This window comes from Methylobacter sp. S3L5C, assembly GCF_022788635.1.
In the GTDB taxonomy this organism is placed as follows: domain Bacteria; phylum Pseudomonadota; class Gammaproteobacteria; order Methylococcales; family Methylomonadaceae; genus Methylobacter_C.
Genome location: NZ_CP076024.1, coordinates 4,495,062 through 4,610,404 on the forward strand (window position 1 = coordinate 4,495,062; position 115,343 = coordinate 4,610,404).

General features: G+C 43.0%; 109 protein-coding genes, 2 tRNA genes, 1 pseudogene and 1 riboswitch (2 of these 113 cut by a window edge). Of the genes and pseudogenes, 69 read left to right on the forward strand and 43 right to left on the reverse strand.

Annotated elements, in window-relative coordinates:
• The 8 genes from KKZ03_RS20260 to KKZ03_RS20295 all read left to right on the forward strand — a co-directional run.
• Positions 1-153, forward strand: partial view of a hypothetical protein gene (locus tag KKZ03_RS20260; RefSeq protein ID WP_243218554.1) — the end only. 228 nt of this gene lie to the left of the window's left edge; 153 of the gene's 381 nt are visible here — the last part of the coding sequence; its start codon lies off the left edge, out of view; its stop codon occupies positions 151-153.
• Between the two features lie 8 nt (positions 154-161).
• Positions 162-749, forward strand: a complete 588-nt coding sequence (locus KKZ03_RS20265; protein WP_243218555.1) for a collagen-like protein — start codon at positions 162-164, stop codon at positions 747-749.
• The gene (locus KKZ03_RS20270) at positions 749-1,609 is read left to right on the forward strand and encodes a hypothetical protein (protein ID WP_243218556.1); all 861 of its coding nucleotides are present in this window, start codon (positions 749-751) and stop codon (positions 1,607-1,609) included. The genes KKZ03_RS20265 and KKZ03_RS20270 overlap by 1 nt, the downstream gene beginning before the upstream one ends.
• Positions 1,609-2,040, forward strand: a complete 432-nt coding sequence (locus KKZ03_RS20275) for a hypothetical protein (protein ID WP_243218557.1) — start codon at positions 1,609-1,611, stop codon at positions 2,038-2,040. Before KKZ03_RS20270 ends, KKZ03_RS20275 begins: the two co-directional genes overlap by 1 nt.
• A gap of 764 nt (positions 2,041-2,804) precedes the next feature.
• A complete protein-coding gene (locus tag KKZ03_RS20280; RefSeq protein WP_243218558.1) occupies positions 2,805-3,353 on the forward strand; it encodes a hypothetical protein in 549 nt (182 codons plus the stop codon).
• Positions 3,354-3,596: 243 nt separating this feature from the next.
• Positions 3,597-3,746: a hypothetical protein gene (locus tag KKZ03_RS20285; protein WP_243218559.1), complete on the forward strand. Its 150-nt coding sequence runs from the start codon at positions 3,597-3,599 to the stop codon at positions 3,744-3,746.
• Positions 3,747-3,869: 123 nt separating this feature from the next.
• The gene (locus KKZ03_RS20290) at positions 3,870-5,006 is read left to right on the forward strand and encodes a hypothetical protein (protein WP_243218560.1); all 1,137 of its coding nucleotides are present in this window, start codon (positions 3,870-3,872) and stop codon (positions 5,004-5,006) included.
• The gene (locus KKZ03_RS20295) at positions 5,003-5,371 is read left to right on the forward strand and encodes a hypothetical protein (protein ID WP_243218561.1); all 369 of its coding nucleotides are present in this window, start codon (positions 5,003-5,005) and stop codon (positions 5,369-5,371) included. The genes KKZ03_RS20290 and KKZ03_RS20295 overlap by 4 nt, the downstream gene beginning before the upstream one ends.
• Positions 5,372-5,594: 223 nt before the next feature.
• Here the strand turns inward: KKZ03_RS20295 and KKZ03_RS20300 are convergent, their stop codons facing one another.
• From KKZ03_RS20300 to KKZ03_RS20315, 4 genes are all read right to left on the reverse strand, one after another.
• Positions 5,595-6,905 carry an IS4 family transposase gene (locus KKZ03_RS20300; protein ID WP_243218562.1) on the reverse strand — a complete coding sequence of 437 codons (1,311 nt, stop codon included), beginning with the start codon at positions 6,903-6,905 and terminating at the stop codon, positions 5,595-5,597.
• A 182-nt stretch (positions 6,906-7,087) separates the two neighbouring features.
• A complete protein-coding gene (locus KKZ03_RS20305; RefSeq protein ID WP_243218563.1) occupies positions 7,088-7,840 on the reverse strand; it encodes a hypothetical protein in 753 nt (250 codons plus the stop codon).
• 30 nt (positions 7,841-7,870) lie between these two features.
• Positions 7,871-7,950: riboswitch (cyclic di-GMP riboswitch) on the reverse strand.
• 272 nt (positions 7,951-8,222) lie between these two features.
• Complete coding sequence (locus KKZ03_RS20310; protein WP_243218564.1) at positions 8,223-9,137, reverse strand: hypothetical protein; 915 nt, start codon at positions 9,135-9,137, stop codon at positions 8,223-8,225.
• 885 nt (positions 9,138-10,022) lie between these two features.
• The gene (locus KKZ03_RS20315) at positions 10,023-10,643 is read right to left on the reverse strand and encodes a VPLPA-CTERM sorting domain-containing protein (RefSeq protein WP_243218565.1); all 621 of its coding nucleotides are present in this window, start codon (positions 10,641-10,643) and stop codon (positions 10,023-10,025) included.
• A gap of 821 nt (positions 10,644-11,464) precedes the next feature.
• On the opposite strand from KKZ03_RS20315, the gene KKZ03_RS20320 reads away from it, so the two are divergent.
• From KKZ03_RS20320 to KKZ03_RS20365, 10 genes are all read left to right on the forward strand, one after another.
• Positions 11,465-11,713, forward strand: a complete 249-nt coding sequence (locus KKZ03_RS20320) for a KTSC domain-containing protein (protein ID WP_243218566.1) — start codon at positions 11,465-11,467, stop codon at positions 11,711-11,713.
• Between the two features lie 1,086 nt (positions 11,714-12,799).
• Positions 12,800-13,078: a type II toxin-antitoxin system RelE/ParE family toxin gene (locus KKZ03_RS20325; protein ID WP_243218567.1), complete on the forward strand. Its 279-nt coding sequence runs from the start codon at positions 12,800-12,802 to the stop codon at positions 13,076-13,078.
• Positions 13,079-13,090: 12 nt separating this feature from the next.
• On the forward strand, positions 13,091-13,387 hold the full coding sequence (locus KKZ03_RS20330; protein WP_243218568.1) for a HigA family addiction module antitoxin: 297 nt from the start codon (positions 13,091-13,093) through the stop codon (positions 13,385-13,387).
• A gap of 995 nt (positions 13,388-14,382) precedes the next feature.
• A complete protein-coding gene (locus KKZ03_RS20335; RefSeq protein WP_243218569.1) occupies positions 14,383-15,651 on the forward strand; it encodes an ATP/GTP-binding protein in 1,269 nt (422 codons plus the stop codon).
• Positions 15,652-15,664: 13 nt separating this feature from the next.
• Entirely contained in the window at positions 15,665-16,339 is a 675-nt protein-coding gene (locus KKZ03_RS20340) for an RloB family protein (RefSeq protein ID WP_243218570.1), read from the forward strand.
• A gap of 17 nt (positions 16,340-16,356) precedes the next feature.
• Positions 16,357-18,744: an EcoAI/FtnUII family type I restriction enzme subunit R gene (hsdR, locus tag KKZ03_RS20345; RefSeq protein WP_243218571.1), complete on the forward strand. Its 2,388-nt coding sequence runs from the start codon at positions 16,357-16,359 to the stop codon at positions 18,742-18,744.
• A gap of 175 nt (positions 18,745-18,919) precedes the next feature.
• Positions 18,920-20,389: a class I SAM-dependent DNA methyltransferase gene (locus tag KKZ03_RS20350; RefSeq protein WP_243218572.1), complete on the forward strand. Its 1,470-nt coding sequence runs from the start codon at positions 18,920-18,922 to the stop codon at positions 20,387-20,389.
• Positions 20,386-21,432 (forward strand): YhcG family protein, encoded by a 1,047-nt coding sequence (locus KKZ03_RS20355; RefSeq protein WP_243218573.1) that lies wholly within the window; start codon positions 20,386-20,388, stop codon positions 21,430-21,432. The genes KKZ03_RS20350 and KKZ03_RS20355 overlap by 4 nt, the downstream gene beginning before the upstream one ends.
• A gap of 40 nt (positions 21,433-21,472) precedes the next feature.
• The gene (locus KKZ03_RS20360; protein ID WP_243218574.1) at positions 21,473-23,224 is read left to right on the forward strand and encodes a restriction endonuclease subunit S; all 1,752 of its coding nucleotides are present in this window, start codon (positions 21,473-21,475) and stop codon (positions 23,222-23,224) included.
• An 8-nt stretch (positions 23,225-23,232) separates the two neighbouring features.
• Entirely contained in the window at positions 23,233-27,051 is a 3,819-nt protein-coding gene (locus KKZ03_RS20365) for an RNA-directed DNA polymerase (protein ID WP_243218575.1), read from the forward strand.
• Between the two features lie 739 nt (positions 27,052-27,790).
• On the opposite strand, the gene KKZ03_RS20370 is transcribed toward KKZ03_RS20365, so the two are convergent.
• The 3 genes from KKZ03_RS20370 to KKZ03_RS21865 all read right to left on the reverse strand — a co-directional run bounded on the left by KKZ03_RS20370 (position 27,791) and on the right by KKZ03_RS21865 (position 29,024).
• Complete coding sequence (locus tag KKZ03_RS20370) at positions 27,791-28,051, reverse strand: DUF2442 domain-containing protein (RefSeq protein WP_243218576.1); 261 nt, start codon at positions 28,049-28,051, stop codon at positions 27,791-27,793.
• An 11-nt stretch (positions 28,052-28,062) separates the two neighbouring features.
• Positions 28,063-28,332, reverse strand: a complete 270-nt coding sequence (locus tag KKZ03_RS20375) for a DUF4160 domain-containing protein (RefSeq protein ID WP_243218577.1) — start codon at positions 28,330-28,332, stop codon at positions 28,063-28,065.
• A 563-nt stretch (positions 28,333-28,895) separates the two neighbouring features.
• A complete protein-coding gene (locus tag KKZ03_RS21865; protein WP_256451984.1) occupies positions 28,896-29,024 on the reverse strand; it encodes a hypothetical protein in 129 nt (42 codons plus the stop codon).
• A gap of 113 nt (positions 29,025-29,137) precedes the next feature.
• On the opposite strand from KKZ03_RS21865, the gene KKZ03_RS20380 reads away from it, so the two are divergent.
• The 5 genes from KKZ03_RS20380 (at position 29,138) to KKZ03_RS20400 (ending at position 31,598) form a co-directional block, all read left to right on the forward strand.
• Positions 29,138-29,740, forward strand: coding sequence for an antirestriction protein ArdA (locus tag KKZ03_RS20380; RefSeq protein WP_243218578.1), 603 nt, complete (start codon positions 29,138-29,140; stop codon positions 29,738-29,740).
• Positions 29,741-29,808: 68 nt separating this feature from the next.
• Entirely contained in the window at positions 29,809-29,991 is a 183-nt protein-coding gene (locus KKZ03_RS20385; protein WP_243218579.1) for a hypothetical protein, read from the forward strand.
• A 9-nt stretch (positions 29,992-30,000) separates the two neighbouring features.
• Positions 30,001-30,339 (forward strand): hypothetical protein, encoded by a 339-nt coding sequence (locus tag KKZ03_RS20390; protein WP_243218580.1) that lies wholly within the window; start codon positions 30,001-30,003, stop codon positions 30,337-30,339.
• Between the two features lie 3 nt (positions 30,340-30,342).
• Positions 30,343-30,657, forward strand: a complete 315-nt coding sequence (locus tag KKZ03_RS20395) for a helix-turn-helix domain-containing protein (RefSeq protein ID WP_243218581.1) — start codon at positions 30,343-30,345, stop codon at positions 30,655-30,657.
• On the forward strand, positions 30,567-31,598 hold the full coding sequence (locus tag KKZ03_RS20400) for a site-specific integrase (protein WP_243218582.1): 1,032 nt from the start codon (positions 30,567-30,569) through the stop codon (positions 31,596-31,598). Before KKZ03_RS20395 ends, KKZ03_RS20400 begins: the two co-directional genes overlap by 91 nt.
• Positions 31,599-31,667: 69 nt before the next feature.
• Here the strand turns inward: KKZ03_RS20400 and KKZ03_RS20405 are convergent.
• The 6 genes from KKZ03_RS20405 to KKZ03_RS21870 form a co-directional block, all read right to left on the reverse strand.
• Positions 31,668-31,743 (reverse strand) — tRNA-Lys (locus KKZ03_RS20405).
• 7 nt (positions 31,744-31,750) lie between these two features.
• Positions 31,751-31,838 (reverse strand) — tRNA-Ser (locus tag KKZ03_RS20410).
• Positions 31,839-31,908: 70 nt separating this feature from the next.
• On the reverse strand, positions 31,909-33,819 hold the full coding sequence (locus KKZ03_RS20415; RefSeq protein WP_243218583.1) for an ATP-binding cassette domain-containing protein: 1,911 nt from the start codon (positions 33,817-33,819) through the stop codon (positions 31,909-31,911).
• Between the two features lie 251 nt (positions 33,820-34,070).
• Positions 34,071-35,206 (reverse strand): IS630 family transposase gene (locus KKZ03_RS20420; RefSeq protein WP_243217008.1). Its coding sequence is split into 2 segments (ribosomal slippage): positions 34,071-34,777 and positions 34,777-35,206, totalling 1,137 coding nucleotides; the frame shifts between segments, so codons are not numbered across the junction.
• Positions 35,207-35,470: 264 nt separating this feature from the next.
• The gene (locus KKZ03_RS20425; protein ID WP_256452036.1) at positions 35,471-36,454 is read right to left on the reverse strand and encodes a transposase; all 984 of its coding nucleotides are present in this window, start codon (positions 36,452-36,454) and stop codon (positions 35,471-35,473) included.
• A 115-nt stretch (positions 36,455-36,569) separates the two neighbouring features.
• Complete coding sequence (locus KKZ03_RS21870) at positions 36,570-36,767, reverse strand: transposase (protein WP_256451985.1); 198 nt, start codon at positions 36,765-36,767, stop codon at positions 36,570-36,572.
• 365 nt (positions 36,768-37,132) lie between these two features.
• On the opposite strand from KKZ03_RS21870, the gene rapA reads away from it, so the two are divergent.
• The 3 genes from rapA to KKZ03_RS20440 are packed head-to-tail and all read left to right on the forward strand — an operon-like array spanning position 37,133 to position 41,279.
• Positions 37,133-39,991 (forward strand): RNA polymerase-associated protein RapA, encoded by a 2,859-nt coding sequence (gene rapA, locus KKZ03_RS20430; protein WP_243221695.1) that lies wholly within the window; start codon positions 37,133-37,135, stop codon positions 39,989-39,991.
• A gap of 8 nt (positions 39,992-39,999) precedes the next feature.
• Positions 40,000-40,827, forward strand: coding sequence for a S1 RNA-binding domain-containing protein (locus KKZ03_RS20435; RefSeq protein WP_243218584.1), 828 nt, complete (start codon positions 40,000-40,002; stop codon positions 40,825-40,827).
• On the forward strand, positions 40,827-41,279 hold the full coding sequence (locus KKZ03_RS20440) for a nucleoside deaminase (RefSeq protein WP_371744913.1): 453 nt from the start codon (positions 40,827-40,829) through the stop codon (positions 41,277-41,279). Before KKZ03_RS20435 ends, KKZ03_RS20440 begins: the two co-directional genes overlap by 1 nt.
• A 216-nt stretch (positions 41,280-41,495) precedes the next feature.
• On the opposite strand, the gene dksA is transcribed toward KKZ03_RS20440, so the two are convergent.
• Positions 41,496-41,930: an RNA polymerase-binding protein DksA gene (gene dksA / locus KKZ03_RS20445; RefSeq protein ID WP_243218586.1), complete on the reverse strand. Its 435-nt coding sequence runs from the start codon at positions 41,928-41,930 to the stop codon at positions 41,496-41,498.
• A gap of 111 nt (positions 41,931-42,041) precedes the next feature.
• On the opposite strand from dksA, the gene KKZ03_RS20450 reads away from it, so the two are divergent.
• The 3 genes from KKZ03_RS20450 to KKZ03_RS20460 all read left to right on the forward strand — a co-directional run bounded on the left by KKZ03_RS20450 (position 42,042) and on the right by KKZ03_RS20460 (position 43,860).
• The gene (locus KKZ03_RS20450; protein WP_243221697.1) at positions 42,042-43,208 is read left to right on the forward strand and encodes an aminotransferase class I/II-fold pyridoxal phosphate-dependent enzyme; all 1,167 of its coding nucleotides are present in this window, start codon (positions 42,042-42,044) and stop codon (positions 43,206-43,208) included.
• A 2-nt stretch (positions 43,209-43,210) separates the two neighbouring features.
• Positions 43,211-43,534 (forward strand): rhodanese-like domain-containing protein, encoded by a 324-nt coding sequence (locus KKZ03_RS20455; RefSeq protein ID WP_243218587.1) that lies wholly within the window; start codon positions 43,211-43,213, stop codon positions 43,532-43,534.
• A gap of 89 nt (positions 43,535-43,623) precedes the next feature.
• Entirely contained in the window at positions 43,624-43,860 is a 237-nt protein-coding gene (locus KKZ03_RS20460) for a TIGR02647 family protein (protein WP_243218588.1), read from the forward strand.
• 68 nt (positions 43,861-43,928) lie between these two features.
• On the opposite strand, the gene rpoH is transcribed toward KKZ03_RS20460, so the two are convergent.
• From rpoH to KKZ03_RS20490, 6 genes are all read right to left on the reverse strand, one after another.
• Entirely contained in the window at positions 43,929-44,786 is an 858-nt protein-coding gene (gene rpoH / locus KKZ03_RS20465) for an RNA polymerase sigma factor RpoH (protein ID WP_243218589.1), read from the reverse strand.
• 79 nt (positions 44,787-44,865) lie between these two features.
• A complete protein-coding gene (gene ftsX, locus KKZ03_RS20470; protein ID WP_243218590.1) occupies positions 44,866-45,885 on the reverse strand; it encodes a permease-like cell division protein FtsX in 1,020 nt (339 codons plus the stop codon).
• 3 nt (positions 45,886-45,888) lie between these two features.
• Positions 45,889-46,545, reverse strand: coding sequence for a cell division ATP-binding protein FtsE (ftsE, locus tag KKZ03_RS20475; protein ID WP_243218591.1), 657 nt, complete (start codon positions 46,543-46,545; stop codon positions 45,889-45,891).
• A gap of 6 nt (positions 46,546-46,551) precedes the next feature.
• A complete protein-coding gene (gene ftsY, locus KKZ03_RS20480) occupies positions 46,552-48,498 on the reverse strand; it encodes a signal recognition particle-docking protein FtsY (RefSeq protein WP_243218592.1) in 1,947 nt (648 codons plus the stop codon).
• An 11-nt stretch (positions 48,499-48,509) separates the two neighbouring features.
• Positions 48,510-49,247, reverse strand: coding sequence for a hypothetical protein (locus KKZ03_RS20485; protein WP_243221698.1), 738 nt, complete (start codon positions 49,245-49,247; stop codon positions 48,510-48,512).
• Positions 49,240-49,980, reverse strand: coding sequence for an SURF1 family protein (locus tag KKZ03_RS20490; RefSeq protein ID WP_243218593.1), 741 nt, complete (start codon positions 49,978-49,980; stop codon positions 49,240-49,242). Before KKZ03_RS20490 ends, KKZ03_RS20485 begins: the two co-directional genes overlap by 8 nt.
• An 82-nt stretch (positions 49,981-50,062) precedes the next feature.
• Between KKZ03_RS20490 and KKZ03_RS20495 the strand changes: the two genes are divergently transcribed.
• Complete coding sequence (locus KKZ03_RS20495; RefSeq protein ID WP_243218594.1) at positions 50,063-50,320, forward strand: twin transmembrane helix small protein; 258 nt, start codon at positions 50,063-50,065, stop codon at positions 50,318-50,320.
• Between the two features lie 73 nt (positions 50,321-50,393).
• Here the strand turns inward: KKZ03_RS20495 and KKZ03_RS20500 are convergent, their stop codons facing one another.
• The 5 genes from KKZ03_RS20500 to KKZ03_RS20520 form a co-directional block, all read right to left on the reverse strand.
• Positions 50,394-51,275 (reverse strand): cytochrome c oxidase subunit 3, encoded by an 882-nt coding sequence (locus KKZ03_RS20500; RefSeq protein WP_243218595.1) that lies wholly within the window; start codon positions 51,273-51,275, stop codon positions 50,394-50,396.
• A gap of 12 nt (positions 51,276-51,287) precedes the next feature.
• The gene (locus KKZ03_RS20505) at positions 51,288-51,839 is read right to left on the reverse strand and encodes a cytochrome c oxidase assembly protein (RefSeq protein WP_243218596.1); all 552 of its coding nucleotides are present in this window, start codon (positions 51,837-51,839) and stop codon (positions 51,288-51,290) included.
• 147 nt (positions 51,840-51,986) lie between these two features.
• Positions 51,987-53,627, reverse strand: a complete 1,641-nt coding sequence (locus KKZ03_RS20510; RefSeq protein WP_243218597.1) for a cytochrome c oxidase subunit 1 — start codon at positions 53,625-53,627, stop codon at positions 51,987-51,989.
• A 55-nt stretch (positions 53,628-53,682) separates the two neighbouring features.
• On the reverse strand, positions 53,683-54,810 hold the full coding sequence (coxB, locus tag KKZ03_RS20515) for a cytochrome c oxidase subunit II (RefSeq protein WP_243218598.1): 1,128 nt from the start codon (positions 54,808-54,810) through the stop codon (positions 53,683-53,685).
• Between the two features lie 468 nt (positions 54,811-55,278).
• Complete coding sequence (locus tag KKZ03_RS20520; RefSeq protein ID WP_243218599.1) at positions 55,279-57,183, reverse strand: hypothetical protein; 1,905 nt, start codon at positions 57,181-57,183, stop codon at positions 55,279-55,281.
• 369 nt (positions 57,184-57,552) lie between these two features.
• Between KKZ03_RS20520 and hslV the strand changes: the two genes are divergently transcribed.
• The 16 genes from hslV to KKZ03_RS20600 all read left to right on the forward strand — a co-directional run bounded on the left by hslV (position 57,553) and on the right by KKZ03_RS20600 (position 71,365).
• Positions 57,553-58,104 (forward strand): ATP-dependent protease subunit HslV, encoded by a 552-nt coding sequence (gene hslV / locus KKZ03_RS20525; protein WP_305852389.1) that lies wholly within the window; start codon positions 57,553-57,555, stop codon positions 58,102-58,104.
• 4 nt (positions 58,105-58,108) lie between these two features.
• The gene (hslU, locus tag KKZ03_RS20530) at positions 58,109-59,434 is read left to right on the forward strand and encodes an ATP-dependent protease ATPase subunit HslU (RefSeq protein WP_243218601.1); all 1,326 of its coding nucleotides are present in this window, start codon (positions 58,109-58,111) and stop codon (positions 59,432-59,434) included.
• Positions 59,435-59,497: 63 nt separating this feature from the next.
• The gene (locus KKZ03_RS20535; RefSeq protein ID WP_243218602.1) at positions 59,498-59,932 is read left to right on the forward strand and encodes a GNAT family N-acetyltransferase; all 435 of its coding nucleotides are present in this window, start codon (positions 59,498-59,500) and stop codon (positions 59,930-59,932) included.
• A gap of 14 nt (positions 59,933-59,946) precedes the next feature.
• Positions 59,947-60,336 carry a gamma-butyrobetaine hydroxylase-like domain-containing protein gene (locus KKZ03_RS20540; RefSeq protein ID WP_243218603.1) on the forward strand — a complete coding sequence of 130 codons (390 nt, stop codon included), beginning with the start codon at positions 59,947-59,949 and terminating at the stop codon, positions 60,334-60,336.
• An 8-nt stretch (positions 60,337-60,344) separates the two neighbouring features.
• Complete coding sequence (gene ubiE, locus KKZ03_RS20545; protein WP_243218604.1) at positions 60,345-61,094, forward strand: bifunctional demethylmenaquinone methyltransferase/2-methoxy-6-polyprenyl-1,4-benzoquinol methylase UbiE; 750 nt, start codon at positions 60,345-60,347, stop codon at positions 61,092-61,094.
• A gap of 1 nt (position 61,095) precedes the next feature.
• Positions 61,096-61,728, forward strand: a complete 633-nt coding sequence (locus KKZ03_RS20550) for an SCP2 domain-containing protein (RefSeq protein ID WP_243218605.1) — start codon at positions 61,096-61,098, stop codon at positions 61,726-61,728.
• A gap of 71 nt (positions 61,729-61,799) precedes the next feature.
• Complete coding sequence (locus KKZ03_RS20555; RefSeq protein WP_243218606.1) at positions 61,800-62,051, forward strand: CCDC90 family protein; 252 nt, start codon at positions 61,800-61,802, stop codon at positions 62,049-62,051.
• Positions 62,052-62,063: 12 nt separating this feature from the next.
• On the forward strand, positions 62,064-63,614 hold the full coding sequence (gene ubiB, locus KKZ03_RS20560; RefSeq protein WP_243218607.1) for a ubiquinone biosynthesis regulatory protein kinase UbiB: 1,551 nt from the start codon (positions 62,064-62,066) through the stop codon (positions 63,612-63,614).
• Between the two features lie 451 nt (positions 63,615-64,065).
• Entirely contained in the window at positions 64,066-64,266 is a 201-nt protein-coding gene (locus KKZ03_RS20565; protein ID WP_243218608.1) for a cold-shock protein, read from the forward strand.
• A gap of 399 nt (positions 64,267-64,665) precedes the next feature.
• Complete coding sequence (locus KKZ03_RS20570; protein ID WP_243218609.1) at positions 64,666-65,142, forward strand: formate dehydrogenase subunit gamma; 477 nt, start codon at positions 64,666-64,668, stop codon at positions 65,140-65,142.
• On the forward strand, positions 65,139-66,692 hold the full coding sequence (locus tag KKZ03_RS20575) for an NADH-quinone oxidoreductase subunit NuoF (RefSeq protein WP_243218610.1): 1,554 nt from the start codon (positions 65,139-65,141) through the stop codon (positions 66,690-66,692). The genes KKZ03_RS20570 and KKZ03_RS20575 overlap by 4 nt, the downstream gene beginning before the upstream one ends.
• Positions 66,693-66,713: 21 nt before the next feature.
• Positions 66,714-69,566, forward strand: a complete 2,853-nt coding sequence (gene fdhF, locus KKZ03_RS20580; RefSeq protein WP_243218611.1) for a formate dehydrogenase subunit alpha — start codon at positions 66,714-66,716, stop codon at positions 69,564-69,566.
• Between the two features lie 78 nt (positions 69,567-69,644).
• A complete protein-coding gene (locus tag KKZ03_RS20585; protein WP_243218612.1) occupies positions 69,645-69,893 on the forward strand; it encodes a hypothetical protein in 249 nt (82 codons plus the stop codon).
• Between the two features lie 3 nt (positions 69,894-69,896).
• The gene (fdhD, locus tag KKZ03_RS20590) at positions 69,897-70,733 is read left to right on the forward strand and encodes a formate dehydrogenase accessory sulfurtransferase FdhD (protein ID WP_243218613.1); all 837 of its coding nucleotides are present in this window, start codon (positions 69,897-69,899) and stop codon (positions 70,731-70,733) included.
• A gap of 6 nt (positions 70,734-70,739) precedes the next feature.
• On the forward strand, positions 70,740-70,955 hold the full coding sequence (locus KKZ03_RS20595) for a formate dehydrogenase subunit delta (protein WP_243218614.1): 216 nt from the start codon (positions 70,740-70,742) through the stop codon (positions 70,953-70,955).
• A gap of 191 nt (positions 70,956-71,146) precedes the next feature.
• A complete protein-coding gene (locus KKZ03_RS20600) occupies positions 71,147-71,365 on the forward strand; it encodes a hypothetical protein (protein WP_243218615.1) in 219 nt (72 codons plus the stop codon).
• Positions 71,366-71,511: 146 nt separating this feature from the next.
• Here KKZ03_RS20600 and KKZ03_RS20605 read toward each other — a convergent pair whose 3' ends face one another.
• Both KKZ03_RS20605 and KKZ03_RS20610 read right to left on the reverse strand, forming a co-directional pair.
• Complete coding sequence (locus KKZ03_RS20605; RefSeq protein ID WP_243218616.1) at positions 71,512-71,910, reverse strand: rhodanese-like domain-containing protein; 399 nt, start codon at positions 71,908-71,910, stop codon at positions 71,512-71,514.
• A gap of 34 nt (positions 71,911-71,944) precedes the next feature.
• The gene (locus KKZ03_RS20610; protein WP_243218617.1) at positions 71,945-74,446 is read right to left on the reverse strand and encodes a mechanosensitive ion channel domain-containing protein; all 2,502 of its coding nucleotides are present in this window, start codon (positions 74,444-74,446) and stop codon (positions 71,945-71,947) included.
• Between the two features lie 366 nt (positions 74,447-74,812).
• Here KKZ03_RS20610 and KKZ03_RS20615 point away from each other — a divergent pair, with 366 nt between their 5' ends.
• From KKZ03_RS20615 to KKZ03_RS20640, 6 genes are all read left to right on the forward strand, one after another.
• Entirely contained in the window at positions 74,813-77,044 is a 2,232-nt protein-coding gene (locus KKZ03_RS20615) for a fused MFS/spermidine synthase (protein WP_243218618.1), read from the forward strand.
• 372 nt (positions 77,045-77,416) lie between these two features.
• On the forward strand, positions 77,417-77,623 hold the full coding sequence (locus KKZ03_RS20620; protein WP_243218619.1) for a cold-shock protein: 207 nt from the start codon (positions 77,417-77,419) through the stop codon (positions 77,621-77,623).
• Between the two features lie 108 nt (positions 77,624-77,731).
• Positions 77,732-77,998 (forward strand): RNA-binding protein, encoded by a 267-nt coding sequence (locus KKZ03_RS20625; protein ID WP_243218620.1) that lies wholly within the window; start codon positions 77,732-77,734, stop codon positions 77,996-77,998.
• Between the two features lie 744 nt (positions 77,999-78,742).
• Complete coding sequence (locus KKZ03_RS20630) at positions 78,743-80,158, forward strand: undecaprenyl-phosphate glucose phosphotransferase (RefSeq protein ID WP_243218621.1); 1,416 nt, start codon at positions 78,743-78,745, stop codon at positions 80,156-80,158.
• Between the two features lie 158 nt (positions 80,159-80,316).
• A complete protein-coding gene (locus tag KKZ03_RS20635) occupies positions 80,317-80,955 on the forward strand; it encodes a VanZ family protein (RefSeq protein WP_243218622.1) in 639 nt (212 codons plus the stop codon).
• The gene (locus tag KKZ03_RS20640) at positions 80,928-81,461 is read left to right on the forward strand and encodes a transposase (protein ID WP_243218623.1); all 534 of its coding nucleotides are present in this window, start codon (positions 80,928-80,930) and stop codon (positions 81,459-81,461) included. The genes KKZ03_RS20635 and KKZ03_RS20640 overlap by 28 nt, the downstream gene beginning before the upstream one ends.
• A gap of 438 nt (positions 81,462-81,899) precedes the next feature.
• On the opposite strand, the gene KKZ03_RS20645 is transcribed toward KKZ03_RS20640, so the two are convergent.
• Entirely contained in the window at positions 81,900-82,583 is a 684-nt protein-coding gene (locus tag KKZ03_RS20645) for a hypothetical protein (protein WP_243218624.1), read from the reverse strand.
• A gap of 1,574 nt (positions 82,584-84,157) precedes the next feature.
• On the opposite strand from KKZ03_RS20645, the gene KKZ03_RS20650 reads away from it, so the two are divergent.
• From KKZ03_RS20650 to KKZ03_RS20700, 11 genes are all read left to right on the forward strand, one after another.
• Complete coding sequence (locus KKZ03_RS20650; RefSeq protein WP_243218625.1) at positions 84,158-85,651, forward strand: lipopolysaccharide biosynthesis protein; 1,494 nt, start codon at positions 84,158-84,160, stop codon at positions 85,649-85,651.
• Between the two features lie 2 nt (positions 85,652-85,653).
• Positions 85,654-86,745 carry a glycosyltransferase gene (locus KKZ03_RS20655; protein WP_243218626.1) on the forward strand — a complete coding sequence of 364 codons (1,092 nt, stop codon included), beginning with the start codon at positions 85,654-85,656 and terminating at the stop codon, positions 86,743-86,745.
• A 1-nt stretch (position 86,746) separates the two neighbouring features.
• Complete coding sequence (locus KKZ03_RS20660) at positions 86,747-87,343, forward strand: DapH/DapD/GlmU-related protein (RefSeq protein ID WP_243218627.1); 597 nt, start codon at positions 86,747-86,749, stop codon at positions 87,341-87,343.
• On the forward strand, positions 87,336-88,589 hold the full coding sequence (locus tag KKZ03_RS20665; protein ID WP_243218628.1) for a glycosyltransferase: 1,254 nt from the start codon (positions 87,336-87,338) through the stop codon (positions 88,587-88,589). The genes KKZ03_RS20660 and KKZ03_RS20665 overlap by 8 nt, the downstream gene beginning before the upstream one ends.
• Positions 88,586-89,806, forward strand: coding sequence for an O-antigen ligase (locus KKZ03_RS20670; protein ID WP_243218629.1), 1,221 nt, complete (start codon positions 88,586-88,588; stop codon positions 89,804-89,806). The genes KKZ03_RS20665 and KKZ03_RS20670 overlap by 4 nt, the downstream gene beginning before the upstream one ends.
• Positions 89,807-89,836: 30 nt before the next feature.
• Positions 89,837-90,706, forward strand: coding sequence for a glycosyltransferase family 2 protein (locus KKZ03_RS20675; protein ID WP_243218630.1), 870 nt, complete (start codon positions 89,837-89,839; stop codon positions 90,704-90,706).
• A 14-nt stretch (positions 90,707-90,720) separates the two neighbouring features.
• Positions 90,721-91,800: an acyltransferase gene (locus KKZ03_RS20680; protein WP_243218631.1), complete on the forward strand. Its 1,080-nt coding sequence runs from the start codon at positions 90,721-90,723 to the stop codon at positions 91,798-91,800.
• 89 nt (positions 91,801-91,889) lie between these two features.
• On the forward strand, positions 91,890-92,999 hold the full coding sequence (locus tag KKZ03_RS20685) for a glycosyltransferase family 4 protein (protein WP_243218632.1): 1,110 nt from the start codon (positions 91,890-91,892) through the stop codon (positions 92,997-92,999).
• 7 nt (positions 93,000-93,006) lie between these two features.
• Positions 93,007-94,137 carry a glycosyltransferase family 4 protein gene (locus KKZ03_RS20690; RefSeq protein WP_243218633.1) on the forward strand — a complete coding sequence of 377 codons (1,131 nt, stop codon included), beginning with the start codon at positions 93,007-93,009 and terminating at the stop codon, positions 94,135-94,137.
• 227 nt (positions 94,138-94,364) lie between these two features.
• Positions 94,365-95,528, forward strand: a complete 1,164-nt coding sequence (locus KKZ03_RS20695) for a glycosyltransferase family 4 protein (protein WP_243218634.1) — start codon at positions 94,365-94,367, stop codon at positions 95,526-95,528.
• A 210-nt stretch (positions 95,529-95,738) separates the two neighbouring features.
• Positions 95,739-96,269 (forward strand): transposase, encoded by a 531-nt coding sequence (locus KKZ03_RS20700; RefSeq protein ID WP_243218635.1) that lies wholly within the window; start codon positions 95,739-95,741, stop codon positions 96,267-96,269.
• Positions 96,270-96,413: 144 nt separating this feature from the next.
• Here the strand turns inward: KKZ03_RS20700 and KKZ03_RS20705 are convergent, their stop codons facing one another.
• Positions 96,414-98,498: a right-handed parallel beta-helix repeat-containing protein gene (locus KKZ03_RS20705; RefSeq protein ID WP_243218636.1), complete on the reverse strand. Its 2,085-nt coding sequence runs from the start codon at positions 98,496-98,498 to the stop codon at positions 96,414-96,416.
• Between the two features lie 231 nt (positions 98,499-98,729).
• Here KKZ03_RS20705 and KKZ03_RS20710 point away from each other — a divergent pair, with 231 nt between their 5' ends.
• The 5 genes from KKZ03_RS20710 to KKZ03_RS20730 all read left to right on the forward strand — a co-directional run bounded on the left by KKZ03_RS20710 (position 98,730) and on the right by KKZ03_RS20730 (position 103,727).
• On the forward strand, positions 98,730-99,521 hold the full coding sequence (locus tag KKZ03_RS20710) for a WecB/TagA/CpsF family glycosyltransferase (RefSeq protein WP_243218637.1): 792 nt from the start codon (positions 98,730-98,732) through the stop codon (positions 99,519-99,521).
• A 218-nt stretch (positions 99,522-99,739) separates the two neighbouring features.
• Positions 99,740-100,906, forward strand: a complete 1,167-nt coding sequence (locus tag KKZ03_RS20715) for a nucleotide sugar dehydrogenase (RefSeq protein ID WP_243218638.1) — start codon at positions 99,740-99,742, stop codon at positions 100,904-100,906.
• Positions 100,907-101,669: 763 nt separating this feature from the next.
• The gene (locus KKZ03_RS20720) at positions 101,670-102,302 is read left to right on the forward strand and encodes a hypothetical protein (protein ID WP_243218639.1); all 633 of its coding nucleotides are present in this window, start codon (positions 101,670-101,672) and stop codon (positions 102,300-102,302) included.
• A 114-nt stretch (positions 102,303-102,416) separates the two neighbouring features.
• On the forward strand, positions 102,417-103,169 hold the full coding sequence (locus tag KKZ03_RS20725; RefSeq protein WP_243218640.1) for an HAD family hydrolase: 753 nt from the start codon (positions 102,417-102,419) through the stop codon (positions 103,167-103,169).
• A 51-nt stretch (positions 103,170-103,220) separates the two neighbouring features.
• Positions 103,221-103,727 (forward strand): DUF1993 family protein, encoded by a 507-nt coding sequence (locus tag KKZ03_RS20730; protein ID WP_243218641.1) that lies wholly within the window; start codon positions 103,221-103,223, stop codon positions 103,725-103,727.
• A 99-nt stretch (positions 103,728-103,826) separates the two neighbouring features.
• Here the strand turns inward: KKZ03_RS20730 and KKZ03_RS20735 are convergent, their stop codons facing one another.
• Positions 103,827-103,976, reverse strand: a complete 150-nt coding sequence (locus KKZ03_RS20735) for a small metal-binding protein SmbP (protein ID WP_243218642.1) — start codon at positions 103,974-103,976, stop codon at positions 103,827-103,829.
• Between the two features lie 121 nt (positions 103,977-104,097).
• Between KKZ03_RS20735 and KKZ03_RS20740 the strand changes: the two genes are divergently transcribed.
• Positions 104,098-105,039 (forward strand): hypothetical protein, encoded by a 942-nt coding sequence (locus KKZ03_RS20740; RefSeq protein WP_243218643.1) that lies wholly within the window; start codon positions 104,098-104,100, stop codon positions 105,037-105,039.
• Positions 105,040-108,094: 3,055 nt separating this feature from the next.
• Here the strand turns inward: KKZ03_RS20740 and KKZ03_RS20745 are convergent.
• From KKZ03_RS20745 to KKZ03_RS20805, 13 genes and pseudogenes are all read right to left on the reverse strand, one after another.
• On the reverse strand, positions 108,095-108,370 hold the full coding sequence (locus KKZ03_RS20745; RefSeq protein WP_243218644.1) for a hypothetical protein: 276 nt from the start codon (positions 108,368-108,370) through the stop codon (positions 108,095-108,097).
• A gap of 29 nt (positions 108,371-108,399) precedes the next feature.
• Positions 108,400-110,373, reverse strand: a complete 1,974-nt coding sequence (locus KKZ03_RS20750; protein WP_243218645.1) for a cell wall-binding protein — start codon at positions 110,371-110,373, stop codon at positions 108,400-108,402.
• On the reverse strand, positions 110,360-111,223 hold the full coding sequence (locus KKZ03_RS20755) for a toprim domain-containing protein (RefSeq protein ID WP_243218646.1): 864 nt from the start codon (positions 111,221-111,223) through the stop codon (positions 110,360-110,362). The genes KKZ03_RS20750 and KKZ03_RS20755 overlap by 14 nt, the downstream gene beginning before the upstream one ends.
• A 114-nt stretch (positions 111,224-111,337) precedes the next feature.
• Entirely contained in the window at positions 111,338-111,697 is a 360-nt protein-coding gene (locus tag KKZ03_RS20760) for a hypothetical protein (protein ID WP_243218647.1), read from the reverse strand.
• On the reverse strand, positions 111,694-112,038 hold the full coding sequence (locus KKZ03_RS20765) for a hypothetical protein (protein ID WP_243218648.1): 345 nt from the start codon (positions 112,036-112,038) through the stop codon (positions 111,694-111,696). The genes KKZ03_RS20760 and KKZ03_RS20765 overlap by 4 nt, the downstream gene beginning before the upstream one ends.
• Positions 112,035-112,355 carry a hypothetical protein gene (locus tag KKZ03_RS20770; protein ID WP_243218649.1) on the reverse strand — a complete coding sequence of 107 codons (321 nt, stop codon included), beginning with the start codon at positions 112,353-112,355 and terminating at the stop codon, positions 112,035-112,037. Before KKZ03_RS20770 ends, KKZ03_RS20765 begins: the two co-directional genes overlap by 4 nt.
• On the reverse strand, positions 112,352-112,729 hold the full coding sequence (locus KKZ03_RS20775; RefSeq protein WP_243218650.1) for a hypothetical protein: 378 nt from the start codon (positions 112,727-112,729) through the stop codon (positions 112,352-112,354). The genes KKZ03_RS20770 and KKZ03_RS20775 overlap by 4 nt, the downstream gene beginning before the upstream one ends.
• Positions 112,726-113,097 carry a hypothetical protein gene (locus KKZ03_RS20780; protein ID WP_243218651.1) on the reverse strand — a complete coding sequence of 124 codons (372 nt, stop codon included), beginning with the start codon at positions 113,095-113,097 and terminating at the stop codon, positions 112,726-112,728. The genes KKZ03_RS20775 and KKZ03_RS20780 overlap by 4 nt, the downstream gene beginning before the upstream one ends.
• Positions 113,094-113,780, reverse strand: a complete 687-nt coding sequence (locus KKZ03_RS20785) for a Rha family transcriptional regulator (RefSeq protein ID WP_243218652.1) — start codon at positions 113,778-113,780, stop codon at positions 113,094-113,096. Before KKZ03_RS20785 ends, KKZ03_RS20780 begins: the two co-directional genes overlap by 4 nt.
• On the reverse strand, positions 113,777-114,013 hold the full coding sequence (locus KKZ03_RS20790; protein ID WP_243218653.1) for an AlpA family transcriptional regulator: 237 nt from the start codon (positions 114,011-114,013) through the stop codon (positions 113,777-113,779). The genes KKZ03_RS20785 and KKZ03_RS20790 overlap by 4 nt, the downstream gene beginning before the upstream one ends.
• A gap of 87 nt (positions 114,014-114,100) precedes the next feature.
• Entirely contained in the window at positions 114,101-114,556 is a 456-nt protein-coding gene (locus tag KKZ03_RS20795; protein WP_243218654.1) for a hypothetical protein, read from the reverse strand.
• A 110-nt stretch (positions 114,557-114,666) separates the two neighbouring features.
• Entirely contained in the window at positions 114,667-114,855 is a 189-nt protein-coding gene (locus KKZ03_RS20800; RefSeq protein ID WP_371744914.1) for a type II toxin-antitoxin system RelE/ParE family toxin, read from the reverse strand.
• Between the two features lie 230 nt (positions 114,856-115,085).
• Positions 115,086-115,343, reverse strand: a pseudogene (locus KKZ03_RS20805) (IS3 family transposase) (it continues 1,268 nt past the right edge of the window).

The window sequence follows — 115,343 nt, forward strand, 5'->3', positions numbered from 1 at the left end:
CGGCAACAAGCCGCCGAAATCGGCGGCCTCAATGGCTGGAATTTATATGTCTCGTTGGGCTTGGCCAAATCCATTTATCCGCCGGATACCTTGCTGACTTTGGATAGCTTGCCGTTGGTGAACGAGTACAGCGAAAGGATAGAGGTTGATTAACCAAGGCCATGCCACACATCAACGAGTTAATTTTACTGGCCAGACCGGTTCAAGCCACCGACAGCTTAATCATAGAAGCGCCGGAAGGCACACGGCGCCTGGCAGCAACCGCGTTTAAAGGTGAAACCGGTGAGCGTGGTTTTACCGGCGCTAAAGGCGACCAAGGCGAACAGGGAGCCACCGGACAACAAGGTGACCAAGGCCCACCCGGCACCGCCTCAGGCATTCGGGAAACCGCCACAGTAACCACCGGCATCATTGCCAATCTTAATTGGGAAACCGGCAAATTTAGTATGGCAACCTCGTTCGAGCTACTACAGGTCGTATTATCCAGCGCCGCCAGAATCCGCTTGTACAACAGCGCAGCGAACAGAGATGCCGATGTCGGGCGTTCAGTATTTCAGGCACCCACGCAGGGCATGGGCTTAATCCTGGATATCAACGCCGTTAGCGTATTGTCCCAATCGCTGGACCCACACGCGCACGGCTCCAACATGGAAGCGGTGCCATCCGACACTATTTATTACACCATCACCAATAACGGCGCACCGGCAGTAATCACCGTGGCGTTTACTTTTTTAAGAAAGGAACACTAATGGCCACTTTATTCACCAACAGCCTGTATAACTCCAACAGCACCGATACCCTGTTCAGGGCCTGGGCGACTTTCATCCACAGTGTTTTTATGCTCGGCTTTGTCAATGTTACCGATGCCGCGCAACTTGATTTAACCACCGTATTAAAACCGGCGGCAACCCAGACCAGCATGGGCTTTAAGGTTTACCGTACCAATGACGGCTTAACCCCCGTTTTTATCAAAGTGGAATTTGGCAGCGGAGCGGCCGTCTTGCAACCGTCAATCTGGATCACCGTCGGCACCACTTACACCGTAGGCGGCACCATGACCGGCGTTATCTTGTTACCGCGTTTACAACTGACCAACACCACCAACGATATCATCAACCCGCATGTCTGTTTTGGCAGCGGTGCCAGTAACCGCGTGTGTTTTGCGCTGTTTACCAGTGTCACAACCGGCCCGTTCTGGTTTAGTCTGGAACGGCGCAAAGATGCCAATATTACTGATGTCGATACCGGTATTTTACTGGATGGCGGTTTAAGCACCTCCGCGCATTGGTCGTTATGTGCACCCTTTACCGGCGTTATTCCGGTTAAAGAAAACGGTTGTCAGTTTATCTTGTCGTCCAACAATCCGGCAGCGTATGGCAACGCCATCCCGGAAGGTTTGCGGATTCCCTGCCTGGGCCCCAGTGAACCACCGGGGATGAATGTGGCCTTTTGCAATGGCAATGATTACGGCCCTTATGCAGAACCCACCTTAACCATCAATGTCACCGACATTAAATTCAAACAGTGCGGCACCTTAATAACCACCTTGCGCTGTGGCGGAGCGTCCTGTGTTGATGCCGCTACGCGCTTGTTGTTGCGGTACGATTAATGACTACGGCAACCGGTTGTCAGTACGGCTTAGCCGCCACCTTTGCCTGTGCCACACAGCGGCAACTGATCGGCAATTATGCCGCCAATTATCAGGCAATCATTTACCGGCACTGGTTACAAGATCCGGCGTTATTGGCCCTTATGAATACCGGCAACGCCAGTGTAAAACGCTACCAACGGGTATCCGATAAAGCCTTACTGGCCCTCATGAATAACGCCAACGCCAGCGTTACCCGTAGCGGCTTAACCTGTGTTAATGCCTGGAATATTACCAACCATCGCCGCTTTTTTGCCCTACCCGGATCCGGCGGCAGCGAAATAAATAACTGGGTTATTCAACAAATCCGCTCAGGTATCGGCGGGCCATTGCCGGGCGGCAGCCAAACCACCCTAAAAACCACCGGCCAACTATGGCCAAGATACTATTAAATCAACCCATCCCGTAACGTCCCACCTCACTATCCCGTCATTCCGGCAGCTCATACCTGAAATTCACCACCACCAAGATACCATTAAAGCCAGTCATCCCGTTTACCGCGCCGAGTAGCGAAGCGGTTAACAGGACAAGCCCGTCAGGGGCGTGGCAAGGATGCCACGCCTTGCCAAAGGGACAGGAGTCCCTTTTGGCAAGCCCCTGTTAAAAGCGAGGTGCGAAGGATGAAGCGGCAACCGGGCGGCTTTTCTTTTGGAACCTTTTCTTTGGCCGAACAAAGAAAAGCATCTCGCCTTCGGGTGCGAAAACCCGATCAACAAAATCCGTCGCGATAGCGACACTAAAACCCACTATATAATTATCATAATCCCGTTTACCGCGCCGAGCAGCGAAGCGGTTAACAGGACAAGCCCGTCAGGGGCGTGGCAAGGATGCCACGCCTTGCCAAAGGGACAGGAGTCCCTTTTGGCAAGCCCCTGTTAAAAGCAAGCTGTGAAGGATGAAGCGGTAACCGGGCGGCTTTTTTTTTGGATACTTTTCTTTGGCCGAACAAAGAAAAGCATCTCGCCCTCGGGTGCGAAAACCCGATCAACAAAACCCGTCGCGATAGCGACACTAAAACTCACCACCCATGCCAAAAACCAAATAATCAACCCATCACCATCAAGTTACCAATAAATCAAGCACTTAACTTGACAGTGCTTCGTTTGAGGGGATTAAAATCAATACCGTTTAATAATCACACCAGAGAGGTGGCGAAATGGCAAAAGTATCAGGCCCGTTGATGTCAATGGACGCATCCGGTAAATTTGGCGGCACAATCGTGTTTTCAAAATGGAAAGGACGCAACGTAGTACGGCAGTTAGTGGTTCCGGCCAACCCAAACAGCGCCGGACAAGAAGCCGCGCGTAACCGCACCCGCGTTACCGGTGCCTTGCAAGGTTGGGTCAACAGCACGGCAATGCTCGCACCCACCCAAACCCTCACCGATAAACTGCGCATTAAGGCAGTCACTCCCGGTGGTTTTGCCTGGAACGGTTTTTTAACCCAAACCTTAATCGGTTCCGGCGGCTTAACCTACGATGCCGCAACAGCAGCTTATGCCGCCTTAAGTGCGCCGCAAAAAGCGGCTTGGGAAGCGGCAACCGATGACCTGGTGCCGGTAATCAATGACGTTTACCAAACTATCGAAGGTGGTGGCGCAGGTACCCCGATCACCGACGGCGAAGTGTTCTTTATCCTGCAATACGGTTTAAGCCTGTTGGGCTTGGCCGATATGCCGGGGGCGGTACCGCCGGTTTATAGCTAAAGTTTGTTGGTTTTTAGGGCTAAAGCCTCATGATTCAGGTCATGGGGCTTTTTTTTGGTGAATTTTTGATGTACTGACAAGAGGTGAATTATTGTTTTCTGATTGTCAGTAATCGATCCAAACCGGACGATGAAATGGTTAGATTTTTTAGGGTAGAGCTAACCGGATGCCACGGAAATCTGAAAAATAAAGCCGAGTTATAACTACGTCCCGGTTGAGCGTAATGTTAGACCAAATGTGTGATTGCAAGACTTGACCCCGTACTTTTTTCGGGTAAGGGGCGTTAATAACCGTATTGCCGGGGCGAAAGTATTGATTGCACTTGATCCGGCCCTGGGCGCGTCGATTATCGGCGATGCACCGGATTTACCGGGCTATGTGGTGGATATTTAATATTATTTTGGCAGTTTTTGACAAAGAAAAATTGAATAGGCTATACTGATCCCAACAAAATAACCGCTATTATGCGGTTTTTTTTTACGTTTTACGCCAACATTGCACAAGAGGAGAAAGCGTATGAGTCATGAATTTCTAAAACCTCGTCTTGTTGGTGAGCGATTTAACAAACATAGTGTTCCGCTCGAATTATTAAAAGATTTCGCGGCACTTGAGGAAATGATTGTTGAAGTTGCAAAGTGGAAGTTTAAAGAATCTCATCCAAAACAAAAAAGAATACCAAGCGGATTTGGCAAAGACTTGTCATTACATATTTCAAATATTGAGAATGGTAGTGCCATTCCGGTTATTATCTTAATGTATGCAATGAGTTGCCCTGTAGACACACAGACACAGGTCGAGATGTATGATTCTCCAGATGTGTATTATTTTAAACAGGCAAGGGATCTTGTAATTGAAACAATAGCTTGCGCTGTACAAAGCAAACCTTTGCCTTTACCAGCACAATTTCTCGGGTATTTTGATCGCTTTGGCCGTGGATTGCGAGGCGATGAATATATTGAGTTTAATGATAATGAACTGGCTAAACTCACGCTTGAAACTCGTGAAAAACTTATTCGTGCATCCAAGGTAGACGAGTGGACAGAGGATAGGGTATTAAAAGGTCGTATTTCTGAAGCTGATCAATCGCGTATGAGATTCGAGTTAGAATTAAAAAATGGCACAAAACTTAGAGCGCCGCTTACGAGTCAACATTTAGACACTATACTTGATGCTTTCAATAATTACGCCAATGATGCTAGGGTTGTGGTGCAAGGTGCTATCAAAATAGATAGACAGAATCAGCCTAAGTCCATCGAGTTCGTAGAGCACATTACTCTAATAGATCCATTAGACGTCGATGAGCGCCTAGATGAGCTGGCTAAACTAGAGGATGGCTGGTTGGATGGTAAAGGGGTCGCTCTTAATCCTGAAAATTTGCTTTGGCTGGGCAAAAGCTTTGAATCAAAATTCGATGCTGACTTGCCGTTGCCTTACCTATACCCTACCAGCGATGGAAATATTCAAGCGGAATGGCCTATCGGAAACTGGGAAGCCTCTATAGAAATAAACTTAGATAAAAAATGCGCAGAATGGCAGGCGCTAAACCTAAAATCGGATAAATGTATAGATTCAGATTTTGATTTATCTAATGACGATGGCTGGAGCAAACTTAACCAAGCATTAAAAGAATTGCATCCTGAAGAGAACGTATGAATCCAGAAACACTCTTAATGCGACAAATCAACCCAAGTTTCATTCAAAATGGGCGAGTCACTTCACAAGCATTTCGCCCAACACCAAAAGATGAAAACGAACTTTCCGTATATAACGGAGACTTGATCAGTCCAGAAAAGTCGTGGCTACATTTTACAGTTACACAATCTTTTAAATCAGCAGGGGTGATGGCTGTCAGCCATGAACAGTGCATCGAACAATCCGTCCCTGTCATTTATAACGGAATACCTTTTACTGAGCATGCCTATCTGAGCTTTTCCAATATGAGCAAGAAAGAAATAGAAAGAAAGGCAAAGGTATTAATGTCTAAAGCTCAAGAGCGGAATTGGCTTTATCAGGCATAACTTATGAAATAACTATCCCATAAACCCACTCCGAGCGGGTTTTTTATTACCAAAATTCAGGTAGCCATTGCAGCTGCATTGGGAATCAAGAATCGATGCGGTCAGTGTCGTTGATTGTGACCCCATCGATTTTCAAACCCACTATCTTAAGCTCGTGGTTGTTTAGTTTTCAAAATCAACGACACTGACCCCAATGCCAGTAAGTTAAGATATAACGCTCTAATTATAAAGAGCTTTTATAGGCTGTAAAATGAATGTCATTCTTAATATTTTTCAAAAGTCTCGGTGCCGAACGTCCCTCTCTAACGGCTTCTATTGTTATGGCGATGTAACTAATAAGTCGATTAATATCACACAAAAATCCGTCAGTTGAATGCCGGATAAAATTGATGACCTGATGCTTGGCTTTTGACAAGGCTTGGGCAAAATTCACTTGGTAATTCAAGCGTAAATGTTGCGTATTCTCGTCCACTTTTTGTTGTGCCGCCATTGCCATTAACGCGGTTAAATTTGCAGCGATAATTTTGGCATAAAAATCTTGTTGAACTGAGAGCGCTGATTTACCGGAAAAATTCTCAATTTCAAGCCATTGTTTTAAGCGTTTATAATTTTCTTCAACGCCCCAGCGGAGATGATATAACGACTTAAATAAACTAGCTTCATAAAGCTCAGTATCCATGAGATTAGTAATCAGTACTTCTACCTCATTAGGAAGATCAACACGGACTAATCTGAGCTTTATCGGGGCACTTGATAATCCTTTTTCGACACACGTTTTAATTGAAGGTTTATTGGGCTTAATTGTTACTATTGCCTGTCTTTTATTACTTTTAATAAAGTCTTTTACGACTAGGCTTTGCTTGGTTTTTGTCCGCATACAAAATGATTGTTTATGATGTAAATGAAAGGTATAGAGCCAGAATGCAGGGTAGCCACGATCATAAATAATCAAATCATTTTTACTCGCATGAGCCATGTGACTATCAATACAGGACTTTTCGGATTTAAGCCTGGGATGAATACAAGAATCGATGACTAAATGATTCAGAACATCATAGAAAACCGATGCCATGCCCATGGTGCAAGACCCTTGCCCTGGTCGTCCTTTTTGAGTGCCAAAGTACTGAGTAATATCCGGTGTATTGGGCAAGCGAATGGAGGTACCATCAATCGCGCATAAGCGAAAGCCTTTCCATAATTTCAAGTGCTCAGGGTGTTGGTAAGCCTGATTGATTACTAGCTGATTAAGCGCGATAAATGCGGTATGTGAAAGCTGTTTTCTGGACTGAAAAAAGGCCGACTTTGTGATCCACTGAGAGGCTTCTTTTTTATGATTAAGTACCTTAAAAAACTGGTCGAGTTCTACTTGATTGGAATGCTTTCTAAAGTTAAGCAGATACAGTATTAAAGTAGAAAAATTGAGTGATCTGTTCCGTATAAAAGCGGTATTTGAAAGACGATGTTTGTCTATAAATGAAAGGTCGTTAAGGGTATTGTTTATGAGTAGAAAAATGTTATTTAATGACTTTTCCAATGTTTTATGGTGGCCTTTATTTCATAGGTAATACGTGATTTTATTGCCTGTAATTTTAGCATAATCAGTTAGTTATGCCTTAACTTACTGGCATTGACACTGACCCCATTGATTCCGTTAGGCAGGTATAGCTGCTTGGTTCAGGCAGGGTAAAAACGTGAATAACGGGGTTGCAAACCTCGTCACGCCGGGGTCAAATTACCCAATGTGGCCTGTCGTCTAAAGCCCAGTAATCCCATCAAACCGCTACCGAATAACCAAACTGCGCCAGGAACGGGAACTGCGGCAACATCGCCGGGGCGAACAGCCCAGGCATAGAAAGAAGCGCCAAGTTCGTCGCCGTTCTTGTAGCCAGCCTGGTAGCCAGCCGATGTATCGAAGTACCAAGCGCCGCCAGAACCGGGCGAGTACTCAGTTCCCGACCAGTAAACCAAGGCTTGTAGGTTATTGACCAAGCCGATGTTGGCTTGTCCGTTATTAGAACCGTTGCCATGAATGCCAAATGTAGGTTGGTAATTTCCAGCTGTATCAACATAATCCTTTAAGCCCAGGTTAACGTTGTACATATAGGCTAACTCGGAGTTGGAGCTAGTAATGTTATAACCGAAATCGGTTGTGCCATTTTCGGAATATCCGGTGTTAAAACTGCTGCCGTTGACCGGTGTGTTGCTGGCCAAGCGCCAGTCGCTAAAACCGCCGTAGACTAAATTGGCGGCCCACGTGACTGCAGTATTCCATTCCATTTTTCCATTATTAACGGCACCTGCATAACCAGAGGTACCAGCATAGTTAGCATCTTGTAGCCAAGTGATATTAAGCACGTTGTCATACAACATACCGTTACCACGATCAACTAACGACGCATGGGCAGTTCCGGTAACAGCGACACTGGCAAGCAAAGCCAACGCTAATAAGGTTTTTTGATGTTTCATCATATTCTCTTTAGGTAATCTTTCATTAATCAAATGTGCAACTCGGCTGACCTTTTAAAAAAGGCTCCGTAGCTTTCCGTCCTTATCTCACAATAAGTTTAGCTTTATCGTCCTTGAATCATGCGCACTTACATAAGCTTGACACGAAGTTTAAAGTTGAAAAAACTGCTTTTGTGCAATAAATTTAAATATTATCACTAATAAATATTGCATATTTGACCATGCCTACCAGACAGATCAGGCACATTTTTTTGTGCCCGGCATATTTAAATAATGGTTTGTTTCGTTGACTGTTAGGCAACGAAAAAATGTTGCCTACCTACAGTCTAATCGTAAGAAATCGAACTAAACTGGACGTTAAGCCAACAAATACAAAAACTGCGACCTATAAGCATCGTTTTTGCGAGCATAACAATTCTTTGCGCTTATGTGTAAGGCTTGTCAAGCCCAGTAAGCCAGAACCGAGCAGCCATAGGGCTGCAGGTACTGGGACAGCTGCTGGTGTGATGGCATTACCAACGCCTAAGGGTAATGATAATGTCGCACCTGGATTTAAAGCTAGCCAAGTTGGGTCAATATAGAACTCAGGATCAATAAAAGCCCCCGCATAAAAAGTTAAAATTGAACCGAATGCATGAGATCGAGATAGAGCGTCCATATAAACCATTTGTGTTGCATGCCCGGACGCATCAGTCAGAATCTCTGTGACTCCACCAAAAGTGCCAGCAAAAGAATCATATGAAATCAACGTTTCGTTTAACCATATATCTGACCGTCCTGTGTGACGTGTATTGCTTGTACATAAATGGTTACCACAGTCATAGCTAAACCCTGTCTCTCCACCTACTGAGAAACCAACTTTTGAGGCTGTCTGAACTTCATCAATAGTCTGTGCTGCGAGATCCTGACCAAATAGCCAATATCGCCCTCCGAAGCCCACTGGAATCCAGGTAGAAGCTGGCCCCGATATATCAATACTATAAGACATAGTGCCATCGGCTTGGGCCATAGTCTCTCCGTATCTATTATATGCTTTCGCTGATACTAAAATATAAGGCGCTGGCGTACTGGAGAAAGTTACAGTCTCTAGCTCCAAGCTATTGGTATCTATTACTTTATTAGTATAAGTTATCGAATTATTGTGAGGGGTAGAGTTGCCCATAGTATTTGAAATACTACCTTCCGAATAAGAAGAGGTGACACTAGCCCACGATGTATTTGCACAAAGACTTAAAGTTAAACATGGTAATAACAAAGCTAACTTTATTGTTTCTTTACTAGAGTTTTTAGGAGATATCATGAAAAATTTACGTGATGAAGTCTGCCATTGAATTTAATAGTAATATCAGTTGGTTTGTTTCGTTTAAACATTCGTTTTTTTATGCCTTACGATCTACCAAGTAATAATAGTTAAGACTTTCAAAAAATGGTAGGTTAAACACAGTTTAAATTGAGGAGTGTTGAAAATGGCATAAAGCCACGTAAATTTTGGCATTTAATAAATTCTATGGGACTTTTCTGTCGTTTTTATAAACGCACCCTATGAGCAACAAACCCGTAAGACGGTTTAAATGTAGGGTGCATTAGTAATAACGTAATGCGCCGAATGATCAAAGACCAACATACTGCGCAATACGCTATTTCACCCTACAGATTTTAGCTTTCCACGTTGGTGCCGTTAATCAATAACGTTTACCAATTCATCGAAGGTGTTGGTGGCGCTGGTACCGCCAGTTTATAGTTAAGATTTGTTGGTTTTTTGGACTAAAGCCTTATGATTTAGGTCATGGGGCTTTTTTTGTGGAGGTGTTTTGGCAAAATAGATATGTAGGTTGGGAAATATCTTTTCCTTGCCCAATATTCAAAGGACAAAAGCATAATATCGATACATTACCCAATGTCATCATTCTATTTTAATGTGGAAATGTTGGACAAAAAAATGTGCCCACCTAATTTGTTGAATCAATTTTACAACCAACTCAAGGTGCAGAAACACCCAAAAAAGCCATTTATTAGGTATATTGGGCGTAGATTTTATTTTTCTGGGTAGCACTTTTCGGCAGAGCCATTGCAGCTTGCATCCATTACCGTCAATAAATATCTTTAATGTTTACACCGGTTTCATGAAGAACAGTACAACAAAAAAGCCGCCCAGTAGAGGCGGCTTTAGTGCCTGATCTTTACGTTAAGCGTTGGCGGTCATGGTGCTATACAGGTTTTGAGATTTAGCCTTTTTCTTATGAAAAGCTCCAAAACCTAATAAGCCTGATACAAACATCCAGATAGCGGCTGGAATTGGAACGGCGGCAACGGTGGGGGCCATGGCCATGATCTTCCAATTCATTGGGGTATGAGTCGTTAAAGGGGCGAACAATTGGCCGGTTGTACACAAAAATTGTGGCCCTGCTTCGCACGATCCCAAGCGCGAACCGTTAGGTGTGCCTGCCAGACCGTAATTGTTCCTGTAAATAACGTCCGTATTGGGGTCGCTGAATGCGAAAATATTTTCGTTTCCGTCAAAGGATATAACTGCACTTTTGCCGAATACAGCCAGTGTTTGGTCAATCGCCTTCACGGGTCCCTGATAGTTTGTGAGTGTATTACTGAATATGAAATTGGTAATATTTCCAATATCGTTCGAGTTATACGCGATTCCATCAAACGTCGCTAACACGTTGAAAAAACCGATATTTTCGAGCATCATATACGACGCGGCGTGGGCCTCAGACCCTATGGTGTTTATCGCACAGAGCGCCAAAGCGACTAGTGTTTTATTCATTTTATTTTTCATATTTACTAATGACATCGTATTCTCGCGGTTTTAACCGTATATTTGTAAATTGCGGTTGAATTAAAGTGATCTTAGAATACCTTTAACACCGATTCATAACAATTTGTTAATTGTAACGAAATGTAACAATTCAAACTAACCGATTTAAATAGTTGCTATATTTTAATTGTTTTATTTTTAAAATTAATAGTATTAGAAAATACACTCAATATAATTTAGTAAAATCCAGACACAGAAAAACCTGCAAGTCCTCAATGTTAATTAATTAACATAAAGCAACTTACTTAAAAAAAGTAAAGCCCCCTGACTAAAATCATGGGGCTTTACTTTGTTATATTTTTCATTTTAGAATTGGGCGTTTTCATAGTGTTGTCATAGTACAAAAGCGAAGGCGGCATAGGGTAAAATGGGGTTGAAATTAAGGTGATTTTTGTATTTTTGTCAATTTGAAACGATTCGCAACGCATTACGATTGTGATGGGTGCTTACAGCGCGAGAGGATAGCGAGAAAGCGAACGCGGCCCATTAATATGCGCGAGAGCATTAAGAGATATAAAAAAACAGTCTAAAAACACTCAAAAAACAAACTGAATGGGGCTATAAGGTTGTTTTTTTGTGTAGCCCTGCTCTTCTGCTGGTTTTAAGCGTTTTTGCGCTGTAATGCGATTTTAAACCCTAAAACAGACCAACAAAGTTTTAGGTAATGCCTGTGTTACTGTCGATCATCCACGACGGTTTCCATGGCTATACCTGGACTTCTGGCCAGATGGCTTCACTATCGACCGGCAATGTTGATTTTTTTAGGTGATTAAGTGAATTAATCCGGGAGATCCGGCATGGATTTCAATCGAGATAAGTGCTTTAAACGCGGTGGTTATGATCTGGCCAGTGGCAAGGTCATCGTGCAGTTTAGCGACCAGTCAATCTATGGCTATGACGGCTTAGGTCTTGATGAATGGCTGGAGTGGAAAGAGTCCTACCCGCGAGGCTCGTATTTTAATCTGAATTACCGCTATTCAAACACGCGCTTTACCCGTTTGGAGTCCTGGCCGGAAAATCTTTTTTTCACGTTTTTTGAAACCTGAGCGCGCGACCTTAGCGTTATCCTTGAGCTGCCGGGCTTGACCTCCCGGAACGTTCAGCCGTGAATAGTTGACGTTCTGTGGCGCCTGAACGCCACAGTGGCCTTGCTTACGCCGGCCACGGCCCTGCAAGGCGGCGGGCCTTGCGCAGTTACACTGCGCCCGCCTCCACCCCCGCCCACCCGTAAACCCTCCCTTGGTTGTTGCATGACTACCCTGCTTAACGGCAAGCTTGCCTTGCTTGCAGTGTTCACAGCAAAGGGTTTTCGGGCGTCGCGTGGGGGCGGCGATCAGGCGCTTACGCGCCAAAAAATAACCGCTAGTACAAATAAAAACTTATGCACAATTATTGTGTAAAAGCCTGTGTATATTTATCGTTATTAAACCGGAATCGCGCGTATTTACTGGGCTTTAGTTAAATTATGTAAATTCTGGCCAGCATTTAAAAGCCTGGTGTAGTCGGCATAAAACCAACCAGCACAAACAGCCATGCTGAATGGTTTTACACCTCCAAGGTGGCTAGCGCACTGATCGAGCAAAGCCGAAACACAAGCGCAGAACAACACTGCCCTTGTTTTCCGGCTTCACCTTGCCACAATAGAGCGGATCAAAACCAGACAGCTCCAACAGCACGACCGCCTGGTTTAAATCCTAAAGGCACTTAACCGCCTTATCTATGTCAGCGTAAAACCAAACAGCATAAACAGCCATGCTGAATGGTTTTACGCCTCCAAAGTGGCTATCGCACTGATCGAGCAAAGCCGGAACACATTAAAGCGGATTGAAACCAGACAGCTCCAACAGCGCGACCGCCTGGTTTCAATCCTAAGGGCATTTAACCGCCTGATCTATGTCAGCATAAACCCAACCAGCATAAACAGCTATGCTAAATGGTTTTACGCCTCCAAGGTGGCTATCGCACTGATAGAGCAAAGCCGGAACACAAGCGCAGAACAACACTGCCCTTGTGTTCCGGCTTCACCTCGTAACTCCTAACCTGTGGGCGAAACTAAAATAGCCATACCAATAAATTGACCGGATCTTAAATAAATTATTTGTAAAGTGTAAAGCATAGAGATACACTTAGGAATGATTAAAAGCTTTCGCCATAAAGGCCTTCAACAATTCTTTGAAACCGGTTCCAAAGCCGGTATAGCAGCAGAACATGAAGCGAAACTGGGCCGGCAATTGCAATTACTCAACGCCGCCAAAGCCCCACAAGAAATGAATATTATCGGCTGGAAACTGCGCCCTTTAAAAGGTGAACTCACCGACCATTGGGCAGTAAAAGTAAACGGCAATTGGTGCCTTACTTTCACCTTTGAGAGCGAAAATGCCATCTTGGTTGATTATCAAGATTATCACTAGCAGGTGCATAAAATGACAATGTTTAACCCGCCCCATCCGGGCAGTATTTTAAAAGAAGATATATTGCCGGAACTGGGTATCAGTATAACCGAAGCCGCAATACAACTGGGCGTATCGCGTGTTGCTTTGTCTCGTGTTATTAATGGTCGGGCAGCGATCAGCGCAGACATGGCTATTCGACTTGAGGCTTGGATGAATGGCCCAACCGCAGAAACATGGGTACGCATGCAAGCAGAATACGATCTCTGGCAAGCACGACAAAGACCGCGTCCAGCCATTATCCCTATTGAAATATCCCATGCAGCTTAATAGACCCCGATAAGCACTCGTTTCAATCCTAAGGAAATTTAACCGCCTTATCTATGTCGGCATAAAGCCAACCAGCACAAAAAGCCGTGCTGAATGAGTTTATGCCTCCAAGGTGGCTTTGCAGTTATTGAAGCAAAACCATAAAACAACGGCAGAACCGCATTGCCCTTGTTTTACAGCCTTGCGGGTTCAAAACAGGCCCAGGTTGAACCGGTATAAAACCAACCAGCATAAACAGCCATGCTGAATGGTTTTACACCTCTACTGTGGCTTTGCAGTTATTGAAGCAAAACCATAAAACAACGGCAGAAAAGCACTGCCCTTGTTTTACCGTTTCGCAGTTTTGTGGCGATGCAGCCGGTTTTAACTCGCTTCCGGCCTTGCCTCCAGCTCAAACCGTGGAGCGCGGCCCGGCATGACCATGCCAAGTTACATAATACCCACGCCTTATACGCAATATGCAGGGCAGAACAACACTGCCCCGCACACCGCGTATAAATCGTATTATGCAAAATGGCCTTAGTCATGCTTGGCCGCGTTGTTTTTTTACATGGGGCTTCCAGCCCCAAATCCCGGGTGGCATTCTTGCCTTCGGCTTCACTGTTTAAAAACCTTGCCTCCCTGCAAGCCAAACCTCCCTGTTTGGGTGGTACGCTGCTTTATTTAAACTCGCTTCCGGCTTCGCCTACAGATCAAACAGCGGCAAATTTTTTATCAACAAAGATACTTTAAAAACCCTAATAACCCGGATAAATTACACTGACAAGAATACTCATCTCAACCACCATTCCTGCAAAAATAATAATTCGTCAAATGGCCTCTCAGAATTACCAGCTACTTAAAATCAAAATCACCCGAGTGAATAATTCGGCCAGCTATTAATACCGCTATCGTAAATAATATTTCGATAAAATAATGCAACACAAAGTAAAAATTACTTTATTTTTTGAATAAAAAGCGCATAATTTAAATTAATTTTGCAATTGAGGCTTGTCATGCTGCTTGAATTTCGCATTCGTAACTACCGGTCAATTCGCGATGAAATAGTTATTAGTTTTGTTGCGTCAAAAGATAAAAAGCTCGCCGATACGCACTTGGCATCAACCGGTATCAAAAGTCTGCCCCATGTGGTTCGCAGTGCTGTAATCTATGGCCCCAACGCCAGTGGCAAATCCACGTTACTACAAGCGCTGGCCTTTATGCGTGCTTTGGTCGCTGAATCTGCCACACTCATGCAATTGGGACAAACTTTTAACATTCAGCCCTTCCGTCTGGATGCGGCTTGTGTTGCAAAACCCACCGAATTTGAAATCACCTTTATCTTTAATGGGGTACGCCATCAATACGGTTTTAGCCTGACGCCTGAAAGAATTATTAGTGAATGGCTCTTGGTCTATCGTACTGCAAAACCGCAACAATGGTTCAGTCGCCAGTTTGACGAAAAAACCCAAAGCTCCATTTACGAGTTCAGTACCCATCTCACCGGTCCACGTAAGCTTTGGCAGGACAGTACCCGCTCCAACGCACTGTTTTTATCAACGGCTGCGCAGCTAAACAGTGAACTATTGGGCCCGGTATTTAGCTGGTTGGTAGAACAACCGGTATATTTCAGCGCAGGCCTGACTCCGCCTCCAGATAACACCACTGAACTACTTCAAACTGAAAGTGGCAGACGCGCAGTACGTGATTTTCTTGCGTCTGCGGACATCAGCATCAGTGATGTCATGACTGTGCAACGCCAAGGGTTTCAGCAAAAAATCATGTTTGGCCCCGAAGGGGCAAAAGTTATGCACGACGAACAAGAAATGCTCATGCCACAATTTGTTCACAAGACAGAACGCGGCTCTGCCAGTTTTGAATTGTATGAAGAATCACAAGGCACCCAACGATTATATGCTCTAGCGGCTCCCGTACTCGATGTACTTAAGCATGGCCGTTTGCTGATTGTCGATGAACTGGACAGTAGTTTGCACCCGTTACTGGTTAGACGATTGGTGCGTATGTTCCACCAACCAGAACTTAATCCGCACGGTGCACAACTCTTCTTTACAACGCATGACTCTTCACTGCTCGATCGAACCTTGTTTCGACGCGACCAAATCTGGTTTACTGAAAAAGATAATGATCAAGCCACCCGATTATATCCACTCAGCGATTTTAGTCCGCGTGAAAACGAAGCCTGGGAACGTGGCTACTTAACCGGACGCTATGGTGCTGTGCCATTTTTTAATGACCCACCTTTACTCGCACAAGCGGCAGGCTGACCGGTAGCTGTATATGGGAAAAGACAATCAACCCAAAGCTCGGCAAACCAAACAACTGGCACGTAAATCAGGCCGACGTGAGGGCTATGATCGTATTCTCATTGTTAGTGAAGGTAGCAAAACCGAACCGCTCTACTTAAATGAAATTCGTACCAAGTATCGCTTAAGCACCACTAACGTACAGGTACAGCACAGCCAATATGGCACATCACCGTTGCAAGTAGTTGAATACGCAGAACACCTGTTTATTAACGGCGACGAGAATAAATACATTGAACCCCATGCCTTTGAACAGGTTTTTGCCGTTTTTGACCGTGATGATCACATCACCTATCATCAGGCGCTTGGCAAAGCAGCGGCACTGAACGGCAAATTGCGCAATGACCTAAAACAATCTGTCAGCGTCCAAGCCATCGCTTCGGTACCGTGTTTTGAATTATGGCTGTTATTACATTTCGAAGACGTACATGCTCCATTGCACCGCGATGTCGTTTATCAGCGACTACGTCAATACCTGCCTGATTATGACAAAGGCCGGGCCGGTTACTACCAACAAACCTGTAACTATTCCCGTGCGGCCACCCAACGTGCCGAACAACTGGCGCAACTTACCACTGCTCACAATGGCATAGAGCCTTATACCGACCTGCACCGCTTGGTGACTCTTCTCACTACCCTAAAAACCTAACGACTAAAGCAGAAATCATGAGCAAAAAGACCTTAAGTGAGTCCGATATTTGTGCCAAGTACATCACACCCGCCGTTGTTCATGCCGGATGGGATGAGGCTTTGCAAATACGTCGAGAGGTTTTTTTCACCAAAGGCCGTGTTATTGTTCGTGGCAAGTTGCACACCCGTGGTGAGCAAAAGCGTGCCGATTACATCCTGTATTACAAGGCCAATATTCCGCTTGCGGTCATTGAAGCCAAGGACAATAAACATAGTGTAGGTTCCGGTATGCAGCAAGCGCTTAACTATGCCGAAACACTGGGCATACCGTTTGTGTTTAGCTCGAATGGTGATGGCTTTTTACTGCATGACCGCACCGGACTGGCTGAAAAAACCGAGCAGGAACTAACCCTGGATGCCTTTCCTGCACCGGCGGAATTATGGCAACGCTATTGTCAGTGGAAGGGACTGGCAACAGCCGATGCTCGCCATACCGTAGAAATGCCTTATTACGATGATGGCAGCAGTCGCGCCCCGCGTTATTATCAGGCTACTGCGATCAACAACACCATCGAAGCCGTGGCAAAAGGCCAGCAACGCATTTTGTTGGTCATGGCGACCGGTACCGGCAAGACTTACACCGCGTTCCAGATCATCTGGCGCTTGTGGAAATCGGGCACTAAAAAACGCATCCTGTTTCTGGCTGACCGCAATATTTTGGTCGATCAAACCAAGAATAACGATTTTAAGCCCTTTGCCGCTGCCATGACCAAGATCAGCAAGCGTCAGATCGACAAGAGCTATGAAATTTATCTGTCGTTATATCAAGCCGTCACCGGTAACGAAGAAGAACAAAACATTTACAAGCAATTCTCGCCGGATTTTTTTGATCTCATTGTCATTGATGAATGTCATCGCGGCAGCGCCGCAGAAGATTCGGCCTGGCGCGTCATTCTGGCCTACTTTGCATCGGCCACGCATGTCGGCTTAACGGCGACGCCCAAAGAAACCAAAGACGTGTCCAGCATTTTTTACTTTGGTGAGGCTGTCTACACCTACTCACTCAAACAAGGTATCGAAGACGGCTTTCTTGCGCCTTACAAAGTCGTCCGTATCGATATTGACAAAGACTTGCAAGGCTGGCGGCCCAGTAAAGGCCAGCTGGATAAAAATGGTGAGTTAATAGAAGACCGTGTTTATAACCAGATTGATATGGATCGCACCTTGGTACTTGAAAAGCGTACCGAATTGGTCGCCAGAAAAATCACTGAATTTCTGGTCGCGACCGATCCTTACGCCAAGACCATTGTTTTCTGTGATGACATCAACCATGCCGAACGTATGCGTCAAGCCTTGGTCAACCTGAATCCCGAACGGGTGCAAGAAAATCGTAAATACATCATGCGCATTACCGGTGATGAACTTGAAGGCAAGGCGGAACTGGACAATTTTATCAATCCCGAAGAACGTTACCCGGTCATTGCCACCACTTCCAAACTCATGTCAACCGGTGTCGATGCTCAAACCTGCAAACTAATTGTCTTGGATCAACATATCAAATCAATGACCGAGTTTAAACAGGTCATCGGGCGCGGCACCCGTATCAATGAAGATTACGATAAATACTGGTTTACCATCATGGATTTTAAAAAAGTCACCGAGCTGTTTGCGGATAAAGACTTTGATGGCGAACCAGTGATGATTTATGAGCCAAAAGGCGATGAATCCCCTGTACCACCAGAAGATGAACCTGAAATTATCTTCGATGAAAACGGTAATCCGGTACCGCCATATTCAGCAGACGAACAACTTCCCCCCTTTGAAAAAGGGGGGATTGAGGGGGGATTTGATGACCCCGGCACCAAGCGGGTAAAATATGTGCTTGCCGATGTAACCGTCTATGTTATTTCAGAACGTGTGCAATATTACGGCCCTGAAGGCAAGTTGATTACCGAATCCCTTAAAGATTACACCCGTTCAACAGTGCGCAAGGATTATGCCTCACTTGATGACTTCCTGCGCCGCTGGAGCAAAACCGACCGTAAGGTTGCCATCCTGCAAGAACTGGAAACACACGGCCTGTTACTGGAAGCCTTGGCCGATGACGTAGGCAAAGACTTTGATGCTTTCGATTTGATTTGCCATGTAGCTTTTGATCAACCACCGCTGACCCGCCGCGAACGTGCCGACCAAGTAAAAAAGCGCAATTATTTTACTAAATACGGCGACCAAGCCCGCCAGGTATTGGAAACCTTGCTGGAAAAATACGCCGATACCGGTATTGAGAATATCGAAGACATTAAAATTCTTACCCTCGATCCCTTCACAAATATGGGCACCGCCAGCGAATTGGTGTCAGCCTTTGGCGGTAAGCCCGCTTATTTGGCAGCCCTCTATGAACTGGAAAAACAACTCTATGCTTAATTTCGTAACAAGTAAGATAAGCATAAAAGGCCAAGTATAAGTACACCTCCCCCTTTGACAAAGGGGGATTGAGGGGGATTTATCTAATAAAATCTCCCCTAACCCCTCTTTTTTAAAGAGGGGGACTTGAATGATTACAAATTATTTTAATTATTACCCATAAGCAAACAAATTCATGAGCATTTCCTCCACCATTAAATCCATCCAAGACATCATGCGTAAAGACGTGGGTGTGGATGGCGACGCCCAACGCTTAAGCCAACTCGTCTGGATGTTGTTTTTAAAAATCTTTGACGACCGTGAAAGTGAATGGGAGTTACTGCAAGACCATTACCAATCACCGTTACCGGAAGCCTATCGTTGGCGTAACTGGGCAGCCAATCCCGAAGGCATGACCGGCGATGCACTCAAGAATTTTTTGGATAACGAGATGTTCCCGGCCTTGCAACAACTGGAAGCCAAAGGCGGCGATCAACGTGCTTATGTGGTTCGTTCGGTGTTTGAAGATGCCTACAACTATATGAAGTCCGGCCAATTAATTCGGCAGGTAATCAATAAAATTCAGGAAGGCGTCGATTTCAACAAAGCTCAAGAACGCCATTTGTTCGGCGACATGTACGAACAATTGCTCCGCGATTTACAAGCCGCCGGTAATGCCGGTGAATTTTACACACCGAGAGCCGTCACCGAATTTATGGTGCGCATGGTCAACCCGCGCCTGTCTGAAAAAGTGCTGGATCCTGCTTGTGGTACCGGTGGTTTTTTATCTTGCTCAATTGAACATATCCGCAAACAAGATGTAAAAACCGTCGATGATGAAATGCACTTGCAGTCCAGTATTTTCGGCATAGAAAAAAAGCCCATGCCGCATTTGCTCTGCACCACCAATATGATTCTGCACGGCATTGATGTACCCAGTAATATCCGCCATGACAACACTCTGGCGCGTCCGCTGATCAGTTGGGGACCAAAAGAACGGGTCGATGTGGTTGTCACCAATCCGCCTTTTGGCGGCATGGAAGAAGACGGTATAGAAACCAATTTCCCCGCCACTTTTCGCACCCGCGAAACCGCGGATTTGTTTCTGGTGCTGATCATGCAACTGCTTAAATCCGGTGGCCGTGCCGCACTGGTATTGCCGGATGGTTTTCTGTTTGGCGAAGGCATCAAAACCCGCATCAAAGAAAAATTACTGCACGACTGTAACCTGCACACCATCGTGCGCCTGCCTAACGGCGTGTTTGCACCTTACACCGGTATTAAAACCAACCTGCTGTTTTTTAGTAAAGGCACACCGACACAACATATCTGGTTTTATGAACACCCTTATCCACCGGGTGTAAAAAGTTACAACAAAACCAAACCGATGAAGATCGAAGAGTTTCAAGCCGAAGCGGCCTGGTGGGGCAAAGAATCTGACAACTTCAGCACTCGCGAAGAAAACCAATACGCGTGGAAGATGAGTATTGACGACATCAAAGCCCGCAACTATAACCTCGATTGTAAAAATCCGCATATCGACGAGCAAGAAATCCACGACCCCGAAGTGTTGTTGGCACAATACCAAACCATGCAGAATGACATCGCCGCACTGCGCGGCAAACTCAAAACCATATTGGCAGAGGCACTGGAGTCAAGACAATGAGCACCCTAGTCTTATTCGATGGGCTCTATGCGCAAATACGGGATATTCTCCAGGCTGCACGACAGCGTAGTTACCGCGCCGTTAATGTCGCCATGATTGAAGCCTATTGGCAAATCGGTCGGCAAATTGTTGAACATGAACAGGCTGGCGAACATCGTGCTGCCTACGGTCAACAAGTACTCGTCGAATTGGCTAAGGAATTAAGCAAGGAGTTTGGCAAAGGATTTACTGCCGGCAACTTGCGAAATTTTCGCCAGTTCTACCAGATATTTAGCCAGGAAGAGATTTGCGACGCACTGCGTAGCAATTTGACATGGACGCACTATCGCCAGTTGATGCGCATTGAAAATTCCGTTGCACGTTCGTGGTATCTAAATGAAGCGGCCAGCCAAGGTTGGAGTGCGCGAGCCTTGGATCGCCAAGTCAGTACCTTGTTCTATGAGCGATTGCTTTCCAGTCAAGATCAGGCCGCAGTAAAAACAGAAGCCGCAACGCTCATTCAACAATACGCCCCCAGTGACCCACGCGACTTTATTCGCGATCCTTATATTCTTGAATTTATCGGTGCCCAACCCAGTGCCACGCTGTATGAAAAAGAACTGGAAACCAATTTAATTCAGCAATTGCAAACCTTCCTGCTGGAACTGGGCAAGGGCTTTGCTTTTGTGGCACGGCAAAAACAATTACGTGTTGAAGGCGATAATTTTTTTGTTGATCTGGTGTTTTACAACTACCTGCTCAAATGCTTTTTACTGGTCGATTTAAAAGTCGGCAAGCTTGCCCACCAGGATGTCGGCCAAATGGATATGTATGTACGCGTGTTTGAAGAGCAATACAGGGGCGAAGGCGACAACCCGACACTGGGTTTGATCTTGTGCTCTGAACGCAATGAAGCCGTCGCCAAATATTCCCTGTTAGCCGATAGCCAACAGCTGTTCGCCAGTCGCTACCGCGCCTTTTTACCTACCGAAGCGGAATTACAAGCCGAATTGCAACGCGACCGTGCTGTGCTGGAAAATGCCATTTCAGAAGGTGAAGCATGAAAATGACCGCCTCTTATAAGCGCCGTACCGAGATAGCACGATGAATGCGATTCAAACCTTAATCACCGAGCACATCGACATCTGGACAGCCGCCGATACCGCCAAGAAATCAGGCCGTGGCCGCAGTTCGGGTAATGCCGCCAGTGTTTATGGCATCAAAAAATTGCGAGAGCTGATACTGGAATTGGCTGTGCGCGGCAAGTTGGTGCCACAAGATGCGAATGATGAACCTGCCAGTGAGTTGCTTAAGAGGATAGAAGCTGAAAAAGCCAAATTGATTGCTGAGGGTAAGGTTAAGAAAACTAAGCTACTGCCACTGATTACTGAAGAAGAAAAACCGTTTGAGTTACCACAAAGCTGGGGGTGGGCTAGACTCGGTACAATAGGCATTTCTAGTACAGGAAGAACACCGAGTACTCAAAAATCTGCTTTGTATGATGGATCAATACCATTTATTGGTCCGGGGCAAATCACGTTGGCTTGCGAACTTTTGCCTGCAGAAAAGTGGCTATCTGAGGCTGGACGAAATGAAACAACTATCGCAAAGACTGGCGATATTTTAATGGTTTGTATTGGAGGATCTATTGGAAAATCTGCCATTGCAGATAAAGAAATGGGTTTCAATCAACAGATCAATTGCATTAGCCCTTTTTGTGTAGAAAATAAATTTGCTCATATATCCGTGATGGCCAATAGTTTTCAATCCAAGATTCTTGAATTTGCAACGGGGTCAGCAACTCCGATTATCAATAAATCAAAATGGGAAGAGCTATTAGTTCCCGTGTCCCCGCTCGCCGAACAACAACGCATTGTCGCCAAAGTCGATGAACTGATGGCGCTGTGCGACCAATTGGAAAACCAACACAGCAATGCCACCGAAGCCCATGAAAAACTCGTCAGCTACCTGCTCGACACACTCACACAATCGCAAAGCGCTGAAGACTTCAACACCAACTGGCAACGCATCGCCGCCCATTTCGACACCCTGTTCACCAGCGAAACCAGCATCGACGCCCTCAAGCAAACCCTCCTGCAACTAGCCGTTATGGGTAAACTCGTCCCGCAAGACCCGAACGACGAACCCGCCAGCGAATTACTAAAACGCATACAGATTGAAAAAACTAAGCTGATAGCGGAAGGTAAAATCAAAAAAGCCAAACCGCTTGCACCGATAACGGAAGAAGAAAAACCGTTTGATATTCCCCAAAACTGGGAGTGGGTTAAGCCAGAAGAATTCTCTATAAAAATTACAGACGGAGAGCATTTTAGGCCTCCGACAGAAGAAAATGGGGTATATTTTTTATCTGCTAAGGATGTACGTGAAGAAGGAGTTTCTCTTGATGATCCACTATTCATTTCTGAGGAAACAGCAAAAAAAGCTTTGCAACGGTGCAATCCAGAATATGGTGACTTACTTATTGTCAGTCGTGGCGCGACAGTTGGTCGAATGTGTAAGGTTAATATCGATGAAAAATTTTGTTTGTTAGGAAGCGTTATTCTAGTCAAACCAACAGCATTAGTTCTGAGTGACTACTTATCCATTTCTCTAAAATCACCAAGCTCATTTAGCTTGCTTATTAACGCTTCCGGCTCTACCGCACAACCAGCTATATATTTAAAAGATCTAAAAGAAATTACACTTTCCTTACCTCCCATAGAAGAACAACACCGCATCGTCGCCAAAGTCGATAAACTCATGGCAATCTGCGACCAACTCAAATCCCGCCTCACCGCAGCCAACCAGTTACAGCAAAAACTGGCCGATGTCTTGGTTGAGCAAGCAGTCAATTAAGGAAAACTATGGGATTGCTGGATGAAAAATATCGAAATTTGCTACTAACCAACGCTTATCTAACCGATAAAGTTGTTTTGGCTCAAGCGTGGAAGAAAGCTCACCAATATATCCGCTCTACCAATTGGTATGCTGATACTTTCGAACTTGATCGTTCTGCCATTGATCTGGATGCGCAGCTTGATAAGTGGATTAATGAATTGGAGGATGAAAAATTCACTTTTGATCCACTTCGCTTAGTTCCCGCACCTAAAACTGAGCGTTGGCATTTTAAAGAAAACAATGCAGATAAGGCTATATTGTCCCTAGATTCTCCACTGGAAGATATGGGTGCTCAGAGTTTCTCACACGCTTGGTGTCCCGAAAAGGAAGAATCAAAAACGCTTCGGCCTCTGGCTCATGTGACTATTCGCGATCAATCTTTGATGACTGCTTTAATGATGTGTCTAGCCAATAAAGTGGAAACTCTCCAGTGTGATACCTCAACTGAATTAAAGAAGATACACACAAAGAAATTGGTGAATTATGGCAATCGTCTGTATTGCACATTTAATGAGGGCGAAGCCAACTTTTCCTGGGGTAATAGTACTTCCTACAGTAAATATTTCTCGGATTATCAGCGATTTTTAGCAAGGCCTATGTATTTTGGCGGAGAAGCATTGCAGAAAAAAGTGAATGATGAGCAAATTTATGAAGTACACCTGGACTTGGAGAAATTTTACGACCGTATTGACCGTACAAAATTGGTTAAAAAAATTCTTGCGTTATGTAGCAAAGAAGAAATCATTGTTAAACGGTTGCTAACCTGCTTTGAAAATTGGGCCTGGGATGAAGAAAGTCCAACAATTTATGAGCGCGTTTGCGCTGAAAATAACATCACTATTCCATCAGGGATTCCTCAAGGATTAGTCGCAGGTGGTTTCTTGTCCAATATTTATTTATTAGATTTTGATCATTACATCGGTGAGCTAATTGGTAGTGATCTGAATAAAGGCATTCATCTAGTTGACTATTGTCGTTATGTTGACGATATGCGTTTAATCATTGTTGTTGATAAGAGCATAAAAGTTAAATCTATTGAAGATAGTATCCATGAAAAACTAGGCAAGAAATTACAGGATATTGGTCTGAAGTTTAATCAAGAAAAAACACGGGTTGAAACATTCAGATCAAAGAAAAGTGGCATTTCAACCAAGTTAAATGATATTCAGAGCAAAATTAGTGGGCCTCTTTCTATCAATGAAGTTGATGAGCAGTTAGGTAATCTGGAAGGGCTGATTGGCCTTGCTGACAGCTTGCGCTCGAACGAGAGCGACAAAGATAACACCAATCCGTTAGCTTTAATCGATGGGCTCAATAATGATGTGCGTGAAGATACTTTATTGCGTTTTACCGCTAACAAAATCCATACCTTGCTTAAACAAAAACGCAGCTTGGTTGCTCAGGAAATCGGAGAAAATGGAAAATTAAAAGCCGGTTCATGGGATTATTTACAAGAACGTATGGCCAGAAAGTTTATTGCTTGCTGGAGTAAAGATCCTTCATTGGTATTAATGCTCAAGAAAGGTTTGGAACTATTCCCCGATAAGCGTATTTTAAAACCTGTACTGGATCAGTTAAGCATTGTTATTAAACGCAATAAGTATCCGAAGCAACAAAAAATTGCTGGATATTGTTTAGGTGAGATTTTTCGACATGCAGCAGTATCCATCCATATTAAGGAACGCTGGGCATTTCCTGCTCATACTGATGTTGAAGGATTTTTTGAGTGCTTACAAACCCTCGCCGTTGACATTATCGAAAATGAAGATGACAACGATAAAAATATTTTAGAACAAGCGCGTTTTTTTTGCTTGGTAAGAAATGATTCTTGCTTAGGCAAGGATACAAAAAGCGAAAGTTTTAACACCATCACCAAGATGATGAAAGGCTTTCGTAGCATATCTTCAGAAATGAAAGTGGCAGATTTTGTTGCAAATGCTTTATTAGCATATCAGCTAGCTGAAAATAAAACTTTGGTTGTGAGAGCCGTGAATTGCATGCTGGAAAAAGCTGTAAAGAATTTTCCATTCAAGAAAAATTCAAATCTCAAAATGTCTCATGTGAAGATATTTTGCAAAAAAGTTGCTGCCGAATCACCGCTGTTTTTTGTAGAGCTAGTTAATATCGCCACGAACAATGATTTATCATGGCCAAAGTCACTTAAAAAACTCATTGATCAAACTGGGATCTTATATTTACCTATCTCCGGCGATTTGAAGCGCTTCAATGGATCAGTACCGATCTCACTATTAGGTGTTATTAAACGAACCGGTAACCCCTTTGCTCATGAAAATGCTGTACTTGCATTACTTATGGCCGTACTTAATGGCGGTAAATTTGGTGTTAAAAAAGATGCTATTAACAACGATATTGTTGACTTTAAAAAGATCATTGATATTGCTAATTGTAAGGTACGTTGTCAAGACTGGAGCAAGATCCAATCGCTAGATGTCAAATTAGAAATTGTGCAGTCAGACAATGTTGAGAAACCAATATTCCCGGTGCCTGAATGGGTATCTGAGAATCATAAGCCGTTATACCGGATAGGTATCTTTTTACGTAGTTGCTTAATGGGTAGTATTGACTGGTCAGTTATGAATGCACGGGTGTCTAATCAAGCAAAATATACTGGATTGAAAACCAGCTTTATGAAACGCCAGTTAGGTATGATGCATTCGCCTGAAGCGCTTAACGGTGAAACGGCACCAATGTCTGGCTGGGTATCGAGTTTGTTATTTCATTTACTGCAATGGCCTGGTACTAGCATTCATGATGACGGTTATGATTGGCCAATAGTTTGGGATGTGAAAGCGCTTAAAAAGTTAGTCGAAGATCGTCTTAAATATCAGAAATCGCTATTTTGTAACATGTCTGGCATTCCTGCCTATGTGGAACGAGTAAATTTAGATTGGCCAAAAGAAAAGCAGGAACTTCGTGTTGTGATGGTGCAATCATTACTGCCGCTGAAAGGTGATTTTTCTGACCATGGGCTGATGCTCGATACACCGGTATATAGAGCCAGGCATCGCCGCCATGTGGCAGCTGTTGCAGAGTTGATTTTGCATAAATCTTACAGTCAAAACAGTATAGATGATATCAACTACAAAAGAGCCAATATTGATCTCATTATTTGGCCTGAGTTAGCTGTTAATAACGCCGATATGGATATTCTCAAATGTTTAGCTGATAAAACCGGTGCAATCATTTTTACGGGTTTAACATTCACACATTTACCTGGTGTGGACGGCCCTAACAATATTGCAAAATGGATAATTCCAAAAAAACAGGCAAGCGGTCGTCAGTTTATAAACCGCCTACAAGGTAAATGGAATATGATGCAAGATGAGGTTGGCAAAGTTAAGCCTTGGCGACCGTACCAATTATTGATTGAACTTGTGCATCCAGCATTTCCAAAAGAAAAAGGATTTACGTTAACGGGTACTATCTGTTATGACGCCACCGACATCAAAATGACCGCTGATTTGAAAGATAAATCTGACGCTTATTTGGTTGTTGCTTTAAATAAAGATGTGAACACGTTTGATTCCATGGTTGATGCTTTGTATTACCACATGTACCAGCATGTAGTGTTGGTCAATACGGGGGAATTTGGTGGCTCAGTGGCCAAAGCTCCCTATAAGGAAAGCTACGACAAATTAATAACCCATGTACATGGTACTAATCAGGTTTCAATTTCGTCTTTTGAGATGAATATGTTTGATTTTAGGGATGTTGGGTCATTTTATAAGTCAGGTAAAAAACTTAAGACTAGGCCTGCGGGATAAATCCTTCATGGTCTGCAACATATTTCATTCAACCAGCTTTTTAATTTGATAGCTGCGGGGGCTAGTATCATTGCTTCGCCGCTTTTAACGGCAACGTAATTATTTTCTATAATGGTAATTTTATATATCTTTAATTTAAATTTATTATTTCAGTGTATTCAATAAATTAACTAACACCCAATATAAAATTATCTCTAAATAAAGCTATAAATATCCCTAAGCATCAGTTTTATATTAGCCTTTAACAACGTATCGATTTGGATTTTTAAGCATATTTTATAAGCTGCCATGATTTGATTTGTTATGGTCTTTGTGGTTTCCAATCAACTCTAAAACTAAGCAGTAAGATATCTTAAAGGCTCGATACGAAGTGGCTCTTGGTCGGTTTTATGGCCAATTTTTAGTCTACTATTATGATTCTTGATATAACTCAATCCAGACTTGTATCAAACGTGTTTATTTACGTGGCAAGCTACCTGAAATAACGTCACCATCCAAAATTGAAAACGCAGTTCTTGTTTTCTCGTTACACATCATAAGGAATCTTGCCAGTATTTAAGCGCTCACTTTTATTTTAACTATTCCTGCTATTACTTTTAAAACAATCAAAAGCACGTTCGCCACTGGGCAATCCTCCCGCCCCTTATCAGGGACAGCAGGCTTACCTAAAGCCTATTAAGGGGGTTCTGCTCAAGGGATCGCTATGCTTTCAGGTAAATAAACGATAAGCCTGTTTTTGTTATTGCACCTCTGTTTTTTTATCAAAATTAACAATGTGTCCACGTTCCAAAATTTGATCCAAGTGAAAATCAAACTGGTCACTCCAATAAATCCGTTTATTTTTAAACTTCACCTGTTTAAACAAGCTACTGTCATAAAGTGGCTTGTAACAAGGTATACGCTCCATTTCTGCCTTAACATCAAAATCAACGATTGAGTCATCATCCAAGAAAATGCGCAGGATATAATTATCTTTAGGCTCTATATTAATCAATTTCATAAATACCTCGGTTATCTTAAAGGCTCTATACGAAGTGGTTCTTGACCGGTTACCGCCAACTTCCAGTCTACCATTAAAGATTCTTGGTATAACTCAATCCAGGCTTGTACCAAACGTGTCTGTTTACGTGGCAAGCTACCTGAAATAACATCACCATCCAAAATTGAAAACACGGCTTCGTCATCTTGATATTCAGCATGAATGTGTGGCATGTTGTGTTTTCCATTATCATAAAAGTACATCATAATTTGGATGCCATAAAAAATAGATATGGTAGGCATTGTTTATTTCCTTATTTTAAATTCACGTTAATAATCATGTAAATAAATATCTTTTATTACATTTTCCAAACAATTTATGTAGTGCTTCATAAACCGAAATACCTAAAGTAATAGTCATTTTCTTGTTCATGGTAAGCCAATAAACAAGGTACATGAAATTTAAAATAGCACATGCTTGATCAAAACCAATTATGGCTGTAAATAATTATCTATGATAATGAAAAAGCTTGGTTCATCTTATCCGTTTGCTTTCAGCTTCACTCACTCATAAAAGCATTTTTAGGGGTGTATGTTGTTTTTGGATTGCATTAATCCGGTGGCTATTCATTGCCAGAACTGCCCACACACGTAAAGGTTGCGCTTGCCTTTGGCTTCACGGGCCTGGCATCGGTGTTCGATTTTCGTGTCATTGCGGATGGTTTCGTATTGCTTGCACTTTGGTACTGTGGATCTTCGCTTTAACGATTGGTCGGCAGTTGGGTCATGTGAACTGAATAAAAATCATCATTTCAGGGCTCAACCTGATTCATCTTTTTTAATTTATTAATACCGCTTTTTTCAAGTTAAATGTCGGCGTTAAACGCTTCTTCATCAAAAAATAATTGATTGGTTTTCATGCTTGCCGGGCAATCTAGTTTTGCAGGTATTTCTATCAAAAATATATTACCATAAAGATAATGTTTATCTTTCATTTTATATTATCTTTATGGTAATATATACAGGTAGTTTTAAATTTAAAAGGTTGGCGAGAGGTCTTGTACACCCCCCGCCGATTTCCACAATCGCAATGTTTAGGTTATCGATTATGAATATTACATTATATCCCCTGGGCGCTTATGTGTCCGGTTATTGTCTGCCGTTTACCATCGAGTTGGATGGACTTGATCAGGCAGGTTATAGTCAGGCGGTCAGCGCCGGGCTTTATGCCGCCACTTATAAAAAAGGCGATGGCAATGTGTTGTCGTCGCGCTGTTTGCGTTGCGATACGGTGGTGATCGCTTCGGTAGAAAAAGTCTGTGCGTGTTGCGGCAATGTTTATATAGAGGTCAAGCAAACCGATGAAGAGTGGATCGTCTGCGATTATGAAGACATCCCCGAGCAATTTGTTGGTGAATACGATTTGTCTTCAGATTTTTTTGCCTATTCAGAGTTTATGGCCACGACCGCTTTGGAGGCGGCAGTCATTGATGCAGGTTTGGCGTGTGGTCTGGATTTATTGCAAATCGAAGCCGCTTATCAGGGTCGCTACGACTCGGATGCTGATTTTGCCGAGCACTATGCCGAAGATACCGGTGCGCTTGATACGGCGCTGGCCTGGCCTTATACCTGCATAGATTGGGACTATGCAGCACGCGAATTGATGCACGATTACTCTGAACAAGATCAGCATTATTTTTATATCAGTTAGTTCGCCAAAAAGCAGCCGAATTAAGGCAGCTGCCTTAGCCATTTTAATTTAGTTGGGAGCGGGGTTTTATGATTGAAATAAAGGCAGGTTTGGCAGAATGCGAAGCCGATGCACTGGCTGAATTTATTAAACGTTTGGATGCTTCAACAATCCGCCGTTTGGTAACTTCAGATCTGGAAGCAGAGCGCATGACTTATGCGTTATTTGCAATTAAATATGACTTGAAAAATTTGGGTTTTGATCCACGTTAAGGGGATTTTATGAAAAAAATACAAGCAATAAAGATCGGCAAACCATCAATCTTGCCGACAAGCTTTCAACAAGTAGCGATTGATAGAGGTGTACCAATTTTAACGCTGGAAGCTGACTTGCTGTTAAAACGCATCCAAGATGGCGGATTTTCGGGTGATTTTTTAGCCGCAGCTTTTTTGTCAATGTACCGGATGAGGGCCGAATTTGTTTATAGCTTGGGTGAGCTTATCAAACTGGATGCAGAAGGTTTTCGGTTGTTCCACGAAATATTGCATGTGCGTTTTTGCAAAGGCTGGAATGACGATTTTTTATACGAATTGGAACAAAAAATAATGGCGGTTAAATAACTTATGGAAACTCTCAATCTTAACCAGGCGGCACAATTTTTAATAATGAACGCCGAGGTATTACGGCGCAAAGCCAGCACGGGCGAAGTGCCGGGGCGAAAAACCGGAAAAAGATGGGTATTTATCAAAGAACATCTTGCCGATTGGGTAAGTGGTCGTTATCCTGATCGTGGGCAAGGCTTGCGCGTGATTGATGGTGGCTTAACTACAAATGGAGTTATTGAAACATGTCAATCTACAAACGCAATGATACGTGGTGGATTCAAATCACCACAGCAAACGGCGAGCGAATACAACGCTCTTCTGGGACTCAAGTAAAACAGGAAGCACAAGAACTACACGACAAAATAAAAGCCGAAGCATGGCGGGTGAAAAACTTGGGAGCCAAACCCCGCCACACTTGGCAAGAAGCAGTCATACGATGGTTAAGCGAGCGTAGCCACAAAAAAAGCCTGCACACTGATAAAGTGCATTTGCGATGGCTAAACGCGCACTTAAATAATAAACACATTGATGAAATAAACAAGTCTTTGATTGATGCAATCAAACAGGACAAGTTAAAAACCGGCGCAAGCAACGGCACGGTTAACAGGGTTCTGGCATTACTCAGGTCAATGCTGAGTTGTGCAAAAGATGAATGGGAGTGGCTTGATACCATTCCTACGGTTAAATTATTACCCGAACCCAAAATAAGGTTACGGTGGCTCTCGCATGATGAAGCAGATCGGTTGCTAAAGGAATTACCGGAGCACTTAAAAGCAATGGCAGAATTCACCTTGGTAACAGGCTTGCGGGAATCCAATGTAACCGGCTTGCAATGGTCACAACTGGATATGAAAAGGCACTGTGCCTGGATACATGCAGACCAGGCCAAAGCAGAAAAAGCCATTGCCGTGCCCTTGGGTGCTGATGCACTGGAAGTTATTAGAGCGCAATTAGGTAAAAATGAATCTTTTGTTTTTACTTATGAAGGCAAACCCGTAACCCGTGCCAATAATCACGCCTGGCGTAAAGCGTTAATTCGTGCTGACATCAAAGAGTTTAGATGGCATGATTTACGCCATACTTGGGCAAGCTGGCATGTTCAGAACGGCACACCGCTGAATGTTTTAAAAGAACTCGGTGGATGGGCTGATTTAACAATGGTTATGAGGTACGCGCACTTATCCAGCGACCATCTAAAAGAATATACCGGCAATGCCAGTCTAAAAAAAGAAGGTAGAGTAGCTGTTTTGAAGGAAAAAACAACTACTCCCTAAAAAAGTTACAAATTTACTACAAGCAATAAAAAAGGCTTAGATGAAAAACACCTAAGCCTTTGATTTTATTGGTGGGGTGTCGGGGGTTCGAACCCCGGACCTATGGATTAAGAGTCCACTGCTCTACCAGCTGAGCTAACACCCCAAAATATTGGTGGAGAGAGAGGGGTTCGAACCCTCGATACGTTGCCGTATACACACTTTCCAGGCGTGCGCCTTCGACCACTCGGCCATCTCTCCTACTTATCTTCCCACAGAGACTATGGGAACCGACAAGAATAAACTAGTTTCAGCTTTGTTGCAATGACTTTTAGCCGGCATCTTCTTCGGCCAGTCCTTCCAACTCATTCCAACGGGCAAAAACTTGCTCCAATTTGGCTTCTGTTACTTTTAATTCATCCAACGTCTTGGCAATGGCCAAAGCATCTTTTTTATAAAAAGCGGATGAACTGATTTGCAGATTTAATGCGGCTTGTTTAGCTTCCAATTCATCAATCATTTGCGGCAATTTTTCAAGCTCTTGCTGCTCTTTAAAGCTTAATTTTTTCTTTTTTGCGGCGACTGGTTTTTCCTGGTTCGATACTGCTACCGGCTTTTTTGCCACCACAGCGGGTTTGTTCTGTTTTTCTTGTGTCACATGAGTGTTCCAGTCCGTGTAACCGCCAACAAATTCATCAACATCACCTGAACCGTTAAGAACATAAACGCTGGTTACTACGTTGTCTAAAAACGCCCGATCATGGCTTACAAGTAATAAGGTACCATCGTAATTTACCAATTTTTCTTCCAATAATTCCAGTGTTTCCAAATCCAGATCATTGGTTGGCTCATCCATGACGATAAGATTGGCAGGTCGGGTAAATAATCGCGCCAACAACAGACGATTTTTTTCACCACCTGACAAGCTTTTTACTGGCGAACGCGCTCTTGCAGGTGCGAACAGAAAATCACCCAAATATGACATAACATGGCGTTTATTACCCGCTATTTCGACAAAGTCATTACCATCAGCCACGGTGTCGGCAACGGTTAAATTAGGATCCAGTTGATCGCGCAATTGGTCAAAGTAGGCGATTTCAAGCTTTGTACCCTGCTCTACCGTACCGCTATCTGGCACCAATTGTTGTAGCAGTATTTTTAACAAGGTTGATTTTCCTGCACCGTTGGCACCAATCAAGCCAATTTTATCGCCACGTTGAATCAGTGTTGAAAAATTCTTGATAATTTGTTTTTCGCCATAGCCAAAACTAATATCTTTAACTTCGATAACCCTTTTGCCGGACGCATCACCTTTTTCCAAAGCCAATCTGGCGGTACCTTGCTGAAGACGACGCTGGGCGCGTTCATTACGCAATTTTTCCAAGGCTCTGACACGGCCTTCATTACGGGTACGTCGTGCTTTTACGCCTTGTCTGATCCAAACTTCTTCATCGGCCAGTTTCTTGTCAAATTCAGCATTTTGATTGGCTTCATCTTCAAGAGCGGCGGCTTTACGGGTTAAATAATCATCATAATTACCGGCCCAAGATACCAGATTACCACGATCCAAATCCACAATTCGGGTCGCCAGTTTTTGTAAAAATGACCGATCATGGGTGACAAATAAAACCGCACCCTGAAAGTTAAGCATTTGCTCTTCCAGCCAGTTAATACTTTCAAAATCCAGATGGTTGGTAGGTTCATCCAGCAGTAATACTTCGGGTTCTATGACCAAGGCTCTTGCCAAAGCGACGCGACGCTTCCAACCACCGGATAAGTCACTAATTTTTAATTCGCCGGGCAAATCAAGCTTGTTTAAGGTCGTCTCAACACGTTGTTGAAAATGCCAACCATTATGCGATTCCAGCTTATGCTGTAAGTCGCCCATTTCGTTTAACGCTTTATCATCATCATAATCCATGGACAAAGTCAGTGCATGATAACGGGTAAGCCATTCTCCCAACTCACCCAAGCCACCGGCAACAGCGTCATAAATGGTTGCATCATCGGGCAGGTCAGGGGATTGCTCCAACCATGCGAGTCTTAATTCAGGTTGTCGCCAAATATCGCCATGATCAGGAAGCACATTTCCGGCGATAATCTTCATTAAGGTTGATTTTCCTTCGCCATTACGGCCTAACAAACCAACTCTTTCGCCAGCATCAAGCTGAAAATCGGCATTTTTTAATAAAGCGTGGGTTCCATAAGCTATGGAGATGTTCGATAAACGTAATAAAGGCATTTTAGAATTTCTGTAGATGACAAATAGAGGGGGTTACCAGTACATTATATAGAATAATAGCATTGTCTTTATGACAATGTGAGATCTAACCAGTTATTTGTTGGTACAAATAACGGCTTAGCTTAAGAAAAATCAATGAAGCAAGCTAGTACTCAGTCAATCTGATAATGTTGGATGCCATGTCAGTAATTTCGTTATTACAGGGCTACTTTTATCCGACATATCAACGCTGACTGAGTACTAGTACTCAGTCAATCTGATAATGTCGGATAAAGTTTCTTCAGTTTTATCCGTGCATCCTCCGTGGTAAACCGCCATTTCATAGGCCGAGCAATAGTATTTCTTTTTTCTTGCCACGCTAAAATTTCTGTTTTTAACATTTCTTGATCTGGAATGCGGCGATCCATACATTGCCGTGACAGGATGCTTAATTCTATCTCGGCCATATTTAACCAACTGCCATGCTTGGGCGTGTAGTGTATTTCTAGTTTTTCAAGAATTCTTCTCGCCTCTTTTGGCTCAAATGCCTTATATAAAGAGGCACCAGTATGGGTATTCAGATTATCCATAACCAGGGTAATACGTTTAGCCTGCGGGTAATGGACATCAACCAGGTTACGAATTTGATGCGCCCAATCAATGGCCGTTCTTTGATCGGTTACCTCAACAAACCGTTTGCCCTGCAAGGGTTCAAAAAACATAAAAATATTGCTCACTCCATTACGCTCATATTCCGTGTCGTACCGAGCGACCGTGCCAGGCTTTGCCGGTATTGGTGTTCGCGTGTCTTTAATCTGTTGCTTGCTGCTTTCATCCATGCAAATCAGTGGTTGCGCTTCATCATAAGGTCGCTTGTAAACCTCAAGCGTATCTTCCATAGCACAAACAAACTCAGCATTTTTTTTAGCCGGAATACACCACTCTTTATTTTGCCAGGGTTTTAATTCGTTTTTTTTAAGGTTTGCCGGATAGTTTCATGCGATACACTTTCAATATAACCCAGCTCAACCATCTGCTGTCCAAGTAAACGTAATGTCCAGCGACTACGCCCTTCAGGTGCATCGCCACAACTTAACGCGATCAAACGGGCTTCATTCTCTCCATCAATAGTACGACTTCTAACCCGAATTGACTTTGCCCGGTTTAAAGCCGATTCCAAGCCTTCTTGAACCAGTCGCTCCCGGACTCGTTCAACGGTACGTCTTGAAATACCAAAAGCTTCACTTATTGGCCGGTCCAGCCATTTTTCTCCTAACTCGCTAACATCCGCTTTCAGCAGTATTTCAGCGTGTAACCTTTTATGAGCGGCCACTTTTCCGGTATGAATCAAACTTCCCAAATAAGCGCGTTCATCTTCCGTTAGTCGTACTATGTATTTCTTTTTCAATGGTGTTTATTAATGGCAATGTAAAGACATTATATGGGGGCTATCATTCGACATATCAACGCTGACTGAGTACTAGTTTGGCTCATGAAAAGCCGATGTTGTGGACAAATTTTTTACCCACAACATCATCGAAAATAGAATGGACAGGCAAGTATTAACCTGCCTCGTTAGTTTTAATCAGCCGTAATTATTCAGTGCCCCAAGTCAAAAACCTAAAAATTTGGTTAAAAAAGCGCTATATCATTTAAATACCTTCGCCAAAATTTAAGCCGCTCTTGCATGAATCCTGCCAATTTCTGCGGCTTGGAAGATACGGTCGTCGATTAAAAATGTGTCATCATTTTTGTCCAACGAATTAATAATCCGCTGCGTGTATTTTCGGGCTCTGAAGATGGTTTTTAAATCCAGCATACTGCCCTTGTTGGTTCCCTCTATTTTTGCCGATAAAAGCGGTGAAAAAGTGACCATGAACAAGGAGAAGTTAGCCGCATTGTTGACTTGCGTTTCTTTGACATTCATAAAATCTTCCAACCCCCAATATTGCTTGGCATCGCGGAAGTTAAACTCGATTTGAAACCGCAAAGCGTAGTAGCTGATCAATTTTTCACTGGCCAGTGTCAGGACATCACTAAACAACAGCACCTTTGCGATCCGTCCTGTTTTTAGGTTGGTCTTTACAATGATGGCGACATTGAGCAATTCAGGAAAGTTTTTGTGCCAAACGTGTACCTGATAGGTACACGTTTGAATGCCTTTTTCCACGGCCTCCGATTTCCGATGCGCGTCCGTTAATGTTTCCAGTGTTAGTTTTTCACCGTATTTACGCGGCTTACCTTTTCCTGAATACTCGCCCGAGTAGGGCAAGTAAAGCGTTGAATCATGGCGTAGCTTGCAAATAAGGTGTAGCCCCGTTTGTATAACGGTTTGTAGGCCGGCATTGTTGCCCAGTGCGCCATCGTAAACAAAGTAGACGATTCCCAAATTCAACTCTATCAGCGTTAATGCCGCATTAATACAGGCTTGCAACTGTCGTTGAAAAGACGATAGTTTAACAACTTTCCGGTTTTTGTTAACACAGCCCTTAGGTCTCCCAGGTTTCGAGTTTTTTGGTATAACGGCCTTGGGCGCACTGGCTTGAACATCGCTGCGCACCAGCTGTTCGGTGATTAAAGGGTAAGCCGTCCGCGTTTCGACAGATAACAAGGACAGGTTTAAAAAACATAGCCCAGGCAATGGCTTGTTGTAAATCGAAGAAAAAAAAAACTAATCCATGCGTTTCTTTCCCTGATTTGGTCACCATGACCTCATCCCCAATCAGCAACCATATACCTTTAGTTTCCTGTGTATGTTGCTTTATGAGTTGTCAACGTAACGCTGACCACGCTATTTTTTCTTTAAAAAAACGCTGTACCGTCCGATAGCTGCCACCCTTTTCAGTCCAACGCGACAAACTCAGCATGGTTACCCGCCCCGTCATCGACAGCATGGCTTCAATAAGCAGGGTCATCTGCTTTAGCGTGCAGGCTTTTAAATGTGGACTTACGGTATTTAGTATTGCCATGATTTCATTCATGGTCAGTTTGGGTGCGAATGCTCTGTTAGAAGCTGTATTCTACCTTCTCTGACCTTTCTCCTTCCTCCAATATTTACAAATTACTCATGTCAATTGGCGAAGGTATTGAAATTTAATTCATTAATTGATTAATTGATTAATTGATTGATTAATGATGACAAACATTAGCACTCTGAAAATTAACTACTGCTTAACGACCTCTGACGCACTTTGAAATCAATAAAGCCGCGAGCGAGCTGAGAACCTGTTAAGTCATCTACTCTGCAAACCTTATTTGCCGTGATAAAACCCGAAACAATTCTTCTGTAACGCTTATAATAGCGATTTTTTGATGTGTAATGGCAGTTCAATCAATGGCAGATTTTATCCCCGGTCAACGCTGGATTAGTAATACCGAGTCAGAACTTGGTTTAGGTCTTATTCTTGAAGTAAGTTTCAAGCGCGTTACTGTGCTTTTTTTAGCCAGTGACGAACGGCGTACTTATGCAAGCGATAACGCGCCCTTAACCCGCGTCAGCTTTGCAGTAGGTGACATCATTGAATCAATTGATGAAGAAAAGCTGACCATTAATCGCTTGATCGAGAAAGATGGTTTAATTACCTACGTAGGTAAAAATGCTTCCGGACAAGAAGTTCACTTGGAAGAAGTTGAACTGAATCATCATATTCAATTCAACAAGCCTCAGGACCGATTGTTTACCGGTCAAATTGATCCCAGCTCATGGTTTCTGTTACGTTATGAAACCTGGCTAAGACTACAACAGCTTCAGCAGTCACCCGTCAAAGGCTTACTGGGTGGCCGAACGTCATTAATTCCACATCAGCTATATATTGCCCACGAGTCAGCCAATCGGTCTGCACCAAGAATAATGCTGGCAGATGAAGTAGGTTTGGGTAAAACCATCGAAGCCGGTTTAATTTTGCACCATCGCCTGATTAATGGCTTGACTCGTCGTGTATTAATTATCGTCCCGGAAAGCCTTCTGCATCAATGGTTGGTAGAAATGCTTCGGCGCTTCAATCTGCGCTTTAGTGTTTTTGATGAAGCTCGCTGCACTGAAGAAATGGCTGATGACGATGGTCTGGATGAAGACGATAGTCCAGAAGATCATAACCCGTTCTTAACTGAACAATTAATTCTCTGCAGTCAGCGCTTTTTCTCTGATTATCCACGCCGGCAGCAACAAGCTTTACAGGCCGGATGGGATATGGTGATTGTTGATGAGGCACACCATCTCAAATGGAGTGAGCAAGCTGTCAGTCCCGAGTACCAGTTTGTTGAACAATTAAGCCTGCAGACTCCCAGCCTTATTTTATTGACTGCGACCCCGGAACAACTAGGTAAAGAAAGCCATTTTGCCCGGCTTAGATTACTGGATCCTGACCGCTTTTACAGTTTTGCTGCTTTCGTGGAAGAAGAACGTCAGTTTGAACCGGTAGCCAACGCGGCCAAATTATTATTGGCAGAGCAAGCACTCGATGAAAATGACCAAGAAAATCTAACCCGGTTACTTAAAGATGACAATGTCGGCGGATTACTGGAAAATCTCAATAACCCGTCAAAATCAACGGCAGCAAGAGAATCGTTGATTAAGATATTACTTGATCACCATGGTACCGGACGAATTTTATTCAGAAACTCAAGGCAAACCGTACAAGGCTTTCCAGAGCGTGAACGTCATGGCTATGCCTTGACAGGTAACAACTCACAAAGCGGAGCTTGTGAACCAGCTGTTGACTTACAACAAGACCCTCGTTTTATCTGGCTGGTTGATAAACTAATAACCTCAGTAAAAACCGAATCAAGCGCCTCTTTACGTGGCCAAAAAGCCTTGTTAATCTGTAAACACGCACAAACGGCCATTGATCTGGAACAAACTTTAAAAGACCGCGTCGGCATTGCCTCAGCAGTCTTTCATGAAGGCATGACCATTATTGAACGTGACCGGGCAGCCGCTTATTTTGCTGATCCGGAGAGCTCTGCCCGATTATTGATTTGTTCTGAAATTGGCAGCGAAGGCAGAAATTTTCAATTTGTACATCACTTGATTTTGTGGGACTTACCAACCAACCCGGATTTATTGCAGCAACGCATCGGCAGGTTGGATCGTATTGGTCAAAAACATGTTATTCAGATACACATCCCCTATCTTGAAAGCACCCAACAACACAGTCTGTATCGCTGGTATGACGAAGGACTTGATGCTTTTCGCAGCAACAACTCAGCCGCTCAGACAGTTGCCGATAAACTGCACGATGAACTAGAAGACCTGCTACACAACAATAACCAGGCGGATATTGATGCCTTTATCGCCAAAAGCCAAGCTCTTAGTTCAGAAATTGAGGCACAATTACACAATGGCCGCGACCAATTACTGGAATTAAACTCCTGTCGTAAAGAATTATCCGACGAACTCATTGAACAGCTTAATAACTACGAACATGAAGGGGCACTTTGGCCTTACATGGAAAATGTTTTTGAATGCTTCGGCGTTGATACCGAGTTTCATTCTGCAGATTGTTTTATTGTTCGTCCCAGTGACCATATGCGGGTTTCCCACTTCCCCGGTTTATCTGAAGACGGCACCACTGTTACCGGAAACCGGCAACTGGCACTGGCACGTGAAGAATTGCAATTTTTGACGTGGGAACACCCACTGGTAACCGCAGCAATTGATTTGGTACTATCCAGTGAAACCGGTAATGCCAGCATCAGTGTCATCAGACACAGCGATCTAAAAGCCGGTCAGTTTTTACTGGAATGCTTGTTTATTGCTGAATGCAGCGCACCTGCCGAATTACAAATTGGCCGATTTTTACCACCGACGCCTATTCGAGTATTGATTAATCAACAGCAACAAGATTTAACTGAAACCATAGAGCATAGTAGTTTACTGGAAACCGGTAAAAAATTTGATAAACAACAAATTATCGACTTTTTAAATAATCAAAAGCTACCTATTACCAAACTCTTAGCGACTGCAGAACTAAAAGCAAAAGCCGAAATGCAACAGCTGATTGATGAAGCGACCAATACCATGCTTGACTCGCTATCGGCCGAGATAAAACGCCTGGTTAGACTTAAAAAAGTCAATCCAACCATAAAAACCGAAGAAATTGAGCAGCTAAAAGATATGACGATGCTGGCCCATGAAAATATTCAGGCCGCCCATTTACGCTTGGATGCTGTACGTTTCATTATTACCAGTTGAGTATTGCCATGTTAAATATCGGTAAAATTAATACCTTAAACGTTGTTAAAAAACAAGGCCCTGACGTCTACCTTGATAATGGCACTTCAGCTAAAGTATTGCTGGCTGACAAAAAACCACCTGAGAAATGTCAGTTAGGCGATGCCCTGGATGTATTTGTCTATGTCGATTCAGAAGGACATCTGGCGGCTACCACCAAAATACCGTTGGCACAGGTGGATGATATTGCCTGGTTAAAAGTGGTGTCGCTTAATTATGTCGGTGCTTTTCTCGATTGGGGTTTGCCCAAAGATTTACTGGTTCCTTTTAGTGAACAACACCATGAAATGGAAGTCGGGAAAGCATACCTTGTTAAAGTATTTCTTGATGATAAAAACCGTATCGCCGCCACCACCAAAATTGATCGCTTTATTGCCGATGAATCGGTCGATTTTGAAGTCGGTCAAAAAGTGTCATTAATTATCGCCGATAAAACCGAACTGGGTTTTAAAGCTATTGTTAATAATACCCACTGGGGCTTACTATATCAAAATGAACTGTTTCAGCCACTCAAAAGAGGCCAAAAGCTGGATGGTTATATTAAACAAATAAGAGAAGATGGAAAAATTGATCTAAATCTTAACCAGCCTGGCTATGGCAAAGTAGTATCACTAACCGATAACATCTTAAATAAATTGAAAGAAAATAATGGTACGTTGATGCTAAGCGACAAAAGCCCGCCTGAAGCTATTTATAGCGCCTTTGGCGTCAGTAAAAAAGTCTTTAAACAAGCCATTGGGGCGCTGTATAAAAAACAGTTAATCAGCATCGATAAAAATGGCATTAAACTCGTATGATCAACTATGCAAACATGCTGTCCGTCGCGCTTGCCGAAGCACAAACCGGCTATGATGAAGGCGGTGTACCTGTTGGTGCGGCGTTATTTGATAGCCATGGCACGATGCTAGGAAAAGGTCGAAATCGCCGGGTACAAGATAACGATCCGTCGATTCATGGAGAAATTGATGCTTTTCGTAAAGCCGGTCGCCAAACCAACTATCGCGACAAAATTTTGGTAACTACCTTGGCACCTTGTTGGTATTGCTCGGGGTTAATCCGACAATTTAATATTGGTACTGTGGTGGTTGGTGAATCAGTTAACTTCGAGGGGCATCTGGATTGGCTTAAAGAAGCTGGGGTGAAAATCGTTGAAATAAACAACGCTGATTGTATCGCACTAATGCGACGCTTTATTGAGCAATCACCGCAAATCTGGTTTGAAGATATTGGCGAATGCGATTGCAATTAAGGCGAAAGCGAAGAAGATTTCTAGGTAAGATCGGCAGATACCGGAATAAGTAATGGTAAATCACTGTCAACTACAGGCACAAACCTTGTGATCAAAGGGCTTGTAAAAAACCGGTGAAGACCATGTAAAGCGAGCCGACATACAGAGGACCGGTAGGCAAAGTTGCAAACTCGTCCTCTGTATGTTGCTTATTGAGCGCTAGAAGCTTCAAAAAGGCTAGCCCATCTGTTTTTCCCGAATTTCATCTAGAGTTTTACAATCAATGCATAAACTGGCAGTGGGTCTGGCCTCAAGGCGGCGTATGCCTATTTCTATGCCACATGACTCACAAAAACCATAGTCACCTGATTCAATTTCTTTAAGGGACTCATCAATTTTCTTAATAAGTCTACGTTCACGGTCACGCGTTCTTAATTCCAGACTAAATTCTGATTCCTGCGTCGCCCGATCATTAGGATCTGGGAAATTAGCGGCATCATCCTGCATGTGGTGCACAGTACGATCCACTTCGTGCATTAATTCGGCTTTCCAATTCTTGAGAATGGTCGCAAAATGCTTTAATTGAGCTTCATTCATATATTCTTCGCCTTCAGCTTCTTGATAAGACTTGAAACTAAACGGTGATGCAATCGGTTGAGTACTATCGGTCATCCATTAACTCCTACTAGACAGTATAAATAAAAACTGCGCATTTTTAGCAGAATAATCGCCAGTTAGCAAGGTTTATTGGTATCATTTCTATTTTTTATGGGTTCCGGCATTATGCAGACACGACTGGCTGAACGAAATTCGAAGATTTCTTCGTTTTATGTCATGGAATTACTACGCCATGCCAAGCAACTAGAATCGCAAGGCAAAGACATTATTCACATGGAAATCGGTGAACCGGATTTTCCAACACCACCAACCATTGTCAATGCCGGTATTAAACACATTCAAACCGGCGAGGTTAAATATACACCTGCAGCCGGCTTACCTGAACTACGTAAAAAAATAGCTGCCTTTTATAAACAGCGTTATGGGGTAACTATAAATGAACAACGCATTTTTGTAACCCCTGGGGCTTCTGGTGCGTTTTTATTGGCTTTTGGGGTTAGCCTTAACCCGCAAGAAGAACTGTTAATAGCTGACCCTTGTTATCCGTGTAACAGCAACTTTACCCGCTTGTTTGACGGCAAGACTAAAACCATCGCCGTTGATGCAGGCACCGGTTATCAATTAACTGCACAACTGATCAAAGAATATTGGACTCCCGCGACCAAAGGCGCATTGATTGCCTCTCCCTCCAATCCTACCGGAACACTTATTACGCCTGAAGAATTGCAGCAAGCTATTGCTACGGTTAATGACTTGGGTGGCTGCTTTTATTCGGATGAGATTTATCACGGACTGGTTTACGATACAACAGCCACTTCAGCGCTGGCGTTTAGCGACGATGTATTTGTCATTAACAGTTTCTCCAAATATTTTGGCATGACTGGTTGGCGTATTGGCTGGTTGATTGTGCCGGATGAGTTTATTGAAGCTACGGAGAAACTCGCTCAGAACATTTATATCTCAACATCTACGCCAGCACAATATGCTGCATTAGCTGCTTTTGATGAAAATACTCTGGCAGAACTTGAAAACAGACGCCGGGAATTTGCCGCCAGACGGGATTTTCTTTATGATAACCTGTTACGTTTGGGCTTTGAAATCCCCATTAAGCCTGCCGGTGCTTTTTATATTTACGCCAATGCCAAAAAGTTTACTGATGACAGTTATCAATTCGCACTGGATTTTTTGGAAGCTGAAGGTGTTGCCATAACACCCGGAAAAGATTTTGGCAGTAATGAAGCTAACCACATGCTGCGCTTTTCATATACGACATCATTCGCTAAAATGACTATTGCCATCCAACGCCTGGATCGATTTATTAATAAAGGATAACCATGACTGTAAAACAATTATCGGCAACCGAACTCAAGAATAAAATTGATCAGGAAGAAAAACTATTTTTGCTGGATGTAAGAGAGCCTAATGAATATGAATACGGCCATATTGCCAACAGCGTATTGATCCCGCTTAATCAAATCCCGAACAGGCTAAGTGAGTTGGAAATGCAACAGGAAATTGTCGTCATTTGTCATCATGGCATGCGTAGCCAACAAGCGGCTAACTATCTTGCGCAATCGGGCTTTAAAAACATTAGTAATTTAACTGGCGGAATTGATGCCTGGTCTTGTAATTGTGATAGCTCAATGCGTCGTTATTGATGGTAAGCAGTGCTTCTGAAAAAAAATACTCCTTCGATAAAAATCGCTTTATGATATTATCTGCGATCAATAAATCATGAGGATTTGCCATGCCCTATACCCAAGACATTGTAGACGAAATAAACATTCTGGTTCGCTACAACCTGAGCACTACCCAAGAAGGTATTAAAGTACATAAAACGGCGACACCGGAAACTATTGCTGCCACCAAACGTTTGTACGATAAGGGACTTGTTACACAGGAAGATGGCGGTTATTTGACTGCCCTGGGCCATGAAGCTGCAGAACAGGCACAAACAGTATTAAACTTGCTTAATCCTGCTTAAAAATTCAGGCTAAAAAAAAGGCTTAACGATTAAATCGCCAAGCCTTTTTTAACAACTTAAATTAGCTGTCAAGCTTCCAGTACAACGGTCGCTCTTAGCTTCTTCATGGCATTTTGCTCTAACTGCCTGATTCTCTCTGCCGACACATTGTAGCGCTCGGCAAGCTCATGTAATGTGGCTTTTTTGTCTGCCAGCCAGCGGCTTGACAGAATATCCAGGCTTCGCTCATCCAATCCCGCCATCGCCTCTGCCAATAAATCTTGGCCATGCCCTTCCCAGTCGGCATTTTCAAGCAAAACAGAAGGATCGGTGCCATGCTGCTGAAGATAGTTTGCAGGGTAGGCGTAACCGTCTTCAGAAGATTCGTCAACAGGCACATCAAATGACATATCCTGACTACCCAAACGTTTTTCCATTTCATAAACATCGCTAAGATCAACATTAAGATCTTCCGCAATAGCCATTGCTTCGTTGTTGGATAACCAACCAATATCTTTTTTGGATTTACGTAGATTGAAAAACAATTTTCGCTGGGCTTTAGTTGTAGCAACCTTGACGATGCCCCAATTTTTAATCACATACTCATGAATTTCAGCTTTAATCCAATGTACCGCAAAAGAGACCAGACGCACACCGACATCAGGATCAAAACGCTTAACAGCCTTCATCAAGCCAATATTACCTTCCTGAATAATATCAGGCATTGACAGACCATAACCGCTATATCCTCTGGCAACATGAACAACAAAGCGTAAATTGGTCATAACCAATTCACGTGCCGCCTCTAAATCGCCGTCATCTCTAAATCTTAGCGTCAACTCACGCTCCTGCTCAGAGGTTAATCTGGGCATTTGCCGAACCAGATTTAAATAGGCGTCAAATGTTCCAACTGATAAATTAACAGGTAAAGTCAATGCATTACTCATGGTATCTCCTGGGAAAAAACTCTACCCGAATTCTAGCACTCTCTGAATCAGAGTGCCAATAATTTTTACAGCACATTTTTTACTCCGACTTGGTATGCTGAAGCTGATACATCAGTACTGCCCATGAGCCCAATACTCCCAGTGCCGAAGAAATACCTATCAATGCCAATGTTTGTGTGAAATCCAAAAACAACAAATGGAAGCTATCCCCATAAAGTCCTGACAGCTTTTCAACCGACTGCCTTAATACAAGCATCAGCGTAGTCACAACAAACCATGCCGATACCCCTGAAATAAAACCAATCCAAAAACCTGTGTATAAAAACGGCCTTCGGATAAACCCGTTTGTCGCGCCGACCAATTTCGCAATCACTACCTCATCACGGCGAGTATGCAACTCCAGCCGTATGGTATTGCCAATAATAAACAACACAGCGCCACCCAACATCAGATTCAGCAATGTAGCAAATAGTCGCGCTACCGACATAATAGATTGCAGGCGCTCAATCCACTGCAAATCCATCTGGGCAAAATCGACTTCAGGCGATTGTTCAAAGCTTTTCAGTAAATCCTCAAGCCCTTGCTTATCTTCCAGACTATTCTTTGGTAGCACCTGAATGACAATAGGTAACGGATTTTCTTCCAATGCATTAATAGCAGTACCAAAGCCACTATAAGTCTGAAATTCAGTCAACGCCTGTTTTCTGGAGATTATTTTAACGTCCTGAACATTCTCGTTCTGCCGAATGCTATCTGCCAACTTATTGGCATGCGCATCAGAAACATCATCCCTGAGAAACAAAGAGAGTTGATTGCTGGTTTCCAGATTACCCGTTAATTGCTGAAGATTGACTACCAAAATATAAAAACCGCTCGCCAGTGAAATGGCAATAGCAAGGACCGCTATAGTCATTATCGACGTAAAAGGTGAAGCGACCAGACGACCCAGACTGGAAAACAAGGCATGTGCATGAAGATCCCGATAAGCCTTTATTTTATCGACAAAATTACCCCCTGCCGTCTTGGTTTGCCGAACATCAGTCCTGACCGACCTAACCGGAATATCTTTCCTGATACGATTTTTATGATCTCGTTTCATAAGTTAACTCGACACCAATTGACCATGATCTATCTTTAAGACACGGTAATTTAGTTGTGTAATTAAAGAAATATCATGTGAAGCAATCAACACGGTAACACCGACCTGTTGAAACTGGGCAAACAAAAACATGATTTCTGCCGACAAATCCGGATCCAGATTGCCGGTTGGCTCATCGGCAATAATAATTGGCGGCTTGTTAACTACAGCCCTGGCAATACCTACCCGCTGCTGCTCACCACCTGACAAAGCCAGGGGATATTTTTTTTCTTTGCCCGTCAAACTGACCTTATCCAAAGCCGCCCTTACCCTACGAACGACTTCATGGTGCCCAAATCCGGCTATCACCAACGGTAAGGCCACGTTATCAAAAACCGTTCTATCATGAAGTAGCTTATAATCCTGATAAATAAAGCCCATTTTTCTTCTTATATAAGGCAACTGATTTTCTTTTACCTGACCAAGATCTTGTCCATCCAATAATATCTGCCCTCGACTGCAGCGCTCCATGGTAGCAATTAATCGCAACAAAGTACTTTTCCCGGCTCCTGAATGACCGGTAAGAAAAGCTATTTCGCCACGCTTTAAATGGAAACTGACATTACGCAATACGTCACCGGTATCAGGGTAACGTTTACTGACACTGACAAACTTTATCATGACTTTTTAGTCTTTTGTAAACAAGGCGTCAACAAACAACTCCGCATCAAAATCCTGTAAATCATCAATACCTTCCCCTATACCTATAAAACGAATCGGAATGCCGGTATGTTTGGCTAATGCAAAAATAACACCACCTTTGGCCGTACCATCGAGCTTGGTTAACACCATCCCTGTTAAAGCCACTGTTTCATTAAACAGTTTTGCCTGAGACAAAGCATTTTGTCCGGTTCCGGCATCCAATACCAGTAACACTTCATGAGGCGCTTCCTGATCCAGCTTGCTCATAATTCTTTTTACTTTTTTCAACTCATCCATTAAATGAGCTTTTGTGTGTAACCGACCAGCGGTATCTGCGATCAAAACATCGATACCTTTAGCTTTTGCAGATTGCAGGGCATCATAAATAACCGATGCCGAATCTGCGCCGGTATGCTGGGCTACCACCTGAATATTATTACGCTCACCCCAAACTTGCAACTGTTCAACCGCCGCCGCCCTAAAAGTATCCCCGGCGGCCAACATAACACTATGACCTTGAGCCTGAAGACGTTTGGCTAATTTACCGATAGTCGTCGTTTTACCGGCACCATTAACACCCACCACCAGAATAACAAACGGCGTGTCTTGTGCAGGTATTTGCAGAGGCAGACTGCAGGGCTTTATGATACCCAGCAATTCCTGTTTTAAAGCTGCCGACAAGGCAACTCCATCCTGCAACTGGTGGCGCTCAACACTTTGCGTCAAGTGTCTGATTATATCGGATGTCGCATCAAAGCCAACATCAGCCATCAGCAAACCGGCTTCAATTTCTTCCAGCAAATCATCGTTAATTTCTTTCTGGCCGATAGGCAAGCTGGCCAGCATTCCGCTAAGACCTGAGCGCGTTCGCTTTAACTGTGAGGTAAGACGTAAATATAAAGACTCAGGTGCCGGCTCTACATAAACAGCTTCCTCAAAAACTTCTACAGGTACGGCAACGGCATCAGTTTTAACGAATTTTTGTCGACGTTGTGTTTTTTTAGTAACGGGAATTTGTGTTTCAACCCACCCATATCGACTATAAAAACTGATGGCAATCAAAGGCAGCATCAATAATATTCCAACGGCATGATGCGCCAAAACTGCCCAAACAGGCATACCCAGCTTAAGACCTATAATTGCCAAACCAAGCTGCATAAACAACAAGGCACCCAGCCATAAACCAGCTGCTCTTACCTGTTTTAACGAGTTTGTTAACGTTGCACTGAACATCAGTAAACTTAACAACAAAAAGCACAACAATGCGCCCACTCTATGCAACCAGTTGGCCGCTACCTGTGCATCGAAGGAAATTACGCCGGTATAACCGGTAAACAAACCGTTAAATAAATCCAGTGCATTAAAATAATCGGCTTCAGGCCACCATTGCCCACTGCATTGAGGGAAGCCACTACAGGCCAACGCCGCATGATTGGCACTAACCCAGGCACCCAGAATAATCTCCAATACCAAAATAACCATGGCAAAACGGGTAAAACCCACAAGCCCTCTACGCACCTGCCCTTTTACGTTGACCTGACCGGCTATTAACGGATTAACCCGTAAATACAGCCAAAAAAGCAGCCAAACAGTTAGCATACCCAGTAAGACATTAGTGACTATTACCACAGGCATATCGACTATTGCTTTAGCCCAAAAACCTAAAGCCGCTGATAATCCGGCTAAAACCAGCAATATTAATGAGGATGTTACTGCGGCAAACCTGCAATGATGTTGCTGCCATGAAAACACCCCCAGCAACAAGACCACTAAACCTGCTGTCGCCGTCAAATAAACCGGGATACTTCTTAAAATATCAACAAGGTTTTGATTAAATAACGCAGGATCAGCAGCAGACAGTCGAAACCATGAACCTGAAACAATCATAATTAACGTTAAAAAAACGCCAAATAAAGTTAACTTTCTAAACATTTTATTTACCACTATCCAATTTGTGAGATTCTAAGTAGATGCATGAGATCATCTTTTACTTTATAGGTATTAAAACCCGGTTCATATTGCATCATTAAATTTCCCAAAGGATCTATCAACAACAACATCCCGTCAGGTAGGGTACCTTTTCTGATATCGATAATTTTCCTGGCTAATTCCGCATTGGGTTTTACCCTGATCAGATCTGAATTAAGTGCAAATTCCCGATCTTCACTACCAATTAATTTTTCCGTTAGCGCTGAGTTTATTTTATTTTCTTCACGAAGCAAGCTCAAAAAAAGCGCATTATCTTCCTTGTTTTCTGTACGCCGCAGCCGCCATAAAAGCGTATCTTTTAGCCACCATTCATTTGCAATTTCCGCAGCAGGCTCTTTAAAAAGCATCACCACCCGACGTGTGCGTGGCAATTCCTTATTTAACATCAGTCTTAATTGCTTGGTTTTAAGCAGTGCATCAAGGCAAATTTCATTACAACCGGTATTTGGAATGACATTAACGATTAACCAATGTCCGGCAAGCTCACCCAGACTTTCAGTTGAAAAGGTATCAAAACCGGTAAAATCAGCTCGCTCAGTTGATATTGAAGGCATGATCAATTGCCCGATATTGGTTTTTCCTTTTACCAACTCAGGATTTTCTTTCAGACCCCAGGCTATTAAAAAAGGAATAATGGTCATTCCAAAAATAACCAGAATTAATAATCGATTTTTTTTCTGTTGCTTAGTCATCATTTCTTTTAAAACTGTAGCCAATAAATAGTATTGTGAGCGTAAATGCCAGTGCAAACCATTGAACAGCATAGGCCGTATGTTGCTCTGGCAACATAATTGTTGTTGTTTGCCATTCCCTACCAAAGCCTTCGGGAAGATCCTTATCCAGCTCTATCTGGAACGGGAATAAAGGATATTCCAGTTTCTTTGCCAAAATTTGACTATCGACCACCTGAAGAACGGAAGGCCAACCTTCTGTTGGTATTTCAGCCCCGGCTAATTTTATGCCAACAGCAGGAAACTGATTTATCCGTCCGCTTATCTGTGCTTGCTGACTCTTAAGCTGTATATCAGGCAAAACCGATCTAATCTTATTTAACGGAACCCAGCCCCTGTTAACCAGGACAGCGGTTGCCTCCCCTTCCAGAACAAACGGCGTCAACACAAAATAACCGGCTTTCCCGCCACTAATTTGATTATCGATCAAAAACTGATGCGCCTGATCATAATGCCCGGCTACTTGTACTTTTTTATACCTGAGCACGCCTACATCAATATCAACAGCAGATGATAACTGCATGACTTCAACAGAAGCCCGTCCTTGTTCTTGCTGCTCAAGAAATATCTTTTTCTCTTCTGACCGCCCTAGTTGCCACATCCCCAACGCCATCAATAACGGCAATAAACAACAATAAGCCAGCGTAGTGCCTTTTTTAAAGGTGAGTGAATAGCGTCCAATTTTAAAAATCATGCTTTTTTTCTTTAACCTATTGGCACAGACACATTAATAAACGAGAATAGAAAAAACCTTACCATCACATATAAACACTACCATGATTATCAAAAGCGTCGTCATCATTGCCTTTATTCTGATAATTATCAGTCTCGGCTCAGCCCTGTTTCACTTGGTTAGCCATAAAAACCAAGAGTCATCGGAAAAAACAGTCAAAGCACTGACTTTTCGGATTACTCTTTCAATCCTGTTATTTGCTTTTATTTTTATTGCCCTGATAACCGGGGCTTACAAACCTCAGGGACTGGGTATGCAAATGCACATGAAAAAACCGGTTCAGACTGATGCCATTAAATAAACTGATAACACTCCCGACAAAAAAAAAGCGCTGCCTGTTGTTAGGCAGCGCTTTTTTGGATGCTGACCGTAAGTTACAGTAAGTAAACAAACACGAACAAACCTAACCATACGACATCAACAAAATGCCAATACCAGGCAGCCGCTTCAAAAGCGAAGTGATTTTCTTTGGTAAAATGACCTTTCCAGCTACGAAACAGCACCACACTTAAAATAATGGCACCCACGCAGACATGAAAGCCATGAAAACCTGTCAACATAAAAAATGTAGAGCCGTAAACACCTGAGCCTAAAGTCAAGCCCATTTCACTATAAGCCTCATGATACTCAATCGCCTGTAGGGTAACGAACAAGAAACCCAAAGCAACAGTAATTATCAAGCCCTTGATTAATTGGCTGCGCCCCTCTTCCGGTGTCCTGACAACACCTGGTTTTGGTGGCAATAAGCCATGATGTGCCCACGTGCAACTAACACCGCTGGTCAATAGAATCAAGGTATTCAAAAATGGCAAACCCCAAGCACCCATGGGTTCGAAATCACCGCCAACCTTACCTGGACCATTCGTTGGCCATATCGCCTCAAAAGAAGGCCATAACAGCTCCTTAGTTGCGCCCTCACCCAACCAGGGCACAGATAAATTACGGGTATACCACAAGGTACCGAAGAATACCCCAAAAAATATTATTTCAGAAAAAATAAACCACAACATACCCATACGGTAAGACACGCCTACCTGTTTGCTGTACATGCCGGTCTCACTTTCATGCGCTTGCAAGGCAAACCAACCCACCAACATGGCAACAAAGACCAGTAAACCAGCGACCATCATGCCGGGGCCTATTGAAGAACCATTTAAATAGTTTGCAAATCCAGCCAGCATAATCATCAAACCAATCGTACCAATGATTGGCCAGGTCGCTTTATGAGGAATGTAATAAGCGGTATTTGTAGACATAAACTTCACCTTTTATTTTTTTACTGATTTTTCAGTATTGTCGAAATATGTGTATGACAGTGTAATGGTATTGTATTCTTTAGGTAATTTTGGATTAATGGTAAAGCGCATCGGCAAAGTTTTGGTTTCTTGCGGCTTAAAGATTTGCTCATCAAAACAAAAACACATGATTTTTTCAAAGTAGCTACTGATAACAGCCGGTGAAAAACTCGGAATAGCTCTTGCCAATAAATCTTTGTTGGTTTTATTGGTCGCATAAAAATTGACCGTATTATATTCACCCGGATGGACTTTTATCTGTTTTTTTTCTGCGCGAAATTCCATAGGCGTTGACTCATTGAGCATGGTAATAAACTCTACGGTAATTTCTCTACTCAAATCAACTTCATAAGCAACCTCAGGGACTTTTTTAATATCATCAGGTCTATCCCGCTCTATCCATTTCCATTCACACAACACATCGTAAATGGGTACCAGCGCATAACCAAAACCAAACATGGCCACCGCAATTACCAGCAAGGTTTTCGCTAATTTGGCGTTTTTCTTGCCGACACTCTCACTCATTGAGAAACGGCTTGCATCACCGCAAAAATATAAAGAATAAAGGCAATAGCCACCAAAATGACTGCCGTTAAAATATTTTTATTTTTTATTGTCATATATTAATCGAGACATTGCCAACGTTGAGTCTGGCAATGTCTCTTTTATGCCTTAATGTGAGTCCAAAACGTGTTCAGTCGGCACAATCGCAGGCGGTGTCGTCCAGGTATGATAAGGAACCGGAGATGGCAGGGTCCATTCCAAGCCATGCTTGGCCGCATCTTCCCAAACCTCGTCAGTTACTTTTTCGCCAGTACCGCCTCTGACAGTATCAATAACGATATACAAGAACAGCAATTGACTGGCACCAAAAATAAAACCGCCAATACTTGAAATCATGTTCCAATCAGCAAATTGCACCGCATAATCAGGAATTCTGCGTGGCATACCTGCCAAACCTAAAAAGTGTTGCGGAAAAAACAATATGTTTACTGAAATAGCCGACAACCAAAAATGCAGTTGCCCGATTTTTTCGTTATACATATGGCCGGTCCACTTGGGTAACCAGAAATATCCGGCAGCCATTAACATAAAAATAGAGGCTGGCACCAAGGTGTAATGAAAATGCGCGACAATAAAGTAAGTATCATGGTATTGGAAATCTGACGGCGCAATGGACATCATTAAACCGGTAAAGCCCCCCATGGTAAACAACACTACAAAAGCAATCGAGAACAACATGGGCGTTTCAAAAGTCATTGCTCCATCCCACATCGTCGCTGTCCAGTTAAATACTTTAACACCGGTGGGTATGGCAATAATCATGGTGGCATACATAAAATACAACTCACCCGCCAAAGGCATACCGGCGGTGAACATATGATGCGCCCAAACAATAAAGGCCAGAAAAGCAATCGCACCAGTCGCCCAAACCATTGACGCGTAACCAAATAAAGGTTTACGGGCAAATATAGGGATAATGGTAGAAGCAACACCAAAAGTTGGCAAAATCATGATATACACTTCCGGATGCCCGAAGAACCAGAAAATATGTTCATAAAGTACCGGATCACCACCGCCCGCCGCATTAAAAAAGCTGGTATGGAAAAATTTGTCGGTTAACAGCATGGTTACTGCACCTGCAAATACCGGCATAACAGCAATCAACAAGAAACCGGTAATTAACCAGGTCCAGACAAACAACGGCATATCCATCATTCGCATGGAAGGTGCACGCATATTGGTAATCGTGGCAATAATGTTAATGGCACCCATGATGGAAGAAATACCCAGCAAATGCACCGAGAACACGGCAAATGGTAAGGCTTTACCAACAGTAATCGGTTGCAATACCAACGGTGGATATAAAGTCCAACCACCATTAGGCGCACCACCTTCCATAAACAAGGTGCTGGCCAGCAATAATACACCGGCAACCAACAGCCAAAAGCTCATGTTATTCATGCGCGGCAAAGCCATATCGGCGGCACCAATCATTAACGGAATTTGCCAATTGGCCAACCCTACAAAGGCCGGCATAACAGCACCAAACACCATAACCAGAGCATGCATGGTGGTCATTGAGTTAAAAAAAGCCGGATCAACAAACTGCAAGCCTGGTTCAAACAATTCAGCCCGAATAACCATTGCCATGGCACCGCCAACAAAAAACATTGCCAGCGCAAACACCAGATACATAGTACCGATGTCTTTATGGTTAGTGGTAACAATCCATCTTAAAATGCCTTTGGCAGGACCGTGATCGTGATGATCATCGGCATGATGATCGTGTTCATCTACGACAGCAGACATACTTTATACCTCGAAAATAGTTAAAAAAGAGTCAGTAAATAAGTGCGTCAACCGCTTATTCATCATCATCGTCATCAGGAAGCGCCGTTTGCTTTGGCTGTAATGTATCACCGACGCTATTACCCAAATTGTTACGGACATAAGTCATCACCTCTGCAAATTCCTTGCCATTCAACTTGGAAAAGGACGGCATTTTGGCGGTACCTGCACGCAAGAAGCCATCTAAAGACTCCCATTTTCCTGTCGCTATGACACTGCCTGTTAAAGCAGGAATTAAACCGGGAACACCAGCACCGTTAATCTGATGACAGCCGACACAATTTTTTAAATATACCGATTGACCATGAGCCATTAACTGCTCACGACTTTGGTCACTCAAATCCGGTTTTTGTTTTTGTTGATCCAGGGTTTTCTTTACCCAGGCATCATAGTCAGGTTGCTCCATGGCAATTACTACGATAGGCATAAAGCCATGATCTCTTCCGCACAACTCAGTACATTGACCGCGATAAGTTCCGGCCTTATCGACAGATGCCCATGCTTCGTTAATAAAGCCCGGATTGGCATCTTTTTTCCAGCCTAAAGCAGGTACCCACCAGGAATGGATAACATCACCTGATGTCAACACGAAACGTACTTTCTTGTTGACCGGAATCACTAAAGGTTTATCAACATTTAACAAATAATGGGGTACGGAACGAGGATCAGCACCAACCGTTCGATGCGTTATTTCACTCGCTTCATCCAAATGACTTTCAAAATGAATATCATTATCCAGATATTTGTAATCCCAATACCATTGTCGGCCGGTTACTTGAATCGTCATATCCGACTTTGCAACATTATCCAATTCCAACATGGTTTTTGTTGCAGGTATGGCCATACCAATCAAAATCAGGGTTGGAACAATTGTCCAGATGATTTCAACAGTGGTATTTTCATGAAATTGTGCCGCTTTATGTCCTTTCGATTTACGGTGATGGTAAATCGAGTAGAACATGGTACCAAATACACCGATACCTACGATTACACAGATCCATAGAATCAGCATATGCAGGTCATAAATGTCATTACTGACCTTTGTAACCCCTTTCGTTAAATTGAGCGTATAGTCCGCCTGCGCTGCTCCTAGCCCTAAAGCCATTAAGATCAGACCTGCGAATAGTTGCTTTGCTTTGTTCACGGAGCAGCCTCTTCGATAGTAGTTATAAACTCTTGTAAGTGTTATATCGTTTCGCAACTTCAAGTCAACAAATCAGTTTGACTCGATCCATTTGCGTAATAATTATTACAAAAAACCCTAGAAAGTCTAACCTATGAAGTCTATCTATACCAGCGGTCCTTTTTATGCCTTTAAATTGATACAAAAAAAAAGCTTATGAAACAATACAGTATTAAGATTTTTTGTTAGCACAAAATTATTGTCATCTACTAAAACCATCCGTCTAAAAGATACTCAAACCCTCAATAAGCAGTTAACTTTCTTTTTTAACCATGCTCAATCTTATCCAAATAAAATGCTGTCTTCATTATTTGCCAAACCGATACATATCCTCAATATCCACACAATTAAATCCCTCCTTTTTTATAAACTCTGTGTCACGTGTACACCAACTTTGTAAAAAAGCAAGACATGCCCGTAAAGTCAATGTCAGTGCAACTTGCTTAAAAAAGACGGATCAATTCGACAGCCACCAATTTCAGGATGATCCAGCACCTCTTGCTCAAAATCCCTATAGGTTGGCGATTGAAAAGCAATGCGGGTTATTTTTCCGGCAGAGAATTCAAACTCCATCGCGCCACCTTTAGCGCGCGGACTCCCGTCTTTGGTCGTAAATAACAGCACGCCAATATTGGCAGTCGACTTACCCAACTGATCAGAAAGAATGCGGGCACAACTCAACTCGTTAATAGCCAACCCGGAAAAAGCCTGTGTCAGCTGACGTGCGCTAACAATAACACCTTCACCCGGAATAACGATCGGTGCAGGTATAACCGGTGCGGGTATTGGTGAAGTGGCTGCCGGAGGAACTGCTGTGGTTGCTTCTGATGGAGAAAGCACGGAATCTATCGATGGCGGAGCCAATAATTTTTCCAAACCAAAATCACCCAAATGATTTTGCAACAGCACAGTACCACCACCACTCTTGTCAGTCGCTAATAACGGAAATATCTGCTGTTCCATTTCAGTCTTGTTGGGATTTTTTAGTACTGCAATAAGCTGTCTTTCAATCGATTTAAGGGGTAAAAAAAACTGTTCTTTTTTCTGGCTAAGCTCCTCAATCTGTTTCCAGTCGGTGGGTAAATTAACCGGTAAGCCCATAGCTTTCATCACCGTATAATCATCGACAGTCAGGCACGAGCCAAAATCTTTGCTACGATAGCTTTCCATAACCTTAAGGGAAGTTTGGTCACTCACTATCTTTTTCAGCGAAATATTATAATTTTTCCAATCACCATTATTGGTTAAATAATAATAAATAAATGCATTGCGATCAAACTTGTTAAAGCCTAAGTCTTTCATTACCAGTTTTATTTTACGACAGTTATCCTCCATTTCCTGGTAGCTATTCCAATTTGGTTTTAAATTGGGTTTTGCCGGATGTTTGGATTGCTCAATCAGTTGCAACAACTTAATTTCACCCGTGCCCGATTTAATTGGCGAATAACCGATTTCTTCCAGTGACAGATCCCGCGCATCAGGAACACCATCTGCCGCAGTTTTTAACAGTAAGGAAGGAATAATTTCCGGATAAATCTTCAACTCGCCTAAAGGCTCTGCATCCGAACCGAAAAGATTAACACCCCCTTCTGCTACGGCATATACCTTAAATATATTTTCGTTAAGAGCGCCTGTTTTTCCCGAAAAATCAACAATGCGTGGCAATGAATGTGATTCCGAACTGTGCTTAACAGAAGCGGGAACCGTCGTCGCTAACGGTGGATTAATTTTTGCCCATTGGCCGGCAAATTGCCCGACAACCGCAACGCCCATACCCACGCCTGTCAATGCAAGTAAACTGCTGGCATTTGTCACATCGCTCACTAAACCCGAGACATTAACATCACTATTGGCACTGGAGTAAAAGCTATAATCAATCAGCGTTTCTTTGCCTAAATCAAGGCGCATCCAGGGCGTCAGCGTTATTTTTTTGGCATCAAACTTAAAATTACACTTTCCTGATGTCGCCTCATATAAAAAAGCAGCGGCTTCATTATTAAATTTAAGACCCTCATTACGTACCGTAAAAATAAGCGTGGAAGACAAGTCACCCTTCTCATATGAGGGTGTTATATTATTACAGCCTTTTTTTAAGACATTGTCGCCTTTAAAATCAAACTCCGAAATCAGCCGCACATAATAATCATCGCCATCAATCACCTGAAAGCCGGGCAAAGGTTGGAATTGATGTGCCCGGGTTGTTTGTACAGACTGGGGATCTGTCACCTGAGCCGATGGATAATCAATGGCAATTTGTCGGGTAGGCGCACACCCCATCAACATTACACTGGCAACCAAACTGAATTTCAAAGATGAAATATAACGAATCGACATACTTTAAACCTTATGCCGTTTCTTATACGGCGAATCAAACCAAAAAAACAAAAATGATAGGGCTTACCCTGCGCTTTTGTCATGCTTTATTTTTTTTGGGCATTTTTTTGACAGATAACCACCCTGTAAATACAGCCACAATAAATTCTCCAATATAGCCATAAGTGACCAGACCGGCTATCTTCTTTACTGTGATAACCTGTAACAAGCCCCATAAGAAAGGACATGCCTACTATCTGTTTAAACAATCAGCCAACACAACAGCAGTAAGACACCTTCGATGCCAAACAAACTATTCCTATATTTTTCTCACATTTTAAATGCATACCATGTAAAATTAAAAACATGTATTTTGCAATATAAAAGGATATTGACGTGTTTAGAGGAACAACCATACTTTCTGTTCGCAGGAACGGCAAAGTTGTCATTGGCGGAGATGGTCAGGTCACTTTGGGTAATACCGTCATGAAAGGCAACGCACGAAAAGTTCGGCGCTTGTATCATGATAAAGTTATTGCCGGTTTTGCCGGAGCAACGGCGGATGCCTTCACGCTATTTGAACACTTTGAAGGCAAACTAGAAAAACATCGCGGCAACCTGACGCGCGCCGCGGTTGAAATGGCCAAAGATTGGCGCACCGATCGGGCACTTCGCAAACTGGAAGCTTTGCTAACCATTGCCGACGCCAAAACATCATTAATTATCTCCGGTACCGGCGATGTTATCGAACCCGAATTTGATTTGATGGCGATAGGTTCGGGCGGTGCTTTTGCTCAGGCCGCTGCACGCGCATTACTGGAAAATACCAATTTAAGTGCACGCGAAATTGTCGAAAGGTCCTTAAATATAGCGGCAGATATATGTATTTATACCAACCACAATCTACGCATAGAAGAACTAGACGCAGAACCCAACGAGTAGACGCATGACACAGATGACACCCAAAGAAATTGTAAGTGAACTGGACAAACACATTGTCGGCCAGGCCAGCGCCAAACGTTCTGTCGCTATTGCGTTAAGAAACCGCTGGCGGCGTCAACAGGTTGATCCTGCCTTACGCGATGAAATTACGCCTAAAAACATTTTAATGATTGGACCAACCGGTGTTGGTAAAACAGAAATTGCCCGCCGTCTGGCACGCCTGGCAAATGCTCCTTTTATTAAAATAGAAGCAACCAAGTTTACCGAAGTTGGTTACGTCGGCAGAGATGTTGAATCCATTATCCGCGACCTCGTTGATACTGCCGTCAGCATGACCCGCATGGCAGAAATGGATAAGGTTAAAACTAAAGCCTTCGATGCTGCTGAAGATAAAATTCTGGATCTTCTTCTGCCCAGAGCCGATGCCGGCATGCTGTCTGATTCAGAAGAATCTACCCGCCAAAAAATGCGCAAGAAATTGCGTGAAGGTGATCTTGACAGCAAAGAAATAGAAATTGATGTCACTGTCGCGCCAATGGGCGTAGAAATTATGGCACCTCCCGGCATGGAAGAGATGACCAGCCAATTACAAGGCATGTTCCAAAACATGGGTTCCGGCAAAACCAGATCCCGTAAAATGCCCATTAAAAAAGCCTTGCAGTCTTTACAGGAAGAAGAAGCCGCCAAACTGGTTAATGAAGATGACATCAGACTGCGTGCAGTAGAAGCAGTAGAGCAAAACGGCATAGTTTTTCTGGATGAAATAGACAAAATCTGCAAACGCTCGGAATTGGGCGGTGGCGGTGGTGAAGTTTCGCGTGAAGGTGTCCAGCGTGATTTATTACCTTTGGTTGAAGGTAGTACTGTCACCACAAAATATGGCGCCATTAAAACGGATCATATTTTATTTATCGCTTCAGGCGCGTTTCATATAGCCAAACCCTCGGATTTAATTCCCGAACTGCAAGGTCGCTTTCCTATCCGTGTTGAGCTAAGTGCTTTGTCTGCCGAAGATTTTGTACGCATTCTTACCGAGCCTAATGCCTCTTTAACCGAACAGTATGGCGCTTTGCTGGCTACCGAAGGCGTATCTTTAACATTTGCTGCCGATGGCATTCAGCGCATTGCTGAATTGGGCTGGCAAGTCAATGAAGCGACTGAAAATATTGGTGCAAGGCGGCTGCACACCATGCTTGAGCGGCTACTGGAAGAAATCTCTTACAATGCCCCTGATTTGATAGAAAAGACCATTGTTATTGACGCGGCTTATGTTGATCAACATTTAACCGAGTTTGCCGAAGACGAAGATTTGAGTCGTTATATTTTGTAGAAAATATCGGTGTACGTTATCTTTAAGCTGACCTACTAATTAAAGACAAGGTATTTAGCCATAGTGAATTCGATTAAGATTACATTGATTGCCAGTGATCAAATATTTTCGATCATTCCATTACTGCAAACCCTTAATCGTACGATTGCTGAGTCCGTGTTACAAAACCGGCTCAGTGAAATGGTAGAACAAGGTTATCAATGTGTGGGCATCTATTCTGATAAAAAGTTAATTGGCATCTGCGGATTATGGATACTGACCAAATATTACGTCGGCAAACATATAGAACCTGACAACGTGGTAATATTGGAAGAATATCGCGGCAATGGCTTGGGTAAACAACTAATGGCCTGGATATATAACTATGCAAAAGCTCAAGATTGCATAGCAAGTGAGCTAAATTGCTATTTAACCAATGAAAAAGGGCAGCAATTTTGGGAAAAAGAAGGTTATAAAAAAATTGGCTACCATTATCAAAAAGCCATTAAATTCACTTAACTACAAATTGAAAAATGCGCTTAACTGTAAAATCCAGCAATACCTGGCCTACTGAAATAAAACTGCATCAGGTTTCCAATATTCTTGAAGTCAGCTTTGATGACGGCAATGTGTATCAACTGCCGTGTGAATATCTGCGTGTTTACACACCTTCTGCAGAAGCTATAGGGCATGCACCAGGACAGGAAGTTCTTCAGGTCGGTAAAGAAGATGTCACGATTAAAGAGATTAAACCTATTGGCAATTATGCTATTTCTCCACTATTTAGCGATGGCCACAACAGCGGCATTTACACCTGGGATTTACTGCATAAATTAGGCGCTGAATATCCAGCATTATGGGCCAATTATCTCAATAAGCTGAAAGCTGCCGGGCATAAGCATAAAACCACACTTAAAAACTAAACACGACAATGACAAACGATAACACTACCCATTTCGGCTTTAAACAAGTTGCCACCGACCAAAAAGTCAATCTCGTACGCGGCGTATTTGATTCGGTTGCAGGACAATACGACATCATGAATGACTTGATGTCGCTGGGTATTCACCGTATCTGGAAGCGTGTTGCCGTACAATTAAGCAATGTCCGCAAAGGCGAGCAAGTACTCGATCTGGCAGGCGGAACGGGTGATTTGACCGTACTGTTCGAGCAACGCGTGGGCAAGGACGGTCAGGTTATTTTAGCTGATATTAATTCCGAAATGCTGCGTACCGGTCGCGATCGATTGATAGACAAAGGGCTGAGCGGCAACGTCCGCTATGCACAAGTTAATGCCGAATGCCTGCCCTTTGAAGATAATACTTTTGATTGTGTTTGTATCGCTTTTGGTCTGCGTAACGTCACCGACAAAGATGCCGCATTGCGCTCCATGTACCGGGTATTAAAACCGGGGGGCCGCGTAATCGTACTGGAATTCTCACATCCTACCGACAAAATCACTGAAAAAGTTTACGATTTTTATTCTTTTAAACTACTACCTAAAATTGGCAAATTTGTTGCCAAGGACGAAGACAGTTATCGCTATCTGGCTGAATCCATTCGCATGCATCCCAAACAGGATGAGCTGAAAAGAATGATGGAAAATGCCGGTCTGGAACGTTGTGAATATTTCAATATGTCGCAAGGTATTGTTGCCGTTCATAGAGGTTATAAAATCTAGCATGACCATCAAACCGTTGTTGATGAGTGTACTTGAAACCGCACTTAACCAGTTTCTTGCGTTGGATCAGAACAGGGCTGTTTTTTTAACGCCCCTGGACGGTAAAATCATTGCGCTGACCATTCAACCGTTTAATGAAACTATTTACCTCTGTCCCAACACTGACTCCATTCAGCTAATTGATTACAGCCCCAATCAGCCCGATACTCAACTGACGGGGTCTGTTTTTGCCTTTGGTTTAATGGGGCTTAGTTCAAAACCGATGCGTTCAATTTTCTCCGGTGAAGTAAAAATTGAAGGCGACATGCAGACCGGTCGAAAATTTCAGGAACTGTTTGCCAAACTGGATATTAATCTGGAACAACAACTGGCCCGTTACACCGGTGACAGCATAGCGCACAACATCAGTCAATTTTTTCGGGCCGGTCAAAACTGGAGCCAAGACTCAATTGAAACCTGCCGACTTAACGTCTCGGAATTTCTTCAGGAAGAAACCCGCGATTTACCGGCAAGGCCTGAAGTCGATATTTTTTATGCGCAAACTGATGAATTACGCACCGATTTTGATCGCTTGCAAAGCCGGATTGAACGACTTGAAAATGCTTTAGCTACAAAACACAAAGCACAAGACTAAAAAGCGTTCTACCTTCACCTATTGGCTTTGTTATACTGTAAAACATATCCAAAATTTACCGGACAGGCATTATGGCGACAATATCTTTTGATACATTAAAATTTGTTGAAAAACTCAAAGCAGGCGGCATCCCTGACGATCAGGCCAGAGCGATATCTGAGGCATTCCGTGATGCTTCCGGCGAGGCCGACCTGGTTTCAAAAAAAGATTTGCAAATCGAACTTGCCCCCATTAGAGCAGATATCAATCTAATAAAATGGATGTTGGGTATTCTATTGGGCGGCGTAATGACGTTAATTCTTAAAGCTTTTTTTCCACTATAATTTTGTAAATACGTGATCCGACCTAAATTAGTATTACGCCTGATCCATATCAATTGGGTTCTCGTCGTTCATGGCCTGGACGAAATCGTTTTAAAAACCCATTTATTCCGCCCTATTCGTTATCTGGCTTTTATCACTCCCAGCTATTGGCTTAAACCCAAAGCAGACACGCGTGGCGTCAGAATCAGACGCGCCCTGGAAGATCTCGGGCCTATTTATGTCAAATTTGGCCAGGCTTTATCTACACGTAAAGATCTGCTGCCTGATGACATTTCAGATGAACTGGTAAAACTGCAAGACCGGGTTCCACCCTTTGCCAATGAGATTGCCCGCAGTATTATTGAAACAGAACTGGGCATGTCAATTACCGAGGCTTTTGCCGAATTTGACCCAACGCCATTGGCCTCAGCGTCAGTCGCACAGGTTCATACTGCTGTATTACATACTGGTGAAAATGTCATTGTTAAAGTGTTGCGCCCGGATATTGAAGATCGTATTCGTTCCGATATAGGCTTGCTTTACGAGTTGGCACGTTTTGCGGAACGGTTTTGGTCTGATGCCAGAAGATTGCGGGCAATCGATGTCGTTGCTGAATTTGAAAGATCCACACTGGATGAACTGGATCTGGTCAGGGAAGCTGCCAATGCTGCCAAATTGCGCCGTAATTTTGAAAATTCGGAATTGATCTATATACCCGAAGTCCACTGGTCCCTGACGCGAAAAAAAGTCATGGTCATGGAAAGAATTTACGGCATACCCGTCGGCGAAATAGAACAACTGAAAGCCGCTGGCGCAGACTTTAAAGCATTGGCTGAACGCGGTGTAGAAATATTTTTTACCCAGGTATTCAGAGATAACTTTTTTCATGCCGATATGCACCCCGGCAATATTTTTGTCGATGTTCCCGACAAATACATAGCGGTTGACTTTGGTATTGTTGGCTCCTTGTCTTTATCTGATCAACGTTATCTGGCAGAAAATTTTCTGGCTTTTTTTAACCGTGATTATCGAAAAGTTGCAGAAATGCACGTTGAATCGGGCTGGGTCCCCAGCACAACCCGCATTGAAGAATTTGAATCTGCGATTCGTAGCGTTTGCGAACCCATCTTTGAAAAGCCGTTAAAAGATATTTCTTTTGGCCAATTATTATTGCGTTTATTCCAGACCGCACGACGTTTTGATATGCATGTTCAACCACAACTGGTGTTACTGCAAAAAACGTTGCTTAATATTGAAGGCTTGGGCAGGCAGCTTTATCCTGAACTGGACTTATGGCAAACCGCCAAACCTTTTCTTGAAAAGTGGTTCCATGAGCGCTTGAGCCCAAAAGCCAAAATAAACAAAATAATTAAACAGTTCCCTGCCTTTGCCGAGCAATTTCCGGAAATTCCTTCTTTGCTTTACAAAGCATTGGACAATGCCGCCAACTCACAGCAACACGCAGAAGTGCAGCAACGAGAACTGACTTTATTACGCCAGCAAATGGATAATAATCATAAGACTACCGTATGGGCCATGATTATTAGCGCCATAATTATTAGCGCCGCCGTATTATTTCAATAAGCGATATTCAAGAATCTGAACTCAATCCCCGGCTAAACTTATTCTCAAGCCCAAGCTGAGCTCGATCCCAAGCTCCAGCTTGGGATCGAGCTTATTTACTCCGCAAAAAACAAGGTTCTCGCTATCGAGTGCAAAAACCCGATAAAAAAACTCGTCGCGATAGCAACATTAAAGCTGATTACACAATCAGCTAGCAAATCAGCCAATAAATATTCATGGCTTACAAATCAGCAGTGTTTATTTGTTAGCTATTCACACACTAAAATTATTGACATTCTAAAGCCCCCACTATAGAATTCGCCCAGCTTGAAAATTGACTTACCGTTATGCTTATCTCTACGACGTTTTTCCTGTATGGCTCGTCCTGTTTATCATAAGTAATTCTTAAATTTCTCAGCGCCACCAATCTTGCAAAAGACTTCAATTACATATTTTATATTAGGATTACACAATGGCCACTGGTACAGTTAAATGGTTTAACGCTGAAAAAGGTTTCGGTTTTATTCAACAAGAAAACGGCGCTGACGTTTTTGTTCATTTCCGTAACATTAACAGCTCAGGCTTTAAATCTCTTGATGAAGGCCAAAAAGTACAGTTTACTGTTACACAAGGCCAAAAAGGCCCGCAAGCAGAAGAAGTAACCATCATCTAATTGCACAATGAACTGTAGCCTTATTATTTTTAGGCTACAGTTTGCGTTACCCTGCCCCGCACTATAAAACCCAAGCAACATTAACTTCTCCTGTTAATTTCCAACCCTGCCTTTTCAGACTACCCTTTAAACTTTAAAAACCTGCTGTACCTCCGCCAGATTAACTACCTTTAAAGCTTTCGCCTCGCTACTCTTATTTTCGCCTGTTTAAAGCCGCATTCGTTAAACCTACCCTCATACAACCATCCGATTTTCTGCCCTGCCTGATAAAGCTTACATATTGTGTCTATTTATGTCTTTTTACACATAAATTTTCTTGTGCTATGCTAACACTAGTTTTAAAGCAGCATGAAGGATGTAGGTTGTTTTAATGAATAAATTCGCCATTAAGAGTTGACCATGACTGAATCGAGCAATATGCAAGCGACCGTACAAGCAATAACGACTGCACTTAAAGATAAACCCGGAGCACTTTTACCTATTTTACATGCCATTCAAGATAGTATCGGCTATGTTCCTGCGGAAAGCGTGCCGGCTATTGCCAAAGCATTAAATCTTTCGCGTGCCGAAGTACATGGTGTCATCAGCTTTTATCATTATTTCCGCGAGAGCAAACCGGGCAACCATACTATTTATCTTTGCCGTGCTGAATCCTGCCAGGCAATGGGCGGAAAAAAATTGGAACAACATATAAAAGATAGCTTGGGTATTGATTTTCATGAAACCACTGCAGATGGTGAATTCTCGTTAGAGCCGGTCTATTGCCTGGGCAACTGCGCCTGCTCGCCAGCCATGCAAATTGGCACCGAAATTTATGGACGGGTGTCGGCAGACAGCTTTGACACGACCATTAATGAAACCAAGGAACTTGCATGAGTATCACCATTTATGTCCCTTGCGATTCCAGCGCAATTTCTCTGGGAGCTGACAGGGTAGCCATTGCTATCGCCAAGGAAGCTGAAAAACGCAACATTACCATTCAATTAATCCGCAACAGTTCACGCGGCCTGTTCTGGCTGGAACCACTGGTTGAAGTAGCCACCGCAGAAGGCCGTCTGGCTTATGGCCCGGTTCAGGTTGGCGATGTAGCCAGCCTGTTTGATGCCAATTTTGTACAGGGCGGCACGCACCCTCTGCTCTTGGGTTTAACCGAAGAACTGGATTACCTGAAAAAACAACAACGCTTAACTTTTGCGCGGTGTGGCATAACCGATCCTGTCAATCTGGATGACTATATTGCTCACGAGGGTTATCGTGGTTTAAGCAATGCCTTAAAAATGTCACAGGCCGATATTGTTAAAACAGTTACTGATTCCGGTTTGCGGGGACGCGGTGGCGCGGCTTTCCCTACAGGCATTAAATGGAATACCGTACTGGGTACGCCATCAGAACAAAAATATATTATCTGTAATGCTGACGAAGGCGATTCCGGTACCTTTTCTGACCGCATGGCGATGGAAGGCGACCCGTTTGTATTAATTGAAGGCATGACTATCGCCGGTATTGCCGTTGGCGCTAATCAAGGTTATATCTACTTGCGGGTAGAATATCCTCATGCCCATAAAGCCCTGAATACCGCTATTGAAAAAGCTTATCAAGCCGGTTACCTGGGCGATAATATTCAAGGTAGTGGTAAAACCTTTAACCTTGAGGTTCGTCTGGGTGCTGGCGCTTATATTTGTGGCGAAGAAACGTCTCTAATGGAAAGCCTGGAAGGCAAACGTGGCCTGGTGCGTTTTAAACCACCACTGCCTGCCATTAGCGGTTTGTTTGGCAAACCCACTGTCGTCAACAATGTTATTTCCCTAGCCTCCGTACCCATAATACTGGATAAGGGCGGTGATTATTACCGTGATTTCGGTATGGGTCGCTCACGCGGTACTTTGCCGCTGCAACTTGCCGGTAATATTAAACACGCAGGCTTGGTTGAACTGGCATTTGGTATGACGCTAAGAGAACTACTCTATGATTTTGGTGGTGGCACAGCATCAGGACGACCCATCAAAGCCGTTCAGGTAGGTGGCCCTTTAGGTGCTTACTTACCCGAATCACAATTTGATACTCCATTAGATTACGAAGCCTTTGCCGCAAACTGGACGGTATTGGGTCATGGCGGCGTTGTCGTTTTTGATGACACGGCCAATATGGCTGAAATGGCGCGTTACAACATGGAATTTTGTGCCATTGAATCCTGCGGTAAATGCACACCCTGCCGCATAGGTTCAACCCGGGGTTATGAAGTTTTAGATGACATTATTGCCGGCCGGGAGCTAAGCAAAAATGTACCTTTATTACGCGATCTTTGTAACACCCTACTAAACGGTTCGCTTTGTGCATTAGGCGGCATGACTCCCTATCCTGTTTTGAGTGCTTTAAATAATTTCCCGGAAGACTTTGGGATAGATGAAAAAGCCGGCGCAGCCTGATAACGACACGAGGAATGATTCATGAGCATTAATAAACAACAAGATTTTGGTACCCCTGCCAGCACGGCAACCCAATTGGTTACCCTGGAAATTGACGGTTTTAAGGTAACGGCACCCGTCGGCACATCCATCATGCGTGCAGCAGCAAGTATCGGCATTGATATTCCTAAATTGTGCGCAACCGACAGCATTGAACCCTTTGGTTCTTGTCGGCTTTGCGTAGTCCAGATTGTCGGTGGCAAAGGCATGCCGGCATCTTGTACCACACCGGTTGCAGAAGGCTTAAAAGTTGTTACCCAAAACAAAAGTCTGGCTGATGTCCGTCGTGGCGTTATGGAATTATACATTTCCGATCATCCACTGGACTGTCTGACCTGTTCTGCCAATGGCGATTGCGAACTGCAAGATATGGCCGGCGCGGTAGGTTTGCGCGAAGTGCGTTACAACCCCATTGAAACCCATCTTGATGCAGTTAAAGATGAAAGTAACCCTTACTTCAGCTTTGACCCCAGCAAATGTATTGTCTGCTCTCGTTGCGTCAGAGCGTGCGAAGAAACCCAGGGTACTTATGCGTTAACCATTGATGGTCGCGGCTTTGATTCCAAAGTATCGCCCAGTCAAAACGAAGCTTTCATGGATTCCGAATGTGTCTCTTGTGGCGCTTGTGTACAAGCCTGCCCAACGGCAACCTTAATGGAAAAATCGGTTATTGACCACGGCCAACCGGAACACGCCATTATCACCACCTGTGCTTATTGTGGTGTCGGCTGTTCGTTCAGGGCAGAAATGAAAGGCGAACAAGTCATTCGCATGGTGCCCAATAAAGATGGCCAGGCCAATCATGGTCACTCCTGTGTTAAGGGACGCTTTGCCTTTGGTTATGCCACGCATAAAGACCGCATGACCAAACCGATGATTCGTGCCAGCATTAAAGATGCCTGGCAAGAAGTCAGCTGGGAAGAAGCCATTAATCATGCCGCCTCAGAATTAAAACGCATTCAGGCAAAGTATGGTAGGGATGCTATTGGCGGCATTACTTCTTCACGCTGTACCAACGAAGAAGTTTATATCATGCAAAAACTTATTCGTGCAGGTTTTGGTAATAACAATGTTGATACTTGTGCGCGGGTTTGCCATTCACCCACCGGTTATGGACTAAAACAAACCTTTGGTGAATCATCCGGTACGCAAGATTTTGACTCCGTGATGAAAGCGGACGTCATTATGGTTATTGGTGCCAATCCCACCGACGGCCATCCGGTGTTTGGTTCGCAAATGAAAAAACGCCTGCGTCAGGGCGCAAAATTGATCGTCATTGATCCGCGTGAAATTGATCTGGTTAGCAACTCACCGCATGTACAAGCCAATCACCATTTAAAACTGCGTCCCGGTACCAATGTTGCCTTGATTAATGCCATCGGCCACGTCATCATCACCGAAAAATTAATGGACGAAGCCTTTGTCAAAGAGCGTTGCGATATTGCCTCCTTTGCAAAATGGGAAACTTTTATCGCCCAGGAGCATAACTCCCCGGAAGCCACAGAATCTGTGACCGGCGTTCCTGCCACTGAACTCAGGGCAGCAGCAAGGCTTTATGCTACCGGCAACAATGGCGCCATTTATTACGGCCTGGGTGTTACTGAACACAGCCAAGGCTCTACCATGGTTATCGGTATTGCCAACATCGCCATGGCAACCGGTAATTTAGGTCGTGACGGCGTTGGTGTTAACCCGCTGCGTGGACAAAACAACGTACAGGGTTCTTGCGATATGGGTTCATTTCCGCATGAATTCCCGGGCTATCGCCATGTGTCTGATCCTGCTACCCACAAACTGTTTGAAGCCGCATGGCAAGCTGAATTAAGCGATGAACCGGGCCTGCGTATCCCCAACATGTTTGATGCCGCCATGGATAAAAACTTTATGGGACTGTACTGCGAAGGCGAAGATATTGCCCAGTCTGATCCTGACATTCAACATGTTCATGCCGCCCTACGTTCTATGGAATGCGTCATTGTGCAGGATATTTTCCTTAATGAAACCGCAAAATTTGCCCATGTCTTCTTGCCCGGTTCATCATTTTTAGAAAAAAGCGGCACTTTTACCAACGCAGAAAGACGTATTTCACCGGTACGTAAAGTCATGACGCCATTGGCAGGCTATCAGGATTGGGAAGTCACCCAACTGCTGTCAAATGCCATGGGTTACCCGATGAACTACAGCCATCCATCAGAAATCATGGATGAAATTGCCAGCCTGACACCGACTTTTGCCGGCGTCAGTTATGACAAAATTGACGAACTGGGCAGCATACAATGGCCCTGCTATGATGAAGACTCAGTCGGTACCCCAATCATGCATGAAGACAGTTTTATGCGCGATAACGGCAAAGGCTTGTTTATGCTGACCGAATACGTCCCCACCATAGAACGTAGCAGTCGCAAATTTCCGTTGCTGTTAACCACCGGACGCATCCTGTCGCAATACAATGTCGGCGCCCAAACACGTCGTACAGAAAATAACGCCTGGCATGCAGAAGATCGTCTTGAAATTCATCCACATGATGCCGAAGATCGTGGCGTAAAAATGGATGACTGGGTCGGTATTAAAAGCCGTGCCGGTGAAACCGTGTTGCGCGCAACTATTACCGAACGTGTTCAACCTGGCGTCGTTTATACCACCTTCCATTTCCCGGAATCCGGTGCCAATGTCATCACTACCGATAACTCTGACTGGGCAACCAATTGCCCGGAATATAAAGTGACCGCCGTGCAAATCAGTAAAGTTAATCAACCGTCTGAATGGCAAGAAAAGTATCGTGCTTTTTCAGAAACCCAGTTGGATTTGCTTGAACAAGGCACCAGCAACAGCTAACCCTCCGTCAATCAGATACCTCTCTCTGGGGCAACCCGTGAGAGAGGCATTAAAACAATTTTTATAGCTAATGAAACCATGAGTTATGGCAGATACAAACGTATTCTCCTGTTAAAAAGGGTTGAAGTAACTTCTGCGCGCCTGCAGAAAGTACCCAATCAGGGAGTGCGAAAAGTAGAAGCACGTCTGGAACAGCGATCAAGAATAATGCAGGAGCGGCGTAGCGCTGTGCAAAGAAATATAAAACCAACTGTTATTACTCCCCTCCGCCTTAAGTACGACGGGGCGATTGCTTGTGTGCATGGCGATGCCATGGAAAAAAATTAACTGATGGACTCGTTACTATTGGACTTGGGCTGGCCCAGTTATCAGCAAAGATCCGTTGACCGCTGGCAAAATGGCCATCATGAGAAAAAACAAGACTATATTGCCGAAGAAGTGCCTATTTCCCTGATTTATAACGGCATGCCGCATGTAGTCATGCTGGCAACCCCGACTAATCTGGAAGAGTTTGCCTTGGGCTTTAGCATCACCGAAGGTATTATTAAAAATCCGCAAGAATTACTGTCAGCGCGGATTTATAATCGCTCCAATGGCATTGAAGTACAGTTAAAAATTCCCGACAACCGCTTTACAGGCATGGCCGATAAAGGTCGAAATTTAACCGGCCGTACCGGTTGCGGTCTTTGTGGAGCCAGCACCTTAAAACAAGCTATCCGCCAACCCAATGAGGTTAGTGGCGACTTATCCCTGTCAGGTGCCCAGTTGCGCGCAGCGTTAACCGACATTAAACAACACCAAACCTTAAACCTCTTAACCGGTGCCGTGCATGCGGCGGCTTGGGTTATTCCAGGCCTGGGCATTGTCGATCTCAGGGAAGATGTAGGACGGCATAATGCACTGGATAAATTGATCGGTTTATTACTTCGTACCGGCAAAGATTTATCTGCCGGCTTTGTCATCGTGACCAGTCGGGCCAGTTACGAAATGGTACAAAAAACCGCATGGGTAGGTATTACTATGCTCGCCGCTATTTCTGCGCCTACCGGTCTGGCCATAAGACTGGCCGATGAAACAGGACTTACTTTAATCGGTTTTGCCCGTGATGATCAACATGTTGTCTATACTCATCCACAGCGCTTAACTCACAGCAACCCTCTTATTTGATTAACCATGAAAATTGAAACACTTGTCAAAATGGCCAATGACATTGGTAATTTTTTTAACGCGGAAAGTAATAAAGAAATCGCTGCTGAAGGCATATCAAAACACATTTTACGGTCATGGCATCCTAAAATGCGTCGTGAAATAATTGCTTATTGTAAAGAAGATGGCTCGGCTTTAAGTGAACTGGCCAGAACCGCCATTACCAAACTTGATCAAGCTTAATTTTTATTCACCACGAAAACACGAAAAGCACGAAGAGCACGAATTTTTTTTGTTCATGCCCTTCGTGCCTTAAGCAGGACGTGTTTTGCAACGCAGTTTTTCACGTTACCAAGACACATCGTTTTTCTTCGTATCTTCGTGGTAAATAGTTTTTAAAATTTACGATTACCAAAAGCCCTAAGGATTAACTCATGAATACAACCGATGCTTACCGGCAAAGACTGTTAACTGAACTAATTGAACAAAGCGCTCAAATTGATGCGTTGGTAATAAAATCACGGCAAGCCACCGTTGGCTTTAACAAAGAGCTTGATAGCTTACGCGCCCAACAGAAAATAACCACCGGCAAACTACACGAACTGGAAAATGCTGACAATACAGTGTGGGAAAACATCGGTGATGGCGGTTAACTTAAGCTATTTTAGGGGGCGTGCTGTGCGCGCCAGATATGTCAAGAGCAAGTTGCTATCAACCTAAGGCATTGACACGCATCGCTCAAGCATAAATGATGCGCATCACTTCGTTCAGCACATTCTACAGCATGAAAGTCATCCACTTACTCAACATCAAAGCCGGCTTTTTTCCAGGCATTGGTGCCGCCCTCAAGATTGATCAAGTTACGGTAACCTAATTGATAAAGGGACTTTGCCGCCATATTTCCCATAGGACCGCCTTCGCAATATAGATAGATAGCGGTATTTTTATCCTTGGGAAATTTATCCTGGAATTTTTTAATTTCATTATAAGGCACAAAAAGATCCGTACCTTTAATATGCTGTTGTTCGGGGGTATGAACATCAACCAGAAAAACATCCTCATTTTGCAAGATTTGCTTTAATTCTGTCGCCGGCATTATTTTTAGGTAGTCAGGCTCTTGAGACGAACAGCCGGTAACGATAAAAATAACTGCTGTCAGATGCAACAGCATTGTCTTAACTTTAATTTTAGATTTCATAAAAACCCCTCTTGATAAGCCGATATAATAATTTTTAAGTAGCTTGGTCATGACCCATACCCCATGGCAGATTAGTCGGTAAAGCCTGATCAGCGTTTGCAATATTTTTAATATAAAGCGATTGAGTCGGGTGAGCAAATTCAATGCCCGCTGCTTGAAAGCGTTTAAATATCTCCAAATTAATTGCTTGTTGAATATCCATATAAATATTGTAATCCGGGCTCAACACATAATAAACGATTTCAAAAAGAAGCGCGAAATCCGTATACGACAAAAAATGTGCACGGTCGAAACGAATATTTTCCTGAGCTTCAATAATCTCCCTGAACATGACCGAAATTTCCGGCAATTTTTCTGCCGATGTCTGATAAACCACACCAATGTTAAAAATCACGCGCCGCTCTTGCATACGCTTGTAGTTACGGATTCGGGTATTAAGCAAATCGCCATTGGCGCAGATAATTTGCTCCCCCGTCAAACTACGAATACGCGTGGTTTTGATGCCGATATGTTCAATACTTCCCATAAAATCATCAAAGATGATAAAGTCACCGATGACGAAGGGTTTATCGAGAACGATAGACAAAGAGGAAAATACATCCTTTAGTATTTGCTGCATCGACAGCGCCACGGCGACACCACCAATCCCCAGTCCTGCGACCAATGCCGTTACATCTATGCCTAAGTTTTGCATGATCAGCAACAAGGCAATCGACCATAGAATAACTTGACTGGTAAAATTAAAAATCGTCAAAGCCCCCATACTGGCACCGTCGCGCTTGGTGCGCCGGGACAACACCCGAAATACCCAGGAGCGAACGAAACTGCTTGCCCATACGGTAGCCTGAAACACAAAAGCTACTTTCGTCAGCTTGGCAATGTTGGTTGTCGTTTCCAGGGAAAAAGTTAAAAACTGCGAGGCAACGTAAACCGCAAGCATTAAAAAGAAAAAGATATTTGCATGTTTAATACTGGCTAAAAAGCCGTTAATCAGGGAAGCATCGCTCGATTCCCCTAAATATTTCAGCCTCTTTATTAAAATCCAACGTAAAAAGAACAATAACGCAAAAGTGGCCAATGCCGAAACCAACGCGTAAGACCAATCCAGCATGCTATTGGCGTTAATTTTATAATCAACGGCCAACTTAAACCAATCATTCCATGATCGCTGGGAGGTTCGGGTACTTATTTCGTCAATGAGCTTGGTTTGCAAGCGGCGACTGTTTTCAAGTTCTGTATGCAAATCCTGAAAATGCTCAAGAATGCTGTTTATATGTTCGCGTTGCTGCGTCAATCCATGACGCTCATCAGGCGCCACTTTCTGCTCATTGTCCATTTTGTTGGACAAAGTAATCTGCCGGCTGCGCCAATCGGCCAGCCATAAGTTAAGAGCCGCCTTTTCATTATCGATTTGTTTTAACTGCTGAGTGGCTTTATTGCGCCATTTTGACAAGGTAGCCTGATCTACCAACTGATTAAAAATATCATAACGCTGCTGCCAAACCTCTTTCCAGCTGGCGAGTAATTCGACACGGCGAGTTGCGGTATCAACTTTGGTTTCTAACGCCTTTAATTTAAGACGCAATGCTTCAGTATAAACTTCGATTCTTTTTTGATCGTCAGGGTCTGCGCTATTGAGCTTTTTTCTGGATTGATCCAGACTATTTTTCACCGTCAATTGCTGTTCTTTTATGCGCACCAAATCCCGATTTAAAACAAAATCATCTTTATTAATACGCTGCAACTGATCTTGTAATTCATCCTGGCTAAATACGGCGTGCGTCTGAAGAAATTCAACCTGAAGTTTCAATAATTCAACATGGGTTTGGAGAACCGTTTTTACCTGCTTTTGAACACTCAGCTCAAATTGATGAAGCGCTTTTAATTGCTCAGCCAACTCTACATCCCGACGGGCAATTTCAAGATTAAGCTCTGCCGGTAGCGACAGACTGTCAGCTTCGGGAGCGGTATTTTCTTCAAGCCGTTTTAGCTTGTCCTGTTTTTGTTCCAGCACGGTTACAGCCTGCTGTACTATCCCGTCAACCACACTGATTTTAGATTCAAAGCCTTCTTCAGTGCGTAATTCCTGATTTAGCTCCTCATAATTCTGATCCAGCTCCATAAAAGAAAAATGCTGATCAGCTAAAGGCGGTATTTTTAAGTTGGCGATGTCTTCTTTCAACTGCTGATTTCTAACATCGAGCAACTGTAGTTGCTCCAGCTTTACAAGCTGCTGATCATAGGCAGTATCGGTTTGATTAAAAATTTCTTGCTCAAGCTCAAGCAGCCTCGCTTCTTCAACTTGTTCCTGGCTGGTAGCAAGGGATAGTCGACCGGCAATAGCAGTCGCCTGTTTTTTAAGTACTTGCTGTCCGTTCTTGATATCGGCAATTATTTGCTGATTGTCAGGTTTGGTTGAAACCTGGATAGTCGGGGTGGATGGTTCTTGGGATGGCGCTGCGGTTACTTCACCAATCAGCCCAAAAAGAATAAAAGCAAGGCTAAAAATTAAAAAAAATCGACTTTGTCCGGCCATAGACACACTCCTGTTTTAACTCTAAAAAATCCTGGCGCCTCTTTTGACCTGCTTATCTGACCGACAAGCGCGTTCAAAATTAACGCAGTAGCTTCATACTAACACCAAAAACATTGGCTAAGCTTTTTTGACGTGAGGCTCGATGGTTACAAACCCCATAGGATGTGCTGAATGCAATGATGCGCATCAAATAACCAGCAATCAACGATGCGCATCACTCCGCTCAGCGCATCCTACCCAAAGGTAAATCATGACAAAATCCTGTGAGTTTTATAAAAATTCACATTCAATTCCCCCCCTGGCGCAGCAAATGCTTTATTATTAGCGCATTAAAATAACAGGCCCAAACGGCGACACTAAAAAATAATGAACAACCCTTCAGAAGCAACCAACGACCGCCGCTTATCCCTGATAATTTTATTTGCCGGCACCTTGTTTACCAGTGCGTCGCTGATGTTTGTTCTGCAACCCTTGTTCGGGAAACTGTTATTACCTTTACTGGGCGGCTCTCCGGCAGTTTGGAATACCTGCATGGTGTTTTACCAAACTATTTTATTTCTTGGTTATCTCTACGCGCACACCATTTCCACGCGATTTAATCAACACCGCCAAATCCAGATACATGCCGCCGTTATTCTTATCAGCTTTCTGGCCTTGCCGTTAGCCTTGCCGGAAAACACCGTGCCACCGACTGACAATAATCCTACCTTTTGGCTGTTGTGGACCTTATTTTTGGCTATCGGACTGCCTTTCTTCGTGGTATCAACCACGGCGCCCTTAGTGCAAAAATGGTTTGCCAATATCGGCCACCACACCAGTCATGACCCTTATTACCTTTATGCCGCCAGCAACACCGGCAGCTTGATTGCCTTATTAAGCTATCCATTTTTACTTGAACCGGGCATTGGACTTGCCAATCAAAAAAATTACTGGAGCATCGGCTATCTATTCCTAAGCCTGCTTATAGCCGGCTGTGCTTTTGTTTTATGGAAAAGCCGGCAAAATGCCGATATTGCTGAAGACAGCGAACCCCAAGAAAACCTCGGTATTTACCGGAAACTTCATTGGTTGGCGCTGGCGCTGGTGCCTTCCAGCTTGTTGTTGGGGTTAACCAATTTTATCAGCACCGATATTGCCTCCGTGCCGTTACTGTGGATTATTCCGTTAACCCTGTATTTACTGTCGTTTGTGATTGTTTTTTCCAAATGGAATGACCAGATTCATCCTGTCATGGTCAAACTACAGCCCATTGTATTATTGCCGTTTATCGCTTACGCCTTTATCAATCCCGCCGACCTGCCATATTGGGCTTATCTTGGCCTGCACCTGCTGGCTTTTTTCTTTGCGGTGATGGTATGCCATGGCGAACTGGCCAAAAACCGGCCGCATACCCGGTATTTAACAACCTTTTACCTGATCATGTCCTTTGCCGGTATGCTGGGCGGCATGTTTAACACCTTTGTCGCGCCGTTTATTTTTAACGGCATTTATGAATATCCCATCATGATTGTCGCGGCGTTATTATTGCGTCCCGGAGCGGGTATCACCTTTAAAAAAAGCCTGCTGCTGCAAATAATACCCCCTGCCCTGTTGATCATTACCGGGCTGATTATTTATATCAATGTCGATAATTTACTGCTGTATTTTGACGCCATTGTTATCAGCTTGATTGTCTTAACGGTTTTTACTTATTTTTTCAGAGCCCTGCCGGTTGCCTTTGCTTTATTAACCGGTGCCATTATATTTCTTGCCCTTGGCGTACATGGCTTGTCATCGCATACGATTTATCAGGAACGCTCGTTTTTTGGCGTACTGGCCGTGCGTGAAAGTTACTTGATTAATGAACAAAACCAGTATGAAAAATATCATGAGCTCTTTCATGGCACCACCAAACATGGCGCACAGCGTCTGGCTGAAAACCTGGCCAACATACCGCTAACTTATTACAGTCGCCCCGGCCCAATGGGGCAACTGTTTAAAACCTATGACAACAGCAATAACCACTGGAACATCGGTATAGTCGGACTGGGCGCGGGGGCTTTAGCCTGCTATGCAAAACCTGAGCAAAACTGGACATTGTATGAAATTGATCCCTTGGTTATCGACATTGCCAAAAATACCGATTATTTCAGTTACCTTAAACGCTGCTCTTACAACACCACCATGAGCCTGGGTGATGCCCGTCTGTCACTTGAAAAAGAGCCTGATCAAAAATTTGATTTATTGGTCATGGATGCCTTTAGCTCGGATTCTGTCCCCACCCATTTACTCACCCGGGAAGCCCTGGCGCTGTATTTTAAAAAACTAAAGCCCAATGGCATACTGGCTTTTCATATCACCAATCGTCACCTGTCGTTAAAGAAAGTCTTATCGATTCATGCCGAGGATTTGCATTTTTCGGCGCTGATACAAGAATTTACACCGCAGCAAGATTTACCACTGGTGGTTGCCACCGACTGGGTAGTTATGGCAAAAAACCCTGAAACACTAGTGCCACTCAGCCAAAGCCGTTTGGGTCATTGGCAAAAAATGCCCTTATATTTTGACATGAAACCTTGGACAGATGATTTCACCAACATTGTCAGCATCTGGAAATAACAACCCGATTTAATAATCTACTGAAGCGTGACGGGGTTTGTAACCCCGTTACTGACGTTTTAAAGCTATTGCAGCCCTCAAACGTTTCGGTCGGGGTTGCAAACCCCGACCGGCATCCGGGTAAACCTTTAAGTTGGTCCAATTCAACCCTATCATTACCTAACTTAAAGTTTAAATGGCAAAATTAAAGATTAGCCACTATAATAGCCGGGTTAGTGGACAGTACTACGCGGCATATGCGGGACTTCTATTTAATAAATTTTGCCTATCAATCAGCACTTTTCAGAAATTCCTTTACGTTATTTTCCCATCGTGGCTGATATGATTTGCAATAAAATATTTACATTCATTTATTGATATTGAGGAAGTTACATGGCAACGGGTACTGTTAAATGGTTTAACGAGTCTAAAGGTTTTGGTTTTATTTCTCCTAGTGACGGCAGCGCAGATGTATTTGTACATTTTTCTGCAATCGCCAGCGACGGTGGTTATCGCACACTGGCCGAAGGCCAAGCGGTAAAATACGAAGTAGAATCAGGCGCCAAAGGCCCACAAGCTTCAAACGTATCAGCAGCGTAAGCTGAGATTACGTATCGACACACAACCTCGCCTAAATCAGGCGGGGCTGTGGCATAGCCGGTTTATCCGGTCAATATCAACTCACCCCCTGAATTTAGGATATGTCTTTTGAAACGACTTTTTGTAGGAAACTTACCTAGCGAGGCCACTGAGGCCACTGTTGAAGCTTTATTTTCAGAATACGGCAAAGTTCGCTCCATCCAACTTGTTTCCGATATTTTTAGCGGAAAATGTAGAGGATTCGGCTTTGTTGGAATGGAAGGCCACGAAGCCAGAGCTGCTATCGCAGCACTTGATGGCAACTTATATTGTGGCAAACCGTTAAAAGTTAAATTTGAAGAACCCGCTACCGGTAAAAATGGCAGACGCCATTAACCACACCACCCGCTCCAGCAAGATACCAAGCCTTAAGTCAATCACTTAACACCCAATTGACTTGCCTTGCCTCTACCAACAGGCAGAAACTACTGCACAAGGGCATCGTTACTAATTTTAAATAAACCCATAACGCATGGTGTAGATTAAGGTTATCACACCACGGATGATAATTTGCTGATCGGACTCCGATCACAATTAATTACCCGCTGTGTGACCTTTCAAAGTAACACTACCCGGGTTGGATGCAAGGTTTGGCTATAATATCTTAAGCAGAGTTATACGGGCGACCCACTGGTCGCCCTTCCTGCATCAGTCACCATCATCCCCCGCCCAACTGGTTAACAGCCCCACCGGACAACACTTAAACAAGCCCGTCTTGCCACAAAAACTACCTGAACTGTGCTGCATTTTTTTCAACTTATTTTATACGGATTACCCGGGCAATTCCTGTAGAATGTTTAGATGTCGGCGTAGTTATAAAAAAACCTCAATTTTTATATAAAATATAGATAATTTAGATATACAAAGATGCCATATTTATAGTTTAATAATAAAAAATATAATGCCTCTAAAGCCAAGTAACAAAAGAGCTCAATGAATCTGTTCAAGAACTTTTTAAGTCAAACCAAAACAAACAAGTTTTACACTAAACAGACACCTGTAGCGGCAATACTCACGTATTGTCAACTACACTGGTTAGTCAATTAAACAGGCATCACTTAACGCTTATAAACAAACCCAATGGCCCATCGTAATCCCGGATTTATTCGACCCCATCATTCCAAAGTTCAGGTGCTTAGCCGTACCTTTGATCTGGCCCTGATTGTAGCCTCACTCTATGCAACACTGCTTATCTACAACATTGCCCTGGACCGCGAATATCTGCTACCTTGCCTGATAGGCACCGCATTATTCGGTATTCTGGCTGAAAACAACGAACTCTATCAAGGTTGGCGTGGTATACCCATGTTTGATGAATCCATCAGCATTCTCTTGTCATGGTTGGGCGCTTTTACCTTATTGGTCAGCGGCACTTATCTTTATAACCCTGAATATGATTATTCATTAGAAGTTATAGAATTATGGTTGCCGCTTGCCCCTACCTGCATCATCGTAGCCCACACCCTTCAACGCAGCTGTTTGTCTTTGCTAAGAAAGCAGGGTTTTAACACCAGAACCTACGCCATACTGGGCGCCAACCCACTAGGACTGAGACTTAAAACCGCCTTATCGGACATGCCCTGGCTGGGTTACAATTTTATCGGCTTTTTTGATGACAGAATACAAACCGAAGAAAGGCGCTTGAGTCACCAAAAAATTGGCGATATAACCGGTGACTTTGAAGAATTGCTTAACCTGTCAAAAACCGGTGAAATCGACCATATCTATATCACCCTGCCCTTATGTGCTGAAAAGCGCATCAGCCACTTTGTGGCACTACTGGCAGACAGCACCGTTTCAGTTAACATCGTACCGGACTTTTTTACCTTTAACCTGATCCAGTCAAAATGGAGTAACGTGCAGGGCATACCCGTTGTCAGCGTCTTTGACACCCCGTTTAACAACGTTAACGGCGTTACCAAACGCCTTGAAGACTTGGCCCTATGCCTGTTTATATTACCGGTTATCGCCATCCCCATGCTGATTATTGCCATTACCATCAAAGTAACCTCGCCAGGCCCGGCTATTTTTAAACAGAAACGCTATGGTGCCAAAGGCGAACAAATAGAAGTCTGGAAATTTCGCTCAATGAGCGTCTGCGACAATGGCGACAAAATAAAACAGGCGACTCAAAATGATAGTCGCATTACCCCATTCGGCGCATTCTTGCGCAAATCATCCCTGGATGAACTTCCGCAATTTTTAAACGTCGTGCAAGGCACCATGTCTGTCGTTGGCCCTCGTCCTCATGCTGTAGCTCATAACGAATATTATCGCAAGCAAATACAAGGTTACATGCTGCGCCACAAAGTTAAACCCGGCATTACCGGTCAGGCCCAAGTTAACGGTTGCCGTGGAGAAACCGACACCCTGGACAAAATGGAAGCCAGAATTAATTACGACCTGGAATATATAAAAAATTGGTCGCTGTGGCTGGATTTGAAAATAGTCTTTTTAACCGTCTTTAAAGGTTTTACTGACAAACTGGCCTATTAACCGTTACTATAGGTACAAGATTAAAAAACTCACCACGAAGACACGAAATCACACTGGTTCCCAAGCTCCATACCCTGGTTCCCAAGCTGGTACTGGTTCCCAAGCTCCAGCTTGGGAACCAGTACCAGCTTGGGAACCAGTAGTCTGCATAACATTAATTGCCATCATTAAAAATGAGCAAATCAAACAATAATATCAAACCAACCATATTTCTTAGCCTGCTCATCATCGGCTTAATGGCCAGCCTGTTAATCGAATCGTCAGGGCCACCTTTAGCCATAATGGGACAAATACAGCACCTTGACAAGCTCGCACACTTTTTAGCCTTTAGCGGCTTAGGTTTGCTCGTTTGTGCACTAGCTTTTACGCTTAACCCTGTACCGACAATCCCCCTGCTCTCCATGCCGTTATTAATTGTTGGCATGTTCGGCATCATCGAAGAAAGCTTCCAAATGCTGATTCCCGGCCGTCAATTTGATTTATTAGACTTACTGGCAGATATCTGCGGCGCAATATTTGCAATTATGCTGACCAACCTGATTACCCCGGCTCCCAAGGCCTCCCTAGTTCCCAAGCTGGAGCTTGGGAACTGGATACAGAAAGCTCCAGCTTCCAGAGGAGATTATCCTGGTTCCCAAGCTCCAGCTTATCCTGGTTCCCAAGCTCCAGCTTGGGAACCAGAACTCCACGAGCTTGAGAACCAAAGCTCCACAAGCTTGGGCATAAAAGTACCGGAAGCTCCAGCTTCCCAAAATAACAAGGCAAACCCATGCCCAGAACCCGATACCGAGTTTTAGACAAAACCTGCCCGCACTTCTTAACTGCGACAGCCAACCATTGGCAACCGCTATTTACCCGCACAGAAACGGTCGATATTATCCTGGACTCATGGCGATTTTTACAACGTGAAGCCGATTTTAAAATATACGGCTATGTCATCCTTGAAAATCACCTACACCTTATTGCCGCCTCAAATGATTTAAGCCACGATATGCAGCGCTTTAAATCCTATAGTGCCAAACGAATCATTAGCTATCTGGAAAAACACCATGCTGCCGGTATTTTAGAACTACTGGCATTGTTTAAGAGAGCGCATAAAACCGAAAGTACCTATCAAGTATGGGAAGAAGGTAATCATCCACAGCTAATTGCATCAGAAGAAATGATGCGGCAAAAACTTGATTACATCCACCAGAATCCGGTAAAACGCGGCTATGTTGACTTACCCGAACATTGGCGCTATTCAAGCGCACGCGACTATGCAGGACAAAAAGGCTTGATTGATATAGTGCAGGCATGGTGAAGAAACTTTAACATTCTCGTTCCCAAGCTCCAGCTCTTTCTTGTTCCCAAGCTTTTCTCGTTCCCAAGCTTTTCTCGTTCCCAAGCTCCAGCTTGGGAACAAGAAGTTTATTCTTGTTCCCAGCTTTCTCATTCCCAAGCTGGAGCTTGGGTGCCAGAGGTTTATTTTGGCTCCCAAGAGTTCTTGTTCCCAAGCTCCAGCTTGGGAACACAATACAGCAAGCTCCAGCTTCCTGTATTGCAAAGCTGGAGCTTCGCATTTCTACCACCCAAGCTCCGGCTTATTCAAGTTTGTAAAGTTGGACTTAGGAGCCAGGAAACCAGAAGAGAGAACCAGTAAAGCCCCAGCCCCTCACCCTTCTCTCTTCTTTTTTATTTATTTTGCTTTTTTCGTGTTTTTCGTGATTTTCGCGGACAAAAAATGGTTACTCTAAAGCCCCTACACACCCACAGCAACACTAATCACATCGCTCCATTGACCGACTTGCTGATCGTGTAAACGATAGATAGCCTTATATTTCCATACGGCTCCGGTTGTTGGAAGCGGTGACGAATCCTTGGAATTGGGCTCTATATTAATACCAAGAAAAACAAAATTATTGCCATCCCCTCTATCTGTCCAAATTTCCAATGCACTAGCACCGCCTTTAGTCCATTGAATAACCGGGTGTCCGGCTTCACTGTAAACGCTTAAAATCGGCTTCCAGGTGCTGGTATCAATCACTTGCTCTGCACCTATCAACCATAAATCATGACCGATGGCCGGGGTATAATTTTTATGAGCTTTAATATGTTTCGCCAATGCAGAAAGCCTTGGGATAATTCCGGGCTGAACAGCCGGAGGAATTGGCTCCGGCAGTATCGGCATGGCAGGCCAACCGGCATTACCCGTACCGCCATCGCGCAACAGATTCTTAAAGCTTGTCCAGGCCTGAGAATAAGCCTGCACCACACCCAAAGCTTGTAACGCATAACGAAAACACAGGGCATCGGCGTTTAGTGCCGCCAAATCTTGAGAGCTAATTCCTAAAAGATCGGCATAACGAGGCAAAGTAATAGCAAGATGCTCTAACAAATCGGCTTTGTCGTCATCAGTATTGGGCATAAAAGATAAAGTAGCCATAATGTGTAAACTCCTACGGGTTGTTTATAGATTACATAAAGTTAAATAAATAAGCGGTGATGGTTAATCATCAGCACTTAAAAATGATTGATCAGTGCCCGGCAACGGCTGATGGGCACTCAACAATCATAAAATAATCTCGACAATGATTAATGAGTGCCCGGCAATGACTGATAGGCACTCAACAATAACTGATTAGTGCCCGGCAACGGCTGATGAGCACTCAACAATCATAAAATAGTCTCGGCAATGATTAATGAGTGCTCAGCAATCACTGATCAGTGCCCGGCAATCGCTGATGGGCACTCAACAATTACAAAATAATAAAGCCAAGGCTTGATTAGCATTCAGCAAGGCTTGATAAGTGCTCGTTAGACCCTGATTACCGCCCGGCAAACCCTGATGAGTACTCAACCAGTATAAAATAATTAAACCAATCACTGATTGACGCTTAACAAGTACTGATCAGTGCCCGGCAATCGCTGATGGGCGCTCAACAATTACAAAATAGTAAAGCCAAGGATTGATTAGTATTCAGCAAGGCTTGATAAGTGCTCGGTAGACTCTGATTACCGTCCGGCAAACCCTGATGAGCAATCGACAATCATAAAAATAGTTTAGTCAACGATTGATTAGTGCCCGGTAAGCACTAAATACCACTATACCGAATCGACGTAATAGCATGCAGTTATGCTTAAGTTTTAGAGCTAAAGAACAAAACGCTTTGTTTGGTAAAGCCACTGGTTTTGTTATGGTCACCAAGCTCTGGTGGACCATAAATATTTTGCTTTTATATACCCGATTAATAAAAATATCAACTAAAATTACTGTGTCACGATCCATCTGCCGTCATACCCGCAGGGAAGCGGGTATCCAGTGCCAGGGATGGTAACAGAAGCAGGACGGGGTTTGTAACCGCGTCCCTCATGTTTAAAACCATTAAAGCTTGCAAACGTTTCGGTCGGGGTTACAAACCCCGACCGGCATCTGCCGTCATACCCGCAGGGAAGCGGGTATCCAGTGCCAGGGATGGTAACAGAAGCGGGACGGGGTTTGTAACCGCGTCCCTCAGGTTTAAAACTATTAAAGCCTGCAAACGTTTCGGTCGGGGTTACAAACCCCGACCGGCATCAGACTTAAAAAACCTAACCCCTATTTTCTGCTTATTTTGATTTTTTTCGTGCTTTTCGTGTCTTTCGTGGACAAAAGCAGTTGATCTTTATCTGACCATCAAAAGCATTAAAATGACTAATTTCACACTAATGACAGACTGCTATTGATAAAAAAACCACCATAAAGCATAATCAACCAAAGCCAATCACGGATGCTGTAATCAATAAATTATAAATTGCTGACCTGTTAATAATTGCCTTTGTCATATTATTGACCCAATAAAAAGCTACTATTGACAAAATAAAAGCGTAACCCGACCGCCACCAAGCCAAACTTGACTTCATAGCGCCAATAACAAAACACTCAGGATGCTGCCAACAATATGGATATAACCCCGGACAAACAAAACCAAAGCCTTGCCAGTAAAAAAATTTCCATGCTTAAAATATTGTAAATAATCCATGAATAAACCCTCAATCTTGCATAGCATTAAATGGAACTATTTTGGTGCTGTCATCAAAGGTGTTTCGCAATTAGGCGTGCTGGGTATAATGGCACGACTGCTAACTCCAGAAGAATTTGGCTTAATGGCTTTAGCGCTGGTTGCCATAAAATTTGGCAGTTATTTTTCCGATTTTGGTCTTGCTGCGGCAATACAACAAAAAAAGGAAATAAATGATTCGGATATACAAGCCTCATTTTGGTTTTCAACCATTGCCGGTTTATTATTCTTTTTAATCACTTTTGCCATAGCTGAGCCGCTAGCTGATTTTTTTGACTCCCCAAAATTGGCACCGGTAATTACTCTGGTTGCAATCAGCTTTATTCTGATTGGCGCATCCGCCACTTCCATGGGCTTGTTAAGGCGCAATATGCAGTTTAAATACCTGTCCATTGCAGAAACCATTATTTATTTAATTAGTAACGGGATTATTGGTATATCACTGGCATATTACGACTATGGTGTAACCAGTCTGGTAATCGCCTATTTAAGCCAGCAGTTTTTGTTTTTTTTGGCAACCTATGCAAAAACACGACATTCAATCAGAATTAATTTAACACTAGCAGACTATAAACACGTTCTGACCTTTGGCGGTGGTTACTCCATAGCCAGCTTTATGACCTTTATTGGCTCCAATATCGATCATATATTAATTGGTAAATTTTTTCCGGCAACCGAACTGGGCTTATGGAATAGAAGCCGAAATATTATTTCCATGCCTTCTTATAGTTTACTGGTTTCTATAACCGGCGTATTACTGCCGTCTTATTCCAAGTTACAACATGATAACAAACAGTTTAGTGAGCTTTATATAAAAAGCCTGATCATCGCCGGATTTTTTCTTATTCCCATTGGTGGCGGCATGTTTTCTGCCGCGCCACAGCTTGTTGAAGTTTTACTGGGTAAAAACTGGCCAGATGCTGTGCCGTTAGTGCAATTATCAGCAATATTTGTACCTGTAGAAATGCTGGCCAGCGTCGCAGCTACGGCATGTAGTGCTTTGGGCGCCTTATCCTTACAAATAAAACTACAAAGCTTTTTATTAATCTTATTGGCGCCAATCATGTTGTATTTCGCTTTGCAACATCAGCTTATATATATCTTAATTACGTTAACTGCGTACTACTGGCTAAGATTTATTATGTATATTTTAATACTTGGCAAAAAACTACAGTTAAAATTTATGATTCAAGGCGAAATAATAGTTTCTCAATTAATGGCTGCTACTTGGGTGGGGGCTTTAATTTATCTTACCGCGCATTATTTACCTCAAATAAATGCCTTTCAATTATTACCCATAGAAATTGCAGTAGGCGGCTTCGGCTTATTGCTGTTTATTGTAATGGGCCCGGCAAAACGCTTAAGGCAAATAATCCGTGTTTTTTTATACCAAAAGAAAACCAATAATACGGCTATTAAACTGGGCAAAATGATCTTAAAGAACGGATACTAACTATGAAAAAATTACGGCTTTTATATCTACCCATTGAAGATGTTGAGGGCGGGCAACGAGCCCGACGTAAAATATTCGCCGATATGGTTCAGGAAGGCCGGCTTCAGGCATTAGAGATATTTTCTTATGTAATTTATGGTCGAGAAAATGGCTGGAAATTAATGTGTCAAAAAATATATGAGTTAGCCCGTGACTTCCAGGCTGATGCCATATACTGGCAAGGGGTTTGGTATGACGGACCTTTGGATGAAGATATTCTCGCCAAAATAAAAAGCCTACCATCAAAACCGGCAATTTGTAATGAAAATGGCGATCCTTTTGGTAATTTTTGGGTAGTACCCTATCCAAAATCACTGTTGTCATTAAACAAATTTACTGACGTTTGCTTTAATGCAGGGTTGGGCCGTGCTGCCGAGTATTTTAAAAAAAAAGGTGCAAAGCATGTTTATTTGCTGCCGCATGGCTATGACAATGTATCATTCGGTGATGCAATCCCAGAAAAAACAAACTATAAAAACGATTTGGTCATGATTGCCAATCAATGGAAATCCAGAAGACCGTTAGCATCCGCACCAGGCGCAAAAACAAGACCGCTATTAATTGAAGCTTTGCAAGAAGAGTTTGGCAACCGGTTTGCGCTCTACGGTAAAGGCTGGGACAAATTTTCCTGTTCCAGAGGGCCTATTGATTTTTTTGAACAAACCAACGCTTATACCTCATCTCGGGTTGCTATTGGTTTACCGCAATTCAGCGACATTGATTATTACGAATCCAATCGGCCCTTTAACAGCATAGCCACTGGAACGCCTTATGTGTCGGGTTATTCGTCAAAATTTGATGAAATACTGAAAGACGGCCTACATTGCCATTACTTTAAAACCCCTCAGGAAGCCGTTGATAAAGTCAAATGGCTGTTATCATTGCCTGATCAGCAACGCATGGAAATGGGTAAAAAAGCCGCAGAATATGTCCGCGCCCATCATACCCAGCGTCATAGAATGGAAATACTGATTACTATTCTTGAAGAAGTATGGTCACACAAACACTTAAATACGAATTTCCCGGAACCAATAACCTCTTTTTTGGCGCAGTAGCATGTCGCTCCTATTAAAAATTTTTAACAAACTACGTTTTTATTATTGGCAGATAGTAGTGCGTATTTTATTTAAAATACATGGCGTTGTTATTGGAAAAAAATGTGAGTTTTTTGGAATTCCTATTATAGTTAGGTTTCCGGGCTCAAGAATAATACTTGGTGACCGTGTTGTTTTATGTTCGCACACAAAATTTACTGATCTAGGTCTCAATCACCCCATCATTTTAAGAACAATAACAAAAGAAGCAGAAATATTTATTGATTCAGATGCCGGATTAAGCGGCACAAATATATGCGCAGCCAAACAAGTTACAATAGGCAAGGAGGCACTAATTGGTGCTAATGTCACCATATTTGATACCGACTTTCACACAAAAGAGCCAATAAATCGAAGACATTGCAATGATCCAAATAAAATTGCAACCGGTGCTGTTATTATTAAAGACAACGTTTTTATTGGTACTAATGCATTAATTTGCAAAGGGGTAACTATAGGTGAAAATAGTATTATTGGTGCTGGTTCAGTTGTAGTGAAAGATGTAGAAGCATCAAAAATTTATGCAGGTAACCCCGCAAGAGAAATAGGCAATGTCTAATAAAACGAAAATACTTTATATTCAACACTCGGGAGCCAATGGCGGAGCCCCGATGAGCTTGTATTATTTATTGGAATATGTCAAAAAAGACTACGAAATAGTCGTTTATTTTACTGAAGATGGGCCAGCCGTAGAATTCTATAAAAAAAATGGTATTAATTGTGTTGTTGACAATGTGTTAGGCAAATTACCCCATTGCACGATTGAAAATCAGTCATTAAATCCATTTGGCTTTAAGTTTTATCATGATGCAAAATCTTATCTAACGCATTATCTTAAATTACTGCCTACTTATCTCAGGATGCGGCAAATAATAGCCAAGGAAAAACCCGATATTGTGCATTTAAATTCTTCGGTATTGATTGCCGAGGGTTTGGCAACCCGATCAACCGGTGTGCCCTTGGTTTGGCATATGCGTGATTTTCTGGAATATGGTCATTTCAGGCTACGTTATAACTTCTTAAGAAAAATAATAACCCACTGTAGCACAGTAGTCATTGGCTTGTGCGAATCAGAAATTAAGCGTATTTCTCCAGGAGACAAAGGAGTTGTGATTCCAAACTTTATCAATTTCGATAAATTTGATCATCACAAAGTTGATAACGTAAATTTACGGGAACAACTGGGGATACCGTTGGACACAAAAATAATTGCTATTTTAGGTTGGAATACCCCTGCAAAAGGCGCACTGACATTAATGCAGGCATTTGCGGAAATAAGCAACCAACACCCCAATACCGTATTAGTGTTTTTTGGCGAAGGACAGCAGCAAGCTGGCAAAAGCAAGTTTAAAAATGTATTGCGATTTCTGGCCGGAAAAAAGAACCTTAGAATTGAACTACAAAAAATAATCGATACCTTTTCATTGCAACACCGGGTATTTTTCCCCGGTATTATTTTTGACATTGCCGGTTATATTGCCGAAGTGGATATTATCGCCGCGCCTTTTACACAACCGCATTTTGCCCGTCCTATTTTAGAAGCAGGAGCCATGAAAACCCTGGTAATCACCAGCGATATTGATGGTACGCGGGAGATGGTTTTATATGGTAAAGCCGGCTATCTGGCCAAGCCGGCTGACCGTATTGATTGGACGCGTCAATTGGATTTGGCATTATCCACTGATAATCAAGACAAAATCGAATTAATGTTTAGTAATACGCAACGCACCTATAATTCAGAAATTAATGCTAATAATAGCATTGCAATCTATCGTAATATTTTGGCTAAGCCAATTAAGTTATGATAAATAATTTTAGATTTAAAAAATTAACCTTATTAGTATTCTGTCTTTATCTGTTCTGGGGTTTCTTTGGCATTGATATAACAATAAATAATGGCGGCGACAGATTGCCTTTGCATAGGGTTTTTATTCTTTTGACGTTATTTATTTTTGCTTTTAATATCAAGGAGATTGTTTATTGTTTGATAACAAACAAGTTACTAGTGGGATTGATACTTTACATTTTAATGTCTGCTGTATGGTCGACTAACCCTAGTGATACCATTAAAGGCTTTGTTTTTTTATTCTCATCCCTTGTCATCTCCACAATGACAGCGTTAGCTTTTAGAGATAACCAAATCAAATTTGTCAGGGGGCTGTTTTGGCTGTGCTTTTTAATGATAATTGCAAGTATAATAGCCGCCATCAAATTCCCACAGTACGGCATTAATGTAAAAGACTTTGCTACCGTTCGCTGGATTGGAATTACCGACCATCCTAACAAATTGGGAGCTCTGGCTCTATCATCCATATGGCTATCCATTAATTTGTTTTACTTAAGTACAAATAAGCTTGAGAAAATCATTTCAATTACAGGCATTATCGCAGCCATTTATGCTGCATTTCACGCTGATAGTATGACAGGTATTATTGCTGGATTTATTGCCATATTTTATACCTTATATGAATATGTATTAGGGACAAAAAGTCCTCCTGTAAAAATAATTTTTTTTACTATTACTTTATTAGCTGGCCTTGTTATTACAACTTTTTACATGAATTCTTCAGAAATCACCGACCAAACACTTGCATCAAGCGGCAGAGATGCCTCATTAACAGGTCGTACAAAATTATGGGAAAACGGCTTTAACGCACTATCTAATCATCTGATTATAGGATCAGGATTTGATAACCTTGATGGCTTAACTAAAAAATATCATATGCGTATGGCACATTTGCATAACGGCTATATTGAACTTTTAGTTAAAGGAGGATTGATCGCTGGACTTTTAGTTTTTTTCATATTACTAAATACTTTTGTTAAACAACGGGCGTTAAAGAAACACCATAGTCCCAACTTTGTTTTATTATCTACTGGGTTTGTTTCTATATTGATACATAATCTGGCCGAATCTTCTCTATTTAAAGGATTTAACAGCCTAAGTCTGTTATTTATTTTCATTCTTGTTTCTACGAGTGTAGTTTATTACGAATTAATGAATAAAAAAAACCATGTATAACAGTCTAGTCAATTTAACCAAGTACTCAATATGAAGACCATTTGGATTTGCATACCTGTTTTTAATCGCGTTGATTTTACTATTCAATGTCTCGCTTCTTTAAACCATCAAAATTATAAAAATTTTAAAATAGTTATTTGTGATCATGGCTCTTCCGATGGCACTTCTGAGCGAATTAAAAATGAATACCCTGAGATTGTATTGCTGTCCGGCGATAGTAGTTTATGGTGGACAGGTGCCATTAATGTTTGCGTCAGATATGTATTTGAACATGCAGATATAGACGATGGGCTGCTAACCTTGAATAATGATACTGAATTACCGTCTGATTACCTCCAACAACTAGTTAACTGTAGCCATCAATATCCAAACAGTATTATTACTTCGGTAATACACGACATTAAAACTGGTGAACTGGTTGATATTGGTTATCGGCAAAACTGGCTGCTGGCAACGGCCAAACCGGTTAACTTTGAAAAACACCCAGTCGTTAACGATAACGATGTCATTGAAATAACCCATGCCTCAGGCAGAGGCTCGTTGTTTCCCGTGAATATTTTTAAGCAAATTGGCTTGTATGATGAAAAGCATCTATCCCATTATGCTGCGGATTATGATTTTACTTTTAAAGCTGCACGCGCAGGTTACAAAATTTACGTCAGTAAAAACTGCCGGGTATTCTCATACGTTGATGCAACCGGTATGACCACGGTGCTTTCACAATTTTCTGTAAAAAGTTTTTTGGATTATTTTACCGGTACGCGCTCACCGGCTAATTTAAAAACACGTTTTTGGTATGGCTGGAATAATTGTCCACCATTAATCTTACCTGTTTATGGAATTGTCGATTTCATGCGAATTACCGGCAGTTACTTTAAACATTTTTTACAAAAAAATTAAACACAGCCTTTATCATGATAATAATACCGAAGGCATCAACAAAAATTGATTCTCTCCAAGCCATAAGGGCATTTGCTGCAATTGCAGTCATGTTATTTCATGGCACACAAATATTACATGAGAGATTGCATTATTTATTTTTGAATAACCTGTTTATACCGGGCTTTTCCGGGGTAGATGTTTTTTTTGTTTTGAGTGGGTTTATTATTTTTTATACTTCCAGCCCTGAAAAAAGCAATGTTGGTATTTTTTTAAAAAAACGTTTTATTAGAATTTATCCCATATATTGGATTGTTACAATATTGCTAATTATTTCATTCCTTTTCTCACCGTCATCTGAGCAATCTTATAAAAGTGATCTTGGTATAATTTTAGGTTCATTTTGGTTGTATCCACAAAAACAATATATTGTCGGTGTTGCCTGGACATTGACTTATGAGGTTATTTTTTATCTTGTTTTTGCCTTAACCTACCTTAGAAAGCCAATATTTTTGTTATATGCGTTTATTGGTTGGATAACGGCAATTCTACTATTTTATTTTTTTAATATAAAAACCAATATTTTTGCAATCGATGTATTAACAAACCCGATTATTTTGAATTTTTCTTTTGGCTGTCTAGTGGCTTTTGTATACAAACGACACTCAGAAATTACTCATTCAGAATGGTTTTTTTGGGGAGGGCTGATACTGTTTGTTCTCATGTGGTCAATTTTTTATCAACTAAAATCATCCAACGCTGAAGCTTTTACTGACGATATGGCCAGAGTTTATTTATTCGGTATTCCAGCCTCCCTATTGATATTTGGAGCTTTATACCTACCCATGGCTGTGCCCGGATTACTGGTCTATTTGGGTGATGCCTCCTATTCGCTTTATCTTGTCCATGGCACAGTTTTATCTATCTTGATTAAAATTGTTCTTAAATCAAACTATGGAACTCTCTTTGCTAATTTTTCCGGTGCAATTATTCTATTTATAAGTACGCTAGCCATTAGTTGCTGTTTTTATAGTCTGGTAGAAAAAAACTTATTGATTTATCTCAATCGGGTATTAGTAGCCCCTCGAACACTGAAATATCCAGTGCAAAATTAATGGGGATGTTTAATTGAACAGCACCATGAAAATCTGTCTACTTTTTTCATGGATATATCGGTAAATTTGAACTGCAAGGAATAAGATCAGTGGCTCCAATTATTAATGCAGTACTTGTAACCAATGTACCAGCACCTTATCGTATTCCTGTCTGGCGTCGACTAGCCGAGATGCACGATATCAACCTTAAGCTAATTTTTTGTGCGCAACCCCATATAGATACCTCTCTTGATGCAGCTGATTATGGCTTTGACAACTATTTTTTGACCGGGCGTTATCAGGCCATGGAACGCCGTTTTATGCATAGCGATTTTGGGGTATGGTCGCTGTTAAATCAATTACAGCCGGATATCGTCATTACCACAGGCTATATACCTACCTTTTTGTTTGCATTTGCTTGGGCAGTCGTTCACGGTGTTCCGCATATCGCGATGACCGATGGTACGGCATCATCAGAAAAAACACTATCCCGGCTACACCGCCTAGTCCGTCGTGTTGTTTTAGGACTCAGTACAACATTTGTTGGGGCTTGTGAAGGTTCAAATGATTTATTCAGGCAGTATCGCGTAATAGAAAATCGCATACACAAATCTTGTCTATGTGCCGAAAATGAGCGGTTTTCTTATCCAATTTCTGAATCACCCGTTGACTTTATTTTTTGCGGACGTTTTTTGGCGCACAAGCGACCGCTGTTTGCATTGCAAGTGGCCCGTGAAGTAGCCATTCGCTTGGGAAGACGAACTTCCATTGATTTTGTTGGCAGTGGCGAACTGGAAGCTGAAATGCGTGCCTATGCCAATGAAATCAAAGAGCATGTTGACTGCCGCTTTCTCGGTTATGCCTCACAGGCAGAATTACCGCAGCGCTACGCCGATGCCAAAATATTTTTGTTTCCCTCTGAATGGGACCCTTGGGGCGTGGTTGCCAACGAAGCCTGTGCCACAGGCCTGCCGGTGATCGTATCGCCGTATGCGGGGGTAGCCGGTGAACTAATAGTTGATGGCATTAATGGTTATATAAGAGAGTTGGATATTGGTCAATGGTCAGAAGCATCAGTTAAATTACTCACTGAAGCAGGGCTTTACAAGCATTTTTCAGAAAATAGCAGAGCACAAGTTGCTGAATATAGCTTTGATAATTCTGCTAATGGATTGGCCAATGCGATAAAACAAGCTTACGGATTAAAACATAAGGAATAATGCTCACATGACTCAACCCATCTTGATAGCAACTATCATGCGCCCACAAGGTGATACCGGTGTCCAGACACATTTTCAGGCTTACATTGAATATTTGTATCAGACAAAGCAGCCGTGCGAACTGATCACTCCTTATAACGAGCCACTTTGGCAAGTTTACCCCATCTTTGCATTGCGTAAACTACTAAGAGGCGAGGTCAGTGTTTGGTGGTACCGCTACTGGCATGCTTATTTTTTACGACTGGCGTTGAAGTATCGCCTGAAATCAAACACTGAATGCGTTATCTATGCCCAATGCCCGCTCTCGGCAGCAGCTGCGCTTAGAGCACGAGTATCTCCAAAACAACGGGTAGTGATGGTAACTCACTTTAATGTCTCGCAAGCCGATGAATGGGCAGGTAAAGGTTTAATTGTAAATGGAGGTAAATTTTACCGATCAATCCAGCGTTTTGAAGCAGTGGTACTGCCAAAACTTGATGGTCTGGTGTTTGTTTCCAAGTTTATGCAAAAGGAATTAATCAAGCGCATTCCTGCGCTTGTAGACGTAGCTTCTGCCGTAGTGCCCAACTTTTTGCCTGATCCCGGCATACCAGAACCGCAACAACCGATAGCAGACCTGATTAGTATTGGTACTCTTGAAGCACGTAAAAACCAACAGTATTTGCTGGAAATTATTGCCGCATTGCGTGCATCAGGAAATGCCTTGACACTAACCATCATCGGCGATGGGCCGGATAGATTGCTTTTGGAGAACAAAGCCCGCGCCCTAAAAATCGATGATCTGGTCCATTTCGCCGGGTTTGTCAGTAATGCCGCCGAACAAATAGCTTTGCACAAAGCCTGTATTCATGTGGCGACCATAGAAAATTTACCCGTCACCCTTCTTGAAGCCTTGGCGCGTGGGCGCCCGGTGTTTGCCGCACCGGTTGGCGGTGTTCCTGAAGTGCTGGGTGATGGTGCTGTAGGCTTGGCATTGCCATTAAATGATGCCCACGCCGCTGCCAGAATAATTGCCGCTGCCATGAGTAATCAGCAATGGTTGGCAACAGCCGGTATTGCTGCACGGGAACGGTTTCTTAAAAACTATACCAGCGCTGTAGCTGCAAAAAAACTTACCGGGTTTCTTAAAGCCTTGTAGGGTGATGCATAGGATGAGCCGCCTATCAATCAACAAATTGATGGGCATCGTAGCCTCAGCCCATCCTATATTTGCATAAAGCAATTGGTGGGTATTGTTGACTCGGTCGAGGCTGTATTTAATTAAATTATTGATAGGATGGGCTGACGAAAGATGCCCATCATTTGCGAGCGATCCAGATTTTTTCTCAACATATCCTGTTCGCCCCCTTTTTTTAAAGTGATCTTATGAAAATTTTGTTTATCCATAACCATTATCAACAAGCGGGTGGCGAAGATAATGTGGTTGCCGCCGAAGCCAAGCTCCTGGCAGACCACGGCCATGAGGTTGAATTGTGGAGTGTTGATAATAAAGATTTGCCTGGCGGTTTAACCGGTAAGGTAAAAACCGCGCTGACCACCAGTTATTCATCTGCCAGCAAAGCGATTGCCAAGGACAAACTGCAATGCTTTAAACCTGATGTGGTGCATGTGCATAATTTTTTCCCGCAAATCAGTCCGTCCATTTATGATGCCTGTCTGGAGGCCGGGGTGCCGGTGGTGCAAACATTGCATAATTATCGGTTGATTTGTCCTGGTGCGATGTTGATGCGGGACGGTAAAATTTGCGAGCAATGCATTACCGGTTCGCCTTATCAGGCGGCCTGGTATGGTTGTTATCGGGGCTCAAAACTCGGTAGTTTGGTGGTGGCGCATATGGTGGCACAGCATCGCCAGCAAGGCACCTGGCAACATAAGGTTAGCCGTTTTATTGCCTTAACCAATTTTGCCAAGGGCAAGTTTGTTGAGGCAGGATTTCCGGCTGATAAAATCCTGGTTAAAGCCAATTTTGTTGCAGATCCTATGGAGGAAGTGCCTGGTATTGATTGCAGCCTACCGGCTTTTGCCTTGTTTGTTGGCCGATTGAGTGAAGAAAAAGGCCTTAAAACCTTATTAAAAGCCTGGTCGACAATGGCTGACAAAACCGTGTTAAAGGTCGCCGGTGCCGGACCGCTTGCCGAGTTATTGCCCGGCAAAAACAATATCGAAGCTTTAGGCTTACAAGACCCAAAGCAGATTGGTGAGTTAATGCAACAAGCGGCTTTTTTGGTATTGCCTTCCGAATGGTATGAGGGCTTTCCGTTAGTATTGGTTGAGGCTTTCGCGCATGGTTTGCCGGTATTGGCTTCCAATTTGGGCAGCATGGCCGATATTATCAAGGATGGCGAAACCGGTTTATTGTTTACACCCGGCGATCCAGAGGATTTGGCCAGCAAGGTAAAATGGCTATTGGCAAATCCGTTAAAAGCGCAAACCTTAGGCGACAATGCCCGGCGTACTTTTCTTGAAAAATACACCGCCGAACAAAATTATACCGAGTTAATGGCGATTTATCAGGATGCCATGGCTTGAGGTAATGATGCTTTATTCAAATATAGGATGGGCTGAGGGTGCGATGCTTATCAATTCATTTAATTTAATTTAATTTAATTTAATTTAATTTAACAAAGCATAGGATGGGCTGAGGCAACGATGCCCATCAATTGATTGATTGATTGATATGTTTAATTTATGATGGGCATCCTGCGTCAGCCCATCCTATGGATCATTTAATTTAATGATATGACAAACTATCGCCGTATTTATACCCCTGGTGCGACTTGGTTTTTTACCGTTAATCTTGCCGCTCGTAACAATAATAAATTATTAATCGATAAAATTGAGCAATTGCGGCAAGCTTTTCGATATGTCAAACAGAAACACCCTTTTATCATCAATGCCGTTGTTATTATGCCGGATCATTTGCATTGTATTTGGACACTTCCTGTTGGAGACTCTGATTATTCAACACGTTGGAGCTTGATTAAAGCGCATTTTTCGCATGCTATAGAAAAAGGTGAATTTATTTCAGCAAGTCGGCAACGTAAAAATGAGCGAAGTATATGGCAACGTCGATTTTGGGCGCATTTAATAACCGACGAGAACGATTTTAATCAACATATCGATTATATTCATAACAACCCCGTTAAACATGGTTTAACAAAGCGAGTAGTTGATTGGCGTTATTCAAGTTTTCACCATTATGTGAAACTTGGCATTTATCCTTCAACGTGGGGATGGGTAAGTGACTTTGATATTAAAACGGGTGAATAATTGATTTAAACAATATAGGATGGGCTGAGGCAACGATGCCCATCAATTGATTATGATGGGCATCAAATATATTTAATTTATGGATGGGCATCCTGTCGTCAGCCCATCCTATAGGCTGATGTTATACGGATATATCAAGGATTGTTACGGAAGCAAGCCTATATCGGTTGCTAACGGTGTAAAGCCAATGCTATCAACCGGAGAACCTGAACAGGTAGTCATTTGCTTGTTGGCAATGGTCACACAAGGATCAGCCACAAGGCTATTTTTTTCAATGCCTTCTGCTATCCACTGCTCCCAAGTAGCAGTTCCCAAATCTTTGTTCGATTCTGATATTTTATACTCAATTTTAGGTTTACCACTAGTAGCCAAGACGAGATTATCAGCAATAACTGTTGAATCTATGGGTACCATATAACGTAATGATGCGCCATTTGGCTTGGTAGTCATAATAATATTACGTTCTATGCGGTTGCCTTCAGGCCAGGTTTTATTGTGCATTGGAACAGCCAGTCCCGGATATTTCTGTTGCCAGATAGCGGTTTTATAAGGAGAGGCATCCAGTTGACTCTGCATGTCATTCCAATTAAAAGTTGGCCAGCGATTATCCAGCAAAATAGCGAATTCACTGGTACTAAAGAGATTATTAGCAATAACATTATCTCGACCACCGCCTATTAGTAGTGCCATTTGTCCGGCATTTTCAAAAATATTGCTACTGACCTCATAACCACTGGCACCATCATCCAGATAAACACCGCGAGCACCACCCGTTCCATAAACAACCTGGTTGTTTGCCAAATCCAGTTTTGTCATGCCGTAGCCGATAATGTCATGCAGGTAATTATTACGAATAATATTGCCCCGCCAGGACCAGTTACGTCCGGTATAAACAGACCCACAATCTGAAGTTTGCAGACAAAAATGATGAATTTCATTTTTTTCAATTAAATGATCATTACCGGCAATGGTAATGGCATTATGTGCGCCCTGCTCCAATAAATTATGGGTCACGGTAACCCCGACACCTTTAATTTCAATAGCAGGTCTGTAGGTCATTACCACTTTGGACATATCATGAATATGATTATTATTAATGATATGTCCGGAAGCTTTCAGGGTCTTGGTATCACCACCAGAAACGGTAACTGCTGTCGCTCCTATATCATGAATTTTACTGTTGATCAGTTGCACACTTTGGCCATTGATTATTTCCACGCCTAAACCACCAGTGTTGTTGACATCCAGATTATCCATCACAACATTGGTGGAATTTTTTACGGTAATTGCTGACCCCGTGCTGTGTTGAAAACTGATATTCTTAAAAGTTACGTTACTGATACCATCGGCAATCAGAATTTTTGGCTGCGATGATAAAATAGCCAGAGTAGGGGTTATTCCAGTGGGGGGAATAAAACTGACTTTTTTAGTCGTTGGCTCATAAAACCACTCGCCGGGCGCATTGAGTAACGAAGCCAGATTTTGGATATAAAAGCGTCTGCCACTGACCAAAGGATAAACCGTTGCTGCCGATAATTTGACGGCATTATTTACGCCGTCAATTGAACTGATGCCAAGATATTGATCATACCAGTCATTACCGGCAAGAATATGTACCTGGGCGTTGCTGTTATTGCCGGTTAAGGGTGGCATTGCCTCCATTACTGTAAATGTGGTAGTTTGATCTAACGGCAGTTTAATGTGCGCCCAATCTTTATCCGGCCAACGCGCCACTTCCAACCTTTGACCATTAACAAATAATTCAAATTTTGGGCCATTACCCTTGATACGGGCATCATAATGGGCAGTACTGGCCGGCAGCGTGGTAACCGGGCAATCCCAAAAGGTAGTGTCGCGTTTTTTACAGGTAATGGGTAAGCCACCACTGATGGTTACTTTTGCACCCGGCTGACCTTGCCAAAGTATTTCTTTGCCCGGCATTCCGGAATCGATCAAGTTAAAAGTCAGCGGGTTATTTAAGTAATAAAGGCCACCGGCAATGTTAACGGTGACTTGATCAGTAAATTGTTTGGTTTGCTTTAGGGTTCTAATGGCCGCTTTAGCGCGTTCCAGGGTTTTAAACGGGCCATTGCTGCGTGCGGCATTGGCTTGTTGTAAATTACCTGTCCAGGTATCATTGCCATTAGGATTAACATAAAAATCAGTTGCCATGGCGGTGCCACTAAAGCACAAACAGGCGGCGATATAAATTCCGGGGATATTTTTCATATATTTTTCTATTTTAGCTATTGTAATTATAAACTTATGGCAATCATGAACCTTATCAAAGATTAACTCAAGAACACATTAAATTATCGTAATTAATATTTTTGGCTGGTATTTTCCAACTGTCTACTATACTGTAACTCCTGATTATTAAAAGACCATGAAAAACGCTATTCGGATTTTAAGCTGACATTAACGCGCTAATTACTTTCTTTTTTATTGATAAATCAAATAATGCAGAAATCTTCTGAACAAAACCCTGGCTCAGTAGCTATTTTGGGCTTAAATTTTCCGGTGCTTGATTACCGGGCAACGCTTAACTTGTTTAAACACTGGATAACCAAGCAAGAACCCCATCAAGTCTGCATCGCCAATGTGCATACCCTGGTTACCAGCCTGACTGATACCGCGTTAAGGGACATTAACCAGCAATCGTTAATGACCATGGATGGTTTGCCGTTGGTTTGGTATGCCAAAGCCGTGCATGGGGCCGTTATTAAAGAACGTGTTTGTGGCCCTGAGTTAATGTTGCGCTGTTTGGACGAAGGCCGCACGCACGGCTGGAAACATTTTTTTATGGGTGGTAAAGATGAGGTGTTAACTGATTTGGTCAGTACCATGCAGGCACGTTTCTCTGGGGTGGCTATTGTCGGTTGGCATTCTCCGCCTTTTCGGCCCTTATCTATTGAGGAAGATACCCAGTTGGTTGCCTTGATTAATGAGCAGCAACCTGACTTTTTATGGGTAGGCCTTGGCGCACCCAAGCAAGAAAAATGGATTGCCGAGCATTTACACCGTGTTACAGCACCGGTACAAATTGGCGTCGGCGCAGCATTTGATTTTCATTCCGGCCATGTAAAGCGGGCACCGGTATTGATGCAAAAATCAGGGTTGGAGTGGTTATACAGAATGTTGCAAGACCGGCGTTTAATTAAACGCTATTGCGCTACCAACCCGGTATTTTTGGCGCTGTTTTTGCGGGATGTTGTCAGGGTTAATTGTCGTAAAATACTGGGCAGGGTGTGATTTTTGTCCACGAAAAACACGAAAGCCACGAAAAAAAACTGATTTCTTGTTCCCAAGCTGGAGCTTGGGAACAAGAGCAGCTCTCTCGTTCCCAAGCTTTCTGCTTGTGTACCAGAATAATCTCTCGTTTCCTCTTCGTTCCTCGTTCCCAAGCTGGAGCTTGGGAACGAGGAACGAAGAGGAAACGAGGCAAAACAAAACTTAATCCATAAATCATTATGAAAATTGCTATTGCTGGTACCGGTTACGTAGGGCTGTCTAATGCCATTTTGCTGGCACAACATAACGAAGTCGTCGCTATTGATATTATCGCTGAAAAAGTTGCGCTGCTTAACCAAAAAAAATCACCCATTGAGGATGTCGAGCTTGAAGATTATTTAACCAACAAGCCGCTTAACCTTAAAGCTACGCTGGATAAATTTGAAGCTTATACGGGCGCTGATTATGTCATTATCGCCACACCAACGGATTATGATCCTGAAACAAACTACTTTAATACCCAATCAATTGAAGCGGTTATTAAGGATGTAACGGCTATCAACCCGACTGCGGTGATGATTATAAAATCGACTGTTCCTGTCGGTTACACTGACAAGTTAAAAGCACAATTAAATTGTGATAATTTGATTTTTTCACCTGAATTTCTGCGTGAAGGTCGAGCGCTTTATGACAACTTGCATCCCTCACGTATTGTCATCGGCGAGATTTCTGAACGGGCACAAACGTTTGCAAAATTATTACAGCAAGGTGCGGTAAAAGAAAATATCGCGGTTTTATTTACCAACTCAACGGAAGCAGAAGCTATCAAGTTGTTTGCCAATACTTATTTGGCTATGCGTGTTGCTTATTTTAATGAGCTTGATACTTATGCCGCGACCCATGGCTTAAATACCAAGCATATTATCCAGGGTGTCAGTCTTGATCCTAGAATTGGTGATCACTATAACAATCCATCGTTTGGCTATGGTGGTTATTGTTTGCCTAAAGATACCAAGCAATTGTTGGCCAATTATAATGATGTACCGCAAAACCTTATTAATGCTATTGTCGATTCCAACACAACCAGAAAAGATTTTGTCGCAACGAGTATTATCAAATATAACCCCAAGGTGGTAGGAATATACCGCCTGATTATGAAAGCCGGCTCTGATAATTTTCGTGCCTCAAGCATTCAGGGCATTATGAAACGAATCAAGGCAAAGGGCATTGAAGTGATTATTTATGAACCGGCTCTTAAGGAGCAAGATTTCTTCAACTCAAGAGTGGTTAATGACCTGGCGCTTTTTAAACAAGAAGCGGATGTGATTGTCGCTAATCGCATTACCGATGATATCCTTGATGTTATTGACAAGGTGTATAGCCGTGATTTATTTGGAAAAGATTAATATCCGGGGGATAGGTATCTACACAAGTAAAAGCAGCGTCATTCCGGCAGGGATTGCCGGAATCCAGAGCGCAGGGATGTGAAAAATCAAACCAAAGTTAGCTTAATATCGCTAAAATTTGGTTCCCTCGTTCGCAAGCTCTCGGCTTGGGAACGAGCTTTGTAAAGCTCTTGCTTCATAATCTTGATTAAGCTTGAGCTTCGAGTAGAGGTACCCAAGCTGGAGCTTGGGTACCAGGGAGATTAATCCCTCGTTCCCAAGCTCTCGGCTTGGGAACGCGCTTTGTGAAGCTCCTGCTTCATGATCTTGATTAAGCTTGAGCTTGTCGAGTAGAGGTACCCAAGCTGGAGCTTGGGTACCAGGGAGATTAATCCCTCGCTCCCAAGCTCTCGGCTTGGGAACGCGCTTTGTGAAGCTCCTGCTTCATGATCTTGATTAAGCTTGAGCTTGTCGAGTAGAGGTACCCAAGCTGGAGCTTGGGTACCAGGGAAATTTTAGTGGCTGGTGTCATCATTGAAAACAGCAGCCAAATCGGGTGCCGAGATGGCATTAATTAACCACTCTTTCCTCGTACCCAAGTTCCAGCTCATCTTGTTCAGTCATATAATCCTCATCGATTTTTAGGTGATTATACCCAAGGATAGATTCCATAAACGGGCTATTTACTGCCTGCAATTTTCTGCTTTTTGTTAGTATTGTAAATGGGTAATCGATTTACCATGTTAAAATCATGCGCATTGTATAAGAGTATGTGGAGAAGAAAATGACTGATGATGAATTGAAGGCCTTGGTTGCCAGTCTTGCTGTTGACAGTAAAAATATACATGAGGCGCAAAAGGCAACTGACGAACAAATGAAGCGTACTGATGAACAAATGAAACGTACTGATGAACAAATGAAACGTACCGATGAACAAATGAAACGTACTGATGAACAATTGAAGCGTACTGATGAAAAGCTTGAGCGCATCGGCATTAATCTGGGTAATATCGGTAAAAATCAGGGCGATGTTGCCGAGGAATTCTTTTTCCAAAGCCTGATAAAAGACAATCATTTGGGCAAGATCCACTTTGATGACGTGGTAAAAAACATGGAAAAGCATCGCGGTCAACTTCAGGAAGAATATGATTTAGTGATGACTAATGGCGATGTCATCGCCGTTGTTGAAGTGAAATACAAAGCCCATAAAAATGATCTGGATAAGCTGGATCGTAAAATGAAAAATTTTAAAAAACTGTTTCCAATCTATCAGGCATTTAAACAGTATGGCGCTATAGCTGCTTTTCATATTAATGATGATGCCAAAGAAGAAGCTTTACGGCGCGGCTATTTTGTTTTGCAACGTAGCGGTGATTTGGTGCATACCGAAAGCGGCGAGCATTTGACGGTATTGTAAGCACATAGACTCTACTTGTTCCCAAGCTGGAGCTTGGGAACAAGGATAAATCCAACTTGGGAACAAAGGCAACCAAGCAATGCTATAGCCCCCTCCCCTTTAATATATACCACTATGAACAATTCAATTATTTATGCGCTGGATTTTGATGGCGTAATCTGTGACAGCGCTGTAGAAACGGCAATAACGGGCTGGAAAGCAGCTGGCAGCATTTGGGGCGATATGCCCAAGACCGCACCTCAAGCCATGATTGATCAATTCCGGCTAGTCAGACCGATTATAGAAACGGGTTATGAAGCCATATTGGCAATGCGTCTGCTTTATCTGCAAGAGCCTGTAGAGGCGATATATAGCGACTATGGCAACAAGATACATGCGCTGTTAACAGAGGCAAAAATCTCCACTGATGAGCTAAAAAAACTGTTTGGGGAAACCCGTGATGCCTGGATTGCCGACGATTTAACCGGCTGGGTCAATATGAATCCGTTGTTTGATGGTGTTGCCCAAAAGCTGCGTGAAATTGGCCAACAATATCCCTGGTATGTGATCACAACCAAACAAGAACGTTTTGTTAAACAGATCCTAAAAGCCAACACCATTGAGCTGGCGGATGAATGTATTTTTGGCCTGGATCGCAACATGAATAAAATGGAAGTGTTATCCGGACTGTTGGAAACCCATCCAAACAAAACCATTTATTTTATGGAAGATCGGTGGCCAACGCTGTTGAATGTTTTAAATAACAATGAGCTGGCAAGCGTTAAATTGATCTTTGCATTATGGGGTTATAACACCGCTCAAGATAAGGCGTTAGCTGCAGAGCAAGCCGTCACCTTACAACAACTTGATAGTTTTCTTGTGCTATAGTCATAGCTGGAAAAAAATTTAAGTAAACCCGCTATTTACCGGAGTAATTGTATGCCAATGACCATTTACCAAGCCTCTATCCCTGTTTTTATACGTATGCTGGAAAATTTATCATTGATATTGGATAAAGCCGTCGTCCATGCCGAGGCGAAGAAAATCGATCCGTCTGTGTTTATTGAAGCACGTTTGGCACCTGATATGTATCCGCTTAATCGACAAATACAAATTGCCACCGATGTAGTAAAAGCTTGCGCTGCAAGACTTGCCGGTATTGAAATACCCAGTTATGAGGATACTGAAATAACTTTTCCAGAACTACAAACCCGTATTGCCAAAACCATCGCTTTTTTGCAAAGTGTCAGTGCCGAGCAAATTAACGGCAGTGAAACACGAACCGTCACCTTAAAGTTACACGACAAAGCCACTGAATTTTTAGGCCAGAATTACCTGTTTAATTTTGTTTTCCCCAATTTCTATTTTCATATGACAGTGGCTTACACCATTTTAAGACATAACGGACTGGAGATCGGTAAAATGGATTTTGTCGGCAATTATTAATTGCGACATGTCTTTTTAACTATAGATTTTCTTAAAATTTTATTCCTGAAAATCTATAGTTTAGATTCAAGCATTTTTCGCTACCAAACCAGCCAATTTTTATTGAACAGCTTTAAGATGCGTTACTGCCGCTTGGGCGTGTTTAAGCGCTTCGGTGATGTGGCTCTCTTCGACATAAGCGCCAAATGAACAAATTGTTAAAATAATAGCCAGTCCAAAATTGTTAAGTTTCATGTTATTTATTTTCATGTTTTCTTCCTGTCAATACTTCGGACAGCTTTGATTTGATTTGATTAAAAATAGTCTGGAAGCCTCCAGCATGCGAAGAGGTAGTCAACGACGATAACAGCCCAACACGCCAAAGGCTTCCATGCACTTAACAGAACTCATTCTGCAGCAAATGTCCAGCGTAGAAAAACCGCAGCGTAAATTTATGTCCATCTTGCTAACAACCCTGACGTATCTGCCGGGACGGATGAATTTTAGAAACCTTGGCCGTTATAGTTCTCTGAATGAAAAAACCTTTTCAAGATGGTTTCGTCGCTCGTTCGATTTTGTTACCTTCCATTTTTTACAGGCAACGGAAGAGATTCATGGTGAACTCCTGTCTCACTCGACCTACTTTAAATCACTTAAGTCTTCAAGACGCGCCAGCATGCTTGAAGCAATCGAACGGCAAAGCTATAAAATCCACTGTGAACATTTAACCTTCTATGGCATTGATTACCTAAAATCATTTTCTGAGCTTGATGAGTATGCAGTAGAAACCGCTGACGGACATTTTATTGACCATCAAAATAGTCACAGTCGCCGGCCAGAAAAAAACCTCTATGCGTATGACAAGGCTGTTACAAACTTTCCTTGGTGGACAAAACAGAAAGGCCATCAAAATTACATGATATCCGTTTTAAAAGAAAATTCAGTGGCAACATGGGTAGAATCGATTGCCATTGATGGCAGTAATCCTATCAACACAGGTATTGAAGGCTACAGTATTTATGAAAACCAAGGGGTAAAATTTAATGTCGTACATTACCGTGACCCCGAAACACAAAAACAGTACCGCTTTGTAACAACTTTACCAAAATTAATGAGCCCTGGCATCATCGCTATCCTGTACTACAAGTGTTGGACGATTCAAAAAGCCTACAATAACAGCAAGAGTAACCTGAAAGAAAAAAAGGCCTGGTCTTCTTCGATAAAGTCACTCAGCAATCAAATGCGTCCCACGGCCATGACTTATAACTTAATGCGCGTTTGTGAAGAAATTTCAAAAATACAAAAGCCAACACGCATTCCATCCATCGGATAAAAAATATACCAAAGCTCTTGAAAAAATGACAGAAAATGGCGGCTTTGTTAACCCATTATTGTTTCAAGCAAGAATAGTCCGTATCAGCTCATATGCCATTCGAGCCGTTCAAAATGCAATAATCACTGGGATGTCTTGGTTCGGTCTTATGTGCGCACTCATGGCTCGATGAGTTGCTGGATAGGCGAAAATATGGGAACACTGATGATTTTTTTGTGTATTGAAATATCGAGCGCACAAACTTAGTGCGTCTATGATTCCTGAAGGAACCTTAATTAGTGGGGTTTTGGTGGTTTTTTTACTTTTTAAATGCAATCGAATGTTTGCAATATTTGAACAGAAAGTGGTGGCTCTGAAAAAGTTGAACCGCCACTTTACCGCCAATCGTTAATTTATAAATCTAAATTATATATAAATCAATGAGTTATATGGTGGGGCGGGGACAACCGAATATTGCCCTGTATGCCTTATTATTAAAGGGTTTTAGTGATTTTCAGATTATGAGTTACTGTAAATGTTACTGCATAAATGATTCGTGACTCGTTTTTTTTTGCCAGTATCTTGTTTTTTAGCGGCAATACCTACCAGGCTTCCAGATAAATAAGAAGGGAGCCAAAAACAGGTAAAGCTGTGCTGTGATGAATCGGTAGCCACTAAAAATAATAATCCCGTACCTTTCTTTATTACGCCATGAGTAGCGGGGTAATTGTGTTCTGTGTGCATCTTGATCCAGTTGGTTGTTGATACCAGGTATTAATATTCTGGAATGTAATTATTTGGCCGTAACCTTGAATGACGATCCAGATGGGAGCCAATGGCCCGTGCTGACTGCATGATGATCCAGACGAGAACCAATGGCCGGTACTGATTACCTCTTGAGCCCGTGCCTATACAGAACGCGCCATAAGTAGCGGGGTAATTTCGTCTGTGTGTATCCTGATCCATTGGGTGATTGATGGTTATGAGTTATCCATAGCTGATTATGACTAATCTTGTTGCTTATTGAGCTGATGTCTTAACCAGTCAATACCACCCAACTCAATGAACCTTGTGAGCTGCGCCTCAGTAAGGCGCAAAGAGGTAACTTTGGCTCTATCTTCTGGCTGTAAAGGTTTGCGCCCAGCACCTTTAGCGCGTGTTTTCTTCGGTTGTTCCATAGTTGATCACCTATCAAAGTAATTTATGACGATATTATCAGTCACCGCAAGCATTGCGGATGACATTTATTAATATTGTACTACATAAATAAAGATGACTGTCAACTTTATATGTGATAATCAAAAACAGGCTACAGGCCATACATACCAAGCCTTTCAAGAAGTCAAGTTATTTATGTAATACGTTAATTACTTCGCATAATGGGCGTTATGTTAAATAAAGTATTACATAATTAGTCGCAAGCGTTGCGGCATTGTTTACCCAGTGACTCAAGAGCCACGTTGTTACCTGTCATTGTGATTTCTTTTAGATTTTTAGACGATCCAGATGGGAGCCAATGGCCGGTAAAGCCGTGCTGTGATGAATCGGTAGCCATTAAAAATAATAATCCCGTACCTTTCTTTATTACGCCATGAGTAGCGGGGTAATTGTGTTCTGTGTGCAGCCTGATCCAGTTGGTTGTTGATACCAGGTATTAATATTCTGGAATGTAATTATTTGGCGGTAACTGTGCGGCTTGATTCAGATGGGAACCAATGGCCCGTGCTGATTGAATGACGATCCAGATGGGAACCAATGGCCCGTGCTGATTGAATGTTGACCGGACGGGAACCAATGGCCCGTGCTGATTGAATGACGATCCAGATGGGAACCAATGTCCGGTGCTGATTGAATGTTGACCGGACGGGAGCCAATGGCCCGTGCTGATTGAATGACGATCCAGATGGGAGCCAATGGCCGGTGCTGATTGAATGTTGACCAGATGGGAGCCAATGGCCGGTGCTGATTGAATGTTGACCAGATGGGAGCCAATGGCCGGTGCTGATTGAATGACGATCCAGATGGGAGCCAATGGCCGGTGCTGATTGAATGACGATCCAGACGGGAGCCAATGGCCGGTGCTGATTGAATGTTGATTCAGAAGGGAACCAATGGCCTATGCTGATTGAATGTTGATTCAGAAGGGAACCAATGGCCTATGCTGATTGAATGTTGATTCAGAAGGGAACCAATGGCCGGTACTGATTACCTCTTGAGCCCGTGCCTATACAGAACGCGCCATAAGTAGCGGGGTAATTGTGCTCTGTATGCAGCCTGATCCTGTTGGGTTTTTTCTATTCAAAACCTCATGCGTAAAAATAACCCTTGTGCGGGCAAAGGGCTATATGCCCTATTTAGAGATTATATAGCCCCACCACATCAATACCGATTTACCATATCTACTTGTGGCTTTTTGTATTTTCAAAAACAAGCGTATTGTAAATTTAGCTATGCCGGGCAAAGGGTAGGCTTTCAGTATAGAGATTTATACGCCCCCCAATGGCCCATCAAATTATACTGAAAAGAATGACGTATTTACGTTGGTTTTTATCTGCTTCTGTTCACTTCTTTAAACTTATAAAAACATATTCTAGCCCTACCCTATGTGTCAGTTCTGGGGAATCTGGGGAGCAAGGGGCTTAGCCCATGCGTGGTGTGGCTTACAGCCTCCCCATGCCGGTCTAAATTCTGGGGAACTCCCCAGAATAAAATGGGGAGATGGGCCTTTTATGCGATTTATTAGGCTGAATAATAGGTTTTAATAGGTTTTCAATCTCGTTCTTGCTCCCCACTTTTTTGGGGAATCTCCCCACAATTAAAATACTTTTGGGGAGCAAGAAAACCATACTATATAAGGGCTATAGCCCTATCTCCCCAAACTCCCCAGAAAATATATATAACCCCCCTTTATATTTTTGTTATCAGGGGCAGGCTGTTAATAAAAATCGGCGCTTGATTGATGGAAAATATAATCAGAATTACATAAGGCGATTGCATCAACTACCTATTGGCGCAACCATAAAGGGTACGGGTGATAAGGCTATAACACCCTATCACCCAATTATTTGACTGGTTTTTAATGCTTGGTAGGGTTACTCGGTGCTCTTTGGCTGCTGGAAACCTTGGCGGCTATTATTAATAATTCGAAAGGGTTAGCGCACTTAAAAAAAGTATATCCAGAGTCGCCCTCGTTGCCATGCCAGATAAATAACTCATCCCCCAGGATAATAGACGCTGTTTTTTTGGGGTTACTCATCTCCTGCATTTTCTTCCAGACTCCTACTTTTTTCATGCGGTTGATAATAAAGCCATCATCACGGCTCATGGTTAAATTTGATTGTTTAGGTATCATTACTTGTATCCTTTAAAATTATTTACTGTTTATGCTTCTGATTCGATCAAAGCCGCTGACAAAATCATTACGCGCTTACTTACACCGGCAACCGTGCGTTGAATGGTTGTTCGGGATTTGCCGGTTTTTAAGTCTTTTTCAGGCTTAAGAATGTGGCCTTTTTCAAGCAACCGCCGCCATAGGCTAGATGGGCTTATCAAGAAAGCATCGCCTTGACTACGTGCGAATTGCTGAACAATCTTAAATACAGTGTCTTGTGTTAGCCATACCTCAGCGGCATCATTGCCGCTTGCCTCTCGATACCAGCCAACACAATCACCCATCGGCCCATAAGTGCTATCTCCCATAAGATTCTTACCCATATCCCGCCAGCCCCAAGCAAAGGGGTGTGATTCCGGTGGGTCTTGCTTAAGGTGTCCGGCAATGTGCGCATTACCACTACTGAAAGCGGCGCGTAACAGTTGTAAGAAACGCTCTGATTCGTCTTGTTCGTTTTGATACGCGCCTTGTTCGCTGAAAGCCTGCTGTAAATGGCTCTCTACATCACCCAATAACACGCTGGTTTCATCTACATTCATGGCATTAATATCTTGCAGAAAATAAGTAAAGGTTTCAGCGGCGGCGGCCAGATTCGCGTAAATTTCAGGGGCGCGTGGGTGTGATGTGGCTATGCCATTACGAATGGCGACGTTGCGGTATTGCTCGACCATCTTGGGAAAATCAGTTTTAAATTGATCCAGGCGCGGTGCTAACCATTGCAGATAAGCCGACATTAAGCCCATGAATAACCCATCTTTGGCGGCTTGCTGTAATTGGGTCAATACCGTGTTATCAACATCGGCGCGGGATAACTCCAAAATTAACAAACGGCCTAACAATGATTGACCACGCGGCAAATCTTCGGCGGTTATTAACATCATTGACCGGTTGTAGGGTGCGGCCTTAGCCATCATGTTGGAATCACGGCGGCCCCGTCCTGCTTGGTTGCCGGTGTTTCTAATCAGGCGTTCAGCCATTGCATGTAATTTACTGGCTTCTGCCGGACTAACTGAGGGCTTAAAGTCGTCAACCGTAAAAATTCCATCTTTAACTTGGTGTGATTTCATTTCGCAGTCGTTCACAGAGTCCGACCAATTAGACGGAAAGTTACGCGCGGTAAAGTTGCCAAAAAAGGCTTGAGCAATTGCAGCAACGGCTGATTTTCTGGAACCTGTCAAACCATGCAGCCAGATTGCAAAGTCGGTAGGCTGACACTCTCCCAACGGCGCACGCGCTACCGCTGCCAACATGACGACACCGACAAAGGGCTTGTTCGGGCAAATAGTGAGGAACGCCAAAGCACTGGCAACGGCTGTCTTAAGCTCGTCACCTGCTAATGGTGCGGGGAGCTGGTAACGGCTCATGTGACCGTTACCTAAATCAACTTCAATACCGCCTATCAAACCAGCGGCGGTAATCGCTCCCGATCCGGTTAGATAATGCCAGACATCATTGATCTTTTTCCAACCGGTAAACCTGTAAACAGTACGACGGGGAATATCGCCATTGATGTTTGAGTACAGATGAATAGCTGCCCTGAGATTATCTTTTTTAGATGGCCCAGGGAAAATGAATGGCGTAGTGCCCCAATGCTCATTGGGCCAATTACCCAACGATGAATAAAACGATTTTGCAGGCACATCCACCACCGGCAAAGACAAGCCATCGTTTCTTCTACCTTCCACCCGTAAAAAGGTAGAATCGGCCAGCCCATCATCCTGGTTGATTTCTTCAATAATCTTGCAAGTAAAGTTACACAAGGCAAATTCAACAAAGCCATCCCCATCACCACCAGCTCTAACGGCTTTGACTTGATGAAAAGCCCCGTGTTTAACAGAGTAATCGCCAAACTTCTCGACTTTACTGGCTCCCGATCCGCTCCCAGTTCCACCGCCTCCGGTCTTGATTGCGGGTTTTTTGGCTTTGCCAACGATTGCCAATACCGGCGGTTTATTCTGAGTCATCAGACCCCCCCTGCAAAGACAAGCTGTAATCGTTAAAATCTCCAATATCAGGCGGCACAACATAACTGCCATTAATTGCTAAAGCCGCGTTAATTGCGGCTTGCTGTCCTACTCCGCTTTCGTCATTATCCCCACAAACAATGATTTCATTATCCGGGTATTGCTTGCGAATATGACCAGCAACGGCGGTTAGATTGCCTGAGCTAAAAGCTACAACCGTAAAATAGCCGGTCGTTTCATACAGACTGGCACCCGTGGCCCAACCTTCACAAATCAAAAGGATGCTATCGTTGGCTATTTTGGTAACGTTACCAATATAACAGCATGAGCCCTGTGCTTTGCCGCCTTTCATCATGCGTTTACTACCATCATCAGCAATAAACTGTAAGCTGACTAACTCGCTGTTTTCGGCATAGAGCGGCACAACTAACGCGCCTTTATAAATGCGCGTTGTATACGGTTGCACAGCCTTTTTAGTGAGGTACGGATGATTGATGGCCGGTGTTGCTTTGTTCCAAATATGCGCGGCCTTTTGGGTTGCTTTATCATGGCGGGTTTTTTCTTCTATCTTGCGTTGCTCGCTTTGGCGTTGGCGCTCGATTGCAAAGGCTTTTTTTTCGGCATCGGTTAACGGTTTAAAATCACCGGCCAGTTTCCAGCGAATTTTTATACCTTGTTTGAAGTCCTCAAAATAACCAGCGGCGCGTCCATCCGTGTGCAGGACATACGCGCCGTTAAGTTTTCCCTCTATTTTGAAGCGGTGTAGTTGACCGTCACCAATAACGGTTTCAGGTGGATTAATGAAGTTATCCAGCATGGCATTTTTAAATTGTTCAATGATATTTTGCATGATATTTATCCCTTAGTCGGGATTGCAATCACATCACCATCGTCTATAATGATCTTGGGTTGTGGTGGTATGATTGCAAAGAACCGGCTAATTGTGAGTGATTAGTCGGTTTTTTTATGCCTGATTGTTTTGTTCGTTCTGCTTAACGTCTGCGATTTCCTTAAGGATTGCAGCATCACTAAAGGCATTAACGATGCTGTTAACGTCCTCGATCTCTCGAATAGCGGCCATAATCACGTGATACATAACACCATCACTAAGGCGGCAATCTTCAATAGCGCCTATAAACCTATCTGCCAGCATATGTAAAATTCCGGCTGCTCTATCGGTGGATTGATTTACAGCGTCAGATAATTCATGTGGGCTGCTCATATCAAAATCAACAAACTGATCCGGTAAGCTGTGGGAAAAATTAATATTTAAGCGGGTAGTTTGGTGTTGCTCGACTTGATAAGATGGGGTGGACGCGTTCATTTCACACCGCCAGTGCTGTTTTGTTTTGCCAGAAAATCGGCTTGATGGAACGCATTAACGACGCTACGAATATCTTGTATCTCTTTTATAGCTGATTCAATCACGTTATAAACAATACTGTCATTAAGTCTGCAATCCTCATCGCCTATAAATTGAGATTCCAACATGGTCAACATAGAATCAGCCCTGTCAGTCATAGAATTAACTGCATCTACTAAATTACTGGTGCTATTTATCTTGAATTGAAGAGTTACAAAATCGCCTAGTCTGTGACTAAAATCAACATTTAAGCGAGTTACTTGGCATTGCTCAACTTGAGCGGTTTTGGTAGGCGCGTTCATTCTGCACCGACCGTGGCTTTATGGTTAACAGCATCGTGATGTATTTCTACAACCGCACATATATCATCAAGTTCTAACATAACCGACTTTAAAGCCCAGCTTATCGACTCTGTGTTTAACTGGTTGATATGCGCCTCTTGGTGTAAATCTGTAATTATGGACAGCACGGCTTTAGAACGCATTACCATCAGGTCAACGGTTTCACATAATTGCCTTGTACAAATGGCAGTGTAATCAACATCAAGGCGGTGGCTAAAATCAGGATTGAATGTGGGCTGTTGCTCTGTATCTTGAGCGGTTTGGGTAGATGCGTTCATTTTGCACCGCCAGTAATAGCAATGACCTGTTGCTCGATCTGGTATAGGTTGTCATCACTCCAGCCTCTAATATGGCGGATATGAATAACTTCGTGGAATAGTCTAAAGGCTTCAGCATCCAGTTTGATAAGTTCGCCTAAACTATGAGCAAAGGTTTCTTGTGTCCGGTAAGCACTAATAAAGGCATCGGCTAAAAACTGCCCTGAGTGACCACCATCAGCAATACGTTTAAGCAATAATTCAGGTTCTAAGGCTAATGGCTCCAAGCCTCTTTGCTGATTTTGTTGTTTGATAATGTCATCAAGTGACATTTTTTTACGGCTGTTTATGTTGAATGATTGCTCGGTTTGAGCAGGGATGTTTGTATTGTTCATGCGGATAGTCCTTGTAGAAGGGATAAGCCGCCGCCCATTGGTTCGAAACGTTGGGCGGTGGAATGTATCAAGTTCGAACTACCGCCAAGGCGCGGCCAGACTTTTAAGGGTCTGCTCAATACATCCCACCATAACAAAATAGAGATGTGTTTTTGATGGGTACAAAAAAACCACGTTTGATAGTGGCCTCTTGCGGCCTTGTTCGGTGTTCGAATCCCGACCGTCACATGGGGTGACAGTGCGGTAAGAATAGCCGCCATGTAACAATCTGTCAATCCTGATTTGATTAAATCGCTAATCTTCCAGCGCCTTTTTTGTCTGCGCTTAAGTCGGCTTGGCTTGGTGGTTTGGTCTGTAATAGTAATCATAAAGACGGCCCCGCTTTTAAATAAACCTGAGTTAGTGCGTTATCGTTACCGATATAAACAGCCGCCCTGGTCGCTGCTTTAGCCATTTGATAAATTTCAAGGTAATGAACTTCTGAATCAATACCGCGCTTAATGGCGGCAATCACGGCGGCGGTGGCGTTGGTAACGTTAACACGGGTATTAACTGCAAGATGTTGTCGTTGGCTTCCGGCAATGCCACAAGCTTTGTTGATTAGATTGTTGTAATTCAGGTGGTAAATACGGGCTTCGGTGGTACTGCCATTAACTTGAGCATATGACGTTAGGGCTTTAATGGCATCGTGTAAGTCATGATAAAAAGGCAGGTAATCAACAGCGGTTTTTTGGTCACGTCTAAATCTTCCGAAGGCTTGCACCAGGTTGATTTTTAACTCAACCACTCGCTTAGTGTTGCGCGAAAATGTCAGTAACAAATAACTTTGATCTTCACTAAGCAAAGCATAACGAGTTGGAGTACCGCCGCCTTGTTTACGCTTAACCACATCGATTTCAAATCTGAGTGGGTTAATATTTTTAAAAGCATCAAGGTATGAATCAATGGTTTTTAAAACAGCACCATGAGTAATGCCAAGATTTTTAGCCATTAAGCGACTATCTACTCTGGCCTCGTTCTTTTTCTCGGTTAAAGCTATAACATTGTTCATTGTGCGCCGCCCAATTGACCAATTAAGGCTCTTATGTCCTCAACCTTCCAAGCGGTTGTTCGCTCTCCCAGTTTTACTGGTTTTGGGTATTTTCCCGTTTTAACGCCATTAAGCCATGAGCTTCTGCATATTGGGATAAGTGGAGGTGTAGGTGGTATGGCCTTTGGGTTGCCAATGATTTGGGGTAAGCGTAAATATCCCGATTCTGGGAGTTGATGAATTGTTTTAACCATGTTGATACACTCCTATAGTGCTTATTAAACATGGTTAAATTATCTAGTTGTTTAGAGTATTTTTCTTTCTTGTTTTTGAATGTTATTTTAAGAAAGTTTTTTCTTATATTTGTAGTAAGCCTCGCGGGCTATTTCATAAGAACAATTATGCTTGTCTGCTGAGTCTTCTATTAATTTCGTTATCTTTGGTTTTTCTAATGAATTATGTTTTAGAGTTTTATTAATGATATTTTGAATTTCACAATATATATGTAGATTCCTTTCATCGGCTTGTTTTCTTAATGGGGTCATTGGTATCCACGGCAAAGTAATTTCATCATTCCAGTCACCTCCCGCAAGAATTTTTGTAAAAGCATTGGCAAAAGCTACTAAAATCCAAGGCTCAACAGGTTTTTCATCATAAACATTTATACAAAAACGTTGCATTAATATCATATAGAACTCTTTGTGCTCCATGTCTGTTGCCGTTCCATTACGGATACGAGTGCAATATTCGTCAAAATATGGCGACCTACCGTATTCAAATATATCTTCAGTATCCATTAACACTCCATCAAAGTGTAAGCCATCCAAAAAGGAATAACCGGAAACTGGAGGATGAAGCCAACTTGTAAGCCGCTAAGCCTATCCGGTTAATTAGGGTTTCCGCTGTGTTAGTGGTAAATATTTTTACGGTGTCCGATTTCGATTATCAAAATAATTAGCTCATCGTCTTTGATCTGACAAATTAACCGATAATCACCGACACGGTAACGCCAATATCCAGCAAGTTGACCTTGAAAGGCTTTACCTGTGGCGCGTGGGTTACTTTGAGTTGATAGTTTTTTTAAAAATTCGTGGATGCGTTCTCAATGCTGTATATCAAGTTTATTAATGGCATGGGCTGTCTTGACTTTAAGTTCAATGCGCCATTCCATCTAGTTGGCGCTCCAACTCTTCAAGGCTAATAACGGCATCCTCCCCTTGCTCCAACTCGGTAAGCGGTAATTGTCAATGTAGTTGTCGCCTCGACGGTTAAATCTTACTCTGGTTTGTTTTCTAAATAATCACTTCCTTGGTAGCATTTTTTTGTTTAGACCTTGTCTGGGTTAAGGTGGGCTGTCTGGATTTTTTCCCAATTACGGGAACTTCCAGTCCAGCGTTGCGGATGTTTAGCACGTGCTGCTTCGTAGACGACTTTACGGTTATCCAGAAGCTTGTCGTCCAAGCCTTCATGGCGTTGCGCTGGAGTAATAAACCGAATAGCGCTGTGACGATGCTCATGGTTGTACCATTCCACTAAGCTTGTGACCCACTGACGCGCTTCCGTAACATCGGCGAACGGCTTTAG

What these genes read in the sequence shown, in the direction of transcription:
- KKZ03_RS20265 (WP_243218555.1), top strand. Translation starts at nt 162, where the DNA reads ATGCCACACATCAACGAGTTAATTTTACTGGCCAGACCGGTTCAAGCC.
- KKZ03_RS20270 (WP_243218556.1), top strand. Translation starts at nt 749, where the DNA reads ATGGCCACTTTATTCACCAACAGCCTGTATAACTCCAACAGCACCGAT.
- KKZ03_RS20275 (WP_243218557.1), top strand. Translation starts at nt 1,609, where the DNA reads ATGACTACGGCAACCGGTTGTCAGTACGGCTTAGCCGCCACCTTTGCC.
- KKZ03_RS20280 (WP_243218558.1), top strand. Translation starts at nt 2,805, where the DNA reads ATGGCAAAAGTATCAGGCCCGTTGATGTCAATGGACGCATCCGGTAAA.
- KKZ03_RS20290 (WP_243218560.1), top strand. Translation starts at nt 3,870, where the DNA reads ATGAGTCATGAATTTCTAAAACCTCGTCTTGTTGGTGAGCGATTTAAC.
- KKZ03_RS20295 (WP_243218561.1), top strand. Translation starts at nt 5,003, where the DNA reads ATGAATCCAGAAACACTCTTAATGCGACAAATCAACCCAAGTTTCATT.
- KKZ03_RS20305 (WP_243218563.1), bottom strand. Translation starts at nt 7,840, where the DNA reads ATGATGAAACATCAAAAAACCTTATTAGCGTTGGCTTTGCTTGCCAGT.
- KKZ03_RS20310 (WP_243218564.1), bottom strand. Translation starts at nt 9,137, where the DNA reads ATGATATCTCCTAAAAACTCTAGTAAAGAAACAATAAAGTTAGCTTTG.
- KKZ03_RS20315 (WP_243218565.1), bottom strand. Translation starts at nt 10,643, where the DNA reads ATGTCATTAGTAAATATGAAAAATAAAATGAATAAAACACTAGTCGCT.
- KKZ03_RS20320 (WP_243218566.1), top strand. Translation starts at nt 11,465, where the DNA reads ATGGATTTCAATCGAGATAAGTGCTTTAAACGCGGTGGTTATGATCTG.
- KKZ03_RS20325 (WP_243218567.1), top strand. Translation starts at nt 12,800, where the DNA reads ATGATTAAAAGCTTTCGCCATAAAGGCCTTCAACAATTCTTTGAAACC.
- KKZ03_RS20330 (WP_243218568.1), top strand. Translation starts at nt 13,091, where the DNA reads ATGACAATGTTTAACCCGCCCCATCCGGGCAGTATTTTAAAAGAAGAT.
- KKZ03_RS20335 (WP_243218569.1), top strand. Translation starts at nt 14,383, where the DNA reads ATGCTGCTTGAATTTCGCATTCGTAACTACCGGTCAATTCGCGATGAA.
- KKZ03_RS20340 (WP_243218570.1), top strand. Translation starts at nt 15,665, where the DNA reads ATGGGAAAAGACAATCAACCCAAAGCTCGGCAAACCAAACAACTGGCA.
- hsdR (WP_243218571.1), top strand. Translation starts at nt 16,357, where the DNA reads ATGAGCAAAAAGACCTTAAGTGAGTCCGATATTTGTGCCAAGTACATC.
- KKZ03_RS20350 (WP_243218572.1), top strand. Translation starts at nt 18,920, where the DNA reads ATGAGCATTTCCTCCACCATTAAATCCATCCAAGACATCATGCGTAAA.
- KKZ03_RS20355 (WP_243218573.1), top strand. Translation starts at nt 20,386, where the DNA reads ATGAGCACCCTAGTCTTATTCGATGGGCTCTATGCGCAAATACGGGAT.
- KKZ03_RS20360 (WP_243218574.1), top strand. Translation starts at nt 21,473, where the DNA reads ATGAATGCGATTCAAACCTTAATCACCGAGCACATCGACATCTGGACA.
- KKZ03_RS20365 (WP_243218575.1), top strand. Translation starts at nt 23,233, where the DNA reads ATGGGATTGCTGGATGAAAAATATCGAAATTTGCTACTAACCAACGCT.
- KKZ03_RS20370 (WP_243218576.1), bottom strand. Translation starts at nt 28,051, where the DNA reads ATGAAATTGATTAATATAGAGCCTAAAGATAATTATATCCTGCGCATT.
- KKZ03_RS20375 (WP_243218577.1), bottom strand. Translation starts at nt 28,332, where the DNA reads ATGCCTACCATATCTATTTTTTATGGCATCCAAATTATGATGTACTTT.
- KKZ03_RS21865 (WP_256451984.1), bottom strand. Translation starts at nt 29,024, where the DNA reads ATGAAAGATAAACATTATCTTTATGGTAATATATTTTTGATAGAAATA.
- KKZ03_RS20380 (WP_243218578.1), top strand. Translation starts at nt 29,138, where the DNA reads ATGAATATTACATTATATCCCCTGGGCGCTTATGTGTCCGGTTATTGT.
- KKZ03_RS20385 (WP_243218579.1), top strand. Translation starts at nt 29,809, where the DNA reads ATGATTGAAATAAAGGCAGGTTTGGCAGAATGCGAAGCCGATGCACTG.
- KKZ03_RS20390 (WP_243218580.1), top strand. Translation starts at nt 30,001, where the DNA reads ATGAAAAAAATACAAGCAATAAAGATCGGCAAACCATCAATCTTGCCG.
- KKZ03_RS20395 (WP_243218581.1), top strand. Translation starts at nt 30,343, where the DNA reads ATGGAAACTCTCAATCTTAACCAGGCGGCACAATTTTTAATAATGAAC.
- KKZ03_RS20400 (WP_243218582.1), top strand. Translation starts at nt 30,567, where the DNA reads ATGTCAATCTACAAACGCAATGATACGTGGTGGATTCAAATCACCACA.
- KKZ03_RS20415 (WP_243218583.1), bottom strand. Translation starts at nt 33,819, where the DNA reads ATGCCTTTATTACGTTTATCGAACATCTCCATAGCTTATGGAACCCAC.
- KKZ03_RS21870 (WP_256451985.1), bottom strand. Translation starts at nt 36,767, where the DNA reads ATGGCAATACTAAATACCGTAAGTCCACATTTAAAAGCCTGCACGCTA.
- rapA (WP_243221695.1), top strand. Translation starts at nt 37,133, where the DNA reads ATGGCAGATTTTATCCCCGGTCAACGCTGGATTAGTAATACCGAGTCA.
- KKZ03_RS20435 (WP_243218584.1), top strand. Translation starts at nt 40,000, where the DNA reads ATGTTAAATATCGGTAAAATTAATACCTTAAACGTTGTTAAAAAACAA.
- dksA (WP_243218586.1), bottom strand. Translation starts at nt 41,930, where the DNA reads ATGACCGATAGTACTCAACCGATTGCATCACCGTTTAGTTTCAAGTCT.
- KKZ03_RS20450 (WP_243221697.1), top strand. Translation starts at nt 42,042, where the DNA reads ATGCAGACACGACTGGCTGAACGAAATTCGAAGATTTCTTCGTTTTAT.
- KKZ03_RS20455 (WP_243218587.1), top strand. Translation starts at nt 43,211, where the DNA reads ATGACTGTAAAACAATTATCGGCAACCGAACTCAAGAATAAAATTGAT.
- KKZ03_RS20460 (WP_243218588.1), top strand. Translation starts at nt 43,624, where the DNA reads ATGCCCTATACCCAAGACATTGTAGACGAAATAAACATTCTGGTTCGC.
- rpoH (WP_243218589.1), bottom strand. Translation starts at nt 44,786, where the DNA reads ATGAGTAATGCATTGACTTTACCTGTTAATTTATCAGTTGGAACATTT.
- ftsX (WP_243218590.1), bottom strand. Translation starts at nt 45,885, where the DNA reads ATGAAACGAGATCATAAAAATCGTATCAGGAAAGATATTCCGGTTAGG.
- ftsE (WP_243218591.1), bottom strand. Translation starts at nt 46,545, where the DNA reads ATGATAAAGTTTGTCAGTGTCAGTAAACGTTACCCTGATACCGGTGAC.
- ftsY (WP_243218592.1), bottom strand. Translation starts at nt 48,498, where the DNA reads ATGTTTAGAAAGTTAACTTTATTTGGCGTTTTTTTAACGTTAATTATG.
- KKZ03_RS20485 (WP_243221698.1), bottom strand. Translation starts at nt 49,247, where the DNA reads ATGACTAAGCAACAGAAAAAAAATCGATTATTAATTCTGGTTATTTTT.
- KKZ03_RS20490 (WP_243218593.1), bottom strand. Translation starts at nt 49,980, where the DNA reads ATGATTTTTAAAATTGGACGCTATTCACTCACCTTTAAAAAAGGCACT.
- KKZ03_RS20495 (WP_243218594.1), top strand. Translation starts at nt 50,063, where the DNA reads ATGATTATCAAAAGCGTCGTCATCATTGCCTTTATTCTGATAATTATC.
- KKZ03_RS20500 (WP_243218595.1), bottom strand. Translation starts at nt 51,275, where the DNA reads ATGTCTACAAATACCGCTTATTACATTCCTCATAAAGCGACCTGGCCA.
- KKZ03_RS20505 (WP_243218596.1), bottom strand. Translation starts at nt 51,839, where the DNA reads ATGAGTGAGAGTGTCGGCAAGAAAAACGCCAAATTAGCGAAAACCTTG.
- KKZ03_RS20510 (WP_243218597.1), bottom strand. Translation starts at nt 53,627, where the DNA reads ATGTCTGCTGTCGTAGATGAACACGATCATCATGCCGATGATCATCAC.
- KKZ03_RS20520 (WP_243218599.1), bottom strand. Translation starts at nt 57,183, where the DNA reads ATGTCGATTCGTTATATTTCATCTTTGAAATTCAGTTTGGTTGCCAGT.
- hslU (WP_243218601.1), top strand. Translation starts at nt 58,109, where the DNA reads ATGACACAGATGACACCCAAAGAAATTGTAAGTGAACTGGACAAACAC.
- KKZ03_RS20540 (WP_243218603.1), top strand. Translation starts at nt 59,947, where the DNA reads ATGCGCTTAACTGTAAAATCCAGCAATACCTGGCCTACTGAAATAAAA.
- ubiE (WP_243218604.1), top strand. Translation starts at nt 60,345, where the DNA reads ATGACAAACGATAACACTACCCATTTCGGCTTTAAACAAGTTGCCACC.
- KKZ03_RS20550 (WP_243218605.1), top strand. Translation starts at nt 61,096, where the DNA reads ATGACCATCAAACCGTTGTTGATGAGTGTACTTGAAACCGCACTTAAC.
- KKZ03_RS20555 (WP_243218606.1), top strand. Translation starts at nt 61,800, where the DNA reads ATGGCGACAATATCTTTTGATACATTAAAATTTGTTGAAAAACTCAAA.
- KKZ03_RS20565 (WP_243218608.1), top strand. Translation starts at nt 64,066, where the DNA reads ATGGCCACTGGTACAGTTAAATGGTTTAACGCTGAAAAAGGTTTCGGT.
- KKZ03_RS20570 (WP_243218609.1), top strand. Translation starts at nt 64,666, where the DNA reads ATGACTGAATCGAGCAATATGCAAGCGACCGTACAAGCAATAACGACT.
- KKZ03_RS20575 (WP_243218610.1), top strand. Translation starts at nt 65,139, where the DNA reads ATGAGTATCACCATTTATGTCCCTTGCGATTCCAGCGCAATTTCTCTG.
- fdhF (WP_243218611.1), top strand. Translation starts at nt 66,714, where the DNA reads ATGAGCATTAATAAACAACAAGATTTTGGTACCCCTGCCAGCACGGCA.
- KKZ03_RS20585 (WP_243218612.1), top strand. Translation starts at nt 69,645, where the DNA reads ATGAGTTATGGCAGATACAAACGTATTCTCCTGTTAAAAAGGGTTGAA.
- fdhD (WP_243218613.1), top strand. Translation starts at nt 69,897, where the DNA reads ATGGACTCGTTACTATTGGACTTGGGCTGGCCCAGTTATCAGCAAAGA.
- KKZ03_RS20595 (WP_243218614.1), top strand. Translation starts at nt 70,740, where the DNA reads ATGAAAATTGAAACACTTGTCAAAATGGCCAATGACATTGGTAATTTT.
- KKZ03_RS20600 (WP_243218615.1), top strand. Translation starts at nt 71,147, where the DNA reads ATGAATACAACCGATGCTTACCGGCAAAGACTGTTAACTGAACTAATT.
- KKZ03_RS20605 (WP_243218616.1), bottom strand. Translation starts at nt 71,910, where the DNA reads ATGAAATCTAAAATTAAAGTTAAGACAATGCTGTTGCATCTGACAGCA.
- KKZ03_RS20610 (WP_243218617.1), bottom strand. Translation starts at nt 74,446, where the DNA reads ATGGCCGGACAAAGTCGATTTTTTTTAATTTTTAGCCTTGCTTTTATT.
- KKZ03_RS20615 (WP_243218618.1), top strand. Translation starts at nt 74,813, where the DNA reads ATGAACAACCCTTCAGAAGCAACCAACGACCGCCGCTTATCCCTGATA.
- KKZ03_RS20620 (WP_243218619.1), top strand. Translation starts at nt 77,417, where the DNA reads ATGGCAACGGGTACTGTTAAATGGTTTAACGAGTCTAAAGGTTTTGGT.
- KKZ03_RS20630 (WP_243218621.1), top strand. Translation starts at nt 78,743, where the DNA reads ATGGCCCATCGTAATCCCGGATTTATTCGACCCCATCATTCCAAAGTT.
- KKZ03_RS20640 (WP_243218623.1), top strand. Translation starts at nt 80,928, where the DNA reads ATGCCCAGAACCCGATACCGAGTTTTAGACAAAACCTGCCCGCACTTC.
- KKZ03_RS20645 (WP_243218624.1), bottom strand. Translation starts at nt 82,583, where the DNA reads ATGGCTACTTTATCTTTTATGCCCAATACTGATGACGACAAAGCCGAT.
- KKZ03_RS20650 (WP_243218625.1), top strand. Translation starts at nt 84,158, where the DNA reads ATGAATAAACCCTCAATCTTGCATAGCATTAAATGGAACTATTTTGGT.
- KKZ03_RS20655 (WP_243218626.1), top strand. Translation starts at nt 85,654, where the DNA reads ATGAAAAAATTACGGCTTTTATATCTACCCATTGAAGATGTTGAGGGC.
- KKZ03_RS20660 (WP_243218627.1), top strand. Translation starts at nt 86,747, where the DNA reads ATGTCGCTCCTATTAAAAATTTTTAACAAACTACGTTTTTATTATTGG.
- KKZ03_RS20665 (WP_243218628.1), top strand. Translation starts at nt 87,336, where the DNA reads ATGTCTAATAAAACGAAAATACTTTATATTCAACACTCGGGAGCCAAT.
- KKZ03_RS20670 (WP_243218629.1), top strand. Translation starts at nt 88,586, where the DNA reads ATGATAAATAATTTTAGATTTAAAAAATTAACCTTATTAGTATTCTGT.
- KKZ03_RS20675 (WP_243218630.1), top strand. Translation starts at nt 89,837, where the DNA reads ATGAAGACCATTTGGATTTGCATACCTGTTTTTAATCGCGTTGATTTT.
- KKZ03_RS20680 (WP_243218631.1), top strand. Translation starts at nt 90,721, where the DNA reads ATGATAATAATACCGAAGGCATCAACAAAAATTGATTCTCTCCAAGCC.
- KKZ03_RS20690 (WP_243218633.1), top strand. Translation starts at nt 93,007, where the DNA reads ATGACTCAACCCATCTTGATAGCAACTATCATGCGCCCACAAGGTGAT.
- KKZ03_RS20695 (WP_243218634.1), top strand. Translation starts at nt 94,365, where the DNA reads ATGAAAATTTTGTTTATCCATAACCATTATCAACAAGCGGGTGGCGAA.
- KKZ03_RS20700 (WP_243218635.1), top strand. Translation starts at nt 95,739, where the DNA reads ATGACAAACTATCGCCGTATTTATACCCCTGGTGCGACTTGGTTTTTT.
- KKZ03_RS20705 (WP_243218636.1), bottom strand. Translation starts at nt 98,498, where the DNA reads ATGAAAAATATCCCCGGAATTTATATCGCCGCCTGTTTGTGCTTTAGT.
- KKZ03_RS20710 (WP_243218637.1), top strand. Translation starts at nt 98,730, where the DNA reads ATGCAGAAATCTTCTGAACAAAACCCTGGCTCAGTAGCTATTTTGGGC.
- KKZ03_RS20715 (WP_243218638.1), top strand. Translation starts at nt 99,740, where the DNA reads ATGAAAATTGCTATTGCTGGTACCGGTTACGTAGGGCTGTCTAATGCC.
- KKZ03_RS20720 (WP_243218639.1), top strand. Translation starts at nt 101,670, where the DNA reads ATGACTGATGATGAATTGAAGGCCTTGGTTGCCAGTCTTGCTGTTGAC.
- KKZ03_RS20725 (WP_243218640.1), top strand. Translation starts at nt 102,417, where the DNA reads ATGAACAATTCAATTATTTATGCGCTGGATTTTGATGGCGTAATCTGT.
- KKZ03_RS20730 (WP_243218641.1), top strand. Translation starts at nt 103,221, where the DNA reads ATGCCAATGACCATTTACCAAGCCTCTATCCCTGTTTTTATACGTATG.
- KKZ03_RS20735 (WP_243218642.1), bottom strand. Translation starts at nt 103,976, where the DNA reads ATGAAAATAAATAACATGAAACTTAACAATTTTGGACTGGCTATTATT.
- KKZ03_RS20740 (WP_243218643.1), top strand. Translation starts at nt 104,098, where the DNA reads ATGCACTTAACAGAACTCATTCTGCAGCAAATGTCCAGCGTAGAAAAA.
- KKZ03_RS20745 (WP_243218644.1), bottom strand. Translation starts at nt 108,370, where the DNA reads ATGATACCTAAACAATCAAATTTAACCATGAGCCGTGATGATGGCTTT.
- KKZ03_RS20750 (WP_243218645.1), bottom strand. Translation starts at nt 110,373, where the DNA reads ATGACTCAGAATAAACCGCCGGTATTGGCAATCGTTGGCAAAGCCAAA.
- KKZ03_RS20755 (WP_243218646.1), bottom strand. Translation starts at nt 111,223, where the DNA reads ATGCAAAATATCATTGAACAATTTAAAAATGCCATGCTGGATAACTTC.
- KKZ03_RS20760 (WP_243218647.1), bottom strand. Translation starts at nt 111,697, where the DNA reads ATGAACGCGTCCACCCCATCTTATCAAGTCGAGCAACACCAAACTACC.
- KKZ03_RS20765 (WP_243218648.1), bottom strand. Translation starts at nt 112,038, where the DNA reads ATGAACGCGCCTACCAAAACCGCTCAAGTTGAGCAATGCCAAGTAACT.
- KKZ03_RS20770 (WP_243218649.1), bottom strand. Translation starts at nt 112,355, where the DNA reads ATGAACGCATCTACCCAAACCGCTCAAGATACAGAGCAACAGCCCACA.
- KKZ03_RS20775 (WP_243218650.1), bottom strand. Translation starts at nt 112,729, where the DNA reads ATGAACAATACAAACATCCCTGCTCAAACCGAGCAATCATTCAACATA.
- KKZ03_RS20780 (WP_243218651.1), bottom strand. Translation starts at nt 113,097, where the DNA reads ATGATTACTATTACAGACCAAACCACCAAGCCAAGCCGACTTAAGCGC.
- KKZ03_RS20785 (WP_243218652.1), bottom strand. Translation starts at nt 113,780, where the DNA reads ATGAACAATGTTATAGCTTTAACCGAGAAAAAGAACGAGGCCAGAGTA.
- KKZ03_RS20790 (WP_243218653.1), bottom strand. Translation starts at nt 114,013, where the DNA reads ATGGTTAAAACAATTCATCAACTCCCAGAATCGGGATATTTACGCTTA.
- KKZ03_RS20795 (WP_243218654.1), bottom strand. Translation starts at nt 114,556, where the DNA reads ATGGATACTGAAGATATATTTGAATACGGTAGGTCGCCATATTTTGAC.